A 114,108-nucleotide genomic window follows, 5' to 3' on the forward strand; every position below is an offset into this window, starting at 1 on the left:
TGCTTTTTGGCAAGCCGGTGGGCGATGTTTTGAAGATCAATGGCAAGGACTGGGAGATTCTGGCTTTCAAGATATGATTTACAGCCACCCTTTTCGGCGGAAATAGAACAGCGGCAGAAGCGCTGAGGCCACCATCAGGCCCAGCGCCATCGGATAGCCCCATTGCGAATGCAGCTCCGGCATGAACGAGAAGTTCATACCATAGATGGATGCGACGAGTGTCGGCGGCATGAAGCCCACGGCTGCAACTGAGAAAATCTTGATGATTGCGTTTTGCTCGACAGAGATTAGACCGACAATCGTATCAAGCAGGAACGTAACTTTATTGGATAGAAAATCCACGTAAGCGACGAGCGACTGTGTATCGCGCTCCAGCGATTTGATCCAGGAACGTGTGTCTTTTTTGGTCGCAACAGGGCTGTTGATCGCAGACAGATAGACAAGCATGCGACTGACGCCAGCAAGACTTTCCCGCATTCGCGATAGAAACGTACCCTGTCCGCCGATCTGCGTGAGAATATTCCGGAAATCCTCTGTCGTCATTGGCCGCGCCTTTGGTTGGCGGCGATAGATCGAATGTGAGGCTGCATCAATTTTGCCAGCAACACTTTCCAGTATATCCGCCAGGCGGTTAGTGGTTGCCTCAATAATGCCAAGCATGATCGAAAGACCGGAGCATTTGGCGTTCGGGATCAGACCATTTCCGGGTTTGGTCGCGCGGTTGATATAAATGCTGACTGATTTGGGATCGGCATAGCGCACAGTGACCAGTCTTTGCCCGTAAAGGACGAATGTAACGGGCGCGAGCTCACGGTGATCCAGATCGACCGCATGAAGGATCGGCACCGTCAGATACTGCGCGCCATTTTCCATGTAGAATCGGCTCGATTCTTCAATTTCCGTCATGTCTTCGCGGGTAGGAATCGAGATGCCAGTCCATGCTTCAACGACGTGATCTTCATTGACGCCCGGTGCGAGCAGATCAATCCAGATAATATTATCAGGCAAAGGCGTGCCGGGCTCTACCTCGACACGTTCAAGATGATCTCCATTAAGGCAGTAAAGATTGATCATGCGGCACCCGATTGCGAAGTCTGAAATTTTACCCGCCACATTGCGTTAAAAATGTTAACGGAATGCGGCAAGCAGCTTCATAGCGGTATTTATCACAATGTTTAAGCTATTGCTCCAGGTGTACGATGTAGTACACCGCTGTCTTGTGATGAGATTGAAATGAAAGGTGCTGGCGATATGAGCCACACAAACCCTGCGGCTGAGGCCTCACTGGTTGATGCTGAAACAGACAGCGTGCCGCAACCGCCTGAGCCGGAAAAGCAAAGCAAAGCGCTGCGTATCCTTCTTGGCCTGAGCCTTGTTCTGATCGCGGCAAACCTGCGGCCTGTTTTCTCCAGCGTGTCCGTGCTGTTGCCTGAAATCATCGACGCAACTGGTATGTCGGGTGTGGCGGCAGGTGTTTTGACGACCTTGCCGGTGGTTTGTCTCGGGGTTTTCGCGCCTTTTGCGCCGCGCCTTGCGCAGCGCTTCGGTGCTGAAAAAGTTCTGTTGTTTGTGCTTGTCGCTTTGACGATTGGTACGGCGATACGCGGCATCGGAAATTCAGCATCACTTTACATAGGCGCGACACTTGCAGGCGCCGCAATTGCTACGGGCAATGTGTTGCTGCCGGGCGTGGTGAAACGCGATTTCCCAAAAACCGCAGCTATTATGACCGGGCTTTATACAATGGCGCTTTGTGGCGGCGCGGCAGCAGCGGCCGGTTTCACCATTCCGATTGAGCATATGCTGGGTGGTTCTTGGAACCTGGCCCTGGCCTTCTGGGCTTTGCCGGCAGCACTTGTTTTGGCACTTTGGTTGCCACAAGCCTTGCGCGCAAAACACAATGTCGCACATTCTGGCTTTAAGGTTATGGGCTTGTGGAAAGACAAGCTTGCATGGCAAGTCACACTGTTCATGGGGCTTCAGTCTTCTATGGCCTATGTGGTTTTTGGCTGGCTCGCACCGATTTTGCGTGAACAGGGACTGAGCGCAACCGCAGCCGGAGGGCTGGTTTCATTCTCCATTATGGTGCAGGTCATCACCTGTCTGGCAATCCCGTCGATTGCGGTGAGGCAGAAAAGCCAAAGCCTGCTCAATGTTGTGCTTTGCATGAGCGCAGCACTCCCGCTGATTGGCTTTCTTTATCTGCCGCAATGGAGTTTCTGGTTGCTTGCGATCATTCAGGGCTTCGGGCAGGGCGGTCTTATCGCTGCGGCCATGATGGTGATTGTCTTGCGTTCGCCGGATTCGCATACGGCGGCGCATCTTTCCGGTATGGCGCAATGCATTGGTTATACACTGGCTTCCGTCGGACCGCTGGTGGTTGGACTGATTCACAGTGCTACGGGTAGTTTTGCGGCCTGCGGCCTCTTTTTTGCTTTGATTGGCCTTGGCGCTGCGATTAATGGCTGGGGCGCAGGACGGTCAAAACATGTCGGCGTAAAAGTCATACAAAAAAAATAAAAAAAGTCCCGGAAGACCGGGACCTTTGTTTTACAATAAGAGCTTATATGAACTGTCCGAGACCCGGAATTGCACCGATCACGGCGTCTACAGGTTCATCGCCAGCCTTTTCTTTTGCAAAGCGAATGGTTTCTTTGGCAACGCCAGAGATTTCACCCATGCCGAGGCCAGCACCCATGAGTTGCGAGCCGAGGCCCATAACACCACCCATCAGGCCGGACAGGAGTCCGCCGCCCTTAACCTGCGAAATGGCTTCTTCCGCGCCGGGGAAAGCTGCGATCAGCTGCTGAACCTTGTCGGCTGGACCTTCCTTTTGCAGAAATGCCAAAATCATACCAACGGCTTTCTCCGCCGTTGCCGCATCAATGCCAACATTGGAGGTGATGCGTGCAATCAGTTCATCCATAGAAAGTCTCCCAAAATCTTACGTTTACGTAATATGCATTGTCATCGGGACTTTGCAAGCTTTCATGGCTTAAAATAATTCTGTTTTTAAAAACTTAGCGCCGTGAAATTAAACATCAAAGCAGAAAATCCGCTTAATCATTGTTGCAGCGCGATGGTGCTTGTATAACCTGATGTCAGTAGATCTTTTACGGAGCGACCTGCCTGATGACTGTCGACGATGCCATTTTCCTTGGTGCAAGCCGCAAACCAGATGATTCTTATCAGCAGCCCGAATATCTGGCGCTGAAATATGGTAACAGGCACGGCCTTGTTACGGGGGCGACGGGTACGGGTAAAACGGTTACGTTGCAGGTTTTGGCCGAAAGTTTTTCGGCGGCAGGCGTTCCAGTTTTCTGTGCAGATATCAAGGGTGATTTGTCCGGCATTGCCGCGAAGGGCGTGCTCAATGATAATCTGAGCAAACGCGCCGAAGAAGTTAAGCTTGATCCATATGAAGTGCGGGCATCGCCGGTCATTTTCTGGGATATATTTGGTGAGCAGGGTCATCCGGTCCGTGCGACGATTTCCGAAATGGGGCCGCTGCTGCTCTCACGGCTGATGAACCTGACCGACGCGCAGGAAGGCGTTTTGAATGTCGCTTTCCGTTTGGCCGATGAAGAAGGTCTGCTGCTGCTCGATCTGAAAGATTTGCAGGCAATTCTTACAGAAATGGCTGAGCGTTCAGCGGAGCTTTCGGCCAAATATGGCAATGTCAACAAAGCCTCCGTTGGTGCGATCCAGCGTTCGTTGCTGGTGCTTGACCAGCAGGGCGGCTCAAAATTCTTTGGCGAACCAGCGCTGCGAATCGCGGATTTGATCCGCACCACGACAGATGGTCGTGGCGTTGTCAGTGTGCTTGCGGCGGATAAGCTGATGATGAGCCCGCGTCTATATTCGACGTTTCTGCTTTGGCTCATGTCGGAATTGTTCGAGGAGCTCCCGGAAGTGGGGGATCCCGATAAACCAAGGCTCGTCTTCTTCTTTGATGAAGCGCATTTACTGTTTGATGAAGCGCCGAAGGCACTTGTCGATCGCGTGGAGCAGGTGGTGCGCCTCATTCGCTCGAAAGGCGTCGGCGTTTATTTCGTAACACAGAACCCGCTTGATGTGCCGGAAACGGTGCTCGCGCAGCTTGGTAATCGTGTGCAGCACGCGCTTCGTGCTTATACACCGCGCGAAACCAACGCTGTGAAGACCGCTGCGGGTACATTCCGTCCAAACCCAGATTTCAAGACGTTTGAGGCGATTACCAATCTCGCAACGGGTGAAGCGCTTGTTTCGACCTTGCAGGCGAAGGGTGTGCCCTCAATGGTACAGCGCACATTGATCCGCCCGCCAGCTTCGCAGATTGGCCCATTAACGCCTGAAGCGCGCGCCCGGATCATCGCGGCAAGCCCGGTTGCCGGTCAATATGATCAGGCTGTCGATCGCGATTCTGCCTTTGAAATGCTGGCGCGAAAAGCGCAGGCCGCAGCAGACGCGCAGCAGAAGGCCAAGCAGGAGGAATCCGGTGAAGGTGGCGGTCTTCTCGGCGAAATTATGGGAACCGCATTTGGGACCGGTGGTCGCCGGTCGGGTCGTCAGACGGTCGCTGAAACGGCTATGAAGTCCGTGGTACGTTCCGTGAGCACATCGCTTGGCCGCGCATTGGTGCGTGGCATTTTGGGCAGTTTTAAACGCTAGTGAAGTAAAAAAGCCCGGAGGAAACTCCGGGCTTTTTTGTATCAGATCACCAGGATTGGTGATTTTGGCGGAACGCGGTTGTAAAGATCGATAATGTCCTGGTTCATCAGACGTACACAGCCTGAAGAAACGGCTTTGCCGATTGACCACCACTCCGGATTGCCGTGCAGGCGGTAGATTGTGTCTTTGCCATCCTTGAAGATGTAAAGCGCGCGTGCGCCAAGCGGGTTCTTGAGACCCGGAGCCATGCCGCCATTGCGCGAGCTATAGGGTTCGAGTTCTGGCTGACGCGCAACCATTTCATCCGGTGGCGTCCAGCGTGGCCATTCGCGCTTGTACTGAATAACAGCGCGGCCTGACCATGCAAAGCCGTCACGACCAATGCCGACGCCGTAGCGCATTGCCTGACCGTTGCCGAGCACCAGATAAAGGAAGCGATTGGCCGTATCGACGACGATTGTGCCCGGCATTTCGCCCGTTGGATCCTGAACAACCTGACGCAGATAGCGCTTGTCCATTTTCTGGATCGGAATAGCCGGAAGCTGATAGCCGTTGTCTTCAACAGCTGCATACATGGATGCCCAGCTTCCGTAAGAAGCGTCGACATTGGCTTGCGGTGTCTTGTTGATAGGATTGCCATTGGCATCGACATCAATGATTGGAACATTCTGCCCCAACTGAGCACAACCGGCGAGGCCGGCCGCCGCTGTTGCTGTCATGGCCGTCAGAAAAGAACGGCGGGTAAGAGTCGTTTGCATATGAAAACCATTTTGGTGGCGGGAGGATCTGTGGATATAACTACAACGGTCAGGGTTAATTAAGTGCGACCAACCCGTTGCTGTGGTCACAAATTACGCGGCGATAACGATGCTACAGACATTTCGTTCCGCATTTATTGGTCGCAAAACGCCCGATAAATGTGACCGCCAGGGGTTCATAATAAGGCTTAAAAGTGGCTGATAGGCCGCTATGGGGCGTGTGTTGCCGTTGCGACACAACTTTGGCCGCAACAGGCCATTGTCACCCAATTTGGATTGATCAAGTTTGGGTGAGTTTCAGTCGAGCAGTTGCAGGCTCGGTAAGATGAGAGCGGGAGGATAGTGCCTGTACTCGTCTGGTTGATTGGATCGGTTGATCCAGACTGCACGCATTCCGAATCGCGAAGCCCCTGCCACATCCCAGCGATTGGACGATTGAAATGAAATGGCAGACGGATAAAGCCGCCACTGCATTGTGACGAGTTCATAGACAGATGGCGACGTCTTATATCGTCTCACACGATCGGCAGAGATGATATCATCCAGCAATTCATCAAGGGCGGATGATTTGACGGCGGCTTCAAGCATGGCAGGCGAACCATTGGACAGAATAGCCAACCGCGCGCCGCGATTTTTCAGGCTTTTAAGGGCCGCAGGGACTTCTTCGTAACAGTCCAGTTTCCAGTAAGCCTCAAGCAGGTCACTGCGAAGCGTCGGGTCGACGGACGGATACCGTGCAAAGGCGAAATCAAGCGCTTCTTCCGTGAGCTTCCAGAAATCGCGATATTCGCCCATCAAGCTCAGTGTCCACGAATATTCGAGCTGCTTTGTGCGCCAGAGCAGGGAAAAAGCCGCCCCATCCGGTCCTGCTTTTTCCTCATAACGACGCACGGCAGAATGCACATCGAACAATGTGCCATAAGCGTCGAAAACATAGGAACTATAGGACACCGGTTTTCTCCCTTTGGGCATTTATCTCAAAAAAAATAGAATGACCTCTATCCTTATGCAATTTCAATAAAAATTCATTGAGTTGCATGGCAAATTTAGAACATGCGCCATTGCCGCATGAACCGTTGCGGCCTATGTAGATTGCGCACGCAAGTTTTCGGGTATGTATTCACACTGCCCCCAGTCGCTGCCTGTTGTAAGCTGAAAGACAAAGAGGAGAGTTCCAATGGCTTTTGAACTGCCCGCCCTTCCATACGATTATGACGCACTTGCTCCGTTCATGTCGCGCGAAACGCTCGAATTCCACCACGACAAACACCATCAGGCTTATGTTACCAATGGTAACAAGCTGCTTGAAGGTTCCGGCCTCGAAGGCAAGAGCCTCGAAGAGATCGTCAAGGAAAGCTTCGGCAAGAATCAGGCACTCTTCAACAATGCTGGCCAGCACTACAACCATCTCCATTTCTGGAACTGGATGAAGAAAGACGGCGGCGGCAAGAAGCTGCCAGGCAAGCTTGAAAAGGCAGTCGAATCCGATCTCGGCGGTTACGACAAGTTCCGCGAAGACTTTATCGCAGCTGGCGCTGGTCAGTTCGGTTCGGGTTGGGCATGGTTGTCGGTTAAAGACGGCAAGCTCGAAATCTCGAAGACTGCAAACGGTGAAAGCCCGCTCGTTCACGGCGCAACGCCAATCCTCGGCGTCGACGTATGGGAACATTCCTACTATATCGACTACCGCAACGCGCGTCCGAAGTACCTCGAAGCTTTTGTGGACAGCCTGATCAACTGGGATTATGTCCTGGAGCTTTACGAAAAGGCATAATCTGCCATTTCATAATGAGCTTTAAACCCCGCGAAAGCGGGGTTTTTATTTGCTGATCAAGAATTGCATAAAATATGATTTTTGCATTCATGATTATGGGTGCTCGTTCATAGATTAGGCCGCAACGCTGAGAGCGCTTAAACAATGGTATTTTAATCATGATTTTCACGTTAACGTGAATATATTGTAATATTCGATATAATATCAGCATGTTGTTTATTATTGTCACCATTTAATAGGTACGCTTGTTGCAAAGGCGGTGAACGTATCAGATATTTGCATAGGGGTGATTTTCATCCATTTTCAACTGCGGAGGACCGTATGCGTTCATTTTTTCTGGCTATCAGCTCAGTGGCTCTTTTGACCGCCGGCGCAGCCCATGCCGATGCGATTGCAGACCGTCAGGCAATCATGAAGGATATGGGGCGTTCTGTTGGACAGCTCGCACCGATGGTGAAGGGTGATAAGCCTTTTGATGCCGTAACCGCTCTCGCAGCCCTTGAAAAGATCAACGCTGATGCGAAGAAGTTTGACGTTGATGCCTTGTTCCCAGCCGGTTCTGATCAGGGTGACACGGAAGCTTCGCCAAAGATTTGGGAAAACAAGCAAGACTTCGTCAAGCACGTTGAAAAATTTCGCTCTGACGCAGCCGCAGCGCTCGCGGCCAAACCTGCTGATCTTGATGCTTTGAAGCCAGCCTTTCAGCAGGTTGCAGCCAATTGCGGTTCTTGCCATCAGGCCTATCGGGTGAAGAAGAATTAACATCAGCACAACAATGGCCCGTAAAATCGCATATGCCGCAGGCGCTGTAATCATCATTGGTGCAGCCTCCTTTTGGATGCTGACAACGCCGCAGACGGTGGATCAGTCGGTGATCGCATCCTTGCAGCCGGGTGATGTTACAAAGGGCGAGCAGGTGTTCTGGGCAGGGGGCTGCGCTTCCTGTCATGCGGCGCCCGAAGCAAAAGATGAGGACCGAAAGCTACTCGCTGGTGGCCACGAATTGGTTTCGGATTTTGGTACATTCATTGCACCCAATATTTCTCCGTCAGAAGAGGGCATTGGCAATTGGACCCTGCACGACTTTGCCAATGCAATGCTCAAAGGAACAGGGCGGGCAGGGGAGCATCTCTATCCATCTTTTCCCTACACATCTTACGCAAAAATGCAGCCGCAGGATGTGGCAGACCTGTTTGCCTATATGAAGACTTTGCCTGCGTCTGATAATGTGACGGCACCGCATAAGCTCGGATTTCCGTTCAATATCCGTCGTGGCTTGGGGCTTTGGAAGCAGCTTTATCTGTCCGACAAGCCGGTGGTTGAACTGACAAATGTGTCTGATCAGGTCAAGCGCGGTCAATATCTGACCGAAGCGCTTGGTCATTGTGGCGAGTGCCATACGCCGCGCACTGTCATTGGCGGGCTTGATGATACGCAATGGATGGCCGGTGCTCTGTCGCCTGAAACGGGCAGCGATGGACGCAAGGGTGTGGTTCCCAATATCACTTCTGGAGAGGGTGGTATTGGTGATTGGAGTGAAAATGATATCGCCTATGCACTGCAAAGCGGCTTCACACCTGATTTTGATTCACTCGGTGGATCAATGGCGGATGTCGTAACCAATATGGCGCACCTGACAGATGCCGATCGCGATGCGATTGCTGCTTATCTCAAAACCATTCCGGCGCATTCAAACGGCTATCCGTCCAGTCGCTGATTACCGCTTTGTACAGCGCACAACCGTTGCCGCTCCGGCACTCGTGTACTTGCTTTGCATGGTATAGAGCCAGCCTTTGCACTCTGCCATTGTCGTGAAACAGCGGTAGCGATCAATCGGCACGCGCCCGTCACCGTCACTGATAAAGGGCGAATCGTCCACACCGCTGAACTGACCGACAATGATACCGCTGCCGCGTGGTGGCGTGTTGCAACGCTGCCCCGCATATTCGCTGACATTTTTGCGCACCTGAGCTCCAGCCTGTGTTGCTGGGGCCAACAAAGGAAAAGCAATGAGAGCGGTCAAAAATGCGCGATGCATGAACTGATCTCCGCGTGTATTGATCTAGACAATATAAGCTCAATAAAAACTCCCGGCAAATGATTTGCCGGGAATGATTATAAGTAAGGCTGCTAAGCTTTTCCGACTGCTTTCAGCGCAAAAGCATAGGTGTAAGCGACTTCCTCCAGTCGAGAGAACCGGCCTGACGCTCCGGCATGTCCGGCATCCATATTGATGCGGAAAAGAACTGGGTGCTCGTCTGTCTTAAGCTCGCGCAGTTTCGCAACCCACTTGGCAGGTTCCCAATAGGTAACGCGCGGGTCGGTCAGACCAGCCACTGCCAGAATGCGCGGATACGCGTGCGCGCGGACATTATCGTAAGGCGAATAGGACGCGATGTTGCGGTAATCGGTTTCCGAGGTGATCGGATTGCCCCATTCCGGCCATTCTGGCGGCGTCAGCGGCAGTGTATCGTCGAGCATGGTGTTGAGAACATCGACAAAAGGCACTTCCGCGATGATACCGCCAAAGGCTTCCGGTGCCATATTGGCAATCGCGCCCATCAGCATGCCGCCTGCCGAACCACCATGCGCGACGATGCGATCATGGCGGGTAAAGCCTTCGCTGACGAGGTGTTTTGCGGCTGCAATGAAATCCGTAAACGTGTTGGTCTTCTTTTCACGTTTGCCGTTTTCGTACCAGGCAAAACCCTTGTCCTTGCCGCCACGAATATGCGCGATGGCATAGACGAAGCCACGATCAACAAGCGACAGGCGCGAGGTGCTGAAACTTGCTGGGATGGTGATGCCGTAAGAACCATAGCCATAAAGCAGGCAAGGGGCCGAACCGTCGAGCTTTGTATCCTTGTGATAGATCAGCGACACAGGCACCAACTCGCCATCCGCTGCCGGAGCAAGGACGCGGCGTGTCACATAGTCAGCAATATTATGGCCTGATGGGACTTCCTGCGTTTTAAGCAGTGCGCGTTCACGCGTGCGCATATTGTAATCAAACAGCTGCTCAGGCGTGGTCATCGAAGAATAGGAGAAGCGAATAACATCTGTATCATATTCCGCGCTGCCATGCAGGCCAAGCGAATAGGCTTCTTCGTCGAATGCAATCGCGTGCTGCTCACCGGTTTCGCGATCACGGATAATGATGCGTGGCAGGCCATTGTCACGTTCCATCCAGACCAGATGCCGCTTATAGGCGGAATGCGACAAGATCAGGCGTCCCGGTACTTCTGGAACCAGCTCTTCCCAGTTTTCTGGTTGCGGTGCCGATGCGGGCGCGCGCATGATCTTGAAGTCTTTGGCGCTGTCAACATTCGTCAGAATGAAGAACTCATCGCCGCCGGGCGCGATATCGTATTCAACACCCGTTTGGCGCGCCATGATCAACTGCGGTTTTGCAGATGGATCGTTGGCTGGCAACAGCCAGCATTCCGAAGTCTCGTGATCGTGAATATCGATGAAGATAAAATCATCCAGTGCAGAACCGCCAACACCGAGGAAGAAACCGGCGTCCTTCTCTTCATAGATCAGCTTATCCTGCGACTGTTCAGTGCCGATTTCATGGTAAAAGACCTTGGAGGGGCGATGGTTTTCATCCAGCAAAGTATAGAAAAAACCTTTGCTGTCTGCATCCCAGCTTCCGCCGCCGTTGGTATCCGACAGAATATCTTCGAGATCCGACATGGTGCTGAGATCACGAACTCTGAGCTTGTAGAACTCTGATCCCTTATCGTCATAGCCCCAGATCAAGCGATTGTGATCGGGCGAATGATCGGCGGATGCGAGGCGGAAATAAGCTTTATCTTCCGCTTCCTTGTCGCCATCGAGCAGAATGGTTTCATCACCGCCATCGTGTGGGGTGCGAATGAAGTAAGGCTGCTCGCCGCCGGTCCGGAACGACATGCCATAAGCATAGGGACCGTCCTTTGACGGAATCGATGAATCGTCTTCCTTGATGCGACCACGCATCTCGGCAAACAGCTGCTTCTGAAGCGCTTCTGTATCTTTCATGAGCGCTGTTTGATAGGCGTTTTCTGCCTCCAGATGATCATGAATTTCAGGCGCCAGAACAGACGGATCCTTGAAGACCTCCTGCCAGTTATCGGCGCGCAGCCACGCATAATCATCGGTGCGGGTGATGCCATGGCGTGTATCGCTCGCAGGATGCTTTGGTGCTTTTGGTGGCTGAGGAAAATTGGTGTCGTGTGGCATGTAAAATCCAGTAAAAAGCAAATGAAATCAGTCCGAACCGTTGTGCCGTTCCGGACTGTTAAACACAAGAATTAATCCTGATCGAAAATCAGTGCATTTCCGTTCATGCAATAGCGCAGGCCGGTTGGTGGCGGACCATCGGGAAAGACGTGGCCCAGATGCGCATCGCAGTCTGAGCAGCGGATTTCAGTGCGGGTCATACCATAGGAATGATCTTCAAATGCAGAAACGGCATCAGGTTCAATCGGCTGATAGAAACTTGGCCAGCCAGTGCCTGATTCATATTTCGCTTCCGACTTGTAGAGCGGACGATCACAACAAACGCATCGATAGGTTCCATGCAGCGAACTGTCGAAATTCGGGCTTGAAAAAGCGCGTTCTGTGCCGTGCTGGCGTGTGATCTGATACTGAATGGGCGTGAGCTGTTCCCGCCATTCGGCATCAGTCTTAACAACCTTAAGATTGCTTCTCTGACTGGTAGAGCTTGACATGGTTTTGTCCTCTCTTTGGCGCATTGCAGTGTAAGACTGCCAGTTGGTTCTTGTCAGTTTAGCGCACTGATGTGATTCAATCTGATCAAAGCGCGCTCCGGGGTAAGTGCTTCAACCCACTGATAAATCTTGTCTACGCTAATCGGGCTCAATCTGCTGATGTACGTATGTCGAATATATAGTTGGTGACACCGTTGAATGCGAGTTTATTTAATCAAAATATATTGTACTCTGGCCTTTTTGTTGCCCGACTCCTTGTTCAGGGTCTCACGTGCAGAATGATATTTGTTTTAGCTTATGGTAAAAGACTTATCACAAAAAAATGATTGCTTATGAGTGCTCTACAACGTAAGGGCGCGCTAACACAATTTTCCATTTCCGCCCATCAATACGAATAAATTATGGCGCTGAAAGCAGCGCTGTCTGTGTGTTTTCAGTCAACTTGATGGCCTGAGTCCGGGAATAATTATGTTGTATTTAATGACATAAGAAGAAGCCGGCCACTTTAATGTAATGTGGTTTGACAATTCTATTGCAAATGACACTATTCATTGTTAATTGCATCGTTTGTAAGGTGGGGTGGGGATAAGAAATTCGCGCAGACGGCATTCAGGTTTTTGAGAGCCATAATCTGTTTGATGCTAAGACGACCAAAAAGGAAATAAAATGGAAAACTCTGAAGTTTACGACGAGAGCGCAGAATTGCTTCTCAGCCTGACTGCTGATGTTGTTGCAGCTTATGTCGGAAATAATTCTATTCGCGCAAGTGAACTGCCTCTCCTGATTTCAGAAGTACATGCTGCTTTCAAGAGCCACGTTGCTCGTGAAGAAGCGCCTGTCGTTGTTGAAAAACCAAAGCCGGCCGTAAATCCGAAGAAATCGGTTCATGATGATTACATCATTTGCCTCGAAGACGGCAAAAAGTTCAAGTCGCTGAAGCGTCACCTGATGACCCATTACAGCCTGTCTCCTGAGCAGTATCGTGAAAAGTGGGATCTTGATCCTAACTATCCAATGGTTGCTCCGAACTATGCTGCAGCACGTTCGCGTCTTGCAAAGAAGATGGGTCTGGGCCGTAAGCCTAAGGACGCATAATTTAGAGCATAATCCGACCGGAGCGAAGCGAAGGTCGTTAAGATTGTGCTTCAAATAGAAAAATTTAGAGCTTTGATCTGTTTTAATCAGATCGGAGCTTTAATTCGTTACGTGTTGTAAAACAGGTTGAGTGTAGCCCGGCATTGATATGCCGGGCTATTTTTATTTGAATTTTATTCGAGCGCTTATCTCGCTATGCCTGATACGGTCTTTCTCTTCATTGTATTTATTTCTCCGCCAAGCCTGTCGAGCGCCTGCTTCAAAGCGATATGTCTGTTGAGATCGTAGCTCCAGTGGCCGCTGACGCCCTTCAGGCGCTCGCGCTCAATCAACCGGATAAGCTTGCTTTGCGCTTGTTTTTGTTGGTCTTGCGGGGCGCTCAAGAGATTATCCATATCGATACCGGCGATAATCTGTAGTGCGATGCGCTGCATGGAGTTCATACGCTCCTGGCTGCGTGCTGCCAGAAATGCCTGGCAGGCTTTACGAAGAACAATTTCCATTTGGTGATCTTTCATGGGTTCGTGATGCGTACCGATGATAGGATCACCGTCTTTGACGGCCGTTGGATAAAATTCCTATTTTTTGATAAAATCTCTGGATAATGAAGTGTCCTAGTGCTTCAATAAACTTATCCCCACTTGCAGAATCCTCATTATAAGAACATATTCCTATAATGGTGAGGAAAGATGAATGTCTCTGAAATTTTCGGATATCATCCATACCCGCGCAGAAGCTGTAGAAGCTTTACGAGTCATTGCAGCGCGACACGGACGAACGCTTAACCCGGATAATTCCGGTCCTGCTTTGGGGCGCAGGCGTCAGGAGAAAAACGTGGAAATCTGTGATGCGCTTATCGATTTATTGTCTGCTTATTTCGCTGTCAGTGGCGCAGAATTACGTTCGCCTTTGCGATGCAGGAGAGAAGTGGCACAGGTTCGACAATTGGGAATGTATCTCGCACATACTTCATTCGGAATGGTGATGCGTGAGGTGGCTGTCGGTTTTGCCCGCGATCGTACGACGGTTATGTATGCCTGCCACCTCGTGGAGGACAGGCGCGATGATGAGGATTACGACGCTGTGGTTGCGACGCTGGAAAAGGTTGTTAATCAAGGGTTCTCGGCGTGGAGGATGGCAGCATGAGCACAACATATTCGACGTCCGAAGCCCGGATCATTCGTTTTCTCAGGCAGGGTGGCTGTGAGATGCAGGATTCGGTCCGCGAAACACATGTTTTGCTGGTTGGCGAGCAGGGAAATATAGCCGTAACGCGTGTCGAACTGGATGCAATGCAAAAGCGCGGCATTGTGATTTGCGAAGGCGAGCGCTTGGTGATTTCAGGCTATACGCGCAAGACTGCGGCGAAAAATCCAAAACCTGTGCGCAAGACAGAAACCGTTGAGATTGAGCACGGCGAAAAGGTTGAAATCAACCTGTCTGAATCTCCGCTTGCGAAACTTTATCGTCTTCGCAACGCAGATGGTGGAAGTTTCATTTGTGAAGATGAATTTCGCGCAGGCGAGAGATTACGGGCCGATTTTACCCGTGGCGCTATGATGCCATCCATGTCAGCGCGCTGGGATGTCGGTGTTTCTGGTTCCACGCGTTCGGGGCCGGGTGGGATGGCGGAACTCACCGATATTGCGCTGGCAAGCCGGATGCGCGTGGAGCGGGCGCTGGATGCCGTTGGACCCGAATTAAGCGGCGTACTGATTGATGTATGCTGCTTTCTCAAAGGACTTGAAACGGTAGAGCGGGAACGACAGTGGCCGGTGCGTTCTGGCAAAATGCTGCTGAAAATGGGACTTTCTATGCTACACCGACATTATAATCCACAACTCGCAAAAGAATGCCGATCTCCGGTGATTCTGCATTGGGGTTCTGATGACTATCGCCCGACTGCAAGCCCGGCAAAGGGCTGATCGCAATTTGAATATGGAAACGAAAATGCAAAGCTGTCGGCAAAATCTGGAGACAATTCTGAATGAGCTTGAGACGAGCGCGAAAAATGAGTGCGTCTTCAGTGTTATCTATCAGGAGACGGCGCGTCTTGAGGCCAGCGCGTCTGAGCAACGTGCGAAAGAGAGGCGTGTTCTTGGTCCGCTTGATGGCCGGATCGTTTCGATCAAAGACCTGTTCGATGTGAAAGGAGAGCCAACGCTGGCTGGCTCCATCATTCGCAAAACGGCTGCGCCTGCGCATACGGACGCGATTATTGTGCAACGCCTGAGAGCTGCGGGTGCCATCATCGTCGGCAAGACCCACATGACGGAATTTGCGTTCACTGCAGTGGGGCTCAATCCGCATTATGGCGTTCCGGCAAATGCCGTCGATCCAACACGTGTGCCGGGAGGGTCGTCGTCCGGTGCTGCGGTTTCTGTTGCGCAGGGCACCAGTGAAATTGCGATTGGTTCTGATACAGGCGGTTCCGTTCGCATTCCGGCGGCACTCAATGGTTTGGTCGGTTTCAAGCCGACCGCAAAACGCATTCCGCTCCAAGGTGCCTTTCCGCTCGCTCCATCGCTTGATTCGATTGGCCCTTTAACGAAAAACGTGAGCGACTGCATTCTTGTCGATGCGGTAATGGCAGGCGATAGCCCGGTTTTGCCTGTTTTTGCGTCTGTGGGGGGGCGAAGAGTAGGGCTGCCTGCTGGCCTTTTGCTGCACGACATGCAGCCGGAGGTCGCGACCGCTTTTGATCTGGCGGCGAGCACGCTCGAAAAAGCCGGAGCACGCATTGTAAGAATTGAACTGGATGATCTTATTCTTGCCTTTTACGAAGCGACCCGTATTGGCTCAATTGCCGGTATTGAAGCGAGCCGTGTTCATGCGCAAACTTGGCTGAAAGACCCTGACGCGAACGTCGATGAGAGGGTAAAACATACGCTTGTAAAGCGTCTTAACGTCTCCAATGCAGCCTATAACCAGCTGATGGATACACGCTTGAAGCTGATTGAAGAAATGGATCAGCGGCTGCGCGACATTGATTTTTTCATCGCGCCAACAACGCCGATTGTTGCACCAACCATCGCATCGGTCAGTGGAAACCCTGCCGAATATGATCGGGTTGAAGAACTGTTATTGCGCAATACGCAGATTGCCAATCAGTTCGATCTTTGCAGCATTACACTGCCGATGCCTGTTTCAGGGATGCCGGCAGGCCTGATGATGAGCGCACGCAATGGCGCTGATAAAGAGCTGCTCTCAGCCGCGCTTGCAGTCGAAAAACTGTTAAGCTGAAATACGGAGAATTTCTGCATCCCTGTGAATACGCGCCACCATGGAGCGAAGGCCATTGGAACGCTGCGGCGTTAAATGCTCATCCAGTCCGAGCTTCTTAAGCAGGTCTTCGGGATCGGATGCGACGATTTCCGATGCCTTGCGGCCTGAATAGAAGGCCAGCACAATGGCCACCAGCCCGCGCACGATATGGGCATCTGAATCGCCCAGAAACTCCACAATCGGGTCATCGCCCTCATGTGGAATGGTTTTGAGCCAGACTTGACTGACACAGCCCTGCACCTTGTGTGCAGCATCGCGGGCATCTTCCGGGTAGGCAGGCAATTCCTTTCCAAGATCAATCACATAGCGGTAGCGGTCTTCCCAATCGTCGAGAAATTCGAAGTCGGAGATAATGCTGTCTATCGTGGTGGTCATGACATTCGCCTGAATAAAATCTTGGATAAGCCATCTATATAGGGACAAAAGCCGCCAAGGTCACGGAAAACTGTTTCACACTTTTCAGGATGTGCTCTGGGCTCTGTCTGCATTCACGGGCTTCGTTCATCTCGCTTGCGCTCGCAATGCGCTTGCACGCGGCGTGGGGACCGGAATGGTCTGGAGAGACGTCTTTGAAGGCTCTGTCAGCGGCTCCTGCTTTGTAACAGTGGCAGCAGGTATCTCATGCTTTGTGCCGATGCGATCACTCAGATATTCGAGGATACTGCCGCTGCGGTGTAGGATTCCGCTGGCTGCACTTGAAAGCAAAGACGTGCCATTTTCGCACAATGCAGGATTGTTGGCGCAGAGCTTTCCAACTTCCAATGCCGTTTTGCCGTTTGCAAGCAGTTGATTGATGGAGTCTGGCTTTGCCATTGCTTCAACCGAAGCAGCATTTTTAGATGACGTGTTTTCTTTGTCCGCAGGAAAGAAGTGCGGCATGACAATAAATGCCAGCGACAACCAGAATACGGATTTGATGAGAAAACGGATCATTACGCTCGGAGTTTGTTGGCCGGGATTGGTAATGGCATTGTCTACGTAATTTGAAAAGATTCCGTAACCGTAAGAATCGCTGGTGTCTTACGCCTGATTGTGGCGCGCCTTGAAAGGCAATCGGGACTGCCCATATCCACCATCTGTTTACCATAGCGGAAAAACACCCGCGCCGAACCGTCAGATTCTGCATCAAGTTGCTGAAGATGGCTTCGTTTTATCGTTTCTTTAAAGCCTCACCTGCATTCTGGCTTTCAGAGGTTCTTCCGCGATGGATAAACCGAGCGAGTATTGAGTGAGTAAGGCAAGTTGAACGCCATTCTTTTGAACGCAGCACAGATTCTCGGCACGAAGGTGCAGACGTTGGCGCGTTTTCACGAACGTTTCTGCCAGCGTTGGACTGACCAATCGGATGCCGTAGCGCTTCGCACTGTCGGCTCATTTATGCTCATGCCCACCCTTCTGTTTGCAGCCGTGCTCGCATCGGGCTTAACGACAGATTTTGCAGCCATTGCTGTTCTTGCCGCAAGTTTTGCTGGCTTTGCGATGATTCTATGCGCGCTCAGCCTCATGGGTCTGAGCGTTGCAGCACTTGGAGCGTTGAATTTCTTGGCCTATGGCGCCGGTCTTGCCGCAATTTCAATGTTTCTAAATGCCAGCAACGTCGCGCTTTGGATAATGGCAGCAGCCTTGCCGCTGGAAATATGGTTTGTCAGCCGTAAGATTCCGCCTGTGCTTGCAGCGACTGGCTTGAGCGCCTGCGTTTTAAGTTTCTTTGCGCTTAAAGGTGGCATATCTGTTGCACCCGCATCGCTGATCATTTTGATACTTTATATGATGAGCCTTATAGCGCGCAGTTTTGCGATTAAATCTGCACTTCAATCAAAGCCGCTTGTGCAGCATCAACCTGTGGTCGCGGAAGGCGGTGTGCGACTCTGTCTGGATATCGAGGGCGTTCTCACTCAAGTTGATGCGCAGTCCGCAGCAGTGCTGGGCGTGCAGCCACACAATCTTGAAGGCGTTGCGTTGATTGATCGGATCCATGTTGCAGATCGCGTGCAATATTTGTCGCTTCTGGCGGACCTGCGTTCAGGACATGCATCACAGCCAGCGGATATTCGTCTGCGCATGTTGGAAAACGGCACTCCGGTTTTTCTAGCCTTCCGTATGGAAGGTGCTGCCAGCAACGGCATTATCACCCTGGTCGGCCGTTCGCTCGAAGGCGAACATAAGCTGCTTGAAGAAATCAATGCGCTGAAAGCGCAGCTTGAAGCGGAACGGATCAGCAAGGGACGTTTGCTTGCAACCGTCAGCCATGAACTGCGCACGCCGCTCAATTCGATCATCGGCTTTTCGGATATACTCTCGCACGAAATGGGCTGCCAGTTGCAGAATGAAAAACAGCGCGAATATGCTGGTCTCATTCATAAGTCGGGCCATTATCTGCTCGAGCTGGTCAATTCTGTGCTTGATAATTCAAAGCTTGAAACTGGCACTTACGGCATTGAGCCACAGAATATTAATTTCAGGGAAGTGGCTGAACTGTGTGCGGCTGTTATGCTGCCGCAGGCCGAGAAAAAGGGCATCGCTTTTTGTCATCGTGTGAATGCGAGCACCGGTGATCTGGTGGCGGATCGCCGTGCGCTACAGCAAATCTTGATCAATCTTGCAGCCAATGCCGTGAAATTTACGCAAACCGGTGGATGCGTCACGATCGATGCTGCGCGTGTAATGATCAATGGGCGTCCACATCTCGAAATCGTGGTCTCTGATACCGGCATTGGCATTGAACCGGAAGATATGCAGCGCATCGGGGCGCCATTCGTGCGCGCAGACAATCACTATACGCGCGCGCAAGAGGGCAGCGGCCTTGGCCTTTCGGTGGTCAAGGGGCTGGTGGAACTGCATCAAGGCTCGATGCAAATTAAAAGCTGTGTGGGCGAAGGAACGGTCGTAACGGTCCACCTTCCGGTTGCAGGCCCACAAAAACTGCTCGAACCGGGCGCTTTGGGAGAAGAAGATCAACAGCAACTTGGCACGGTTATTGACATGCACCGTCACCAGGGAGAACGAAATAATGACTGGCAGAAAGACGAAAACCGGGAACAAAGCCCAGAGCGGATCGACGCGCAAGCCCGCAAAACGGCATAGCCTCGGTCGCCGTCTGCTCAAGTTCTTCTTCAGTTCGGCTTCCGCGCTGGCGATTTTCGCTGGCAATGTCATCGTGCGCAATCCTGTGCTTACAGGCGGAGCCACAGCGTTTATCGTGGTGATGGGGTTTGTTTCGGCCAATGCGCTTTGGTATCAGCCAGAAGCGCATAATGCCGTGTTTTTCAAAACCCGTGCGAATTTTGTTTTCAAGGCAACGCCACGTGCGGTGCTGCCTGGAACGGTTGTTGATAAAAAGCATGAAACTGCCAGCATAGAAACACCACAGACAGTGCCGTCGCAATCAGTGGCGGAGAGCGCAGAATTGTCGCCTGATCGCCTGCAAGTGACAGGCTCTATTGATGAAATGCTGCCCGCTCTTGCACCAAATGCCGATCTGGAGATCGCGCGATTGCAACAAAGATTGTTGACGCTTGGTATTTATCAAGGCGCTGTCGATGGCTTCACCGGCCCCCAGACGCGTGAGGCAATTGAGCGGTGGCAGGCACTTCAGAAGAAGCTCGGTGTTCCTGCACAAAATGCTTCGGCACAAACGCCATCGCAAGATGATGTTGCAAAGGTTATCGATCTGGCCATACCGACACCGCGTCCCGAACCTGCCGTGTTGAAAGTCAGTGAAACAGCAAATCGCGCGCCCGATCTTGCATCGCTGGAGCGTAAACCAGCGCCGCAAAAGAAGCATGCGGCATCGGCACCGGCCATTGAGCAGCAGGCAAGGATTTCCTCTCAGGATATTGTCCGCGTGCAGGCGGGCCTTAAAGCTTTCGGCAATGAAAAAGTGAGCGTTGACGGGGTTCCCGGTAAGTCGACGCAGGATGCCATTCGCGAATTCCAGAAATTGTTCAACCTGCGTGTCACGGGAGAAGTCGATGCTGCACTGATTTCCAAGATGCGCGAAATCGGGTTGATAAGCTGATGCGTGTTACATCTGATTTCTGGGTGTCGGCTTTAATCCGCAGAGTGCAGGGCGAGGGCGGATTTGCCTATCTCGCGCGTCGTGGCTCCAAAGAGGCCGGTGCGATCTTCATCAAAGTCAGTTCGCGCCTTGGAACATGTGATCTATATTCGCCCGCACCGCAGACGTCTTATGATGAAGACGATGATGGAGAACGCATGTTTTTGCGCATTCTCCACGAGGTGGATGATCTCAAAGCAGGGGAGCGCATGGAGCGCGAAATTCGCTTTGATCCAGATCTTTGGTTGGTTGAACTGGAAGATCTGGCTGATCCGGCAAATCTATTTTCTATTTCACCGGATGATCTATAAGTTTGATCGTGCTGTAGCGGTATTTACATCCGCGGCAGTCGCCATCTCGCGCAACTTGCTGCGCAACAGTTTCGACATGTCATCAGCCTTCCAGCGCCGCACGAGCATGACAGCTTTTTCGCGGTCAATCGAACGATACATCTGAACGAATTCGCGCAAATGATCGCGACTGGCTGCAATCGGCCCCAAAAGCGCTGACATGATCATGAAACATTCCGAAGCAGATATTCCAAGTGCGCGCAGTGCGATAGGCAGATGTGTTTGCGGCCATTGCCCGATAATGTGATCGGCGCGCTCAAAAGATACATCAAGCGAATCGGCCAGCGCCGTCCGGAAAATCTGATCATCGATGAGCAAAGCCGTATCGATAAGATATTCAGGTGCCCAGAGTGCGCTTGTACCCGAAAGCGATGACGCAAAGGGTGAGCCGTCATCCGGCTTTTCAATTGTGTATTCTGACGTGACGGTTTTTTCAGGTTCAAGGCCCGCGAGATTTTCCTGCAGGGCCAGCAATCGATTGATTGCTGGATCATCGAAGCTGCGCAGAACATTTTTCAGCAACGGGTCGTCAGACTGCCTGCGAGCAACAGCGCGGGCATGGTCCAGCCCATTCTTGGCGATGATGTCGAGCAAATCTTCGGATCGCAAAACCGGCGAACGCAGAAGGATTGGTGCGGAAATCTCGACTGGCTCGCTTGCAAGCGAAAGAATGAGCCGGCGCGGCGCGTCTTCAATCTGAGCAAGTGCGTGGGCGGCTTGCCGTTTTCCGCGTGTGGTTGCGCGTTCAATGAGCGGAAATGCCAGATCTTCAAGCTGATGCGCATCGTGACGGCTGGGGCGTGTGATGGAGGCAAACGCAGCTATTGCAGCGCCCAGAAGGTCGTCTGCTTTGCTGCTGTCAGCTCTTGAATGTGATTGGCTCCGGTTCGCTGAAATCTCTTCCAGCACGCGGAACTGATCATTTGTCACGCAAAATTACTCCACACGACCTAAAACTACGAACGCCATCTGCCACAAGTCGGCAACCTCGATAATAGGTATGAAGCCTTAGCAACTCATTAACCGTGCGTAAGAAAGTGTCTGTTTCGCAGGGAGTTAACCCGCTTCATATGGTGTGCAGTTTGCTTGTGTGAAAAAGTCTTGGACCTGCTGACTCCAGCTCGCATCAGGAACGAACCCCCGCAGGAGAACCGCGCCTTCGCCGGCATTCAGTTCAATAATGATGGAACGGCCATCATTCTGCAGACCCTCGGCACGAAGCGCTGCAACACCAAGCGGATCGGCAATGATCAGATCAAGCTGCCGGTCAGTCGACACATTATCATTGAGGCTGTAAAGATTATCGCCATTGGGTGCGTAAACCGATAGCGACCAGAAAGGTAGATTGCCTTTTGCGGTGATCTGTACGGGGCCATCGGTCAGGTCAAACCGGCATGCGGCCTGTTCTATGAGTGGGTCCTGATCGCTGACAAGCCCCGATGTGTCGGAAAGCATATAGAAGCGATAAGGCTCGCCCAAAGCTTCCAGATGTGACCACGCATTCTTGCTCGAATAAAGCGGAACCAGCAACAACACCGCAATATGCACGATTGCAGCGCCGACCAGACCAAGCACCAACAGGCGGAGCACCTTAGCCACGACAAGCCTCCCGTCCGGTAATTGGCAGAATGCGTGGCATGACGAGATCAGTCAGCCCGGACGAACTTGCAGCCGGTGTATCATGAAGTGTCATGACAAGCACGAAACTGCCACTGCCTTCAACGGGCAGCCAGTTATCCGGGCTGGCATCTGGCCCCACTGTGATTTGAATGCTGCCGTCATTGTCATAAAGCACTTCACGTGAGTGCAGCGCAGGTTGCAGACCTTCGCGGGGGGTAAGTGGCTCAAGGTTCGGATCGGCCGGATAGAGCGTCCAGAAACGTGCCGGTGGTGTCAGTCCGGTAAGGCGATAACTGCACCCGCGCCGCAATTCCGCTCCATGGCTATCACGACGCGCATAAAACGGTAGCCCTTCAGCTGTTCCGAGTGCAAGCGAGGCTTTGCGCGCGGCGCGCGCCTTTGAATAAGGATCGGCCTCACTGGTACCGGAGGCGGGGTAGGCATTCCACGCGTCAAGCTGTAATTCACCGAACCCGTCAAAATGGTCCAGCGTATAATCGGTCACCCATATACCGCCGCCAATTGCAATCGTGAGCACGGCCAGAACTTTGAGAATTGTTTTCAGCATTCTGGACTCAAAGAACCGATATTTTTGTTCGTCCCGCAAGCGCGGGAACGGGCGGCGAACTGAGGAATTTGTCGCGCAGCTCTTTAAGCGTTTTTGTCGCGACGGGTGAGAGAACGCGCGGTGGAGCGGCCATCATTTCCTGCGGGCTTGCCGTTGCCGCAAGCGTTGCCTGGGGCGTCTTTGCAGGGGCGGGGAAGGCAGGCGTGATACCGGGTATTGGCTTTAGCTCGATATTCTGATGCGCGTAATTCATCATGCGCTGCCATGCCATCGCAGGCAGAACGCCACCGGTAAGCTCTTTCATCGGCGTGAAATTATCATTGCCGAACCAGACTGCGGCTGTGAAATTTCCGGTGAAGCCGACAAACCATGCATCGCGATAGTTCTGCGTCGTGCCTGTTTTGCCGCCAACCCGCGTCATGGAAAGGGCTGCGCGGCGTGCCGTACCGCGTTCTGGCACCTGCACAAGCATTGAGTTCATCTCAAACGCTGCTTTTTCGGACAGCGCACGATGCGGCTTTGGTGCATCGCGGGTAAAATCCCACAACACTTTTCCATCTGCCGATATAATCTGCGTAAAGCCATGGCGATTGCCAGCCATGCCGCCATTGGGAAAGACGTTAAAGCCGGTTGCCTGATCCATCACCGTCATTTCCGATGTGCCGAGCACCATGGTTTTATGCGAAGAAATGGTTGATTCCACCCCCATGGCTTTTGCAAGTGCAACAATGGGGGCAGTTGTGAGATGATCGCGCGCAAGGCGCACAGGCACCGAATTGAGCGAGCGCACAAGTGCTGTTGTGAGATCAACGCGTCCGGCAAAGCTGCGGCCATAATTGCGTGGTGACCAGTTGCCCCAACTAATCGGTGCATCGGAAACGACCGTGCTTGGCGTCAGACCTTTTTCCATCGCGGCCGCATAGACATAAGGCTTGAAGGACGATCCTGCCTGCCGCAGCGCTTTGGTTGCGCGATTAAACTGGCTCTCGCCATAGTCGCGCCCACCGACAAGCGCACGCACCGAACCGTCATTGGCTATGACGACGGTGGCTGCTTCCGAGACATTATACTCTTTGCCATTCTGGCGCAGATAGAATTCGAGCGATTCCTCAGCTGCTTTCTGAATGTTGCGGTCGAGTGTCGTGCGTACGGTGAGCGTATGCTGGGGAAGTTTTCCTGCAACTTTTTTGACTTCTTCGAAGGCCCAGTCGAGGAAATAGTCGGGGCTTTCATTTTTTGCACGGTCGATGATGCTGGCAGGGTTGCGGCGCGCAACAGCCACCTGGCCATTGCTCATGAAGCCGCTTTCAACCATGTTGGAAAGCACCACATTGGCGCGTGCGCGTGCCGCAGGCAGATTGACATGCGGTGCGAATTTCGCAGGCGCTTTGAAAAGCCCGGCCAGCATGGCAGCTTCCGCAAGAGTGACATCTTTGACGTTTTTACCGAAATAAAACTCGGAGGCAGCAGCAATCCCGAATGTACCACCCCCCATATAAGCGCGGTCGAGATACAGTTGGAGAATCTCTTTCTTGGTGAGATTGCTTTCAAGCCAAAGGGCGAGGAAAGCTTCCTTGATCTTGCGTTCAATCGTCCGCTCATTCGAAAGAAACAGGTTCTTGGCAAGCTGCTGCGTGAGGGTCGAGCCGCCTTGCACCACGCCATTGGCACGCAGGTTCTGATTGAGCGCGCGGCTAAGCCCCCAGAAATCAATGCCATAATGATCGAAAAAGCGGCGATCTTCCGTACCAAGCACTGCTTTGATGACATGATCGGGCAGTTCATCAATCGGCACTGCCTGGCGATGCAAAATCCCGCGTTGGCCTATTTCATTGCCATATCGATCGAGAAAGGTGACGGCATAGTCATCCTGCGCACGCCAGTCTTTTTTGGTTTCTTCAAAAGCTGGAAGTGCAAGTCCGAGCATAAGGACGGCGCCAATCGTGCCAAGCGTAAAGCCTTCATCCAGCACTTCCACGACCAGACGTCGAAAGCCGCGAACACGAAATCTGCGCGAGAAAATAGTGATATTTTCCCACCATTCACGTGTATGAGAACGCAGATTATAGAGGCCGGAATCGATCCAGGCATCAAGTCCTATAAGCCGGGAAACCCGAAAGGGCCGGCGGCTTTTTTTGTTAGAACTTTCATCGGCCGTTTTACGCATGAACTCTACTTTAAAGCCGTAAAATTTATGAAACGAGCGAAACCTGCTCGCGGATAATAGCAGATTAATAAGTTATAACTCATTTTAATTCGTAAACAGAGTCGACAAAAGTCGATATGAAAAAAATCATAAATAGGAAAATAGTCCTTGACGGCGTAACGGTGCTTTGCTACCAATTAGATACGGTCAAGAAATTGTGACTGATACCGATGAGAGCTTCGATACCCCCGGCTTTTATCGATATTTACAAAACCCCGGAAGCAACGCGCTTTCGGGGTTTTGCATGAAAAGAGGTTAAACCTGACGGATATGGCCGTTGAAGACGCAAAAAAATGACGCGGACCGCGAGGCGCAGGTCAGGCTGGCTTTTTGCCTGCAAATAAAACATGAAATCACCCCTGCGGATATTGCGCAGGTGATGGGCATCACGGAAAAAAACTATCGGATTCGTCTCGGGCGTCTCAATCTGGATGATAAAATTGTCAGCAAGCCGTCTGCCAGTGAAACGGCTTTGCAAAGATTGCAGGCAGAACTCAATAAATTAATTGATGGCGATGATTTGCCGGACAAAAGCAAGGCTGAAGCCCTGATGGCACTGGCCAAGGCTGTGAAAACCGTTGGCGAGCTTGTTGCTGAAACACAGACTGCTGAAGGGGACACGGTGACATCCGTTGCAAGCCTTCACGAGGTTCGACAGGCGCTTATCCGCATAGACAGGAGAATTGAAGATCTTGCTCAAAGGCGCGCGCGGGACATCTTGGGGCGCGGACTTGACGCAAAATCAGATAATGGCAGCGGATTGTGAATGGCTGATCAGGGCGCGTGATGCGCAATTGCCACCATTTGGTGACTGGCGGACCTGGCTTATTCTGGGCGGACGTGGCTCGGGAAAAACGAGGGCAGGGGCGGAATGGGCATCGGGGATGGCATTGGGATTGGCACCTTTCTCGCAGAAAGCATGCGGACATATTGCGCTGGTCGGCGAAACTTTCGCCGATGCGCGTGAGGTGATGGTCGATGGCCCTTCCGGCATTTTATCGGTGTCGCGCATTTCGCGTCCCCGTTATGAAACAACGCGCAGGCGACTGCTGTGGGACAATGGGGCCGTGGCGTCTCTTTATACATCAGAAGATCCAGATGGCTTGCGTGGGCCGCAGTTTGATGCCGCATGGTGCGATGAGCTTGCAAAGTGGAAAAACCCGCAAGCCACATGGGACATGCTGCAATTCGGGCTTCGACTGGGAGACTTCCCACGTCAGGTGGTGACGACAACACCGAGGGCAGTGCCATTGTTGAAGGCGCTGATGACAGACAGTTCTGTGACCATGACGCATATGCGCACCGCGGAGAATGCAGCGCATCTGGCTGTTGGCTTTATGGAGACTATCAATCAACGCTATGCGGGAACCCGTCTTGGACGACAGGAACTCGATGGCGAATTGATTGAGGAGCGCGCAGGCGCTTTGTGGTCGCGTGAGCGGATCGAACAGTGTTTTGAACCCAAAGCCCCTGAGCTTGAGCGTATTCTGATCGCTGTTGATCCGCCTGCATCATCCAACAAATCGTCGGATGCCTGCGGAATCGTTGTGGCCGGGATTGATGAAAATGGCTTTGCGCATGTGTTGGCTGATGAAAGCATGAATATGGCCAAGCCGCATCAATGGGCGCGGCGTGCAATCGCACTTTATCATTCTTATGAGGCCGATGCGATTTTGGCCGAGGTCAATCAGGGCGGTGAAATGGTTGCCGCCGTTCTGTCGGCCGAAGATGCCACCGTTCCGGTGCTGATGCGGCATGCATCGCGCGGCAAATGGCTGCGCGCCGAGCCGGTGGCGGCCCTTTATGAACAGGATCGTGTTCGTCATGCAGGACGCTTTGCAGCACTTGAAGATGAAATGTGTGATTTCGCACCCGAAGGTCTGTCCACCGGGCGCTCGCCGGACCGTCTTGATGCCCTTGTCTGGGCGCTGACCGAACTCATGCTCGGTCACGACCGAAAGCCGCGTATCAGGCGTTTCGGATAACATTTACACTAATTGGAGAGCCGATATATGGCGTGGAAATTGCCGTGGCGCAGAAATGCCGGGAAGGCAGCCTCATATTCTGATGCGGGACATGAGCGAAAAAACACGAATGGCTTTGTGGCCCTTCATATGGAACGCGGACCATCCTGGATAGCGCGGGATTATACATCATTGGCGCGCGAAGGGTTTATGCGTAATCCGGTGGCGCATCGTTGCGTTCGGCTGATCGCGGAAGCGGCCAGCAATGTGCCATGGCTGCTTTATGAGGGCACGACCGAGCATGAAGTTCATCCGCTGCTTGATCTTGTGGCGCGCCCCCAGAGTGGTCTGGATGGAAGCAGTTTTTTTGAACGGCTTTATGGCCATTTGCTGATTTCAGGAAATGCTTATGTGGAGCGTGTTGCTCTTCCAAGCGGAAACAGCGAGTTGCATTTGCTCAGGCCTGAAAGGGTGACGCTAGAAACATCGAATGATGGATGGCCGCAATCGCTGATCTATCGTTCAGGCAATACAAGCCGAGTGGTGTCTCTTTCAGGCGAGGCATCCTCTGGCCTGCATCTGAAACTGTTTCATCCACTGGATGATCATTATGGTTTTCCGCCGCTTGAAGCGGCTTTAATGGCGCTTGATCTGCATAATGCAGCAGGTGCCTGGAACAAGGCTCTGCTTGATAATTCCGCACGGCCTTCCGGCGCGTTGGTCTACGCACCAAAAGATGGTGGCAATCTGACGGAAGAGCAGTTTGATCGCCTGAAAACCGAGCTTGAAGAAGGCTACACAGGGGCCTCAGGGGCGGGGCGACCATTGCTTCTTGAAGGCGGACTGGACTGGAAAGCCATGGGCTATAGCCCGCAGGATATGGATTTCATCGAAGCCAAAAATGGTGCCGCACGCGATATTGCGCTGGCATTTGGCGTGCCGCCGATGCTGCTCGGTATTCCGGGTGATAACACATATGCAAATTATGCCGAAGCCAATCGCGCCTTCTATCGCCTGACTGTTCTGCCGCTGATCAACCGGACTGCCAAGGCCTTTGGCTGTTGGCTGGGCCCACTGTTTGGCGGCGATCTGCGGCTAGAGCATGACATTGACCAGATCGAAGGGTTGTCGCTCGAACGGGAGTCGCTCTGGCGGCGTGTGTCAGAAGCCTCATTTCTTAGCGATGACGAAAAACGCGATGCGGTTGGCTATCAGCTGCGCGCAGAAAGGAGAGTGCCATGAGTAATCTGAGTGATACCGTAATGACATCCGATGCAACATTGGTTTGGTTTGCCAAGATTGCCGGAGCGGTTGCCGGTTCTGCCGTGTCACTTGCCTATATGCTGCCCAAAGGAAAACGCGAAGCTGGCATTCGCTTTGCGGTGGGAATCATCTGCGGCATGATCTTTGGCGGTGCCGCAGGCGTTAAAATAGCGGAAACACTCTCGCTTGAAGCCCTTCTTGGCCGAGCTGAACTGATGCTGATGGGGTCGACGGCTGCAAGCCTTGCTGCATGGTCGGTGCTTGGCATTCTGAAGCGCTTTGCCGAGCGGGTGAAGCATGCGCCGCTTCAGGGGCTTATAACGTCTCAAAGGAGCGGGAATGATAAAGCCTGATCTCAAGCTGGAAACCAAGCGTGCTTCACTTGCGCTCAGTGATGTCGAAATTGACGGGAGTTTTTCCGGCTATGCCAGTATTTTCGGCCTGCCTGATCTTGGCAATGACATTATTGAAAAAGGTGCTTTTGCAAAGTCGCTGTCGACCCGGAGATCGTCGGGTGTGCGGATGCTCTGGCAGCATGATGCGGCCGAGCCGATCGGTGTATGGACAGATATTCGCGAGGATGCGCGTGGTCTTTATGTGGAAGGCAGGCTTGCCAAGGGTGTGGCGCGCGCACGCGAAGCACTGGAGCTGATGCGGGCAGGCGGGCTTGATGGACTGTCCATCGGCTTTCGCACCGTGAAGGCGCGCAAGGATGCACGCACGGGCCTGCGCCATATTGTTGAAGCGGATCTCTGGGAAATCTCGGTGGTGACGTTTCCGATGCTGCCACAGGCGCGCATCAACAATCTGAAAGCTGATTTGCCAACAGTCAGAGAATTTGAACGCTGGCTCACGCGGGATGCGGGGTTAAGCCGTTTCGCTGCACGTCTGGTGATAGCCAAAGGCTATTCAGCACTTGCAGCCTTACAAAGCCGGAATGAGCGGGACGCTCTCAACTCGGGCGATACAGGCCTTGCACAGCGTATGCGTGCCGCCTGCATGATGATGTCTTTTAACTAAATCAGGATCAAAATGAACAACACTCACAAAGTCCAGCTCGAAACCAAGAGCGTGGAAACAAAGGCGCTTGGCGCCAATCTGGGCAATGATGGCGATGTGTCGGAAGCCTTCGATGAATTCATGGCCGCTTTTTCGGCCTTTCGTGAAGCCAATGATGAGCGGCTGAAAAAAGTCGAAAAGAATGCGAGTGTCGATGTGCTGCTGCGCGAAAAGGTTGATCGTATCAACCACGCGCTCGACGAGCAGAAACTGGCGCTTGACCAATTTGTTCTGAAAACTGCACGTCCGCAACTGGGCAAATGTCCGGTTGTCGAAAACCGCGAACACAAGCAGGCTTTTGATGGCTATGTACGCCGTGGCGATGAACAGGCGATGCGCGGTATTGAGCAGAAAGCGCATTCTTACGCCTCTGGGCCGGATGGCGGTTATCTTGTGCCAGCAGAGCTTGAAACCGAAATTGGCCGCAGGCTGGCTGTGTTGTCGCCGATCCGTGGCATTTCAAGCGTGCGCCAAGTTTCTGGCGCTGTGCTCAAAAAGCCGTTTTCGGTGAGCGGCCCGGCAACAGGCTGGGTCGGTGAAACTGATGCTCGCCCACAGACAGCTTCGGCCAAACTGGCAGAACTGCAGTTTCCAACTATGGAAATCTACGCGATGCCGGCGGCAACATCTTCGCTTCTCGATGATGCTGCCGTTAATGTCGAGCAGTGGATCGCCGAGGAAGTGGAAGCAGCCTTTGCCGAGCAGGAAGGCGAGGCCTTTATCAGCGGCAATGGCGTCAACAAGCCAACGGGCTTTTTGAGCTATGATACGGTCGAAGACACAAGCTGGGAATGGGGCAAGATCGGTCATATCGAAACGGGTGTTGCAGGTGCGCTGCCAGCAGCCGATCCGTCTGACAAGCTGATCGAACTTATCTATGCGCTGAAAGCCGGATATCGTCAGAATGCCAGTTTCGTTATGAATCGCAAGACTCAGAGCGTGCTGCGCAAGCTCAAAGATGCAGACGGAAATTACCTCTGGCAGCCGCCCTCGGCTGTTGGCGAGAAAGCGTCACTGATGGGCTTTGGTCTGGTTGAGGCCGAGCATATGCCGGATATTGCAGCCGACGAAACGCCAATCGCTTTTGGTGATTTTGAACGGGGGTATCTGGTTGTGGACCGTATTGGCGTTCGCGTTTTGCGCGACCCATACTCTGCCAAACCATATGTGCTTTTTTATACCACCAAGCGCGTTGGCGGTGGTGTTCAGGATTTTGATGCGATCAAGCTTCTGAAGTTTGGAGCCTGATATTTGCATCAACAAGCATCGTATCCGAAAGCGGAATCATGTTTTCGGGATGCGCATTTCGCAGCGGCTTTGCTGCATTTCTGCTTAACGACCCTGCCGGTTTTGGCAGCTAGATTCAATTCGCAAACACGTTGAATCTTTTTCTGGAATGCCATTCGTAACTATCTGATTTGAGAGTTATTTTAAGGGGAAATAAATGACAATGTTTCTTGTCACGCCGCCGGTACTTGAACCGGTGACGGTTGCGGATGCGCGTGCATTTTTAAGAATTTCAACGGACAGCGAAGATGACATTCTTCGCCGTATTATCAAGACAGCGCGTGAACTGGTCGAGGCTGATACAGGGCTGGCTCTTATCGACCAAACTTGGCGGTTGCGCGTTGATCGCTGGCCGCGTTCGGGTCGGTTGGCTCTTTTCAAGTATCCGGTAAAGGCTGTGACCGCTGTCGTCGCATATCGCTGCGACGGAACTGCAATCAGCATGGAGCCCGAAGAATTCATGCTCCAGCATGGACGCCGCCCCCAGCGTGTTTACATGGCACAATATCCTGATGCGCAGTCGTTTTGCGGTCTTGAAGTCGACTTCATTGCGGGCTTTGGCGAAACGGGTGTCGAGGTGCCTGACGCCCTCAAGCAAGCCATACTCACGTTGAGCGCGCATCTCTACGAGAACCGCGCTGGTCTTGATGGCGCAACATCAGAGCTTCCGCCGATGGTTGGGCAGATGGTCGATAGTTGGCGGCGCATATCTCTATGAACAACGTCCTGTTTATTGATCCAGGCCAGCTCACCGTAGAGCTGGCTCTGGAAGCCATGCATCCGATTGCCGACGGCATGGGCGGCTATCGCGAAACATGGGTGGAAGTATCAACCGTTTGGGGGCGCATTGAACCAATATCCGCCAGTCAGCGCGATTTCGGCACCCGGCCACGCCCGGAAATAACCCATCGTATCTTGGTGCGCCATCGTGAAGATATTTCATCCGACAAGCGCTTCCGAAAAGGGGGGCGTGTTTTCTTGCTGCGTTCCGTACGCGATCCGGATGAAAGCGGACGCTATCTGATTTGTCTGGCAGTGGAGGAAGGGCGGTGAACGTAACCATGAAATTAACGTTTGATGGCCTCGTGCGTGCGCTTCGGTTCAAACAGATAGCGCTGCGTGAGGAAATTGCCACCTGGGGATCTGGCAGTCGAGGCGACAAAGAAAAGCTGATTGGGGAACACAATGAAGAGCAGCGCGGCAGCATTGCAGAAAGCACTTTATGAGGCCTTGAAGAACGACGGCGAACTCATTGAAACGCTTGGTGGAGAACATGTTTATGACCATGTCCCACCAAAAACCACATTCCCTTATATCACGCTTGGCGAGACACTGACGAAGGATTGGAGCACGGCGAGCGAGCCGGGCGGGGAGCATTTTCTCAACATTCAGATATGGGCGCGCGACTCAGGCCGCAAACGCGTTTTGGAGATTGCCGGGCGCATCGCTACGCGTCTTGATGAACAGCCGCTCGAAGTCAACGGCCATCGTATCGTCAATCTTATGTTGACCGAAGTGCTAGCCCGTAACACCGACGGGTTCGGGAGTTATCTCGGCACCATGCGCTATCGCGCCGTAACAGAACCCGTAATTTGATTCAGGAGCCAAATATGACAGCTCAACGCGGCAAGGACATCTTGCTGAAAATTGCGCATGGGGCAGGGCAGTTTGAAACCTGTGCCGGCCTGCGCACCAAACGCATTGCGTTCAATGCGGAAACGGTCGATGTGACTGACGCTGACGCAGCCGGGCGCTGGCGACAGTTGCTGGCCGGAAGCGGCGTGCAGCGGGCCTCTGTAAGCGGGTCTGGCATATTCAAAGATGCAACGTCTGATGCTCTGATACGCAGCATATTCTTTGATGGTGAAATTCGCAACTGGCAGATTTTACTTCCTGACTTTGGAACAATCACAGGGCCGTTTCAGATCGTGGCTCTTGAATATGGCGGCAATCACGATGCGGAAATGACCTTTGAAATTGCGTTGGAATCCGCCGGACTGATCGCCTTTGGAGAAGCGCTATGATGATCAATCGTCATCGTGGCGAGGTTGCGGCAAAACTGGATGGTCGTGACTGGACACTCTGCCTGACGCTCGGTGCGCTGGCGCAACTCGAATCTGCTTTTGAGGCAGACAATCTTTCTGACCTGATCATGCGCTTTTCCGGCGGTAAGCTGTCTGCTTTCGATATGCAGCGCATCATCTGTGCGGGCCTTCATGGTGGTGGGCATAATGTACCGTTTGAAGACGTGGCCGAAATGCGCGCCGATGGCGGTGCCAGCGGCTATGCCCGCATCGTTTCAGCACTGCTGACGGCGACCTTCGGAACGGAAGAAAGCGATTCTCCTTCAAACCCTTGAGTGCCGCAGTTGAATCAAGTCCTTCACGTCAGCCTTTTCCCTGGAAAGAGGTGATGCGCGCTGGCTTTGGTTTGCTGCGGCTTTCTTCAAAAGACTTCTGGGCCATGACCCCACGCGAACTCAGTGTCGTTCTCGGGCCTGTCTCGCAGAGCAAAAATGCTCCTTCGCGCGCGACTCTCGACGCGCTGATGCATGCCTTTCCCGATAGGTGATTTATCATGACGGATGAAACCGTAACTGTTTCCGTCGAGGCGGATACAAGCGCATTTGATCGCGCATTGACGGACCTCGAAAAACGCTCATCAAGCTTCGGCTCAAGCCTGACGACTGCACTCAAAAGTGCAATCGTTTCCGGCAAGGGGCTTGACGATGTGCTGCGCGGCCTTGCCAGCAGTCTGGCAGGTTCGGCACTTTCGGCCGGGCTTCAGCCATTGCAAAGTCTTGGCTCATCGCTGATGTCGGGCGTACTTGGCGGTATTCGTGGCATCATGCCGTTTGCGAAAGGCGGTGTGGTTTCAAGCCCGACCTATTTCGGCATGGGCAATGGGGCGCTGGGGCTGACGGGGGAGGCCGGTGCAGAGGCGATTTTGCCACTCGCGCGCGGTGCTGATGGCAGACTTGGCGTTGCCACGGGTGGCACGGGCAGTAAGCCAGTGCAGGTGGTCTTTAATATGACGTCGCCCGATGCATCTTCTTTCCGCAAGTCCGAGGCACAGCTTTCCACCATGCTTGCAGGTGCAGTACGCCGTGGCGCACGGAGGATGTGAGATGGAAGCCTTTCACGATGTGCGTTTTCCGCTCAGCGTTTCGTTTGGTGCAACCGGTGGGCCGGAATGGCGCAATGAAATTGTCACGCTCACATCAGGTATGGAAAAGCGGAATGCGCGCTGGGCGCATTCACGCCGACACTTTGATGCGGGGACGGGGCTGCGCTCGCTTGATGATCTGAAAACCGTATTGGCTTTTTTTGAGGCGCGGCGCGGGTCGCTTCATACGTTTCGGTTCCGCGACCCGCTCGATTTTTCTTCCGCAACCGGCTGTGCTGCGCCCTCGCATCTCGATCAGGTGATTGGAACGGGCGATGGGGCCACCACACGCTTTCAACTCGTCAAACATTACGAGACATATGATCGCCCCATCCGGCGGCCCGTTGCAGGCTCTGTGGTGGTTGGTGTGGATGGCATAAGGCTGACTGAAACTGAGGCTTTCACGCTTGAGCCCGCCACTGGCATTGTCGCTTTCACATCCGGTTATGTGCCGTCTTCAGGCCAGCGGGTCAGTGCTGGTTTCCTGTTCGATGTGCCGGTACGTTTCGATACGGATCGTCTTTCGGCCAGCATCGCCTCGTTTCAGGCGGGTGAAATCCCGTCCATTCCCATCATTGAGGTCAAGGCATGATCCCTGTTCCGACTGAACTTGAATCACATTTAAAGGGTGAAGTGACAAGCCATTGCTTTGCATGGCTTATCAGGCGTTCTGACACTGTCGTTCTCGGTTTCACCGATCATGATTCTGCCTTGCCTTTGGACGGAGTTTTATGTGAACCGCTCACGGGATTGAACAGCAGCGAAGCAACCACAATGCTTGGTCTCTCTATCGCCGGAGGCGAGGTCGAGGGTGCACTCTCATCGCAGCGCATCAGCGATCGCGATATTGAACTTGGCCGCTACGATGGTGCCATCGTTGAAAGCTATCTGGTCAACTGGAATGCTCCAGATAAGCACATGCTGTTGCGGCGCTGGATAGCGGGCACCATCAGCCGCTCCGATGGACGCTTCGTAATGGAGTTGAAAGGCGCCGCTGCAGCGTTCGATGCCGTTTGTGGGCGCCGGATTATGCGCCAGTGTAATGCAGTGCTAGGCGATAACCGTTGCGGCGTGAATGGCAATGATCCGCGATTTTCTGCCGTTGGTTCAATCCTGCATGCCGATGGTGTGATGCTTGATGTTGCCGGGCTTGAGGGCTTTGGCAGTGGCTGGTTCACGCAAGGACTGCTCACATGGACGAGTGGTGAAAATGTCGGTCGGTCTGTGCGTGTTCTTATGCACAGTGGCACTAATCTAAACCTAACCGATCAGCCGGTCCTGCCTGTCACAGCAGGCGATGGTTTTCGTATCATTGCTGGCTGCGACAAGAGTTTTGCCACCTGTAAGGCGAAATTCGAAAACGGCATTAACTTCCGAGGTTTTCCGCATCTTCCCGGAAACGATGCAGCTTTTGCCTATGTCAGCGGCGGCAATGAGTATGACGGGAGCGCACTGGTGCCATGACAATCGCAGACAAAGTTTTGACCGAAGCTGAAAGCTGGATTGGCACGCCCTATCGGCATGGCGCGTCAACGCGCGGCATAAGCTGCGATTGCCTCGGACTGGTGCGGGGTGTTTGGCATGCGCTTTATGGTGAGGAGCCAGAAGATCCCGGTGCCTATGCGCCGGACTGGGCGGAGGCCGCATCTGGCGATCCGCTGCTGGAGGCGGCCAACCGGCATATGCAGCCTCGTTCCAGCTATAATCCTGAGCCGGGTGATCTGTTGATCTTTCGCTGGCGCGCCGATGTTGCGGCCAAGCATCTTGGCATCATGACCAATCAAAACCGTTTCATCCATGCCTATGAGGGGCATCGGGTAATGGCCTCTGCGCTGGTGCCGCAATGGCGGAAACGTATAGCCGGAATTTTCATCTTTCCCGAACCAAAAGGTTAAGCAATGGCGACTGTTGTTCTGCAGGCCGTGGGCGCTGCTGTCGGAGGCATTTTTGGTCCTGTGGGTGCGGCTATCGGCGCAGGTCTTGGTGCCATGGGCGGATATGCCATCGACACGGCAATCATCAATTCTACCCGTCATATGGAAGGGGCGCGCCTCAATAGCGGCCGCGTGGCCACGGCAGAAGAGGGCGCTGCATTGCCATTTGTCTATGGGACAGCACGGCTTACGGGCACGCTGATCTGGGCAACCCGTTTTGAGGAAAAGAAAACCACCGAGCGCCAGGGCGGCAAGGGCGGTCCGAAAGTCACCAGCTACAGTTATTTCGGCAATGCAGCCTATGCAGTTGCCGAAGGTGAAATTGCTACTATTCGTCGTGTATGGGCCGATGGGCAGGAGCTTGATCTTACCGAGATCGAAATGCGCATTTATCACGGCACCGATACCCAGCAGCCGGACCCGCTGATTGAGGCAAAGCAGGGTACGGGCAATGCACCCGCTTATCGCGGTACGGCCTATGTGGTTTTCGAACGCATTCCGCTTGACACTTACGGAAACCGATTTCCGCAGTTTCAGTTTGAGGTTCTGCGACCGGTTGGAAAACTGGCACAGAATCTTCGTGCCATCGCGCTTATTCCGGGGTCAACTGAATTTGGTCTTTCGCCTGATCCGGTTACGGATCGGGTCTTCTTCGGTGAACGCCGCACACTTAACCGCAATGCAAAGCGCGGTCGAAGCGACTGGACGGTGGCCATGGATGAACTGCAAGCGCTGTGCCCTCAATTGCAACACGTGGCTATCGTTCTGCCGTGGTTTGGCGATGATCTGCGTGCAGCATCATGTAAAATTCGCCCCGGTGTCACGCATCAGGCGTCGCTGTTATCAAGCCAGATATGGAAGGTCGAGAATGTCACGCGCGCTCAGGCGCATTTGATTTCGACGAGCGGCAAGGGCGCGGCCTATGGCGGAACGCCATCCGATCAGAGCGTGATCAGTGCCATCCGCGATGCGAAAGCGCGCGGTCTTAAAGTCACATTATACCCTTTTATCATGATGGATATTGCGGCTGATAATCAGTTGCCGTCTCCCTATGGTGGAATTGGGCAATCGGTCTATCCATGGCGCGGACGTATCACCTGCCATCCGGCAATCGGTGAAACAGGTTCGCCAGATACAACGCCTGAGGCGGGAAGTCAGGTTGAGGCTTTCGTCAATGGAACATGGGGTTACAGACGTTTTTTGAATCATTGTGCAAATCTTGCGGTACGGGCCGGTGGAGTCGATGCGTTTTTGCTGGGATCTGAATTGCGCGGCCTGACAAGCATTCGCGATGCTCGAGAGAACTTTCCATTTGTCACGCATCTTTGTGCGCTCGCCGGTGAAATGCGTGTGAAGCTTGGGGCGGGTTGCCGCATCAGTTATGGCGCAGACTGGACCGAATATTTTGGTTATCAGGCGCAGGACGGAACCGGCGATCTTTATTTTAACCTCGACCCGCTCTGGTCGCATCCGGCAATAGATGCCGTTGGCATCGACAATTACATGCCGCTTTCCGACTGGCGAGATAGTGATCTTCGCGGCGGCAATCCCGATGGTTTCGAGGGGCCCTATGATCTTGATGGACTGCTACAGAGTGTTGAGGCACGTGAAGGTTTCGACTGGTATTATGCCAACAGTCAAGACCGGGATGAGCGCAAGCGCACACGCATCACTGACGGGCTTGCGGGGAAGCCATGGGTCTATCGTTACAAAGACATTCGTGCATGGTGGAGCAATCCGCATCATAACCGGATTGATGGTGAGGAGGTTGCAGCACCGACCGGTTGGGTGCCGCAGTCAAAGCCCATTTGGTTTACGGAACTCGGATGTCCGGCAGTCGATAAGGGACCGAACCAGCCCAATGTATTTCCCGATCCAAAATCGTCGGAAAATGCCACGCCCTATTTTTCGAATGGCTCGCGCTCCGATATCGCAATGGATCGCTTCCTGCGCGCGCATTATTACTATTGGCCTCAAAATAATCCGGTCTCGCCGGTCTATGGCGGGTCAATGCTGGATATGGACCGCATTTATCTCTGGGCCTGGGATACGAGGCCTTTCCCGGAATTTCCGCTGAAAGGGGATGTGTGGGGTGATACGCCAAACTGGCGGCTGGGTCATTGGTTGAACGGCCGGCTGAGTGGCGTTGCCCTTGATGAACTGATTGCCGCAATCCTTGAGGACTTTGATTTGCCGCAAGCTGATTGTTCCGGTGCAGATGGACATTTGACCGGCTTCGTCATTTCAGAACCCTCCACAGCGCGTGGCGTGCTTGAACCTTTGGTGAATGTATTTGGCGTTCATGGTTTTGAGCAGGCGGGAACATTCGTCTTCCGCAGCATTGGACGTACCGCACAAACGCTGGATGTTGCGGACCTGTTGGTCGAGCCGCATGATGGTGATGCGCTGACCTCTGTTCTTGAAGACCAGGGCGATTTGCCCAGCGTGGCGGAGCTTTATTGCAACGATCCTCTGCGTGATTTTCAGGTCGTGGGGGCATCCGTGCGCCGCGATGCGGGAAAAGGGACAGAGAGTCTCAGCCTTTCAGGTTCGATGGAAACAGGACAGGCAACGGCCCTGGCTGAAGGCTGGATGGCACGTCGCTATGCGGAGCGGCGCACAGCAAGCTTTTCATTGCCCTGGTCGGCAGCAGCCCTTCATGTCGGGGACCGGGTACGGATCGATATTCTGGGCGGTGAGCGTGATTATGTGGTGTCATCGCTCGAAGATGGTGAGGTGCGAGCGGTCAAGGCGGTGGCGTTAGCGCCCAATGTCGCCTTTGCCGACAGGGGCGAAACACCACAGCTTTCGCCGGGCGGATCAGTTTCTGATATGAAGCCGATTTTCCATCTGATTGATCTGCCGCTCTGGCCGGGTGCGGAAGATCCCGCTGGTCAGTTTCGCATTGCTTGCCATGCCAGACCATGGCGTGGCGTGGCAATTTATGCTTCGCCTTCCGATGATGGTTTTGCCGAGCGTAATATGATTGGGGAGCGCGCGGTTATGGGAGAACTCACCGCGGCACTTGGATCAGGTCCGAGTGGACGTCTGATCGAAGCGCAGACCATAGACGTGGTGCTTTATTCGGGTGAACTGCAATCAAAGCCGATCGCACAAATTCTCAATGGTGCCAATATGGCAATGATAAAATCTCCCGATGGAAAATGGGAGGTGGTTCAGTTTCTTGAGGCCGAGGAAGTTGGACAGAATCAATGGCGATTATCGCGGCTTTTGCGCGGCCAGCTTGGCACAGAAGCGGCAAGCCGCATCGAAAAACCCATCGGAACGCCATTTGTGCTCTTTGATGGCGGCGTACAAAGCATTGGATTGCAGGCAAATGAAATCGGGCTTGAGCTCAATTGGCGGATAGGCGCGGCAGGCAAAACCTTCTCGGATGAGTATTTTGATACTGTGAAAGTCATCGGTGGTCTGAACGCTTTGAGACCTTTAAGCCCTGTTCATCTCAGGGCAGAACGGCTTGGTAATGGTGATCTGTCGCTGCATTGGATACGGCGCGGGCGTGTAGATGCCGATAGCTGGATGGGCGCAGATATTCCGCTGGGGGAGGACGCAGAAGCCTATCGGATTGAAATCTGGCAGGGGGAAACGCTTGTCCGAAGTTTAGAGGTGCAGACGCCATCATGGATCTATCCGAATGCTGAACGAATGGCTGAGGTTGGAGCCAACAGTTTTGAGCTGCGGATTGCGATGTTGAGCGCAAGAATAGGCGCGGGCGATTTTGCCTCAATCGAAATTCAGAATGTTTTGTAAAATGAAAGGACACGTCATGAGTGAAGACAAGCCTTGGTATCTTTCTCGCACTATCTGGGCCGGGCTGGCCGCGCTTTTTCTGTCGCTGGCTGGCGCTTTTGGCTTCATCAGCGATGCGGTGGATCATGGTGCTTTGACTGATGTAATGCTGCAACTTGCCACTGCAATTGCCGGTCTTATTACCATTTTTGGAAGGTTAGGGGCAACTTCGCGCATTTCATAATTTCATAAACCGTGATAGCAAAGTTCTGAAGATCGCCTGATACCGGAATATTGACGGATGTTTCGGAAGATATTATGCGTAAAAACAATAGTTTAGAATGGCTTCGGTCTGAGGCTGTTTTATGGGAAAAATTCCTTTGCGTTGATCATCTGCGTGTATCGTTCATGCATCGTTCAGATGAAAGGCGCTATATAAGGGACATGATGAAACAGAACCCTGCTCTCAAAATTTTCGCGCTTCTGGCCGTTAGCATTGGTCTGTTGCCTGTTAACGCCGGTGCCTTGCCAATTGCTACCCCGCAGAAGTCCAACATGCTGATTGCCGCCGCAGGTGATTGCGCGGCAGTCGGCGAACAAGTGGCCGCCTCACAGGGGGGCCAGTTGGCCAAGGCAACACCCACCACACAGAACGGTCGCGCTATGTGCGTGATCGTGGTGCTCGTGCCGGGGCGCGATGGCGAACGTCCGCGTCGTGTCGAAGTGGCTGTTCCTGCGCAATAACTTACTTTGCTAGAGAATATAGGCAAGGCAACATAGGCAAGGGAATATGGCTTGCGTATCCTGATTGTTGAAGATGACAAGGACCTGAACAGGCAGCTCTCGGATGCGTTGGGTGCAGCAGGTTATGTTATTGATAGCGCTTTTGATGGCGAGGAAGGTCATTATCTGGGCGACACTGAGCCCTATGATGCGGTGATCCTTGATATTGGCTTGCCGCAGATGGATGGCATTAGCGTGGTTGAGCGCTGGCGGCGCAGTGGCCGCACAATGCCTGTTCTGATGCTGACGGCGCGGGATCGCTGGAGCGACAAGGTTGCTGGTATTGATGCCGGTGCCGATGATTATGTTGCCAAACCTTTTCATATTGAGGAAGTGCTGGCCCGATTGCGTGCATTGATTCGTCGCGCTGCCGGGCATGCTTCATCTGAGCTGGTTTGTGGTTCCTTACATCTTGATACGAAGACATCCAAGGCAAGCGTCGATGGCGTCGCGCTCAAGCTCACATCCCATGAATATCGCCTGCTGTCTTATCTGATGCATCATATGGACGAGGTCGTTTCGCGAACTGAACTGGTTGAGCATCTTTATGATCAGGATTTTGATCGTGACTCGAACACGATTGAAGTTTTTGTCGGACGCCTGCGCAAGAAGATGGGTGTCGATCTGATCGAAACCGTGCGCGGTATGGGATATCGCATTCGCTCGGACGAGCAGGGAGATACGAAAGGGACCGGGAACTGAAGCTTCTCAGCGTTTTCCCTTCTTTACGATCCCTTGCGATACGCGTCGTCACCCTATCGACGCTCTGGGTTATTCTGGGGCTGGTCGTTGTCGCGACACTTATCAGCACACTTTATGGCGATGCGGCGCGCAATAATTTCGAGCGGCTTCTGACGGCGCACCTTTTCAGTCTTGTTGGTGCCGTGAGCATAACACCCGATGGGCTTCTGCAGGGCCGCCCGGAATTGGGTGATCTGCGATATTCCAGCCCGCTCTCCGGTTGGTACTGGTTTGTTGACCCCATTTCTCCCAACACCAATGGCAAATTACAGTCCCTTTCTTCAGTGGGGCGTATCGTGCCGGAAATGCCGGTTTCGCAGGCGCCTTTTGATAGCTCGTTCATGCGCAGCTACACCTTGCCAGGTCTCAACGGTGAAGAGCTTTACATCGTTGAAACGGAAGTGGTGCTCGACAATGACAACCGTGTTGCGCGTTTTCGCGTGATGGGAAACCTCAGTGAAGTGTTAAGTGAAATTTCGGACTTTAGAAGGAAACTTGCATTCTATCTGGCGATTTTTGGCCTAGGCAGTGTTTTCATTAATGCAGGCATTATTCTTTTTGGTCTGCGTCCTCTCGATAAAGTGCGTCAGGCTTTGGCTGATATTCGAGAGGGGCGTTCTGCGAAGCTTGATACATCGCTGCCAATTGAGATTGCCCCCCTTGCGGTTGAAATGAATGCGCTGATTGAAAACAACCGCCGTATTGTCGAGCGCTCGCGCACGCAGGTCGGGAACCTTGCGCATTCGCTAAAAACGCCGCTATCGGTCCTTGCCAATGAGGCGCGTACAATGGGTGGTCAGCAGGGGCGGCTTGTACTGGAACAAAGCGAGGCAATGCAGGTCCAGATCCAGCATTATCTGCAACGAGCACGGATTGCGGCACAACGTGACAGTGTTGTGTTTCGCACCCTGGTTACGCCTGTTCTTGAACGCATGGAGCGGGTGACAGCAAAGCTCAACCCTTCTTTGAAGATCACTTTCAGAAACACCCTGCCGGAAGCAGTCTTTGCTGGTGAGAAGGAGGATCTGGAGGAGATTGTCGGAAACCTTCTGGAAAATGCGGGTAAGTGGGGGCGCAGACGGATAAAGATTGTTTTGCGGTCTGCAACGGATTCGCAACGGCAGTTTGAAATTCTGATCGAAGATGATGGTGCGGGGCTTGCGCCGGATAAGATGGATGCGGCCCTGAAACGTGGCAATCGTGTTGACGAAACGAAGCCGGGAACAGGTCTTGGTCTGGCAATCGTTCAGGATACGGTGCGCGAGTATGGGGGGACTCTGCATCTGGGGAAAAGCGATATGGGGGGGCTTCAGGTGCGCGTTGTGTTGCCGCTGACCGAAGATTGACTGTTGCGTTTGGCTCAAGGTGATTTAGAAGATTGAAGTTATTAGCTGTATTCTGCGATAGTATGCATGCTCATTTATTATGAAGGCCGGTTTATTATGATGGTTGTATCAAGGTTTTCTGCTCCGATTCTGGTTGCTTCAATGGCGATTGCGCTTTCTGCCTGCGGTACGTCCGGCGGCGGAAAGGGTTCGGGGCTGACTTCACTTGGTGGTCTTTCTGCTCCAGCTAACACGCGCCCGGCTGACACACGTCCTGATCTGCTTGCTTCACTCGGTAATGGGCTTCTTGGCAGTTCAGCAGCGCAATTGACTGCAGCTGACCGCAAAACCGCGCTTGAAGCGGAGTATCGCGCGCTCGAATATTCGCCTGCTGGCAAAGCAGTGTCTTGGAGCGGCAGTGGGTCGGCTTCTGGTGATGTGACCGCCGCACAGCCTTATCAGGTCGGATCCCAGAATTGCCGCCAATATACCCATAGCTTTACGATTGCGGGAGCACCACAAACTGCACGTGGAACGGCTTGTCGCAATACGGATGGAAGCTGGACGCCATTAACCTGATTTGGCCTTTGCGGCGAATTGCCCTACTATGCGACTTATAGCAGGTTAGTGTTGGTTTTTGCCTCGGCTGGGATTAAGTCTCAGCCATGGAATTCTGGTTGACTGCCGCACTGCTGACTTTTGCAGCTACATTGACTGTTTTGTTGCCGCTGACGCGGAACAAGCAGGAATTTTTGCCCCCTGAAAAAAACGATCTGGAAGTTTATCGCGATCAGCTGCGTGAGATCGAAGCCGATGCCGCACGCGGCATGATTGATGCGCCAAGCGCTGAACAGGCACGTATCGAAATTTCCCGCCGTATTCTCAATGCCGAGAAAGCCAGCACGGATGCAGCCGCGCAAATGAAGAAGTCCCGCTCCGGACGCCTGCTTGCATTTATGGCTGTTCTGGCTGTGCCGTTGATCGCGTGGGGTGTTTATCCTTTGTTTGGCGCGCCCGATATGCAGTCCATGCCGCTTGCCGCGCGTCTGGAAAATACTCCGCAGAACAGTTCGGTTGACGAGCTTATTGCGCGTGCTGAAACACATCTTTCTCAAAATCCGAATGATGCACGCGGGTGGGATGTCTTGGCGCCAATTTATCTGCGCATTGGCCGTGGTGCCGATGCGGTCAACGCTTATCGTTCAGCAATTCGTCTTGAAGGCGAAAACTTTTCTCGCCTTCTTGGGCTTGGTGAAGCCTTGATTGCAGTGTCAGGTGGGCCGGTGACGGCAGAAGCTGAAGAATTATTCAACAAAGCAGCAAGTTTGAACCCGAAAGATATTCGCCCGCAATACTACCTTGCGCAGGGCGAAGTTCAGGATGGCAATACCGAAGGTGCTGTGAAGCGGTTACAAAGTCTGCTTGATGAAGCGCCTGCTGAAGCACCATGGCGTGCTCAGATTGAGCAGGCAATTGCCCGTATTAAGGGGGCTGTTGCGGCCCCGCCGCCTGCCAATGGCCCAACGACAGAGGATGTGGCTGCTGCTGCTGCCATGAATGCCGATGATCGTCAGGCCATGGTTGAAGGCATGGTTCAACGCCTTGATGATAGCCTTCGCAACGACGGTGACAATCTTGACGGCTGGAAGCGGCTTGTGCAGGCTTACATTGTTCTTAATCGCCGCGATGCGGCCCTTGATGCGTTACAACGTGGTGCGGAAGCGCTCAATGTTGAGAAGCGGGATGAGCTGAAAAGCTTTGCCGCAGGGCTGGGGCTTGAAGCAGGGAGCGCAACCCAATGAGTGCGACTGCAGAAAATAATGATCGGAAAGCGAAACCGACAGGCAGTCTTGCCCGCGCCGTCAGCCAGAGGAAGCGCAAGCGCCTTATCATGATTGGTGGAGCGCTGACTGTTCTTGCGGTCGCGGTCGGCCTCATGCTGATGGCTTTTAGTCAGGATATTCGTTTTTTTCGAACACCTGCGGATTTGACTGAACAGGAAATCACGTCCGGGGCCCGCTTTCGTCTGGGGGGGCTTGTGGAAGAGGGATCTGTTACGCGGGTTGGCAGCGAATTACACTTCACAGTCACCGATACAATTAAAACCGTCAAAGTTGTGTTTGAAGGTATTGCACCTGATCTCTTTCGGGAAGGGCAGGGTGTTGTCGCCGAGGGGCGCTTCGGCCCTGACGGCGTATTTCGCGCTGATAGTGTGCTGGCCAAACATGATGAAAATTACATTCCTAAAGATCTCGCCGACAGCCTGAAGGAAAAGGGCGTGTGGGAAGGGCAATGATGAGATCGGGATATAGAACATGAATGTTGAAATCGGTCATTTTGCCCTTGTGCTTGCACTGGCTTTGTCTGTGGTGCAATCTATTGTTCCGCTTGTGGGCGCGCAACGCAGAGATATGCAACTCATGTCCGTTGCAGCCCCCACTGCACTTGCAGTTTTCTCACTGATTGCCTTTTCCTTCATCGTTTTGACTGTTGCTTATGTCACATCCGATTTCTCGGTGCTGAATGTGGTCGAGAACTCCCATTCGCAGAAGCCGATGCTTTATAAAATCACCGGCGTCTGGGGTAATCACGAAGGCTCGATGCTGCTGTGGGTGCTGATTCTTAGTTTTTTCAGCGCACTTGTTGCAGCCTTCTCGGCCAATCTGCCTGAGACACTGCGCGCCAACGTTCTGGCTGTTCAAGGCTGGATTGCCACGGCTTTTCTTGCTTTTATCATTTTCACATCCAATCCTTTCATACGCATCTTTCCAGCGCCGATGGAGGGGGGCGATCTCAATCCGATCCTTCAGGACATCGGCCTCGCCATCCATCCACCGCTGCTTTATCTGGGATATGTCGGCTTCTCAGTCTGTTTCTCTTTCGCTGTTGCGGCGCTTATCGAGGGACGCCTGGATGCTGCATGGGCTCGCTGGGTGCGCCCATGGGCACTGCTTGCATGGATGTTCCTGACGGGCGGCATCGCGATGGGTTCCTACTGGGCCTATTATGAACTTGGCTGGGGAGGCTGGTGGTTCTGGGATCCGGTTGAAAACGCATCCTTCATGCCATGGCTTGTCGGCACTGCATTGCTGCATTCGGCAATTGTGATGGAAAAGCGCTCGGCGCTGAAAATCTGGACCGTCCTGCTCGCAATATTGACCTTCTCGCTGTCTTTGCTCGGCACATTTCTGGTGCGCTCCGGTGTGCTTACATCGGTGCATAGTTTTGCAACCGATCCGGGGCGTGGGCTATTTATCTTAGCCATCCTTGCGATCTTCATTGGCGGTTCCCTGTCGCTTTTTGCGCTGCGTGTTCAAAGCCTTTCGTCGGGTGGGCTGTTTCAGCCGATTTCGCGCGAAGGCGCGCTGGTGTTTAACAATCTTTTCCTCACAACGGCGGCAGCAACGGTGCTGATCGGTACGCTTTATCCGTTGCTTCTGGAGGTTCTGACGGGTGAGAAGATTTCAGTTGGCGCACCATTCTTCAACATGACATTCGGGCCGTTGATGATTCCGCTGCTGCTGGCCGTGCCTTTCGGCCCGCTTCTGGCCTGGAAACGCGGTGATCTTTATGGCGTCGCTCAACGGCTGATGACCGCCTTCGCCTTGGCTTTGATTGTCTTTGGCATCGTGCTGTGGCGCAGCAATGCGCATTCGGTGATGGCAGCACTTGGCATCGGTCTCGCGGCATGGCTTATCTTTGGCAGCCTTACCGACCTGTGGCTCAAAGCAGGGATCGGTAAAGTTTCGGCAGGCAAGGCATTCTCACGCTTCATCGGTCTGCCGCGTTCGGTCTTCGGCACATCGCTCGCGCATATGGGCCTTGGCTTTACGCTGCTTGGCATTGTCAGCGTCACAACCTTTGGCACGGAAAATGTCGTTGTTATGCGTTCCGGTGATACGGTCAGCATTGCCGACTATTCGCTGCGCTTTGACGGACTGCGCCCGCTAACGGGCTCTAACTTCACAGAAAATCGCGGCGATTTTACGCTGTTCGATTCCTCAAATCGTGATCTTGGGCAGATCCACTCCTCCAAGCGCTTTTTCCCTGCGCGTCAGATGCCCACAACTGAATCGGGCATCCGCACACTGTGGTTCAGCCAGATCTATGTCGCTCTTGGTGATGAGCCGGGTGAAGGATCCATCGTTGTGCGGGTCTGGTGGAAACCATATGTCACACTCATTTGGTACGGCGCTCTGGTGATGATGCTTGGCGGCATCTTCTCGCTGGCCGATCGGCGATTGCGCATCGGCGCTCCGTCGAAAGCGCGCAAGTCTTCGTCCAAGCAGGCAGGGGCAAGCGCATGAGACTCTCCCAAAAACTCGCGGCGTTTTTTTTAGGATTTTCATTGATACTATATGGTTCTGCTGCTTTGGCAGTGAACCCCGACGAGATTCTGCCTGATCCTCAGCTTGAAAGTCGTGCGCGTCAAATCTCGGCTGAACTTAGATGCATGGTCTGTCAGAATGAATCGATAGACGATTCCAATGCCGAACTCGCACGAGATTTGCGCATATTGGTGAGGGAGCGCCTGACATCGGGCGATACCGATCAGCAGGTTATCGATTTTGTGGTGGATCGTTACGGTGAATTCGTTCTGCTCAAGCCGCGCTTCAATGCACAGACAGCTCTTTTATGGGGTTTCCCTGTGCTTCTTCTTTTAATTGGTGGCATCGCACTTGTTTTTGCATTTCGCAGAAGAAGTGCTGTCGTTGAAGTGCAAAAGCCGCTTTCTGAAAGCGAAAGAGCCCAGCTTTCCCGGCTTCTTGACGACAAATAATCGCGTTTGAGCGGGAATTATAAGCTCTATTCTTACAAAAGTTTCATCTTGCGGAAATTGAGCGGTAAGGTAGCCCATACTATCTTAAGCTCTATAAAGAGTTCACAGAGCTGGTAAGCCATGTAACGGCGCGCTGGTCCGAGAATATTGCTCGCAAGGAGAGACTTATGTTTAAAGCGACTAATTCCAGGTATCGTAAGGGCGTTGCAGCCTTGGCACTGTCGGCAGCGCTCGCTGGCGGTTTTGTCGCAACCGGCCCTTTGGGCGCATTGCAGGATGCCCGTGCTGAAGCTGTCCGCGTTACCGGTCCCCAGCAGGCAGGCTTTGCTGATCTTGTTGAAAAGGTTCGCCCTGCTGTTGTCAGCGTGCGGGTGAAGAAGGAAGTGCAGGAAGTTGACAATCAGGGTCAGCAGTTCGCGCTGCCTCCAGGCTTTGATCAGCTCCCGGACGGTCATCCGTTAAAGCGCTTCTTCCGTGATTTCGGTATGGAGCCACGCGGTGATGCGCGCCCGGATGATCGCCGTCAGGGCAAGCGCGGTGCAAAGCCGCGTCCAGGTCACGAACGTCCGTTTGCGCAGGGTTCTGGCTTCTTCATTTCAGAAGACGGCTATCTGGTTACCAACAATCATGTCGTTTCCGATGGTGACGCTTATAGCGTTGTGATGGATGATGGCACCGAATATGATGCCAAGCTCATTGGCACCGATCCGCGCACCGATCTTGCTGTGCTCAAGGTTGATCAGCCTAAGCATAAATTTACCTATGTCAGTTTTGGTGACGATAACAAGGTCCGTGTCGGTGACTGGGTTGTCGCTGTCGGTAACCCCTTTGGTCTTGGCGGCACCGTGACATCCGGTATCGTTTCGGCGCGCGGTCGTGATATTGGTGCCGGCCCTTACGATGACTTTATCCAGATTGACGCTGCGGTAAACAAAGGTAATTCCGGTGGTCCGGCTTTTGATCTCTCCGGTGAAGTGATCGGCATCAACACCGCGATCTTCTCCCCATCTGGCGGCAGCGTTGGTATTGCCTTCGCAATTCCGGCTTCCACTGCCAAGCAGGTTGTGGATCAGCTGATCAAGACAGGTTCGGTTGAACGTGGTTGGATTGGTGTTCAGATTCAGCCTGTCACCAAGGACATTGCAGCATCGCTCGGTTTGGCGGAAGAAAAAGGCGCAATCGTTGCCTCGCCACAGGCTGATGGCCCTGCTGCAAAGGCAGGCATCAAGGCAGGTGATGTGATCACCGCAGTTAATGGTGACCCTGTTCAGGATCCACGTGATCTTGCACGCAAGATTGCCAAGATTGCACCGGACGAAAAGGCAGCATTGACGGTCTGGCGTAAAAATAAGGCTCAGGAAATCGACGTTACGATTGCCGCTATGCCTAAGGATGCAGGCAAGGCCACAACCCAGTCCGATGATGGCAACAGCGATCAGGGTGAAACGCTTGACAACTATGGTCTGACGGTCACGCCTTCAGAAGAAGGTGACGGTGTTGTTGTAACCAATGTTGACCCGGACAGCGATGCTGCGGATCGTGGCATTCGTTCTGGCGATACGATTGTTACTGTCAATAATCAGATCGTGAAGAGCGCGAAGGATATCGACAAGGCTATTGCCGAAGCATCGAAGGCAGGTCGCAAGGCTGTGTTGCTTCAGATCCAGAGCAATGATCAGAGCCGCTTCGTCGCTCTACCAATCGATCAGGGTTAATGCTGTACTGTTGGTCTTGCTGTGATTAAATCTGGTGCCAGGCGGACGATCCGCCTGGCATTGCTTCATTTTCTCCAACGACCCGGTATAGTAACGCCATGAAGATTCTCGTTATCGAAGACGACCGCGAAGCGGCCCGCTATCTTGAGAAGGCCTTTACCGAGGCCGGTCATTCTGCTGATATTGCCGGTGACGGCGAGACTGGTTATGCACTGGCGGAACATGGCAGCTATGATGTGCTGGTCGTTGATCGGATGCTGCCCAAGCGCGATGGACTTTCTGTCGTTGCAGGTCTTCGGGCGAAGGGCTTGGAAACGCCGGTTCTCATTCTTTCTGCCCTCGGCGAAGTGGATGATCGCGTAACGGGTTTACGTGCGGGTGGTGATGATTATCTCACCAAACCCTATGCATTTTCCGAGCTTCTGGCGCGTGTGGAAGTTTTGCAGCGTCGCTCGAGTCCGCGCGAGGCCGATACGATTTATCGCGTTGGTGATCTGGAACTCGACCGTCTCGCACACACCGCACGCAGACAAAACGTCGACATCACACTCCAGCCGCGCGAATTCCGTTTGCTTGAATATCTGATGCGTCATGCCGGACAGGTCGTGACGCGCACGATGTTGCTCGAAAATGTCTGGGATTATCACTTCGATCCCCAGACCAACGTGATTGATGTGCATATTTCGCGCCTGCGTTCAAAGATCGAAAAGGGATTTGACGGTCCGCTGCTGCACACGGTGCGCGGTGCAGGTTACATGTTGAAAGCCGGACGTTCCAAGCCAGCTGCGAATGCCGGGACAGCCGTTTCCGGAGGACAAGAGTGAGCCGTTTTTCCGCACTTATGCGGACAACTGCCGTGCGATTGTCCACGCTCTACCTGTTGCTTTTTGCAGTGGGCGCGGTCGCGCTTGTTTTTTACATGACAAATCTGTCGGCTTCAATTCTCAATGGCCAGACGCAGGAAGCTTTGGGCGAGGAAGTTGCAAGCATTGGCAAGGCCTATGCGCGTGGCGGCATACCTCAACTCGTGCGGACAATTGATTATCGTTCCCGTCAGCCGGGCGCTTATCTTTATCTTGTCGCCGATCCATCGGGGCGTATTCTCTCCGGCAATGTCGAAGGTGTCGAGCCGGGTGTCCTTGATACGGATGGCGTGGTTGAACGCGCGTTCAAATATCGACGCTATGGCGATCAGGGGGCTGAAACCGAGCATCGTGCGATTGCCGTGGTGATTGCGCTGCCCAATAGTATGCGCCTGCTGGTCGGCCGCGATCTGGGCGAACCGGAGCGTTTCCGCGATCTGGTGCGTAGCTCGCTGATGCTGGCACTTGGTATCATGGGCGTTGGCGCACTTCTGATCTGGTTCTTTGTTGGCCGTCGGGCACTCAAGCGCATTGATGATATGTCGCGTGCATCACAGCGCATTATGGATGGTGATCTGACAGGTCGGTTACCGGTTAATGGTTCGGGCGACGAGTTTGATCGCTTGTCCGGCAATCTCAACGTCATGCTTGGGCGCATTCTTGAGCTGAATGAGGGGCTGAAACAGGTTTCTGATAACATCGCGCATGATCTCAAGACACCGCTGACACGACTGCGCAATCGTGCTGAAGAAGCGCTCTCGCGCAAGAAAACCGGCCCGGAATATCGTGAAGCGCTTGAGGCTATGATCAGCGAATCCGATCAGCTGATCCGCACATTCAACGCCATCTTAATGATTTCGCGTCTCGAAGCGGGCTATTCGACTGAAAGTCTTGAAAACATGTCGGTGGCGTCGATTGTCAGGGACGTTGCGGAAATGTATGAGCCGGTTGCCGAAGATGCTGGCGCTGCTTTGACGCTTGGAACGTTGGACGATGTGCCTTTGCATATCAACCGCGAATTGGTCGGCCAGACGGTTTCAAACCTCGTCGATAATGCCATCAAATATGCTTTGCGAAGCGAGAAGGATGCTGCCGTCAGTCTCTCTATGGAGCGCGATCAGCAATGGGTGCGCATTGTGGTGGCCGATAACGGTCCGGGGATTCCCGAGGACAAGCGTGAACAGGCGACAGAGCGTTTCGTAAGACTTGAGGAAAGCCGCACGCAGCCGGGTTCAGGGCTCGGTTTAAGCCTTGCCAAGGCGGTCATGAAGTTGCACGGTGGCGCTCTTCGTCTCGAAGACAATGGTCCCGGTCTGCGTGCTGTTCTGGAGTTTCCGTTGGTAAAAGATGAAAAACCATAATGGCTTAGAGCGCATCCCGAAAAGTGTGAAGTGATTTTCATATAAGATGCGCGTCAAAACAAATAAACAGAGCGCCGATTTGATAAAATCAGATCGAGATGTGCTCTAATACACGAGGGGCTTATGACGGCTGAAGACACAAAGGCACTGTTTTTTGATCGAAACCTTTGTGGGCTGACACCCCTTGATGACGAGAGAGCACAGTCCTTCCTGACTGATCTTGAAGAGCGGGCAAAGGAAGAAGAACTTGGCCGCGTCGAAGCCCTTTTGCAAGACAAACGCGCCGCGAGCTTTCTGGCAGCCGTCCTTGACCTGTCGCCCTTTATGCGCGAGGCGCTCATCCGTCACCCGCGCATTCTTGATCGCATTGCAGTCGATACGCCTGAGCAGGCGCTTGCCAATATTCTTTCCGAAATTGTTGCATCCGGCCTCGAAGACGGTGTGACCGAGGCGGCGTTGATGAGCAGCCTGCGGCAACGAAAGCGAGAGGCGCATGTGCTGATTGCACTTTGTGATCTGGCTCGGATTTTTAATACCGAAATGACGACTGGCTGGCTCACGGATCTCGCAGAAGCCTGTACGGGCGCAGCCGTTCGTTTTCTTCTGCGCGATGCGGACAGTGCCGGTAAAATCAAGCTGCTGGATCGCGATACCCCCGAAAAAGAAAGCGGCTGGATCATTCTTGGCATGGGTAAGTTCGGTGCGCGCGAACTTAATTATTCTTCCGATATTGATCTGATTGTTTTTATCGATTCAGAACGCCCGGCGATTATAGACCCTTATGAGTGCGTGGATACGTTCTCGCGGATGACGCGGCGTCTGGTTCGTATTCTGCAGGATCGCACGGCTGACGGCTATGTCTTCCGCGTCGATCTCAGACTTCGTCCTGATCCGGGATCGACACCACTGGCAATTCCGGTGGGGGCAGCGCTTCATTATTACGAAGGGCGCGGCCAGAACTGGGAACGTGCAGCGATGATCAAGGCGCGGCCTGTTGCCGGTGATCGCGAATCTGGCCAGCAAGTGCTTGCCGAACTTAGCCCCTATGTCTGGCGCAAATATCTCGATTATGCGGCAATTGCTGATGTGCATTCGATCAAGCGGCAGATTCATGCGCATAAGGGCCATGGCGATATCGCCGTGCGCGGGCATAATGTGAAACTTGGGCGCGGCGGTATCCGCGAAATCGAGTTTTTCGTGCAGACACAGCAATTGATTGCCGGTGGACGTTTTCCCGAATTGCGTGGCAATCAGACGGTCCCAATGCTGGCCAGACTTGCCGAGCGCGGCTGGATCACCGAGAAGGCACGTGATGCGCTTGGCAAGGAATATTACTTCCTGCGCGATGTTGAACATCGCATTCAGATGGTTGCCGATGAGCAAACCCACATTCTCCCGGAAGATGATGAAGGCTTTGCCCGCATTGCCCATATGATGGGCTATTCTGATACAGCCGCGTTTTCCGATGTGTTTTTATCGGCGCTCAAGATCGTTGAAAAGCACTACGCTGCATTGTTCGAACAGGCGCCCGAACTTGGTTCATCCAGTGGTAATCTCGTTTTCACCGGCGATGTCGATGATCCGGGAACATTGGAAACGCTTGCCTCGATGGGGTATGAGCGCCCAAGCGACATTTGCCGTGTCATCCGCACATGGCATTTTGGCCGTTATCGCGCCACACAATCAGCCGAAGCACGCGAGCGTCTCACAGAACTGACTCCAGCCTTGTTGCAGGCTTTTGCCGCAACAAAGCGCGCAGATGAATCGCTTTTGCGCTTTGATGGTTTTCTGCAGGGACTGCCTGCGGGTATCCAGCTTTTCAGCCTGCTTCAATCCAATCCGCGCCTTCTCAACTTGCTTGTGATGATCATGAGCGCCGCCCCCCGGCTTGCAGAGGTGATCACGCGCAATCCGCATGTCTTTGATGGACTTCTCGATCCGGCAATTTTCTCGGAAATGCCAACGCGTCATTATCTTGAGGAGCGGTTGCGCGTTTTTCTGGGTGCTGCCACCGATTATGAAGAAGTGCTCGACCGCTTACGCATTTTTGCGGCTGAACATCGCTTTTTGATCGGCATTCGTCTGCTCACCAGTGCGATTGATGGTGTTCGGGCAGGGCGCGCATTCTCCGATCTGGCCGAACTGATGATTGGTAAGGCTTTCGAGGCAGTGGAAGCCGAACTTGAGCGCCGCCATGGCAAGGTGAAGGGCGCGAAGGTTGCATTGCTTGCCATGGGCAAGCTTGGCAGTCGCGAACTGACTGCAGGCTCCGATGTCGATCTGATCCTGCTTTATGATCATGACAAGGATGCTGAGGAATCGGATGGCGCGAAGCCGCTTGCGCCGTCGCAATATTATATTCGACTGACACAGCGTTTGATTGCGGCCTTGTCTGCGCCAACCGCCGAAGGCGTGCTTTATGAAGTCGATATGCGTTTGCGCCCCTCCGGCAATAAAGGCCCCGTTGCCACGCATATTGAATCATTTGGCAAATATCAGCGTAGCGAGGCATGGACGTGGGAACATATGGCGCTCACCCGTGCGCGCCCGATCCATGGCGACGTGGCATTCAGCGACTTTATCAGGGGCGAAATTGACGAAGTGCTGGCGGCCAAACGCGACACACACAAGATCGCCAAAGATGTGCACGAAATGCGCGACCTCATTTATGAGGAAAAGCCGCCGCGTGACGATTGGGATTTCAAGCTGAAACCCGGTGGCATTGTTGATCTAGAATTCATCGCGCAGTTTGCCGTGCTGACCGGCAAGGAAATCAGGCATCCCCGACCCTTGGGAACCGAAGATGTGCTGGCGGGATTAGACCCGTCTTTTGCCGCCCCTGCTGTCATAGACACTCTGGTTGAGGCACATCGCTTCTACACAAATCTCAGCCAGACAATCAGGCTCTGTCTGGGGGGCGATGCAAAACGCGAAGAATTCATTCCCGGAATGGTTGATCTTCTTTGCCGTGCGGCCGAACTGCCAGATATTGATCGCGTCGAACATCATTTGAGCGAACTTGCAGCAACGGTTCGAACCAGCTTTGATACGCTGATCAAATAATCATGCCGCGTGGATTTCCGCCTCCGGGTTATTGACGCTTTTCTGTCTGCGATCGGGAATGCAGACGGAAACCACCGTTCCAACACCTTCGGTTGAGCGGATGCGCAGCCAGCCGCCATGCAGCTCTGCAAGCGAACGGGTGATCGCGAGGCCAAGACCTGAACCACTATGCGTTTTGGTGAACTGGTTTTCCACCTGCTCGAATGGCTGGCCGATTTTCTTGAGCGCGGATTTCGGAATGCCCACGCCTGTATCCTGAATGGTCATGAACAGCGCTGAGCCGGTCTTGCGTGCGCGCACCGTGATATGGCCGTTATGCGAAGTGAACTTCACCGCATTGGACAGAAGATTGATCAGGACCTGCTTGACCGCACGGCGGTCGGCATTGAGTTGCATCGCTTCTTCAATGCGCGTTTCAACCGTGATGTTTTTCTCATCTGCTTGCAACGAGATCATACGCACGGTTTCATTGATGAGCGGACAAAGGTCGATCTCTTCGCGATCAAGCGAGAAGTGACCCGCTTCGATCTTCGACATATCGAGAATGTCATTGATCACATTGAGCAGGAAGTTACCGCTGGTGTGAATATCGTTGATATATTCCTCGTAACGGTCTGAACCAAGCGGCCCGAATGTGCCAGCCTGAATCATCTCAGAGAAGCCGATAATCGCATTGAGCGGCGTGCGCAGTTCATGGGACATATTGGCAAGGAATTCAGATTTGGCACGGTTCGCAGCTTCCGCGCGTTCCTTTTCCTGCCCGTATTTACGCGCCAATTCCGAGAGCTCACGCACCCGGTCGCGCTCGCCTTTGCGGGCAATGGAGAGGTCGTGAATGGTCGCCATCAAGCGGCGTTCGCTATCCACCAGACGCTCCTGATGCTGTTTGATCTGCGTAATATCGGTGCCAATCGAAACAAGACCACCGTCCTGCGTGCGGCGTTCGTTGACCTGGAGCCAGCGACCATCACTCAACTGGCGTTCAAACGTCTGTCCGCCAGCACGATTGTGCTCGTTGGCCATGCGGCGTTCGAAGCTGAACGGGCGGGTATGCGCATCAACCTCGTTGCGTGGTACGCCGGGCTTCAATGTCCAGACAGGCAGGCCTGCATATTCGCTGAATTTGGAATTGGCCATTACCAGACGATTGTTGGAATCCCAAAGAACGAAGGCTTCGGAAATGTTTTCGATGGCTTCGCGGATGCGCATATCGGCCTCTGCCGTCTGTTGCGCAAAGCGATGCTGTTCGCTGACGTCAAAGGCAATGCCGACCAGATGCAGTTCATTTTCTGCTGCAATCTCAGCGCGAACCCGCATCCATACCCACGAGCCGTCCGCGTGGCGCATGCGAAACACGCGATCAACATGTGAGATGTCGCCAGCCGCAGCCTGCTCGGCGATGGAATACAGATCGCCATCTTCCGGGTTGATGATTGCCGATACGTCACCAAAAGCCAGCACGGCATCCTGCGCTTCATAGCCCAGCATTTCATACATGGAGCGCGACCAGTAAATGCGCCCCCGCGCCATATCCCAGTCCCACAGGCCGCCGCGACCGCGCGCCAGCGCCATATCAATACGGCGCTGGATCTGGCCAGAAAGATCGTCGGCCTCCCGAGCCCGTGCCGCCTGGCTGAAATAAGCATAGAGAATTGCAAACATCACGCCGGTCGTACCCGCAAACAGCGTCACATTCAGCGAGACTGCACGCCGCCATTCGGCAAAGATCGTGCTTTCCGGTTCAGCTGCGATAATCGAATAAGGCACGCTGACTGGTTTTGACACCGTGCCATAAGCGGCTTCCCCCTTCATGACGATCGTCAGAACGCCAGCGCGCTCCGCAAACATGAACAGCGGCTGGATGTCGCTGAATACCTCGTCCGCCTGTTTTCCCACTATGTCCGCCGCAGGCCCCGAGGCGGTCACGATGACAGATTCATCATTGACCATAGCAATGGTCATCCCGCTGGATGAAAGACCACGCGCGCGAAATTCGGCAATTGTATTGTCCAGATCTTTCGGCGTCATTTGCGCGCCGGACTGTGTGCCATTGGAGGCACGCTCGATCATCTGCGCGAGATTGGCGGTCGCGGCTGAGAGCGCAGCCTTATGCTGCAATTCAATGTCTTCACGCCATGAAAGCATCGAGAACACGCGCGCTGCGCCAAGGATGACAAGAAAAATAATGATGAGGGCTGGCACAAGACGGCGCAATGCAGGTTCGAATGCCGCGAACTTGCCATAGGCAGGACCTGCAAGAAGCTTGGCATGGCCCGAAAGCCTGCTCTTCTTGCGCTTTGCTTCGGAGTAGCCACGCTTCCCCGCCGCCGCGTCATACGCGTCGGTGCTCGCCATGTGTCGGCCCCTCTTGATCCGTCGTGACAGTTTCCAATATGCGCCAAAAAGCGCCGCCCACTCGAAACTGCGTGAATTGAAATCTTTACTCAAAATCGTTCGGAATACGCCGCCTCCGAACAGCTTCAATGAATCAAAAGTGATTCGTGCTGTCCAGCGAATTCGTTAACGAGATGTAAAAAATGACATTCCTTGATGACATTTTCCGTTGAATCTCAATCTGTTAAGTAGAATCAGTTTGAGAAGTGGCCCATCTAACGTCATGAAAAGACTCATGAAAGCCGTAAGCCTTCGCAGGATTTATGCGATACTTCTTGAATATAGCCAGAATGATAAAACCCGACCCGTTTCGAGTCGGGTTTTACGAATCACGCAATCATCTCAGTGATTCGCGAATCAGTGACCAATCAAGCAAGCGTCCTGTCCACGATGTCCCGCAGGTCGGTCGAGAGCTTTGGTGTCGCTGATATGCGTGCCAGAGCCGCGCGCGCATGTTCACGGCGCGTGTCTTCGAGTGCGCGCCACGAACGCAGAGCTGTTAGCAGACGCGCTGCAAGCTGCGGGTTTTCTGGGTCAATTGCCAGAATGATATCAGCAAAGAAGCTGTAAGCTGCACCATCTCTGCGATTGAAGCCTGTCGGATTGCTGGCCGAGAATGCACCAATCAATGCACGCACACGGTTCGGATTCTCAAAGGAAAGAAGCTTGTGTTTCGTCAAAGCACGAACCGCCTCAAGCGCTTTTTCGCCCGGACGCGTTGCCTGCACGATAAACCACTTATCCATGACCAAACCATCATCGCCAAAGCGCTTTTCAAAGGAGGCGAGAGCGCCTTGTGCTTCGTGACTATCACCAAAGCGATGCACCAGAATGCTCAATGCGGCTGCGCGTTCGGTCATGTTGTCGCCATCGGCAAATTGTTGCGCTGCCCGTGCAGGATTGTTTTCATGGCGGCTCAGATAATCGAGAAGCACATTCCGCAAGGCGCGTTTGCCTGCCGATACCGCATCGGGTGAGAAGGCACCTTCTTGTTGCAGGCTGGTGTAAAGAGCCGCAAATTCTTTGGCATAAGCCGACCCAATGGCCGCGATCAGATGATCACGGCTTGCAAAGATAGCATCCGGGTCAACGTTCTCGCCAATTTCGCGGGCGATGTCGCTTTCCGTTGGCAAGGTCAGGCACAACGCACGGAAGGCGGGATCAAGCGTTTCATCGAAAGCAATGCGTCCGGCAAGTTCAAGGATATTTGGGTCGGTTTCTGGCTTATAGCCGCCACGCACGCGTTTGGTGCCTTCAAGCAACGCCTGCGTGAAGATATTGGTGAGTGCCTGCCAGCGAGCGACCGGGTCACTGTCATTGAGCGCGAGAAAAGCCCGGTCTTTTGCATCCAGTGGTAAAACCAGATTGATTGGCGCTGAGAAGCCGCGCAAGAGCGAGGGCACAGGACGCTCCTTAATGCCATGGAACGTGATTGTTTCTGATGCGCGATGCAGATGGATAACACCGTCCTGTACATCGCCACCTTCGACAGATGAGGGGTGAATGTCCTTTCCATCCGAGCCCAAAAGGCCAAAGGCGATAGGAATATGCATGGGCCTTTTCACCGGCTGGCCGGGAGTGGGCGCAAGAGATTGAATGAGATGGATGGTATAGGTCTCGTTTACAGCATCAAAGTCGAAGCTTGCCTCAACCTTCGGTGTGCCTGACTGATCGTACCAAAGCGCGAACTGCGAGAAATCCCGACCGGATACATCGGCAAAGACTTTGATAAAGTCTTCAATGGTCGCCGCATCACCATCATGGCGCTCGAAATAGAGGTCCATACCTTTGCGGAATAGTTCAGCGCCGATGATAGTGTGGATCATCCGCACCACTTCCGAGCCCTTTTCATAAACAGTCGCGGTGTAGAAATTGTTGATTTCGCTGTATTCGCGTGGACGCACGGGGTGCGAAAGGGGGCCGCTATCTTCTGGAAACTGCTGCGCTTTGAGGATTTTCACCTCGGCAATGCGTTTCACAGGGCGCGAGCGTTCATCGGCTGAAAACTGGTGATCGCGATAAACGGTCAGGCCTTCTTTGAGACACAGCTGAAACCAGTCGCGGCAGGTGATTCTGTTTCCCGTCCAGTTATGGAAATATTCATGCGCAATAACCGCTTCGATGCCTGCATAATCCACATCCGTTGCCGTTTCGGGATCAGCCAGCACATATTTATCGTTGAAGACGTTAAGGCCCTTGTTCTCCATGGCCCCCATATTGAAATCCGAGACGGCGACAACATTGAACACATCAAGATCATATTCGCGGCCGAATTTTTCCTCGTCCCAGCGCATGGAGCGTTTGAGCGCATCCATTGCATAAAGCGCGCGATCCTGTTTGCCATGCTCGACATAAATGGCGAGATCGACCGGACGGCCAGATTGTGTGGTGAAATGATCTTTCACAACATCAAGTGAGCCGGCAACGAGCGCGAATAAATAGGACGGTTTCGGATGGGGGTCGTGCCAGATGGCAAAATGTCTGTCGGTTGTGCCAGACACGGCGCCGTGTTCGACAGGGTTTCCGTTCGCCAGCAATATGGGCGCGGCTTCCTTCTCTGCATCAATGCGGACTGTATAGACCGAAAGCACGTCTGGACGATCATAATAGTAAGTGATGCGCCGAAACCCTTCTGCCTCGCACTGTGTGCAATAGACGTCGCTTGAGCGGTAAAGCCCTGAAAGCTGGCGATTTGTCGTCGGGTTCACTTCGGTGACGATTTCCAGCGAAAAACGTTCGGCGTCTGGAAGATCCGTGATCTCCAGCTTGTCCGGTGTCACGGCGTAGCTGTTATTGCTGAGCACTTTGCCATCAAGACGAATGCTGATGAATTTCAGTTCATCGCCATCCAGCACAAGCGGCGTGCCCGCGACTGTTCCCGCACGGCGCTCGATGATGAGTTCGGCACGAACGATCGTCTTTTCCGGTTCAAGTGTGAAATCGAGTTTCGTTTCCGGAATGGCGTAAGGGGTCGGGCGGTAATCCTCAAGACGGAATGTCTGGCCGGTTTCAGTGCGCATTGCGAAACTCTTCTCTGTAATCACTTCGATACAGGAGTCGTATCCGGCTTTTGAGCAAACGACAAGAAAGGCAAAATGACAGGATATTTTTTACGCAATCGTGAAAGCCTGACGAGGCCATGTGGTCAATTATATTCTCGTTCATACCACGAACCAAAAATATAATTGTCCACATGGCCTAGTGCTTTATTGCGAACAAGCCTATGGATATCACAGTCACTACAATTTCCCACCTTACTCCTTTGCCCTCCCTGTTTTAAGGAATTGCGTTGTGAAGTCCCTTCCGGACGCGGCCTCCGCAAATGCTCAGATCAGCCAAACTGTCGAGCCTGATCTGCTTCAAAATAATCCAATGCTGGGGATTAGCCTCAAAGTTGCTTCTGTTGCAGTGTTTGTCGGCATGTCGACCTTGCTCAAGGCCGCAGATGGTATCCCTCTCGGACAACTGATTTTCTTTCGGTCTTTTTTCGCCGTATTGGCAATCCTGGTGTATTTCGCAGCGCGTGGGCAAATATCCGGTATTCTCCATACGCAGCACGGTTTCAGCCATTTCTGGCGTGGAATGGTCGGCGTCGCTGCGATGACCTTAAGCTTTTATGCATTGACCAAACTGCCTTTGCCCGAAGCAATTGCGATCAATTATGCATCACCGCTTATTGCTGTGATTCTTGGCGCTGTCATTCTGCGTGAAGTTGTCAGAATGTATCGTTGGAGCGCTGTCATTGTCGGGCTTTTGGGTGTTCTGATCATCATATGGCCGCGCATGACGTTGTTTGCTGAGGGGCATGTGGGTCGGAATGAGGCGATGGGCGCTCTTGCGGCACTTGGCGGTGCAGTCATGGCTGCGTTTGCCATGATGCTGGTGCGACGTCTGGTTCAGACCGAGCGCACATCGACAGTTGTTATTTATTTTTCAATCTCAGCAACCGTCATTTCGCTGGCGAGCATTCCTTTTGGCTGGGTTATGCCAAGTGGCCCGCAGCTGGCAATGTTGATTGGCGCGGGCATCGCTGGTGGCATCGCTCAAATTCTGCTCACCGAATGCTATCGTCATGCCCCCATGAGCACGATCGCACCGTTTGAATATACATCGATGCTGCTCGGTTTGGCGATTGGCTTCTTCTTTTTCGGCGATATTCCGACATTGGAAATGCTGTTAGGCAGCGCGATTGTCATGAGCGCCGGCGGCTATATTATCTATCGTGAGCATAAGCTTGCAATTGCGCCGCATAAGACCAATACGCCGCAACAAGCACAGTGAGCCCCATGTCTGGACGATTTATTCTGATCTTGGATCAAGCTGCATGGTTTCAGGCGTGGGCTGCCCGTCGGGTGTATAAATCTTGAACTCAGTTTTCTGATCGCTGACGGCTGGGCGCTCAAAGCGGCGGATACGCCAGAAGGCATGCAGCCCATAGGCGGCATAGGAAACGGCCATTGTGACAAAGAAGCCGGAGGCCCCCATAACATCCATGAGCTGGCCTGATAGCGCAGGACCAATAACGCTGCCCGCTCCGTAAATGATAAGCAACCCGCTCGAAACTTTCACGAATTCGCTGGCATCAGCATAGTCATTCGCATGAGCGACATTCAGGCTATAGACTGGATAGATGACCGAGCCGAAGAGAAACATCATCGTATAAAGTGCATAGGGTGATGTGGGGTGCACAATCAGCATGATCAATGAGATTACAAAGCCGATAACACCGGCGATAACCATCACATAACGGCGATCGACAACATCAGAAGCGCGACCAAGCGGATATTGGAAAATAACACCGCCTATCATGGCGCATGCCAGCATTGTGGCTATACTAAAGGTCGAAAGCCCGTTCATCTCGCCGTAAATCGCAGCAAGAAAGCTCCATGTGCCAGCAACGATTCCGGCAATCAGTGAACCAACTGCTGCCGCAGGAGATCGGCGGTAAAGACCTTTGAGATCGAGTGTGACCTGTGTCAGTGGGTTTGGTGATTGTGCGCTGGAAAGAGCGGTCGGCAGAAGCGCGCTGGCGTAGATGATCGCACAGATAATGAAGAGGGTCTGCGTCGTGGCATCGCCAAAGGGCAAAATATACTGCCCGCACATGAGCCCGAGCATGGTGATGATCATATAGATCGAGAAGACGCGGCCCCGTGATTCATTGGTCACGCGTTCGTTCAACCAGCTTTCGATGATCATGTAGGAACCGGCCAGCGAAAACCCCGCAATGCCGCGAAAAACCATCCAAGCATAGGGATTGACGATAAGCGAGTGGAGCAGCAGCGCGATGGATAAAAGCGTCAGCAGCGCGGAGAAGACGCGGACATGGCCGACACGGCGCACCAGATGGGGGATAACGATGCAGCCAATCGTGAAAGCAAGCGCATAGGTCGTGCCCATCCAGCCGATTGTTGTCGTGGACCAGCCCTCAAGCCCGCCGCGGATCGGCAGAAGAATGCCCGCAAGGCCACCGGCAAGCAGCATGAGAAATGTGCTTGTAAGCAAAGCGGCTATGGGCAGAAGCTGGCCAGCCATGAAAAACTCCACCAAGAGCTATGTAAAAAGAATATCAGTCACGTCGATATGGCCGATTAATAGAAGTTTACGGCATGTTGGTGACATGTGGCTCTGCCGATGCCATTCAAATCAGTGAAGATCAATCGCCAAATTCGGCGAGCTTTATTTTTACGGCAAGAAAATCGCGCCATGCAAAGCGCTTTTGTGCAGGCGTGCGCAACAAATAAGACGGATGCAGGGTTGGCATAACAGGAATTTCAATGCCTGAAGCCGTGCGGTGTATTTTCCAGTGGCCACGCAAACGCAAAATGCCTTCCGTCGCCCCAGTCAAAGCTTTGCCTGCGGGGCCACCAAGCGCAACAATCACTTTGGGAGCTGCAAGCTCAATCTGCCGTTCGATGAACGGGCGGCACAATTCTGCTTCCAGCGGCGTCGGTGTGCGATTTCCCGGTGGGCGCCATGGTATCGTATTGGCGATATAGACGTTCTCGCGCTTAAAACCGATGGCCTCGATCATATGATCAAGAAGCTGGCCCGACTTGCCGACGAATGGTAAGCCTTCCATATCCTCGTCACGTCCTGGAGCCTCACCAACAAACATAATGTCTGAAGACGGATCACCATCCGCAAAACATAGTTTCTTGGCGGTAAATTTGAGATTGCAGCCATCAAATGCTGCAAGCTTTTCACGCAATTCATCAAGCGTTGCGGCTTGTGAAGCCACTTCATGGGCCAGAGCGATCTGGCTATTGTCGGGAACGTCGGCGGCAGCCTGCACGGGGCGGCTGGTCGGGGAAGGCGTTGCTGCTGGGCGTGGGGGCTGTTGTTGCGCGCGCTGGCGCTCCACTTGCGACGATGGTCTGCCTTCCGGCGCTGCTGGTGAATGCGCTGATTGACGCTGCGGCTCAGCAAAGCGATCAATGGGTGTATCGGAAAGCGGCATGTCAACGCCCGCTTCCGCATAAAAGCGCAGCAGACCTTCCATATCCAGCGTTTCCCGATCATTGGTCATGTTTCTACCTCACAGATTGAGGTGGCGAATTTTGGTCATGAATGCAAGAGCAAGGCGTATAATTCCGGTTCATAGAGTGACTGGGCGCGCAGAAATATGTGTTGCGTCACAATAGCCCACAGCCCGTTCATCGCTTTTTTCAATTGACGTTTACGTTAAGGTAAATATTATCATTGCTGTTATTGCAGTGATTTTGGACAATTGGACGCATATGCGCCAGTCTTTAACTCTGCGAGAGGGTAAGACGTTAATGGGAACAAGACCAGTAAGATATGGTTTATCGCCATTCGCGATAGGTTCATGAGCAAAAAACAATTGGATGCATCACCTGCGCTGAAATAGTGAGGGGGAATGTAAACCAGACGGAGGCACGAATGTCTGAAGGCCCAGCAATCGCGAGCCATGAGCTTCCCGAACGCGAAAGCATGGAATTTGATGTTGTGATTGTCGGCGCAGGCCCTGCTGGCCTTGCTGCGGCGATCCGGTTCAAGCAGATCAATCCTGAGCTTTCAGTCGTTGTTCTTGAAAAGGGTGGGGAAGTCGGCGCGCATATTCTCTCAGGCGCAGTCGTTGATCCAAGCGGTATTGATCAGCTTCTTCCGGGCTGGCGAGAGGAAGAGGGGCACCCCTTCAAGACGCCAGTGACGGCTGACCATTTTCTGTTGCTGGGGCCTGCTGGCTCTGCGCGCTTGCCAAATTTCATCATGCCGCCGCTGATGAACAATCATGGCAATTACATTGTATCGCTTGGCAATGTCTGCCGCTGGCTTGGTACGAAGGCTGAAGAGCTTGGCGTTGAAATCTATCCGGGCTTTGCTGCGACGGAAGTGCTTTATAATGATGAAGGCGCTGTGATCGGTGTGGCAACGGGCGACATGGGCATTGAGCGCGATGGCACACATGGCCCGAATTACACGCGCGGCATGGCATTGCTTGGCAAATATGTGCTGATTGGCGAAGGTGCGCGCGGTTCGCTGGCCAAGGAACTGATCGCCAAGTTCAAGCTTGATGAGGGGCGCGAGCCAGCCAAATTTGGTATTGGCCTCAAAGAGCTTTGGCAAGTCGATCCATCCCAGCATAAGCCTGGCTTGGTGCAGCATTCATTCGGCTGGCCGCTGGACATGAAAACCGGCGGTGGCGCGTTTCTGTATCACCTTGAAGACAATATGGTTGCGGTTGGTTTTGTGCTGCATCTCAACTATAAAAACCCATATTTGTCGCCGTTTGAAGAATTTCAGCGCTTCAAGACGCATCCGGCAATCCGCGCTACTTTTGAAGGTGGCAAGCGCTTGTCTTACGGCGCGCGCGCGATCACCGAAGGCGGATACCAATCGGTGCCAAAACTGTCTTTCCCTGGCGGCGCGCTGATCGGTTGTTCGGCAGGCTTTGTCAATGTTCCACGCATTAAAGGCAGCCACAACGCGGTTCTGTCTGGCATTCTTGCCGCCAATAAAATTGCAGAAGCCTTGGCGGCTGGCCGTGCCAATGATGAGCCGATTGAAATCGAAAACAGCTGGCGCAACAGTGCCATCGGCAAGGATTTGAAGCGCGTTCGCAACGTGAAGCCGCTGTGGTCGAAGCTTGGAACAGTTGTGGGTGTTACTCTTGGTGGTCTTGATATGTGGACCAATCAGCTGTTTGGCTTTTCGTTCTTCGGCACACTGAAGCATGGCAAGACCGATGCGCAGGCATTGGAACCTGCAGCAAAGCATAAGAAGATTGACTATCCGAAGCCGGATGGCGTTCTGACTTTTGATCGTCTGTCGTCAGTGTTTCTGTCGAACACCAATCACGACGAAAACGAGCCAGTGCACTTACAAGTCGCTGATATGAAATTGCAGCAGACGTCAGAACATGATGTTTTTGCTGGTCCATCGACACGCTATTGCCCGGCAGGCGTTTATGAATGGGTGGATGCTGACGGCAATTCTGCAGCTGACCCACAGGCCAAAGACGTTCGCTTTGTAATCAATGCGCAGAACTGCGTGCATTGCAAAACGTGCGACATCAAGGACCCGAACCAGAACATCAACTGGGTTCCGCCACAAGGCGGCGAAGGACCAGTTTATGTAAACATGTAATGTTTACAGGAACTGTGTCCGTCTCGACCGCCGCTGAAAAATGCCGGCGAAGGACCAGTTTAGGGAAACATGTAAATGGAAAAGGCGGTTTCAAACCGCCTTTTTTATTGAAGCATAACGGATTGCGTTTCCGGCTCATCAGTATCGGGCCGGACAGGCAAAGGAACTGAAAAATCAAGCCTGACGGGCAGATGATCCGACCCTACGTTGTCGCGTGAAATGGCAACAGGTTCTTGGATTTCGTCGCTTACGAGAACCTGATCAATGGGCAAACCGATATAAGGTGCAAGTACCACGGAAAGACTTTGAGGCATCCATGTGCCGCCGATTCCGGTCAACGCCCTCGTGGCCGAAGCCTTTTCAATACGATGGACTGCATTGCTCCACGGCGTTGCGTTGAAGTCACCCGCAATAATCGACGGGCCGTTGAATTTTTGCAATTCCGGCGCCAATGCATCAATGGTCATGGCCTGATTAAATGGCCATGGAAGGGCAGCGTGATAAGCCGCAACGTTGACGCTTGTGCCACTGAAATCGATCGCTGTCATAGCAAGGCGGTTATCGCCAAGGCAGTGTTGTTTGCTGCCTTCACTGAATGGGCGGCGGGACAAAATACCCACGCCCATCTTGCCGCCATCGATGTGGCATTCAAAATGATAAGGATATGTGCCTTTGAGAATATCGATCCACATCGCCCAATCGGAACCGGCTTCCTGATAGGTGATCACATCAGGTTTTTCCTGCGCAATCATTTGCAAGACGCGTTTTGGTTCAGGATTATTATAGCGTAGATTGATCTGCACCAGACTATAACGCGCAGCAGATGCTGGTGTCGTGGCCTGGGCTGCGGATGATCCTTCAAGCAGATTGCGTGCCGCGCTCACTGTTGTGCTGAAAGCAAGGATTGCAAACAGCAGGATCATTGCTCCCTCTCGCCGCATCGTTGTGAACAGAAGCGGCAGCGCAAAGAGCCCCATCAGAATTGCAAGATGTGGCCGGAAATGCGCAAGTGAATCAAACATCGGATGCGCTGCGCCGAGAAATCCGAGCACAAGCGGAACTGACACCAGAACGGCGGTGATCAGCAGGAAAAATGAAAGGCTTTCACGGCGTTTTGACATGACAGGCGCTTAGCGTTTGATTGCGGCGTGATGATGGTGCCGCAAGTAAACCCGCAGCACCCTTATCATTATTGAAACGCCGTCTCGTAGAAGCTCCTGAGTTTGCGTGAATGCAGCCTTTCGTCTGGCATGGCGGCAATCTTTTCCATGGCGCGAATACCAATCTGCAAATGCTGCGCGACCTGTCGTTTGTAAAAGTCCGTTGCCATTCCCGGCAGCTTCAATTCGCCATGCAGCGGCTTGTCGGAAACGCACAAAAGCGTGCCATAGGGAACGCGGAAGCGGAAACCATTGGCTGCAATCGTGGCTGACTCCATATCAAGTGCAACGGCCCGCGCCTGCGAAAGACGCTGAACCGGGCCGCGCTGGTCGCGCAATTCCCAGTTTCGATTGTCGATTGTGGCAACAGTGCCGGTGCGCATGATGCGCTTTAAATCATAGCCTTCAAGGCCGGTGACTTCCTCAACGGCTTCTTCCAGGGCAACCTGAATTTCTGCAAGAGCTGGCAGAGGCACCCACACAGGAAGATCGTCATCAAGAACGTGGTCTTCACGCATATAGGCATGCGCAAGCACATAATCGCCAAGCTCTTGACTGTTGCGCAGCCCAGCGCAATGTCCCAGCATCAGCCAGGCGTGCGGGCGCAACACCGCAATATGGTCTGTAATCGTCTTTGCGTTGGATGGGCCAACACCGATATTGACCATGGTGATACCGGAATGATCAGCCCGTTGCAGATGGTAGGCTGGCATCTGCGGCATACGCTGTAATGCGTTGCCGATACTCGGCGCAGATTCTCCGGCGCGCGTTATCGCGTTACCCGGCTCGACGAAACTGTCGTAACCGCCGCCACCTTCTGCCATAAGCTTGCGTGCATAGTCGCAAAACTCGTCCATATAGAACTGGTAGTTGGTGAACAGCACGAAATTTTGGAAATGTTTCGGGCTGGTTGCGGTGTAATGGGCAAGCCGGTGCAGCGAATAGTCAACGCGCTGTGCGGTGAAAGGAGCGAGCGGCATTGGCTCGCCGGGTATTGGATCAAAGTCCGCATTGACGATTTTGTCGTCAGTGGCAGCCAAATCCGGCACGTCAAACAGATCGCGCATTGGGTGCGTGAAGGCATTGGCAACCGATGCCTCGACATAGGTGCCTTCCATGAAGGCAAAATGGATCGGAATGGGGGTTGCCGATTCCCGAACGGTGACGGCAACACCGTGATTGCGCATCAGCAGGCGGATTTGTTCGTTGAGATAATGATCAAACAGATCAGGTCGTGTAATTGTTGCTGCATAATCGCCGGGCATGGTCACGTGGCCATAAGCAAGCCGTGTATCGACGTGAGCGAAGCTCGACGTAGACAGGCAAATTTCGGGATAAAAAGCCCTATATCGCTGCGGGCGGACCTCTCCCTTTGCCAATTGCTCAAAAGCCTTGCGGAGAAATGCGGTGTTGCGATCATAAAGTTTGCGCAGCGCGGCAACAGCCGCGCCAGCATCGGTAAAAACTTGCGGCTCCATAAAGGGCGGCGTTTTAATTTCGTTGAGAAATGGATGTTCGATTCGCTGTGTCATAGCCTAGTATAACAAAGTCTTTGACACGCGCATGTCTCACTTTATGAGCTTCGTTGCAGACTCACGTACAGGACGAGTCCGGCGGCACTCATCTGTGCTTTCTGGCCGATTTGCGTATAGGCAAATGTAGCAGCAGGTCCGGTAAAAGCCGCTGTGAACAGTAAAACGCGCAATGCAATCAGTGCGGAGAGACGGCAACGTGAAATCATAGCCTTGTCTCTTCGCGCGCAGGTTTGAGATGCATCACGGTCATCGGGCTGACAACGGGGTTGTCACGATAGACATCATATTTTCGATCAACAAAGAGACCTGCAATGATTGCAAAACCTGCAATCATCAAACAGACTATTGTGACACGCCATAACAGCATATTTCCCCCGGCTTCAAAATCGTTTGATCTATGCGGTTGAGTTTAAAGCTGCCATCTGAACTGCTCCTGAGAGCTGCATTCATCCGGCGTTCAAAAATATTGATGTTTCATTAACTTGATCGCTTCGCACTTGTGCCAAGCTGCACGAATCTTATGTTAACTCGCATCGGAAATACGCACAAAGCCAAGAAAGCGGGAGACAAATACCTATGGCTGAGCAGATAAAACCCATTGAGCTTTACTATTGGCCCACCCCAAATGGCTTTAAGATCAGCATCATGCTGGAGGAATTAGGCGTTCCCTATGAAGTCAAATATGTCAATATCGGCAAGGGCGATCAGTTCCAGCCGGACTTCCTCAAAATCGCACCGAACAACCGTATGCCTGCGATTATCGATCCGGAAGGTCCGGGCGGCGAGCCGATCTCGGTGTTTGAATCCGGTGCGATCCTGCAATATCTCGGCAGGAAGTTCGGCAAGTTCTATCCAGCAGACGAACGCAAGCGCGTTGCCGTTGATGAATGGCTGATGTGGCAGATGGGCGGACTTGGTCCTATGTCGGGGCAGGCAGGGCACTTCCGCGTTTATGCGCCGGAAAAGGTGCAGTACGGCATCGACCGCTATACCAATGAAGTCAACCGTCTTTATGGCGTGCTCGATCGCCAGCTTGAAGGCAAAGATTATATCGCAGGCGAATATTCCATCGCTGATATGGCGAGTATCGGTTGGATCAATGCTTACAAAAATTTTGACCAGAAGCTGGAGGATTTTCCCAACCTCAAGCGCTGGCATGAAACCATGAATGCGCGACCTGCCGTACAGCGTGGTCTTGTGGTTGGTAAGGAAGAGCGCGAATGCGCATTGGCCTCGGCAAACAAGGAAGAAGAGCAGAAAGTGCTCTTTGGTCAGAAAGCGCGATAATGATAAAAGGCGGCTGAGAAGCCGCCTTTTATATATAGGTCTATTGCCTTGTGAGGCTTTCGCTTTTGCAGATCAAGCCGCCCATAACGCAGCCCGAAAGCGATAGCGTGTTGCCCTTGACGCTTGCCTTGCCCGTATAGGTCTTGCCTTCGTCGAGCTTGTTGACTTCACCCTTATAGCTGCCGTCCTTGCCCGACATGGTGCCGATCGACTTGCCCTTATATTCGCCGGTCTGTACGGTGCCGCAATATTTGCCGCCACCGCAGGCGGCATAGCTGATGATCGTGCCATTCGGACGTTTCCATGTGCCGACAATTGCCTCATTGGCAAAGGCAGGTGCTGCAAGCGTCGCGCTCAATGCAACAGTTGCCGTTATTCCCAAAAACAGTTTACGGATCATGCATTCCTCCCAAAATGCGGCAAGGCAATCAGCCTTGCGGAAAACTTACGCAAACGTAAACGTAATGGAGTTTTCGTCGAAGTGGAAGAGGGATAATTTGCGCACGGCAGCAATGTTTCTGACATGATCAATCTGCGTCATGGTTATCATCTGGTTTAAAGGTCCGCTGCCGCAAAATTGCGTTATTTTAGAAAAGTACAGCAATTGTCGGCCTTTGGATGTTTAACAAATTCCGAAGTTTACCCCTTGTTTGTATTTCGTTGTCGCGTTGTTAAGCATCTGTTTTAACGCGCATTTTAATCCTGTGTCTTATCTTGAAGACCATGAACGGAACGACAGATCCGACAATCTGCGGCGGCGAAAGTCAGCCACGGAAACAAAGAGCGGACGGTTCTCGGGATTTAACAGGGACAAAGAAAATGACACAGTTTCAGAGCGTTACACAGCACCACACGACAACTTCACAGGATCGCATCCTGCTGGAGATGGGTTTGAAATATGCTATTGGTCGCGACTGTGAAATCGATGTGGTTGAAGCGCATAAATGGCTCAACATCGCAGCCATTCGCGGCAACCAGAAAGCTGAACGTATGCGTAATCAGGTTGCCGCAACCATGAGCAAAAGCGAATTGGCCGCAGCCCTTCGTGGCGCGCGTGAGTGGATGACCTCTCACTGACGGCAATATTCGGATTTTAACTCTGTTTCAATAAAAACGAGACAAGGGCATGTAATTTCGATATATTTACTTTGCACATCTAAACTAAGTAACACATAAAAAATGACGGTCAGAAATTTTGTGTTGTAGATAATGTTAATATTAAGCAATTGATTGACATATACCTTGTATCATATCAAGCTTAGTAGAGTAAGAAATATAAAAGCTATTGCGGTCGATCAAACACATTCGCTGTTTTGAAATATCGTGAGAAGCGATCCGTATACAACGAATTCAATAGTCCGTATCTGACAGGGAGCGACGCGATGTCTATTCGTACCTTTACAGCCATGGCCGGCACCGCAATGATTTTGGGCGCATCTGCCTTGGTTTTCTCATCCCCGGCAAGCGCACTGACCATGAAAGAGTGTAGCGCGAAGTATCAGGCTGCCAAAGATGCTGGAACGCTTGGCGGTGTAAAATGGAATGATTTCCGTAAATCGCAGTGTGGTGACGATGCAGCCGCAGCGCCCGCTGCTCCGGTTGTTCCGGCGAATAAAGCCGCAGCCCCTGCCAAAAATGCAGCCGCTCCTGCTGCAGATGATGCTGGCAAAGGCCTTAGCATGAAGCAGTGCAGCACAAAATATCAGGCAGCAAAAGATGCCGGTACCGATGGCGGTGTCAAGTGGAACGATTTCCGTAAGTCGGAATGTGGACCGGGTGCGGATCCGGTTGCGCTGACCACCGATGGCAATTCAGAGCCTCCTGCGCCAACTGTTGCTGCACCGCGTGGTGTGAAATTCCCGACAGCTGTTTCTGCCAAGTTCTCAAATGAATCTCCGGGCAAGGCGCGCATGCATACTTGCCTTGAGCAGTATCATGCGGCCAAGGATGCAAATGCGCTTGGCGGACTTAAGTGGGTCCAGAAGGGCGGCGGCTACTACAGCCTTTGCAATGCACGCCTGAAGGGCAATTCGTAAGTTCAGAGCTGTTCCCGCACGTTACAAACGGCGGGGACAGCCCTGTTTTTGCTCTACGCATTATTCAACGCAAAGGTTTTTCGCACTTTTGCTGGGGATACTTTATCTTAAACGGCTTTAAGTCGGTTTGAACTTGCACCGTTTTAGATGGAAGGGGCCTTGCTGATCGGCAAGGCCCTTTTTTATTCGGGTGGCTGTTGCTCAGCCTCTTTTAAACCAGCCGCTCACCCCCACCACGAGCCAGCCCAGAATCATGAGGCTCCCGCCGGTAGGGGCCGCCATCGGAAATAGCCTGTTCCCGATCATATCCCGCATAAACAGATCGCCACAGAACAGCACCAGCCCCGCCACCAGCACTGCCGCGCCAATATTTGCGACACGGCTGTTTGGAATAATCAGTGACAAAACCAGCAGGGCAGGGGCGTGGCCGAGCAATATCGGAGCGATGGCACTTAGATGATTCTCCCCGCCATGTGCTGCACCGGCATAGGCCGCTATGGCCAGAGCACCACAAAGGCCTGCAAGTGTGCCAAACAGAATATTGCGGGGTTGGCTGCTGTTTTGGATCGACATATCATTACTCCGCTCTCAGGCTTTGTTTAAAGCGTTTCGGGCACTTGCAAGTGCTGCGGGCAATGCTGCTTCAAACATATCCAGTTGTTCATTCACACCAACACTCACGCGAATGCAGCGATCAAGGACAGGCGCGCCGGGTTTGCGGACAAAAATGTCCCGTTCAATCAGACCATTGAGAACAGCGGTCGCAAAAGCTCCGTCATGTCCGCAATCAATGGTGACGAAATTCGTGGCTGAAGGAATAGGTTTTAGCCCCTGCTGTTCTGCGATTTTCGCTACTCGATCCCGGCCCGCATGAATCTTCCCTACGACCGCGTGCAGATAATCCTGATCTTTCAATGCAGCAATTGCAGCCGCCTGTGCAATCCGGCTGACCGCAAAATGGTCGCGGATTTTGTCAAATGACTTGATCGCATCTGCACAGCCTACAGCATAGCCGACGCGAATCCCTGCAAGTCCGTAAGCCTTGGAAAAAGTGCGCATGCGCAGGATGTTTGTGCGGTCGGTCTCAAAGGCCGGGAATGCTGAGGCTGGTCCGGTTTCGCAGTAAGCTTCATCGAGAATTAGCATTGTTGTTTCTGGGATGCGCTCGATAAATGCCTGAATATCCGCCCCGTCATGCCATGTCCCCATCGGATTGTCCGGATTGGAAATATAAAGCAGCGCCGGCTTTTCCTGATGCGCTTTATCAATAAGAGCGTCGAGGTCAGGCTTGTCAGCATTGTAAGGGACAGTCAGCAGATTTCCGCCAAAGCCCGCTACATGATAATTAAAGGTAGGATAGCCACCGAGTGAATTGATGACTTTATCACCTTGTTGAACATATAGCCTGACAACAAGCCCCAGCAGTGCATCGACACCTGCACCCGGCATGATGTTTTCAGGCTTTACCCGGTGATGAGCGGCAATTGCCTGACGAAGCGCATAGTTTTCCGGATCGCCATACTTCCAGACCTCTGAGGCTTCTTCCTGCATGGCCTGAATGACGGATGGAGCGGGGCCAAAGCTGCTTTCATTTGCACCGATGCGCGCTGTGAAAGGTTTTCCGCGCTGTAATTCCAGCGTTTCAGGCCCGGTGAAAGGAACGGTGGAGGGGAGGCTTTCAACAAGCGGCGTAAGTCGAGGCGATGCCATTTTGCTTCCGATTGATTTCTTTGTAAGGCTAAGAACGACAGAAGATGGAAACCTGTGTTCACAAACTCACGAATAACGACTTTTCCCTAGCCATATCAACTTGGATCAGTTTCTGCCAGTTGCAGACGGAAGCACAGCCGAATTATTGCAATATTTTGTCTTCGGCTTATCGGCTCTGCCAGAGCAACGAATATGCACCGCATATGATCGCTGTTTTGCTCTTCGAAAAAAAGCGCGTCATATCGCTGACACTGCGATCAAAGCGCTTAAAGAATATCGCAACGCAACGGGGTCGAGCCTTTTTGACACAGTAGCCTGGCGGCTGGGCCACCTCCTTCGGGCACCAAAATGAACAGGCGATCTGCTGCGTCAAGCCGTTGAGATGGGGAAAGGTCCCGTTCTTCGCGTCTTTCCTTGCATAGCTGGTCGTTATAGGTGTCATTTTCATTCAATGAATAGGCGTGAGCCTAACGATCAAGCTGTGATGATAACCAGATAGAGTCTGACCCCGTTTCGTGCGTGAACCACACCGCAGTGAGATGAGGATCGATAAGATTATGCTTGGAGCGCCGATCTGATCCAATCAAATCACCGCTCTAAGCATTTGTTTTAACGCGCATCTTTCCCGAAAGCCGTTTCACACTTTTCGGGATGCGCTCTAAAATGAAATTGGGCAGAGCACAGATGTGATTTAATCAGATCAAACCGCGCTTAGATGGTAGAAATATCTGACAAAATCGGCGCCAGTGCTTGTATCCCGACAGCCCTGAGTGAGAGCATTTCCTGTTTTGACTGAAGGGTTGGAAATGCTCTCCCTGTTTGTTTTTACGCATTATCCCACGCAGAACCGCTTCGCGCTTTTGCTGGAAACGCTCTACTGAATCTCCAGAACCTTCACACACGAATCGAGATCATGGGTTGCGAGATGGGCGTAACGCATTGTCATCTGCAAAGTTTGATGCCCCAGCCACATTTGAACACGTCGAATATCGATCCCTCCGCGCACGAGACGCGACGCGCAGGTATGGCGCAAAATATGCGGAACGACCTGATCATCCGCCCCAAGGCCAACTTCAATTTTTGCATCGTTCCATACCTGGCGGAAACGAACCTGATTGAGCATCGAGAAAGGCCCTTTAAGGCGCTGACGTTCAATCGTAGTCGCTTTGCGTGCACGGCGGGTCAAAGGAACTGTGCGGCTTCTGTTGGATTTTGTCAGCCAGAAGGTAACACGCTGATCCTGCAGGTCATTCCAGGTCAGCCCTATGGCTTCTCCGAGGCGACAGCCAGTATCGACAAGAAAAACGGCTAATCTGTAACTTTCTTCACATCGATATTTGATGGCAGCGAATAGTCGCTTTTCTTCCTCATATTCGAGAAATCGAATCCGTCCCACGCGCTCTTTTTGTCGGACAAATTCCGGCAGACTGTAAATATCCCCCATCTTGTTCGCCTTTCGCAGCAGCTTGCTCAAAGCAGCCATCTTTCTATTGATGGTTGCATTGCTGTTACCGCGCTCACGAAGCGAACCAATGACAAAGTCGAGCATTTCCTGATCGAAACCCGAAAAGCGGGCGCCTTTCAAAATCTCGTCTATCTCACCGAGAAACGATTTAACATTATACTTGTGCGATCCGTCATCCCAGAGAATGTTAATATATTTTCCTGTTAGTTCAGCCAGTGAGAATTGTTCGACAATTCTGTGTTTCTGATTCCTGACAGATGTATATTCCAGATTATAATCGACAACTGGCGAATATGTATCGCCACTATCAATCGTCGTGCCCCCAACGATGATCATAGTAGGTCCCCCATATTATTATGGAGAACACACTTAGAGAAATAACAAGTAAAGCACAAGATAAGCAAGCTAACATTAGTTGGAGACATATTACGATCCTCTAAAGACCCCATTGCCCCCTTTTTATTCGTTCCCGTAACTCTTCATTTTGTTCTATCGAAATCCCCATTTCGAAAGAACACAGGTTCAAGCACCTAAGAGCGCTTGCTTGGTAGCTGACGCCAACTTCGAGTGGTTGGCGTCAGTTCTTCATATCAGGTGACTTTTAGAAAGAACGCTGGAAGCGGATAATGCCGCCGAAAGCATCCTTATTATAGGCACGTCCGTCCACGAGGGCAGGGTGATCGCTATCCCAACGGGTGTAATTGACTTCTGGAGTGATGGTGAAGCCTGGAACGAGCTCATATGCAACGTTCGCAGCGATTGCGGTTTTGCCCCAGTCTTCGTAAGCGGCCTGTATGTTGAAAGTTGCTTTTTCTGTTGCGTGGAACTTCGCACCGCCCCAGACAGCCCAATTACCACCCCAGTTTCCGTACATGCCGATTGCATCCTCGTAAGAGGAATAACCGCCCTGCGCCCAGATCGAGAACTGGTCTGTGATGTTCACATCAACACGAACCTTGCCAGCCCACTCTTCTAGCAGCGAATCGTAAGCAGCAACACCGGCGATCGAACCCCAGCCCTGAGCATACTTCAGACCACCCACAACATGCGGCATGTAGTCGTCGATAACATTGGATTCCAGAAAGTCGCCGTCATTATCGAAATCGTCATTGTCAATATAGCTGCCGCCGCCCTGTTCAAGCGACAGGATTGCTGAGAAACCATTGCCACCGGAGAAGGTGTAGCTGATCAGATTTGTGCGATATACGCCTGCTGCAACAACGTCATCGTTGATGATGTCGCCGAGATAACCCGTGAAGGTGTGGAATGCCGATTCATCAAGACCAAGACGAAGGCCACCGAGCTGAATGTAAGCGAAGTTCAGCGTGTGGTCACCCTGATAGCCGTTCGTGAAGTTGAAACGGTTTTCTGTGTAGGTCTTCAGGGTACCGAGTTCGGTTTCAGAAGCGGTTGAGGTGCGCAGCGTGAAGCGCGTGTTCTTGTTCCAGGTCTTTGAGTCGTACCCATCATACGCGTCACGGCCAGCGGCTGCATCATAGCGGACATAACCGTGGATGCGCAGGCAGGTTTCGGTGCCTGGGATGTAGAAGTAGCCAGCGCCGTATGCATCGCAAACGCGGACATATTCAACTGCTTCTGGCTCTGGAGCGACGATAGCGTCTGCTGCCTGAGCGCCGGAAGCTGCAACGAGAGCTGCAGCGGAGCCGAGGAGAAGGCTCTTAATGTTCATTTCTGACCTCCAGTCAAGAATCGACAGGAACTCAATAAATGTCATTAATTCAATAGCTTACAAATTTTCGACTGCGAAGATATGAAAAGACAGAAAGTTATAGAGGCTGGTAAAAAGCAGCCGCTCTCAGCTTGAAAGCTGAATTATTCGTTCTGAATGGGAACACAATCTCTGTGTGATGGCGGAGAGGATGGGATTCGAACCCACGAGACCCTTCCGGGTCTACTCCCTTAGCAGGGGAGCGCCTTCGACCACTCGGCCACCTCTCCGGTAAGGGCGAGATAGCCGGTACGCTTCATCATTTCAAGCGATTTGATAGGTGAATGGCAAATTTCACAGTAAAATTTACACTTTAATATATGCAGACGTGTTCATAAGTACGAATTTCCGGACATTCATCCATCATTTCAATGCCCGTATTGCGTGGATTTAGCATGAGGGATTCGCGCGGGTGGAATTCGGATTGTGGCGGATTCGATGCTGAGAGCTGATTTGCGACAGATTTCGATATTTATGCTGGGATTCGCTGTTTCGATTTTGCGGAATTGCTAAAAAATCCATGTTTTCAAACGTTAAGACAGATTAACCGCTGTTCATAAACACTAATAAAACCTTAATTTCCGAATTAAAGTCGGGCAATTTCGTGTCATTTCTGCAACAACGAGCTGTCATAGAGTGCCTCTGAGGACTGGTTGGCAATATTCGATGTTGAATAGAAAACGATGACGAGTATCTTCACATCCAGAAGAAGGAGCGCTTCGGGGCGACTTTTTCATCAGGGGATGGGGACAGGTTGTCCTTCAGCCAAATCAGAATGCCCAGACCCATTTTTAACTTTGACTGGAGGTCAGAAATGAACATTAAGAGCCTTCTCCTCGGCTCCGCTGCAGCTCTCGTTGCAGCTTCCGGCGCTCAGGCAGCAGACGCTATCGTCGCTCCAGAGCCAGAAGCAGTTGAATATGTCCGCGTTTGCGATGCATACGGCGCTGGCTACTTCTACATCCCAGGCACCGAAACCTGCCTGCGCATCCACGGCTATGTTCGTGCAGACGTTAAGGGCGGCGACGACGTTTACTACCGTGGCGGTGGTCTTACCCGTAACGCTGATGGCGGCACTGTTTTCGCTCCATCGGGTAAAAAAGATCGTGACACTTACGACTTCTTGACACGCTTCTCGCTGCGTCTGTCGACCGCTTCGGAAACCGAACTCGGTACTCTGAAGACCTATTCGGAAGTTCGCTTCCAGTACCAGAACGGTGCAGATTCAGGTTCGACCGGTACTCTGCGTTATGGCTATATCCAGCTCGGCGGTCTGCGCGTTGGTCTTGATGAATCCGCATTCGTAACCTTCCCTGGTTACCTCGGCGACGTCATCAACGACGACGTGATCCTTGCTGGTGGCTATCGCACCAACGCAATCAGCTACACCTTCACTGGCGGCAATGGCTTCTCGGCTATCATCGCTCTTGAACAGGGCAGCAACGGCGACGTAGACTTCAATGGTATCATTGATGACTACACACCACATGTTGTTGGTGGCCTGAAGTATGCTCAGGGCTGGGGTTCGATCACTGGTGTTGCAGCTTACGACGCACGTAACGAAGAATGGGCTGGTAAAGTTCGCCTCGACGTAAACGTAACTGACCAGTTCTCCGTATGGGTAATGGGTGGCTATAAGTCCAATAACGACACCTACTACGGTTTCACAGATGCTAACGGTCAGTTCCGTGGTATCCGTGCAATCGACAGCTTCTACGGCACCTGGGGTGGCGATTGGGCTGTTTGGGGTGGCGCGAAGTTCAAGGCAACCGACAAGGCTACCTTCAACCTTCAGCTCGCTTACGAAGATGCGAAGACCTTCGCAGCAACTGCAAACGTTGCTTACGAACTGGTTCCAGGCTTCACCATCACTCCTGAAGTTTCCTACACCAAGTGGGACGACAAGCTTTCTGTCCTTAAGGGCCAGGACGCTTGGCAGGGTATGGTTCGCTTCCAGCGTTCGTTCTAATCCTAACGGATTGGTTACAGGAAACCCGGCAGCTCAGCTGCCGGGTTTTTTGTTATGTCTGTCTCTTAAATCCCGCGTAGCTCTTGCTTTTTCAGGCCTGGGGGTTTCTCTGTTGCTAAAGACAAGACACAGTTTCAGCGGAGATACTGGCTCATGTTAAAATGGTTCTGGCCAGGCGTGACGTGGACCGCGGCCCTGACCGCATTGGCGCTATGGTTCGGTACGGATCGCATTGAAGCCGATATTTCGGCACGTTCGGCGCAAGCATTGTCCTCCTATAGCTGGAGCGGTTTTGATGTCGATGGCCGTAACCTCGCGCTTAAAGGTGTGGCACCGGATCCCGAAACACAAAGGGCCGCTATCCTCGCCTTGCGCAGTGTGCCGGGCGTTGGTGACATTTCAGATTTGACAACCGTTCTTGAGGCAGCCAGCCCATACATTTTCAAACTGACCAAAAGCGGGGAGGGGATCGTTCTATCCGGCTATATTCCCGACAATTCCATGCGTGATGCGATCATGGTTGCTGCCGAGTCGGCTGTGCAGAACGGATTGGTGGATGACGAGATGGCGCTGGCGCGGGGCGCTCAGCCGGAATTCGAAGGCCGTGTTCTCTTCGCTGTCGATCTCGCCAGAAAACTCTCAAATGCGGAAATCGAAATTTCCGATACGAAACTATCGCTCAAGGGGATAGCTCTGAGCAATCAGGATTATGATGCTTTGATTGCTTTGTTGAATGCGCCGCTGGCCCTTGGATTGGAGCTTGCCGGTTCAAATATTGCAAGACCCTGATTCCAGAAAACTTTATTCGCTATGATCCCCTGTTTCTTCGCCGTACATGATTGACACCGGACCTCCGAGTGCCTTTCTGTATAAAGTGGCGGGCGTTTCGAAATGAATGTTAGGCGGACTCCATATGCTTTATCTTGCTGAGATGTTTTGGCCAGTGCTCCTGATTTCATGTGCAATCGGCGTCGCTGTCGGTTGGCTTACTGCTGGCAATTGATATAGGTCTGCGTAATTCTGGAACTGAATATCTGTGCGGGGTTTTTTGATTTGCTGCTGTGGCCATTTTGGTTGTGCGCAAAAGCGTTGAGTATGAGGGAACCTACATGCCGATGTTGATCATCCAACTGGCGATTTTGATTGCCGTTGCTTTTATAATTGGCTGCATTCTCGGACGCTTCGCCAAAGGCCGAAAGACCGCGGATACAAGCCAGGAAGACACGATCATTGCGGCGGCTCTTTCAAAGCCAGCGTTGAGTGAAAAACCTGAGCCTGTTGCAACGCCCAAGGCAGTCACAGTGGAAGAGCCTGTGAAAGATCAGGTTGAAGCTGCGGCTGAACCCGTAGACGAGACCGTTCAAACGGTGGGTTCAAAAGGCCCGGAAGCGGAGGCCGCGCAGGCAGAAGAGATCACGATAGAAGATGAAATTGTAGAAGTCGCAGATCCTCATCGCCCGGAATTGCTGGATGCGCCGTTGAAAGCAGTTCCTGATGATTTGACGGCGATCCATGGCATCGGAAAATCAGTGGAAACGATGCTGCAGAAGCTTGGCGTTTTCCATTACGCGCAAATCGCTCAATGGAACTTGGATCAAGCCGCGTGGATTGAGCGTCACATCGGTTTTGCCGGTCGTGTGACGCGCGAGAACTGGATTGGGCAGGCAGCCAAACTCTTGCAATCGAATCAGCGCAGTGCCGCCAAAAAACGGGCAAAGCCTAAGAAATCCGGCGTCAAATCCAAAGCTCCCGCCCGCGCCAAGAAAACGCAAGCCTAGAGCACATCCCGAAAAGTGGGAACCGGTTTTCGGCACAGGATGCGCGTGAAAACAAAGAGATAGAGCATTTCCTATAATTCAATCAAAACAGGAAATACTCTAGCGTCGGCCATAGATAAGGTCAGTGCGAATATCCGCGCTACCTGTAAGGCGGGCTTTATAAACCTCGTAGTTTTCCATCACCCGCTGTACATAGTTGCGTGTTTCGGAAAATGGGATGCGCTCAATCCAGTCGACAACGTCTTCGATGGGCTTGCCGCGTGGATCGCCATATCGGTCCATCCATTCGATTGCCCGTCTTGGACCGGCATTATATCCGGCAAAAGTCAGCACATAAGAACCGTTAAAACGGTCGAGCTGTTCGCCGAGGAAATGCGCGCCCAGCGTTGCATTATAGGCCGCGTCATTGGTCAGTCTCTGGTCGGAATAGGCCATTCCATTGCGGGTCGCGATGCTTTTTGCGGTGGCTGGCATCAATTGCAGCAGCCCACGTGCACCGGCCTTGGAAACAGCCCCGACATTAAACTCGCTTTCCTGGCGTGCAATCGCGTAGGCCAGAGCTTTGCCGGAGCCGCTGATATTAGCATTTGCCGGAATGGCACCAATCGGATGTGACAATGCACCGACATCCAGCCCACGGAAAGCCGCAGTCTTGCCCACCCGCAGCGCGAGATAATGGTTCTTGTTGTGCTCTGCCATTACCGCGAGCAGCGCCAGCTCTCCAACGCTGTTGAGTTCTTGTGAAAGCTGCATGTAAAGAGCGTTGGCACGATTGCCATAGCCGATCTGCTCAAGGCGCTTGATCGCCTGCACGGCAGGGCGGCCAGAGAAACGCACGCGATCTGCATCGCTTGGCCGAGGATAGGCCAGTTCGGGTGCTTTTTCGCGAAGCTTGGCTGCTGAAAGCTGTCCATAAAAGGTTGTACCAAAATGTGCAGAACGCCGATAATAATGCACTGCATCGCCGCCGGCACCTGCTTCTGCCGCACGTCCCAGCCAGTAATAGGCGCGGGAGGCGGAAATCGGACGGGATGAAATTTCGGCGATCCTGGCAAAATGCGGGGCAGCAAGTTTGGGTTGGTTGAGCGCGCGCAAAGCATACCAACCCGCATGGAATTCTGCCTCTGCGGCCATCGTGGGTGATTCTGCGTCATGGGCTGCGGCAAGCTTGTAGGCAAGCTGCGGCTTGTTAATGTCGAGAAGCTCGCGCGACAGGATACGGCGCTCTACCCACCACGCATCAGGATCAAGCAGCGACGATGCATTCTTCGGTGCTTTCAGCATCAGGTTGGTTGCTTCATCCAAACGATCGGCACGGCGCAAAAAGCGGATTTGCAGAAACATATAGGCAGGATTGGCGTGCCAGGAGCGATCCACAGCAGCAATCGCTTGCGCGGTGTTGGGTGATTTCTGTGCCAGTGCTGCATAGGCATTATAAAGCGACTGCGCCTGTGCAGGGCCAGCCAGAAGCTTTGCCGATTGCATGCGATCATTATAGAGCGCGCGCAGCAGGCGGTGCTGGTGATCATCACGCGTAAGAATGTTGGAAAATTCTTTCAGCACCCGTGTTTCATCGTCTGCGGAAAGGCGTTCACTTCTCCACCAGGGTGCGAGAAGCTGATGCGCCTTGGCGTTGCTTCCAATACTGACATAGGCGCGGGCAAGCGCGATCATACCTTCCGTTGTCTGCGGTCGCGTGTTGTTAAACGTGGCAATCACTGTCGCAGCGGGCGCATTTTCCCGAAACAAAGCGCGCTCCGAATTGCGGCGCAGCGCCGACATGCCCGGCCAGCCTGCCAGTTCAGACGCCGCTGCCGAGATTTCACTGCTCGGAATGCCCGTGATGCCGGATGTTGCAATCGACCACGTCAGAATCTGGCGATCGAGAGAGCCTTTTGTCATGCCATTGCGATAGGCAATCGCTTCGACAATATTGTGCGCGTAAAGCGCATCAAGCCCGGCTTTCAGGGTGCCGCTGATCGCGGCGGGATTTTCGCCACGGCGGAATGAAGAGGTAATGACAGGGTCTGGCGGTGCGGGGCGGGCCTTGGGCGTTACCAGATTGATCGGTGATTCATGCGACGATGTTGGTGCAAAAGGACGCGCCAGCGGGGTGGGAATATCCGTTGGGAAAGCGGATTGCGCGTAAGCGGCACTGATCTGCCCTGCTAAAAGCGAGGCAACAATCATCATTCCGCCCGAAACGAGCGCCCTTTGCTTTAATGGCTTATCTAAAGTTTTTCTACGCATGACCGAATGAGAATAGAGTGCCTGATAGCGGGCAAAATATTGTGCAAATCTGGCTTTTCTAAGCCTGATCTACCGAGAGGAGATTCTGCATAAGACTATGATGGTGATGGATGAAGCATTGGTTAATAAAAGGTTATATTTTTCTTTACGACCTAGTATTGGTTGGCCGGTTATTCGTGACCAAACAGGCACAGAAAAAAGCGGCGGGATTTTCGTAAAACTGTCACTTACGCGCTGATTTACGCTTTTCCCCCGCTTGCCGGAATTGCGCTGCGAGATTATGGTGCATCACCTCGCAGGCATTCTGGCTTATATGATCGTCGGGATGGTATTGTCGGGTTATGACTTATTTCTCAGGAGTTCACAGATGCTGAAAGGCTCGATCACTGCACTTGTCACGCCATTCGATAGTGAAGGAGCGTTCGACGAGAAAGCCTTTCGTGCCTTTGTGAACTGGCAGATTGAAGAGGGCACCAAAGGGCTCGTTCCTGTCGGCACAACGGGCGAAACACCGACCTTGTCACATGACGAGCATAAGCGCGTTATTGAGGTTTGTATTGAAGTCGCCGCTGGCCGTGTGCCGGTGATTGCGGGTGCCGGTTCCAACAATACGGTTGAAGCGATTGAGCTTGCACAGCACGCTGAAAAGGCTGGTGCAGATGCGGCTCTGGTTGTCACCCCTTATTACAACAAGCCGAACCAGCGCGGTCTTTACGAGCATTTTTCGCGTGTTGCTCGTTCGATCTCCATTCCGCTGATCATTTACAACATTCCGGGTCGTTCGATCATCGATATGACGCCTGAAACCATGGGCGCACTGGCGCGCGATCATAAAAACATCGTGGGCGTTAAGGATGCCACCGGCAAGATTGAGCGTGTTTCCGAGCAGCGCGCCACCTGCGGCAAGGATTTCATCCAGCTTTCGGGCGAGGATGCGACAGCGCTTGGTTTCAATGCGCATGGCGGTGTTGGCTGCATTTCGGTTACGTCCAATATTGCGCCGCGTCTTTGTGCAGACTTTCAGGATGCATGTGAGGCGGGGGATTATCCAAAGGCCCTTGAATTGCAGGATCGCCTGATGCCGCTGCACAAGGCATTGTTTATTGAGCCTAACCCATCCGGTCCGAAATATGCTCTGTCGCGCCTTGGTCGCGTCGAAAATGTTCTGCGCTCGCCCATGGTCACAATTGAAGCCGCGACGGCTGAAAAGATCGATCAGGCCATGAAACATGCAGGGCTTGTCAATTAAGGCTGTTCAATTTGCCTGGTTGACTGATTTTTACGCTCTCGCCCGCGCGAGAGCGTTTTCATTTCCGGCAATGAGCATTATATGGTTGCATTATGAATAAGCCGAAAAACTCTCCCGCTCGCAAAATGGTCGCTGAAAACCGTAAAGCGCGCTACAATTTCGAAATCATTGATACGCTTGAGGCCGGTCTGGTTTTGACCGGAACTGAAGTGAAGTCGTTGCGCGCCAATCAGGCCAATATTGCTGAAAGCTACGCAAGCTTTGAGAATGGTGAATTCTGGCTGATCAATTCCTATATCCCGGAATATACACAAGGCAATCGCTTCAATCATGAGCCGCGCCGGTTGCGTAAACTGCTGATAAGCCGTCGCGAAATGTCGCGGATTTTCCAGTCCGTTTCGCGCGAAGGCATGACAGTGGTGCCGTTGAAACTCTACTTCAACGATCGCGGTCGGGCGAAACTCGAAATTGGTGTGGCGCGCGGTAAGAAGAATCACGACAAGCGTGAGACTGAAAAGCAGCGCGATTGGAACCGTGAGAAGTCGCGCCTCCTGCGTGATCGCGGCTGACGTTCACAGGTGAAGCTTTCAAAAATAAAAAGCGCCTTCAGGCGCTTTTTTCATTCAGAAAAGCACGCACATTTCTAAAAATATCCCGAAACATTGGATCAGTCAGCTTGCCGGTATTGGTATTATAGCGCGAGCAGTGGTAGCTCGAAAATATCCGCAAGCCATTGATATTTGTCTCTTTGCCATGCCCGAACGGATGGCGGGACACCGGTGCGCCCATCGCACGAACCGTCGACTGATGGGCAATGGTACCCAGCGTTACAACGGCGCGCAGATTTTTAAAATGCGTGAGCAGGGGGCTGAAAAACTGACGGCAATTGTTGATTTCACTGCCAACCGGTTTGTTTTCAGGTGGCACACAGCGCACCGCATTGACAATACCGGCGTCAACAAGCCGCAGACTGTCATCGGGCCGTGCTTCAAACTTGCCGCTCGCAAAGCCAAATTCGCATAGGGTGCTGTAGAGAAGTTCGCCTGCATAATCGCCGGTAAAAGGGCGCCCAGTTCGATTGGCCCCGCGCAAGCCGGGAGCAAGGCCAACGATCAGAAGCTGCACGTCATCGTCATGGGCAGGCAGAAATGGCGCAACCGGTGCGTTGTGCCATTCAGGCTCTTTGTGCCGCCATTCCTGAAGAAAAGCATGCAATCGCGGACAAATCGCACAGTTCGGTGAAGGTTCTGAAATCATAACCTTGCATGAACCGGACAATTGTCCGCGTCAATAGTTCTGATCGCAGTGCATTCCGAAAACTGTGAAATGGCTTTCGGACAAGATGCACTTTCAATCAATAATCGTAATCCTGATCATCATCCTGACGACGCTGCTGCTGCGGGCGTTCAGATGGATCGCGACCAATTTCAGACTTCAGCGAAACAAGGTCGATGAAATGATCGGCCTGGCGGCGCAATTCATCGGAAATCATTGCTGGCTGGGTTGTCAGCGTGGAAACAACGGAAACTTTGCGGCCCTTGCGCTGCAACGCTTCTGCAAGCGAGCGGAAATCACCGTCGCCCGAGAAAATCACAAAGTGATCGACTGTGTCGGTAAGCTGCATAGCATCGACGGTGAGTTCGATGTCCATATTGCCCTTGACCTTGCGGCGACCCGTTGAATCCGTAAATTCTTTGGCGGCTTTGGTAACGACCTTATAGCCGTTATAGTCGAGCCAGTCGATGAGGGGACGGATCGACGAATATTCCTGATCCTCAACCAGAGCGGTGTAATAATACGCACGCAGCAAATAACCGCGTTTCTGGAAAGCCTTCAAAAGTTTCCGGTAATCAATATCGAAACCGAGTGTCTTGGAAGCTGCATATAAATTTGCACCGTCAATAAATAGCGCAATTTTTTCACGAGAATCGAACATCGTGCAATATATCCACTCTGCGACCTACAGGGAGTGGACCTGCGACCGCGTATTCAGATTTGTTTCTTAAACGACGGGGGTATTCTTTTTTTGTACCAATGACGTTTATTGGGTTCTACGGGGATATTATAGAAAAACAAGCAACTCATGGTTGTTATTTGCTGGTGCTTAATTGCTTATGCGAGATATTTGCCTTAAGCAATCGATAATTGACTAAAATCTATTGTCTCAATGGCGTCCTGCGCCTGTATTTGTCAGACAGATTTATAAACTGTGTTAAATCCGCTGGGCGTAATAAACGGCGTCGGACAGATTATCCGCTTTTGCTTGTAATTTCGGCGCATAAGCGTTATGTGCAAGAAAAATTCCGTTAAAGTTTAGGAAATGAAAGGGACCGCCCATGGCTCGCGTCACCGTTGAGGACTGCGTAGATAAGGTCGAGAACCGTTTTGAACTGGTTCTGCTGGCCGGTCACCGTGCCCGCCAGATTTCTCAGGGCGCTCAGATTACGATCGACCGCGACAATGATAAAAACCCGGTTGTTGCCCTGCGTGAAATCGCTGACGAAACTCTTTCGCCAGATGACCTGAAAGAAGATCTTATTCATTCGCTGCAGAAGCATGTTGAGGTTGACGAGCCGGAAGCAGCAGCACCTGCTCTTCTCGCCGATGCTTCCGGTGAACTGGCTGAGGGCATTGCCGAGGCTGGAGAAGAAGACATTGTTTCCTTTGACCGTATGTCGGAAGAAGAACTGCTTGCTGGTATCGAAGGCCTCGTTGCTCCAGAAAAGAACGACGACTTCTGATTGCCTTCCAGACTACCGTATTTTGCATGCGCTGTAGCCCGGCAAGGCTATGGCGCATGTTTTTATATGCATGCAGGCAATGTACAAAATGCGTTTCAGACGAATTTAAGGGCTAATTCGTCAGGAAATTAAGGTTGTTTGCAGAAAATGGGTCGGCAAGATCGCAAATTATTATATTTTTTAGCGATTTCCGTTCAAACTGGCCGCTGAATATGTGACGGGTAGGGAGTTTGCGTAGATGATGCGCCAATATGAGCTTGTGGAGCGTGTCCAGCGATACAAGCCAGACGTGAATGAGGCGCTTCTTAATAAGGCATATGTTTATGCCATGCAGAAGCACGGCAGTCAGAAACGCGCGTCCGGAGATCCGTATTTTTCGCATCCGCTCGAAGTTGCAGCCATTCTCACAGACATGCATCTGGATGAAGCCACAATCGCCATCGCTCTCCTGCATGACACCATCGAAGATACCACTGCCACCCGTCAGGAAATCGACCAGCTTTTTGGGCCTGAAATCGGCAAGCTTGTCGAAGGGCTGACGAAGCTCAAGAAACTGGATCTGGTTTCCAAGAAGGCCGTGCAGGCTGAAAACCTGCGCAAGTTGCTGCTCGCAATCTCTGAAGATGTACGCGTACTTCTGGTGAAGCTTGCAGATCGTCTGCATAATATGCGCACACTTGGCGTCATGCGCGAAGACAAGCGCTTGCGGATTGCTGAAGAAACCATGGATATTTATGCGCCGCTTGCTGGCCGCATGGGTATGCAGGATACGCGCGAAGAGCTTGAAGAACTTGCCTTTCGCTATATCAATCCCGATGCGTGGCGCGCGGTGACAGACCGTCTTGCGGAACTTCTTGAGAAGAATCGCGGCCTTCTGCAAAAGATTGAAGAAGACCTTTCTGATATTTTTCAGAAGAACGGCATCAAGGCGACTGTCAAAAGCCGCCAGAAGAAGCCATGGTCGGTTTTCCGCAAGATGGAAACCAAGGGCCTGTCATTTGAACAGCTTTCCGATATTTTCGGTTTCCGCGTCATGGTGGAATCAACACAGGATTGCTACCGCGCACTGGGTTTGATCCACACCACATGGTCGATGGTTCCTGGACGCTTCAAAGACTATATTTCGACACCAAAGCAGAACGATTATCGTTCGCTGCATACCACAATCATCGGTCCGTCCCGGCAGCGTATTGAGTTGCAGATCCGCACGCGCATGATGGATGAAATCGCGGAATTCGGTGTTGCGGCCCATTCGATTTACAAGGATCGCGGCAGCGCTAACAATCCGCACAAGATTTCCACTGAAACCAACGCCTATGCCTGGCTGCGCCAGACCATTGAGCAGCTTTCCGAAGGTGACAACCCGGAAGAATTCCTCGAGCATACCAAGCTCGAACTCTTTCAGGATCAGGTTTTCTGTTTCACGCCAAAGGGGCGTTTGATTGCGCTGCCGCGTGGCGCGACGCCGATTGATTTTGCTTACGCAGTCCATACGGATATTGGCGATAGCTGCGTGGGCGCGAAGGTCAATGGCCGCATCATGCCGCTGATGACCGAGCTTAAAAACGGCGATGAAGTGGATATCATCCGCTCCAAAGCGCAGGTGCCGCCTGCTGCATGGGAATCGCTGGTTGCAACGGGCAAGGCACGCGCTGCCATTCGCCGGGCAACGCGCTCAGCAGTCCGCAAGCAATATTCGGGTCTTGGCATGCGCATTCTTGAGCGCGCATTCGAGCGGGCTGGAAAGACTTACAGCAAAGATATTCTTAAACCGCATCTGCCGCGTCTGGCGCGTAAGGAAGTCGAAGATGTTCTGGCGGCGGTTGGTCGTGGTGAATTGCCATCCACCGATGTTGTGAAGGCAGTCTATCCTGACTATCAGGACACCCGCGTGACGACACAGAACAGCCCGGCAAAGACCGGTGAAAAGGGCTGGTTCAATATTCAGAACGCGGCAGGCATGATTTTCAAGGTGCCGGAAGGTTCTGAAGGCGCGCACGAACCGGGAGAGACCGGTGACAAGCAAAAGCGCAAGGCTGTGCCAATCCGCGGCACCAATTCTGATTTGCCGGTGCGTTTTGCCCCGGAAGGCGCTGTCCCCGGTGATCGTATCGTCGGCATCATGCAGCCGGGCGCGGGCATCACCATCTATCCGATCCAGTCGCCGGCGCTGACAGCTTATGACGATCAGCCTGAGCGCTGGATTGATGTGCGCTGGGATATTGATGAGGGGATGCATGAGCGCTTCCCGGCCCGCATTAGCGTGTCTGCGATCAACTCACCGGGATCTCTGGCTGAAATTGCGCAGATCGTGGCTGCCAATGACGCCAATATTCATAACCTCTCAATGGTGCGCACTGCACCCGATTTTACTGAAATGATCATTGATGTTGAGGTCTGGGATCTTAAACACCTCAATCGTATCATTTCGCAGTTGAAAGAAAGCGCAAGCGTCAGTGGCGCAACGCGCGTGAACGGATAAGGCACTATGAAAACCGAAGACGTCCTTGCTGTCTTCCGCGAAGCGGGAGCGATCCTTGAAGGCCATTTTATTCTGACATCTGGTCTGCGCAGCCCGATCTTCTTGCAAAAGGCGCGCGTTTTCATGCATGCCGATAAAACAGAGAAGCTCTGCAAAGCCCTCGCGGAAAAGATCAGGGCGGCTGACCTTGGCCAGATTGATTATGTGGTCGGCCCTGCAATTGGGGGGCTTATCCCTTCTTATGAAACATCGCGTCATCTCGGTGTGCCGTCGGTCTGGGTCGAGCGCGAAAATGGCACTTTCCGCCTGCGCCGCTTTGATGTGCCAAAGGGCGCGCGGGTTGTGATTGTCGAAGACATTGTCACAACGGGCCTGTCGATTCGCGAAACTATAGAATGCATGACGGCGATTGGCGTTGAGGTTGTTGCCGCTGCCTGTATCGTGGATCGATCGGCAGGTAAGGCTGATGTCGGCACCAAGCTGATCGCGCTTGCCGAATATGAAGTCCCTGCTTATGCGCCTGATGATTTGCCGCCGGAACTGGCTGCAATTCCAGCAATTAAGCCGGGTAGCCGGAATATTTGATCGTTTTTGAATATAATCTTGATTGTGTTGAGCGCAATTTTGTCGTGCGGCGAAATTGCGCTTTGCGTTATTGGCCCCACCCCCCTATTTTAGGGAAAGGGCAATCCAATGCTCATATCCCCCCTGACTAGGAATTCGTCGTGGCTGTTGTGCCTCTTATATTCGACAAAAAGCCCTCTCATCGAACAGCCTGTGGCGTCTGTGTGGACTGTGACGTCCGCCGCATGGCAGTTTGCTCTGCACTCGATGATCGCGATCTTGGTGCGCTTGAAGCCATCATGACGTCGAAAAAGCTCGGCGCCAATGAAATGCTGGTGGAAGAGGGCGAACTCAAGCGCAGGGTCTTTAGTCTGACGTCAGGCATGCTGCGTATTTATACATCTCTGCCCGATGGCCGTCGCCAGATTGCGGGTTTTCTGGTGCCAGGCGATTATCTGGGGCTGGCTGACGATGACGTCTATTCACAGTCTGCCGAAGCTGTTGTTCCTTCTGTTCTTTGCGCTTTCTCGGCAAAGGAAATGGATGGGCTGATGGAGAGCTTCCCGAAGCTGAAAGAGCGTCTTTACCAGATGACACGTGAGGCATTGCGTACCGCGCGTGACAATCAGCTTGTGCTGGGGCGTCTTGCGCCGGTGGAAAAGCTTGCAAGTTTTCTTCTCGTTCTGGCCGCACGGATCGAAAAGCATGGCGGCAAGGCCAATGTGGTTCATTTGTCGATGAACCGCACCGATATCGCGGATTATCTGGGCCTGACGATTGAAACAGTCAGTCGCAGTTTTACGAAGCTGAAAACGCAAGGCCTCATTCAGTTGCTTGATGCGAATACCGTGGAAATACTTTCGCGCCGGTCGCTTGCATCTGTTGCAGGCATGGACCCTGAAAATATCTGACCCCCAACTTCTTTGTTGCAGTTTCGTTGATCCAAATCAATGAAGATTGCCCGTGTGTCCATTACATCTGATCGTACAAATTGAGGCAGCTTATTGAGGCGCTGCCCGATGATAACGAGGTGAGCAGGTGTCATTGTGGCTGGCAATACCAATATCGGCTGTCATGTGTGCGGGATTCCTTGCAGACTCATGCCGACTTGCCCGGCAGAATGCCCGTCTTCTTCAAATGCGCGTAAGGGTGGGAGAATCTCACCGGATCGTCAGGAGCGGGGAGTGCAATCACCATGCATGAAGACGCGATAAGAAGATATGCGGCGCTTGCCGTTCCTCGCTACACGTCGTTCCCGACGGCCGTGGATTTCACCCCGATTACTGCTGACAGCACCAAAAGCTGGTTGCGTCAGATCGGTCCGCAAGAGGGTGTCTCGCTTTATATCCATGTGCCCTATTGCAAAGAGATTTGTCATTACTGCGGATGCCATTCCAAAATGGCCGTCCGCGAGGATGTTATTGAAAATTTCGTGATCGCTCTTTTGAGTGAGATCGAAACGGTAGGTGCAAGCCTGACGGCGCGTCCGCAGGTGGTGCATCTACATTGGGGCGGGGGCACCCCTTCAATTCTGCATGCCGACCAGTTCAAGCGCATTGTCGCTGCACTTCGTCTGTCGTTTGATTTTCACCCGGATATGGAACATGCCATTGAACTTGATCCGCGCACGGTCAATCCTGTTCTGGTCGAGGCTCTGGCCCAGATTGGTGTCAATCGTGCGAGTCTTGGCGTGCAGGATGTCAATGCAGAGGTACAAAAGGCGATCGGCCGCATCCAGCCGATAGAAACCGTTGCAAGAGCAGTAACACTTTTGCGCGAAGCTGGCATTGATCGCCTGAATTTTGATCTGATTTATGGTCTGCCACTTCAAACTGTGGAGAGCCTTCGCGAAACCTGCGAACGTGTGGCCGAGATGAAGCCGGATCGCATCGCTTGCTTTGGGTATGCGCATCTGCCGCAACGTCGCGCGAACCAGAGATTGATTGACGAAAGTAGCCTGCCGGATGCGGATGAGCGCTTTGCGCAGGCAAGCGCAGTGGCCGAGAGCTTTATCGGTTTCGGTTATAAGCCAGTCGGCATTGACCATTTTGCATTGCCGGATGATGCGCTGGCCATTGCCGCAGAAAATGGCACGTTGCATCGTAATTTCCAAGGATACACGACAGACCGGTGTCAGACGCTGATTGGCTTCGGACCATCGTCGATATCCCAATATCCGGCTGGTTATACGCAGAACATCTCCGATGTGGGGCAGTATAGCAAACGTGTTGTGACCGGGGGGCTTGCAACTGTGCGTGGTTATCCGATGCACGACAACGACAGACTGCGTGCAAGCATCATTACGGCACTCATGTGCAACTTCCGGGTTGATTTGAACCTTGCTGCACCGGGCATTGAGTTCTCGGACGAAATGGCTTTGCTGCGCCCGCTCGTTGCTGACGGGCTGGTGGAAGTGCGCGATGGTGTCATCACGGCAACAGAGGATGGAAAGCCGCTGATTCGTCTTGTTGCTGCAACCTTTGATGAGTTCCGCAGAGAGAGCGTAAACGGCTTCAGCTCCGCTGTGTAAAATATTTCAGAGCTGCCGCTGTACCGGGCCGTCAGAAGGTCAGTGGCATCAGGAGCACCGTTCGTTGGGGGATGAGCGGTGCTCCATTTTTTCACAAGGGCTAAGTTTATTGGGCTCTTTGCATCTTTGGCAGGAAGATGGTCAGAAGGCCGAGAAGCGGCAGATACGAACAAATCTGATAGACAAACTCGATGCTTGTTCTATCGGCCACGATTCCGAGCAGCGCGGCGGCAATACCGGCGATACCAAAGGCAAGGCCGAAGAACAGCCCGGATACCATGCCAACACGTCCCGGAAGCAATTCCTGTGCAAAGACGATGATTGCCGGGAAAGCTGAAGCCAAAACGAAGCCGATGATGATGGTCAGAATTGCTGTGACTTCCAGGTTTGCATAAGGCAGTGCCAGCGTGAAAGGCAGAATACCGAGGATCGAAACCCAGATCACGGTCCGGGTGCCGATCCTGTCGCCGATAGGACCGCCAATGATCGTGCCTGCCGCAACTGCACCAAGAAACAGGAACAGCAAAAGCTGCGATGCCTGTACGGTCACGCCGAAATGGCTGATAGTATAGAAGGTATAATAGCTCGTCAGGCTCGCCATATAGACATATTTGGTGAAAATCAGCAGGGCGAGGATGCCAATCGAAGCAATCACCTTGTTGCGCGGCAGCGGCAGTGTCTTATCGGCCTTTGGCTTGTGCTTATTGGCCAGATTGTGCTGATTGTACCAGTTTCCAACATACCAGAGCAGGGCCATGCCGATCAGTGCTGCAATGGAAAACCACGACACGCTGGCCTGTCCGAAAGGCAGAACAACGAAGGCCGCAAGCAATGGTCCAATGGATGAGCCGAAGTTACCGCCCACCTGAAACATTGATTGTGCAAAGCCGTGGCGACCACCCGATGCAAGACGCGCGACGCGCGCAGCTTCCGGATGAAACACAGAAGAGCCAAAGCCGATAAAGGCTGCACCCAATAACAGGAATGAGAAATGGTATGCTGTTGCGAGCAGGATCAGGCCAATCAGCGTGCACCCCATGCCGAATGGCAATGAATAAGGCATTGGACGTCGATCCGTGTAAATGCCAACGATTGGCTGTAGAATGGATGCCGTTACCTGAAAGGTGAAGGTGAGCAGGCCGATCTGCCAGAAAGACAGGCTGTAGTTGTCCTTGAGCATCGGATAGATCGCCGGAAGGAGCGACTGCATCATGTCGTTGAGAAAGTGGCCCATACTCGTGGCCAGAATAATGGCGAGAACCGTATTGTTCGCGCCGGTGCTTGTTGGCTGCTCGGCAGCACTCGTGCTCATAAGTCCTACTCCGAAGGTAATTGGGAACGGGATTCGCCCGTCAATTGGCATGTTAGGGGTGGGACCCCTATTCGTCGTTCACAAATATTTCTAAACTGATCAATTCATAATTATATTGTTTCACGCCTGCTTTCGTGATTTGGTCCATTACCTTCGAGAGTGGGCCAAAGCGGATGAAGCAAAAATTGCCAGCGGGGCGAATATTGCCTCAAAGTGAGGAACTGCAACGGTTTCATGAACAGCGCATAGCCATGCTGGAGAATTTGCACGGACCAGTCATTGCTCTGCCGACAGAATACCCCGACGGTTATTTCGTGCCTCAGCACAGCCATAGTCGCGCGCAGCTGCTGTGTGCTTCACAAGGTGTCGTTCTAGTCACCACGCAGGCCGGTCGTTGGATGATTCCCAGTGACCATGCCATTTGGATTCCCGCCGGCGTCGAACATTCTGTCGAAATCGTTGGCGATGTATTGATGCGCTCAATCTACATTGCAGTTGACGTGATTTCTGGCGTGCCTGATTATCTTCATGTGGTTGGTATGACCGATCTGATGCGCTGCCTTATCATTGATGCGACCCTTGTCGATAGCATCCCCGAGCCGGGAAGCCGAGATGCTCTGGTAATCGAACTGATCTTGAAAGATCTGCGCACTTTGCCGCAAAGGCCACTTGGTCTGCCTTTCCCGACGGATATTCGTCTGCAGAAGCTTTGCCGTGAATTCGTAAAAACACCTTCAGCGCGCGCGACAATTGATGACTGGGCGAACCGTATGGCCATGAGCAGGCGCTCATTCACCCGTCATTTTCAGCGTGAAACGGGTGTAAGCCTGTCGATATGGCGGCAGCAAGCCTGTCTTTTCGCCGCTCTTCCGCGCCTGACGGAAGGCGAGCCGGTGACAAGTGTGGCGCTTGATCTTGGCTATGACAGCGTATCTGCATTTACGACAATGTTTCGCCGTATGCTGGGCGTATCGCCGAAGTTCTATTCGCCACGTATGCATGCGGCATCGGTCGAAGGGAATGGTCGGCACCCGTCCGCATCGTTATGATAATAACAATTGTTTCGGGGCGAAGAGAGCAGTATGAGAAGCCATGTTATTTCAACGCCGAAATCCGCCGACCCGCACTGAGCGTTTCCGAACGCTGGTTTGGCCGCGCCGTTCTTTTGCCCGCTCGTTTAAATATGGCGGCAAGCGCGTGCTGCGCATCACTGCGTCACCCCACGCAGTTGCTGCGGGGCTGGCCGTTGGCGTCTTTTCAGCTTTCACGCCGTTTTTCGGTTTCCATCTGATTATAGCAATTGTTCTGGCATATTTTCTGGCTGGAAATATTGCTGCCGCAGCGCTCGGCACGACGTTGGCCAACCCGCTGACGCTGCCTTTCATTTGGGGAAGCACCTATGAGCTGGGCCGTTTTGTGATCAGTGGCGATATTGAAAGCGCACCACCTCTGCATCTGGGCCACGCGCTTCAGACAATGAAATTCGGTGAAGTGTGGACGCCACTGTTAAAGCCCATGCTTTTCGGATCGACCATTCTCGGTGCGGTTTTCGCAGTGATTGCATATTTTGCCACACGCTTTGCCGTGAAGGCATTTCGCCGCCGCAGGCTTGAGCGGCTTGCTGCAAAGCAAAATTTGGCTGTTAAGCAGGAGCCGCAGAAAATATGATTGTCGGCATTGGCAGCGATCTGATCGATATCCGCCGCGTAGAAAAGACCCTCGAAAAGCATGGTGATCGCTTTATCCAGCGTGTATTTACCGAGATTGAACAGGCAAAATCGGATGGGCGCAAACAACGCGCAGCATCTTATGCAAAGCGGTTTGCGGCGAAGGAAGCCTGCTCCAAAGCTCTTGGCACTGGCCTTTCAAACGGTGTTTTCTGGCGGGATATGGGTGTGGTCAACACATCGTCGGGCAAGCCAACCATGAAGCTTACGGGTGGTGCTGCCGAACAGTTGAAAAACATACTGCCAGAAGGGATGCGCGCTGCCATACATCTGACAATTACAGATGATTTTCCTCTCGCGCAGGCCTTCGTTATTATCGAAGCTCTACCGGAAACCGACTAATCCATATTGCCGAATAACGGCATACACCAAAACAATTGCGATTGTGACAGGTAAACTCCTGCTCATAATCGTGCGAGAAGCGGGTGATTGGATTGCCTCAGGCAATCTTAGCCGTTATTAGATCGCACATCGGCAAGCGGAGATACAATGAGCGTGTCCAGCAAAAGTGAAACTAAAAAATCAGGCGGCATTCGCGAAACCGTCAGTGTTATCGTGCAGGCACTGCTGCTGGCACTGATCATTCGCAGCCTGCTTTTCCAACCGTTTAGCATTCCGTCTGGCTCAATGCGCCCGACTTTGCTGGAAGGCGATTATCTTTTCGTATCGAAATACGCCTATGGCTATTCGCGTTACTCGCTGCCCTTTGGTTTCGATCTGTTCAACGGTCGCATCTGGGGTGCAGAACCAAAACGTGGTGACGTTGTTGTCTTCAAGCTGCCAAGCGACACCAATATTGATTACATCAAACGCGTGATTGGCCTTCCGGGTGATCGCATTCAGATGCGCGGCGGCGTTCTTTATATCAATGATGTAGCCGTTAAGCGCGAGCGCGTTGGGACAATCGACAATCCCGATGTGACCGAGGTCAACCGTCCGGTGGAGGTCTATCGCGAAACGCTGCCCAATGGCGTGAGCTACGATACGCTTGATCTTGCGCCAAATTCCATTGGCGATGACACCCGCGTGTTCGAAGTGCCTGCCGGTCATTATTTCATGATGGGTGACAATCGCGATAATTCGCTCGATAGCCGTTTTGGTGTTGGCTATGTGCCGTTTGAAAATCTGGTCGGTCGGGCGAATATTATTTTCTTCTCAATTGCTGATAAGGCAAGCCCGCTCGAAATCTGGAAATGGCCGACTGATGTTCGTTTCAGCCGTCTTTTCTCATGGGTGAGCGGAAAGCCGCACACTGCCGTAACCGGAAACTGAGATGATTTCTGCAAATAAGGCAGCATCGATCCTGGAAGAGCGCACTGGACACCGTTTTCTTAATCTGAAACGGCTTGAACGGGCGCTCACCCATTCGAGTGTGCAGGGGCCATCGCGCCCAAATTATGAACGGCTGGAATTTCTCGGTGACCGTGTATTGGGTTTGGTTGTTGCGGAAATGCTTTTCGAGTCATTTCCCGACGCGCCCGAAGGTGAGCTGTCTGTTCGCCTCAACGCGCTGGTGAATGCCGAAACCTGTGCTGCAATTGCTGATGAGATCAGACTTGCAGACCTTATCCAAACAGGTTCAGACATAAAATCTTTAAATGACAAACGCCTGCTGAATGTGCGCGCAGATGTCGTGGAAGCTTTGATCGCAACGATTTATATGGATGGCGGACTTGATGCAGCCCGCCGCTTTATAAAGCGTTATTGGCAGGGCCGCTCACTTGAGACAGGTGCTGCGCGTCGCGATGCTAAAACTGAGTTGCAGGAATGGGCGCATCAGCAGGGCAATGTGCACCCATCCTATGTTATTCTGGATCGCAGCGGCCCTGATCACGATCCTTCATTTACGGTAGAAGTGACCGTGAAGGGGTTCGCGCCTGAAACGGGTGAGGGGCGATCCAAGCGGATTGCCGAGCAAAGCGCGGCCGAAGCCATGCTTTATAGGGAATCTGTCTGGAAGCGTGATGGTTCTTCTTAATGCGGCCCTCTGCTTTTTTCTGTAAAACTCGGCTATAATCAATCAAACAACAGCAGCAATAGGCTGCTGCCTGAGCAAGGCGGTGTCGGGGGACACCTTTTTGCGATTAATTTCGTCTCAAAGGATGACTAATGAACAACCCAACCGTGCCGTCAGATGGCGCAACTGAAACCTTGCAGACCCGCTCCGGCTTTGTTGCACTTATCGGCGCGCCAAATGCCGGAAAGTCCACGCTGGTCAATCAGCTCGTGGGAACCAAGGTTTCAATCGTCACACATAAAGTGCAGACCACGCGCGCGCTGGTTCGCGGTATCTTCATTGAGAATAATGCGCAGATCGTCCTTGTCGATACACCCGGCATTTTTCGTCCAAAGCGCAGGCTCGATCGTGCCATGGTCACGACCGCATGGGGAGGCGCGAAGGATGCCGACATCATTCTGGTGATCCTTGATGCGCAGGGCAGCCTCAACGAGAATGCGGAAGCTCTTCTCGAAAGCATGGCCAATGTTCGTCAGAAGAAAGTTCTTGTACTCAATAAAGTGGACCGCGTTGATCCGCCAAAGTTGCTTGAACTGGCGCAAAAGGCAAATGAGAAGGTCGCTTTCGATCGTACATTCATGATCTCGGCGCTCAACGGTTCGGGCTGTAAGGATCTGGCAAAATTCCTGGCTGAGAGCGTTCCAAACGGTCCTTGGTATTATCCGGAAGATCAGATCTCCGATATGCCGATGCGCCAGCTTGCGGCAGAAATCACCCGTGAAAAGCTTTATCTGCGCCTGCATGAAGAACTGCCTTATTCCTCGACGGTCGAGACAGAGCGTTGGGAAGAGCGCAAGGATGGCTCGGTGCGGATTGAGCAGGTGATTTATGTCGAGCGCGAAAGCCAGAAAAAGATTGTTCTTGGCCATAAGGGCGAGACGATCAAGGCAATCGGCCAATCTGCACGCAAAGAGATCAGCGAAATCCTTGAGCAGAATGTGCATCTCTTCCTGTTTGTGAAAGTGCGCGAAAATTGGGGCAATGATCCAGAGCGTTATCGCGAAATGGGTCTGGACTTCCCAACGTAAGGTGTATCAAAAAAGCCCATGGAATGGCGCGATGAAGGCATAATTCTCGGCACGCGGCGACACGGTGAAACAAGCGCCATTGTTGAAGTGATGACGCGCGAACATGGCCGTCATATGGGTATGGTGCGCGGTGGGCGATCCCGCCGCATGCAGCCGCTGCTCCAGCCCGGCAATCACGTTGATCTGACATGGTGGGCGCGGCTGGATGAACATATGGGTTCGTTCACAATTGAGCCGCTTGGATTTGCTGCTGCCCGCCTCATTGAAACGCCTGTTGCGCTTTATGGCATCCAGCTTGTTGCCGCGCATTTGCGGCTTTTACCCGAGCGTGATCCACAACGTGCGCTTTATGAAACGCTGCGCCTCATCATCGAGCATTTTGATGACCCACTTTCATCAGGTGAGTTGCTGTTGCGTTTTGAAGTGATGATGCTGGAAGAACTGGGCTTCGGCCTTGATCTAAAAGAGTGCGCGGCGACGGGCGTTAGTGAAAACCTGATCTATGTTTCGCCCAAATCAGGACGAGCGGTTTGTGGCGATGCGGGTGCGCCATGGGCTGACAAGATGTTGCCGCTGCCTGCATTCGTCAACAGCACATCAGTGCGTCCATCCTGCTACGACGATCTCAATGATGCATTCAGGATGACGGGTTTCTTCTTCCTGCGCCATGTGTGGGAACCACGCGCACAAACTCCGCCTGACGCGCGGGGCGGCTTTCTCAATGCAGTGTCACGAAGTCTCAACCTGCAACAGGCAGGCTGAAAACATTGCCTTCAAACGCATCTTTTCCGCGGCCTATGGCGCGAATGGCCGTGACCATGCGGCCGCCGCGACCAAGCAACTGATCAGCCAGTTCGACTAATCGGATATTGGGCGTTGCAGAGGGGGAAAGCTGGCGCAGCCTTGCTGCAAGAGCCACTTCATCGAGCGCATGATTAAGCGCCATGGCAATGATATAGGCGCTGGCAGTGGAGCGCGAAATACCTGCGTAACAATGGATTAGCAGGGGCCTTTCCCGCTCCCATGTTGTCACAAATTCAAGCAACTCTTCCACATGGTTGTGTTGTGGCATCACCAAACCATCACGCGGCTCAACAATATCGTTGAAAATGAGGCTGAGCCGCTTCATTTCGCCGGGCAGGGAAGGCACATCGCCACTGCTCAGTGTTACGATATGACTTGGCTGATGCATCGCAATTTGCGCCTCAAGCTTTGAAAGCGGGCTGACCACGATATGCGTCATGGCTTATTTCTTTGTGCCTGTTCCAATGTTGCAAAGCGCGCCAGAAAATCAGTCTGCACGTTTTGTGTCGGGCGCGGTGTCAGATCCAGCCCTGCTGGATCAAATCCGCGCGGACGGCCAAAATACTTGATCGCTTCCGTTTCGCTAAAGCCGGCAAGGCGGGTGGCCTCAAAGAAAGCTGCGACCTGATCAGCGCGCTTGATCAGCTTTTTGAGCGAAGCTGATATGGATGCGGGCAGCGAAAAACGCACATGAATGGCGCTTTCAAGCCGCGCTTCGATCAGCTTATAGTTCCCGCCCATCACTGCCTTGAATGGCGAGATCATGTCTCCAATCACATATTCAGGCGCATCATGCAGAAGGGTTAGCATCTGCTGCTCGACGCTTGCATCAGGCACAAGCCGATTGAAAATCTGTTCCACCAGCAGGGAGTGCTGGGCGACAGAATAGGCATGCTCGCCGACGGTCTGCCCATTCCAGCGCGCCACACGCGCAAGACCATGCGCAATGTCTTCAATCTCGACATCAAGCGGTGACGGATCAAGCAGGTCGAGCCTGCGGCTAGACAACATGCGTTGCCATGCGCGGTCTTTGCCAGATGAATGATCTGCGGACGCCATTAGTCTTTGTCCGTCTCGGTGGTGGGAAATGTGAAACGCACATGCGGTGGCAGCGCGAGTGTAATTTCGCTTTCACCGGCCAGAATCGGGGTGCCGGAATCAAGCGCATCCTTCACCCGATCAATACGCACCAGTGCAAGGCCAATCCGACCCGACGAGCTGCCGAGTGTTCCAACATCGCGTCCGGCCACCGTGATTGGAGTGCCCATGGCGGACAGGGGCATATCCGATTTGGCGACAAGCACCCGGCGGCGTGGCGTGCCGCGATGATGCATACGCGAGACGACTTCTTGTCCGATGAAACAGCCTTTTGGGAAACTCACGCCGCCCGTCTGATCGAAGTTAATGTCGTGAGGAAACACGTCATTATAAGCAAAATCGGCTTCGCCTTCGGCAATGCCATATTCGGCCCGAAGCGCCACCCATGCGCTTTCATCGCTGATTTCACCGGCCTGTCCATAAATGCGGGTCACTTTCAGCTCTTCAGGAAAGCGCGTATCGCGCTTCATTGAATCACTTTCTGAGGAAGCGGAATCATTGTGCCAGCGAATGCTGACAAGGGATTCTGGCAATTGGATAATTTCCGCTTTGGCGCGCAGGCGATAGAGCGTCATCCGCTTGGCAAAATCGCCTGCAATGCCTGCGGGCATATCGAAACGAAAACCGTTTTCTATGCGTGACACGACAAAGTCGAACATGATCTTGCCTTGCGGTGCCAGCAATGCGCCCGGTTTCAATTCATCGGCGCCAAGCATGTCGAGATTGGTCGTAATCACGGCTTGTACGAATTTTTCCGCGTCTTCGCCCGTGATGTGAACCAGTGCTCTGTTGGAAAGATTGATCAATTCCGCTACCGTCGCCATCGCTTCTTCCTTGCCTTTATCACCATCGTTACGTAAGCCGCATTGAAAAGGCTCGCAAGTCCCATTCAGCCAGCAGGAGACAACAATGGCCCAAACGTTTGATACGATCCTGAAAGGTGCAACCATCGTCAATCATGACGGTATAGGAAGCCGTGATATTGGTATTCGTAACGGGCGCATAGAGGCGATTGGTTCACTCTCCACACATTCGGCTGGCGAAGTGATTGACTGCACGGGCCTGCATATTCTGCCGGGCGTGGTCGATAGTCAGGTTCATTTTCGTGAGCCGGGGCTGGAACACAAGGAAGATCTGGAGACCGGTTCACTTGCCGCTGTTCTGGGTGGTGTGACTTCGGTTTTTGAAATGCCGAACACCAAGCCGCTGACGACTTCTGCCGAAGCGCTGGAAGACAAGATTCGTCGCGGTCGTCACCGTATGCATTGCGATTTCGCATTTTGGGTCGGCGGAACACGCGACAATGCAAAAGACGTCGCCGAGCTTGAGCGCCTTCCGGGCGCTGCCGGTATCAAGGTCTTCATGGGGTCTTCGACTGGTAACCTCTTGGTTGAGGATGATGAAGGTGTCCGGTCCATCCTCAAGAACACGCGCCGCCGTGCGGCCTTCCATTCGGAAGATGAATTCCGTTTGAAGGATCGCGAAAATCTGCGGGTTGAAGGCGATCCATCGAGCCACCCTGTGTGGCGCGATGAAATTGCTGCCCTGCAATGCACGCAACGTCTCGTGCGCATCGCACGCGAAACCGGCGCGCGCATTCATGTGCTGCATATCTCGACTGCGGAAGAAATCGACTTCTTGCAGGGCCATAAAGATGTGGCAACCTGTGAAGCCACACCCCATCACCTCACATTGTCGGCAGATGAATATGCGACCCTCGGTAATCTTATTCAGATGAACCCGCCTGTGCGCGACAAGCGCCATCGTGACGGCATCTGGAAGGGAATTGATCAGGGTATCGTCGATGTGCTCGGCTCCGACCATGCGCCACATACACTGGAAGAAAAGCATAAGCCTTACCCGGCATCACCGTCTGGCATGACCGGCGTTCAGACGCTGGTGCCGATCATGCTCGATCACGTCAATGCTGGTAAGCTTTCGTTGGAACGCTTTGTCGATCTGTCGAGCCACGGCCCGAACCGCATTTTCGGCATGGCGCGCAAAGGCCGCATTGCTGTTGGCTATGATGCTGATCTGACCATCGTCGATATGAAGCGACGCGAAACCATTACCCATGAGCAGGCTGGCTCTAAGGCTGGCTGGACGCCTTATCACGGCAAGACTGTCACCGGCTGGCCGGTTGGTACTTTCGTGCGCGGTATCAAGGTTATGTGGGAAGCGGAAGTGGTTAATCCGAACAAGGGCGAGCCGGTCGAGTTTTTGGAAGCTTTGCCTCACCGCTAAACGCTTATCGATTGGCGCGATCTGTCCGGTCTTTGTCCGAACTCAATCTTTCGGCTTGGGTTGTGGGCGTTAATATCTCCTTGTATAAATTTGCAAGGAGCACAAAATGTCCGCGAATGACACCGCACTGCTGGTTATCGATGTTCAGGAATCTTTTCGACATCGCCCCTATTACCGTGATGAAGAGGTTGCCGCTTACATAGAGCGGCAGCAGGCGCTCATTGATGGTGCGAAGCGCAAGGGTATTCCCGTTGTTCAAATTTTCCATGTCGAAAATGAAGGAGCGTTTTCGGAAGCCTCAGGTTTTGTGAAGGCGCTTTCACCTCTTTCGATTGAGCCGGATGTGGTTTTCCGAAAGAGCCGCCACAGTGCGCTGGTCGGAACCGGACTTGATGTCTGGCTTGTCGATAATGGCATTCATCATATTATCATTTCTGGCATTCGAACCGAACAATGCTGCGAGACGACGACACGTCACGCTTCTGATCTTGGTTATAAGATTGATTTCGTCGGTGAAGCGACACTGACATTTCCCATGACGGATGGGGCTGGTCGCGAATGGAGCGCTGCTGAAATCCGTGCGCGCACCGAGCTGGTACTTGCGGATCGCTTTGCAAGGATAGCAACCGTGGAACAGGCTCTTGCGGGCAGCGCAGAACGGAAAGCTGCATGAACCAAGCCGCCGACAGCCATAAAACTGTGCGGGTCTTCGTTGTCGTCCCGCCGCGCACGCTTTTGCTTGACGTGGCGGGGCCGATAGAGGTTTTGCGCAAGGCCAATCTGGAGCAAAACAAGGTGCAGTTTGAGGTGAGCTTTATTGGCCCATCCGAGACGGCGTTAAGCTCCATTGGCCTCACGCTTGCCAATATCGATCCGATGCCGGAAAATCTCCCGGATAACGCGCTGGTGGTCATATCCGGCTCGGCAGATGCGCCACTTGGATCATCAGGCGTCAATCGCGACCAGGACAGCGTGCTTGAAGCGCAAATTGTGCGCTGGTTGCAGCACACAATTCGCCCCGGTATCAAATTGGTTTCAATCTGCTCTGGTGCACTTCTTGCGGCACGTGCCGGACTGCTTGAGGGCTATGACTGCACCACGCATCATATGGCGATTGATGAGCTGCATCGACTCGCACCGACCGCGCATGTTCTGCAAAACCGTTTGTTTGTCGAGGATCGCGACAGGCTGACCAGTGCGGGCATCACTGCTGGTATTGATCTGATGCTGCATATTCTGGCCGAGATGGCAGGACATGCACTGGCTTTATCCGTGGCGCGTTATCTTGTGGTTTATCTGCGTCGCAGCGGTGGCGATCCGCAGCTTTCACCATGGCTTGAAGGCCGCAATCATATGCACCCTGTTGTGCATCGCGCACAGGATGCTGTGGCTGCAAATCCAGCCGAAAACTGGTCTGTTGAAAAACTCGCTGGAGCGAGCGGGGCGAGCCCACGCAATCTGTCACGCCTGTTCAATGAACATGCGGGCATGAGTGTCACGGAGTATGCCAATCGGCTGAAAATAAGCCTTGCGCGTGAAATGCTGTTGAACTCGGCTTTGGATATGGAAAGCGTTGCCGAAAAATCCGGCTTTGCTTCAACGCGACAGTTCCGCAGAGTCTGGGAGCGGGTCTATGACTTCCCGCCCAGCCATATGCGATCTTTTGCGGCAGACAGTTGCGTTTATTGAAGAACGCGATTTTGCAGGAAGGTTCCTGCAATGATCTGTTCGCGCATTTTCTCAATAAGGTCGAGCGCGCTGTCTTCGCCAGACGAACGCATCAGCTCAGTCAAGGCTGTGGTGAAAGCAGCTTCCGCCAGAATTTCCGGCTCAATCCCTTCGGAAATGCCATCCGCCCAGGCTTCGTTCTGGTACTCAATCGCCACAAGCTTCTTTTCGCGGGCGATCATCTCGTCCAGATCGGCTGGCATATATTCCATTGGTTTCATCCCGGCTTGCGCCCTTCTGGCTTCTCAAATGATCTCTCACCGCAATAGGGAGCGCGAACACTTGCGTAGCCTGCCTATCATTTAAGATAGTGTTAACAGATTAAAACGGACTTGAATGAGGCAATTTATGCCCATCCGCAAAAGACTGAATAATTGGTTAATTCCCATAGCGCGAGATCAGCTCGTTCGACAAGTTTTCTCCCTCTTTCATGTAGCGATCAATCGCCGCAAGAGCAGAAGGTGTGCAGCGGACATAATTGTCGCTGAAAACGCGGTATCCATGGTTGAAGCTTGAAACAAGGCGCACGCGCTCGGCTTCATCGGGCTTTTCGGCGGCAAGGAGGGCGTCCATCCGTTCGCGCCATTCATTGCTGGTTTCTCCGCAAAGATTACGCAGATAGTGAAGCGAGCCAAGCACTTCCGCAATTCTGAGCATTTTGCCCTCATAAGGCGCGTCCTGAGCAGAAAAGGCCGGTGACAGAATGCCCAGCCAGAATGCAATCGCCCATATGGAAAGCCGCTTTCCCTGCACTATGATCCCCCTGAATGAAACACAGTTTTGATGAAGAATCAGGGCCACTTCAAGGCGATCATGCGTTTAGCCCTGAACCATCTTCAGCCTCAGCGACCGATCGCGCAACGTCTAACGTGCTATCTGTCACATTGGCATGCGCCATTTCATCAATGCTTAACCAGTATATCGCTGCAGCATCGTCACCGGCCTGCTCAATGCCCGAAACATCCAAAGCACGATAGACAGAAAGAAAATAGCTCTTCGCGTAAGCTTTGCCCTCAAGCGCCAGATCAACGGTGATGACATGGCTCAAAGAGCGAACGTCCAAAGCTGTTTCTTCTTTGAGTTCCCGAATGGCCGCTTCTTCCGGCGTTTCTCCGGCCTCAATGCTGCCACCCGGAAAAGCCAGCCAACCCTTCCATGGCTCCTTGCCGCGTTCAACCAGCAGAAAGCGGCCATCGCGGCGGCAGATGAGAGAAACACCATGGATTTGAACGGGGGCGGGGATGACGGGAATTGTAACCATACACAAGCTATGATCCGGCCAGCCGCTTTTGGCAACAGCAAACCCCACTTGACCATTTCCGCAAAAGCTTGAACATGGACACTATGTGTGGACGTTTTTCTCTGACTGCCAGCCGCGAAGAAGTTGAAGCATTGCTTGGTGCAATGATTGAGGAGGATTTTCCTCCGCGTTACAATATCGCGCCAACCCAGCCGATACTCTCTGTTCTTGCCGGTGAGACGCCGCCGCCGGGAAGCAATCGCCCTGACCGTATCGGCATGTTGGTGCGTTGGGGCTTTGTGCCGTCCTGGGTCAAAGATCCCAATGACTGGAATCTGGTTTTCAATATTCGCTCTGAAACGGCGGCAGAGAAGAACTCATTCCGGGCAGCTCTTCATCATCGGCGCGCACTGATTCCGGCCTCTGGCTTCTATGAATGGCGGCGTGAGGGTAAGAACAAGGCGCAGGCCTATTGGATCAGACCGCGCAACGGCGGCATTGTGGCCTTTGGTGCGCTGGTCGAAACATGGAGCAGTGCAGATGGCTCGCAAATTGACACTGCGGGTATTCTGACGACAGGCGCGAACACATATTTGCGTCCCATCCACGAGCGCATGCCGGTGGTGGTGAAGCCGGAGGATTATGCCCGTTGGCTGAATTGCAAGACGCTACTTCCACGCGAAGTGGCTGACATCATGCGGCCCGTTCAGGATGATTTTTTCGAAGCCATTCCGGTGTCGGACAAGGTCAACAAGGTCGCCAACACATCACCTGATATACAGGAGAGGGTAGACGAAAAACTTGTGGCGTCATCGTCAGCTCAATCCAAGAGCAAGAAAAAGCCTAACGATCAGCTTTCCATGTTTTGACAATTTTGCCGTCGGCCATAAGGCAAAGCAAATCAGCCGATCTTTTTGACCGCCAGAATTGAATGGCGCGTATTGTCACTACGTCCTTCGTTTTTTCGATTTGTCTTGCTCATCAATGCTGCAACCAGCACCGCAGGCCCGATTTCACGATATTGGTCAATGAGCTTATCTTGTCGTGGCTGCAGTTCATTTTTAGACATTGGTCCATCCTCTTCCAATTCACCCTCACTATTGTGTGATTGATTGGGACAGAATGAAGGCTGTTTGGAGCCGGTTTTATGGATTCCCGGCCAACATGCACTGATCATTCCTGAAGTTGCTGAAATGTCACAGCGTTTTTAATGGAAAGCTCTTGACGGCCAAGGCTTCGATGAGGATAAGTAACGCCATGAAAACGCCGACCACGATCATTTGTACTGGTTCGATTATTATTGGCTAGCAGCTTGCTGGCCCGGCCGTTTTCGTCTCCCCATCATAAAACAGGATGATAACGCCCCGGCCAGTCGGCTGCGGTCTTTCGTGCCCGTATTTCAGGTCCTTTTGGGGAATTACAATGGCTGATGCGCCGCAACTACGTCTATACAACACCGCCACCCGCATGAAGGAGGATTTCACTCCTATCGACGCGAATAATGTGCGCATGTATGTCTGCGGACCGACTGTTTATGACTTTGCCCATATCGGCAATGCACGTCCGGTTATTGTTTTTGATGTGCTGTTTCGTCTGCTGCGCCATGTCTATGGCGCGGAAAAAGTCACTTATGCGCGCAACATCACCGATGTTGACGACAAGATCAACGCGCGCGCAGCCAGCGAATATCCTGATCTGCCGCTCAATGAAGCCATTCGCAGGGTAACGGAGGGCACAAACAGCCAGTTTCAGGCGGATATCAAGGCGCTGGCCAATCTTGAGCCGTCGAGCCAGCCGCGTGCGACGGAGCATCTTGATGATATGCGCAATATCATTGAAAAGCTGGTTGAGCGTGGTGTTGCTTATGTTGCCGATGATCATGTGCTGTTTTCGCCATCTGCAATGAATGCATTGGGCGGCGCACATTATGGTGCGCTCTCGCACCGTCCGTTTGATGAAATGCTGGCAGGCGCGCGCGTTGATGTTGCTTCTTACAAGCGCGATGAAATGGATTTCGTGCTCTGGAAACCATCGCGCAATGGTGAACCGGGCTGGCCGTCGCCGGCAGGGATTGAAACACTTGGTCGTCCGGGATGGCATATCGAGTGCTCGGCTATGTCGATGGCCAAGCTGCTGGCCCCGTTTGGCGGCGGTCTGAAATGCGATGATCCGCTTAAAAATCAGTTTGATATCCATGGTGGTGGTATCGATCTCGTCTTCCCGCATCACGAGAACGAGATTGCGCAATCATGCTGCGCCTTTGGCACCGAGCGGATGGCAAGCATCTGGATGCACAACGGCTTTCTTCAGGTCGAAGGCCAGAAGATGTCAAAATCTCTCGGCAACTTCATCACCATTCGTGATGTTTTGAATGATGGCCTGCCGCAGCTTGGGCCTTGGGGCGACAAGGATGCGCGCGATCGCTGGGCTGGTTTGGCTGCACGGCTTTCGATGCTGCAAACGCACTATCGCGAGCCGATCAACTGGACGGCACAGCGTCTGGCGGAATCGGCCGAGGAACTGCATCGTTGGTACGGTCTTCTTCGTGATACGGGGTTTGCAGAGCCTTCAACGCTTTCAAGGGTTGCTGAGGTCGAAGAAGCGCTGTCAGACGATCTGAACACATGGATCGCCATCACAGCGTTGCGCAAGGCATTCAAGGCCAAGGACGTTGCCGCCTTGGGCGAGGGCATGGCGCTGTTGGGCCTGTTCGACCCTTATTTTGTGACGGCGCAGGATGTGCCGGTATTTGCGAAGGCGGATGTTGATGCCGCTGACATCGAAGCGCGTATTGCCGAACGCCTGAATTTCATCGCTGGCAAGAACTGGGCCGAAGCTGATCGTATCCGTGATGAACTTTTGGCGCAGGGCATTCAGTTGAAAGACGGCAAGCATCCTGACACCGGCGAACGCATCACGACCTGGGATGTGGTAAGTTAAGCTCTTCTATGGGGAGGAGAGGACACGATGACGCTTGATAATAAGCCGCTTTATAGCGGGGGATGCCAGTGCGGTGCGGTGCGCTTTCATGTTGAGGGCGCACTCGGCTCTGCTTCAATCTGTCATTGCCGCATGTGCCAGAAGGCCTTTGGAAGTTTTTATGCGCCGCTGGTTTCTGTGGGGGAGGCAAAACTCACCTGGACCCGTGACGAGCCGAAGCGGTTTCAGTCTTCCAATCATGTCAAGCGCGGCTTCTGCTCTGAATGCGGAACCCCGCTCACCTATGAAGCACCGGATGGTGTTGCGCTCTCCATAGGCGCTTTCGATGCACCCGAAGAGATTGAGCCGACAGTACAATGGGGTGTCGAGGTCAAGCTTCCCTATGTCGATAACCTCGCAAAATTGCCGGGTTTTGAGACCGAACGTGATCCTGAAAGTATTGAGTTCGTAAGAACTCTTGTGTCTTACCAGCATCCCGACCACGATACTGACCATTCATAGATTACCCACCGACAGGCAGGCAAAATGGCACGCGAACGCATCTATATCTACGACACGACCTTGCGGGACGGACAGCAGACACCCGGCGTTGATTTCTCTGTCGAAGACAAAAAAGCGATTGTTATTCTGCTTGAAGAACTGGGCGTTGATTATGTGGAAGGCGGCTATCCGGGTGCCAATCCAACAGATACGGCCTTCTTCAAGAACCGTCAGACTGCGAAGGCCAAATTTGCGGCTTTCGGCATGACCAAGCGCGCAGGCGTTTCGGCCTCGAACGATCCGGGACTGACCGCGCTTTTGCAGGCTTCTAGCGATGCAGTTTGTTTTGTTGCCAAAAGTTGGGATTACCATGTGCGTGTCGCACTTGGCTGCACCAATGAAGAAAATCTGGAATCGATCACATCCTCGGTAACGGCTGTGCGTATGGCTGGCCGTGAGGCGCTGGTTGATTGCGAACACTTCTTCGATGGGTATAAAGCCAATCCAGACTATGCGCTGGCTTGCGCCAAGGCTGCCTACGAGGCCGGTGCGCGCTGGGTCGTGCTTTGCGACACCAATGGCGGCACACAGCCATCGGAAGTGGCTGAAATCATCAATGTTGTGAAAGCATACGTTCCCGGCGAAAGCCTTGGCATTCATGCCCACAACGATACCGAACAGGCAGTCGCTGTTACGCTTGCTGCCATTGATGCAGGTGTGCGTCATGTGCAGGGAACATTGAACGGCATCGGCGAACGCTGCGGCAATGCAAACCTCGTTTCCCTGATCCCGACATTGGCGCTAAAGCCTTACTGGGCGGAGCGCTTTGAGCTTGGTGTGCAGCCGGATGCGCTCAAAGCGATCACCCGTATTTCGCGCGCTTTCGACGATATTCTCAATCGTGCACCGACCGAGCAGGCCCCTTACACGGGCACATCCGCTTTTGCGACCAAGGCTGGCATTCATGCGTCCGCATTGCTGAAAGACCCGCAGACTTATGAGCATGTTCCGCCGGAAAGTGTCGGAAACCGCCGTCGCGTCATGGTTTCGGATCAGGGCGGCAAGTCAAACTTCATTGCTGAACTGGAGCGCCGCGGTATTCGGGTTGCCAAGAATGATGCGCGACTGGATACGCTTATTTCGCTCGTTAAAGAGCGTGAAGCGGAAGGCTATGCCTATGAAGGCGCTGATGCGAGCTTTGAGCTTCTGGCGCGCAACATGCTTTCTCCTCAGCCGGAATTTTTCAAGGTCGATTCTTTTCGTTGCCTTGTCGAGCGCCGCTTCGATGCCAATGGCTCTTTGAAAACCGTCTCAGAGGCCGTTGTAAAAGTCGAGGTCGATGGGGAAATGCACATGTCGGTCGCCGAAGGTCATGGACCGGTCAATGCGCTTGATATTGCGCTGCGCAAGGATCTTGGCCGCTATCAGAAAGAGATTGAAGATCTCGAACTGGTGGATTTCAAGGTGCGTATCCTCAATGGCGGTACTGCAGCGATCACCCGCGTTTTGATCGAATCTGGTGATGCTACGGGCGCGCGTTGGCGCACGGTCGGTGTTTCCGACAATATCATTGATGCATCGTTTCAGGCCCTGATGGATTCAGTCAATTACAAACTGATGAAAAACCGCGCGCTTGCAGGTCTTTTGGCGGCTGAATAGGCGTCAGTCTTCACGAAGATTGATGCTTTGATCAGTTTAATTGAATGGATTTTATGGATTGATGCGCGCATAGCAAATGATATGGCCCTGAATAGACAGTCTTTTTTAGGGAGTAATTATTTTATCGGAGATAGAAATGACCGAACAGACCTTATCCGGGGGGCAGCTTTCGGACGGAAGCCGTGGCTTCCTGATGGCTATAGGGGCTTATGGTCTTTGGGCAGTTTTGCCGTTCTATCTCAAGGCTTTGTCGCATTTGCCGGCTCTTGAAATCGTTGCACATCGCGTCATTTGGTCGGTTCCGGTTGCAGCCGTTCTGCTTGTGTGCATCGGACAGTTCAGAGCCATTCTGGATGCCTTGCGCAATCCGCGAATGCTTGCAATGGCGGCACTCACTGCATCGCTGATCACCATTAACTGGTCGGTGTATGTCTGGGCTGTTGCGCATGATCAGCTCATAGGAGCCGCTCTGGGATATTACATCAATCCGTTATTTAACGTGGTTCTGGGTGGATTGTTTTTGGGCGAGCGCCTGACAAAAGTTCAATATGTTGCGGTTGGCTTTGCTTTTGCAGCTGTGCTGGTGCTCACTTTAGATGCCGGTGGCTTGCCGTGGGTTTCGCTGGTTCTGCCGGTAACATTTGGTCTTTACGGCTTTTTCCGTAAGTCTTTGCCTGTGCAGCCTTTGCAGGGCTTTACGCTTGAAGTGGTTATTCTCTCCATCCCGGCCACAGCTTACATTTTCTGGCTTCTGGCCCACGGTCAGGACCATTTTTTCTCTGGCTCTGTTTATGATGTTTCGCTGCTTTTGCTCGCTGGCCCCTTCACGGCGATCCCGCTCATTCTTTATGCTGGCGGGGCGAAGCTTCTGCGTTATACGACACTTGGATTGATGCAGTACCTCACACCAACATTGCTATTCATCTTCGCAATTTTTATTTTTAATGAACCGTTCTCAACGGCACAGCTTGTGGCTTTCGTCCTGATTTGGATCGGATTAATAATTTATACGTGGTCTTCTTTCGCCAATCATCGCCGCAATCGTGTCAAAGCATGATAAATTTATCTTGAGGAATTAAAGCTTTGTTTCGGTTGATTGTGACCCTCAGAGCCTTAATTTAGCCGCGCTCTGGCCTTCTGGTTTATTTGTTAATTCAAATGAATTTTGGAGAATTGCGCTGCATGGTATTTCGTGCCGTCCACAGAGATAAGCAGATTCATGTGGTGGCGTTGCCGGATCTGATGATCCGGTCAGATAGGGCGCATGCGAAAATGGCACCGCTTTCGCCCTTTATGCTAAAGCCGTTGCAGCGGGTTCGGTTCTCTTTCAAAACGCATTATCGTGCCTGTGTGGCACTGGCGTCTGCAACCCTTATTGCGGGGGGTGCGTTGACGCTGCTCACGAGTGGCCTTGTGCGCCATGGCCATGCGTCCCAACCTGTGATGGTTGATCCGGCGACACTTGTTCATAGCCATGCAGCCATGAAGGAAGCCAGGCTGCTTCCTCACAATGCCATCGAGGATGATCGGCGCATTGCAAAGCGCATTGATATTGCAGAAGGCAGCCGTGATGGTGCAGCCACACTCTTTACCTACCAGCATGTCATCCTTGATCTGCAAAATGATGCTGCAAAAGCGCCTTTGACGCGCAATCACATGAAATCACAGGCCGAAGCCGATCCGCAAATATTGGCGCTCGCCAATCAAAAAGGTGTACCGCTCAATGTAAGCTTCGCAAGACCGGTCGATATGGCTCGGCAGAACGTCCATGAAATCGTTCTTGCACCGCAATCGCAGGAAAAATTGAGTGTTCTCATGCAAGCCGCTGGCATAGCCACACAGGATGCAGAGAACCTTCAGCAAGCCCTTACGCGTAAAGAACTGGTGCCGGGGGACAATCTGGTATTGCTTCTTGATCAGTCGTCCAAAGCGCCTGCACGTATTCTGGTCGCGAGATTCAAGCATGGAAGCGCACCTGATTCTGTTTATGGTCGCACCGATGACGGGCTTTTCCGCTCCAATGGCAATCAGCGGCTTTTCGCACGTCTTTCTCATGATGCAATGCTAACTGCGGCCCATCCGCCCGTGAAGCTCGGTCACAACAGCTCTGTTCAATCCCGATTAATTGCAGCCGGTGTTCCCCGTGTAGTCGCGGACGATGTCAGAAAGCTCGCTCGCGAAAATAATATAGCGTTTGATAAGGGGGCGAATGCGGCGCAGAAGATTGAACTGCTTTTCCGGGAAAGCGTCGATACCCATCCGGAACTCGTTTTTGTTGAGTTTGACACAAAAGGCGAGAAAAAGCGTCTTTACAGGCACGAGGTTGAAGGAAACGCCGATTATTTCAACGAAGACGGCTCTTCAATGACCAAATATCTTATGCATAAGCCTTTGCCAAATGGCCGTTTGAATGACGGGTTTGGCTGGCGTATTCATCCGGTTCTGCATGTGCGCAAGCATCATAATGGTGTGGATTATGATGCGCCAATTGGCTCTCCAATCGTTGCAGCGGGAGACGGTGTTGTTGAACTGATTTCATCGCAAAAGGGCTATGGCAAATATGTCCGTATCCGCCATCAGGGAGGCTACAGCACAACCTATGCCCATCTTTCGGGTGAGGTCAAAGGTTTGAAAGTCGGCCAGCATGTAAAGCAGGGAGAGGTGATCGCCTATGTGGGATCAACCGGCTATTCGACCGGTCCGCACCTCTATTATGAACTCAAGGTCGGAGATCATTATGTTGATCCACTTAAAGCGAATCTCAAGGCCGGTGAAAAGCTGACGGGTTCGTCCATGTCGAGCTTCCGTTCGGAAATCAATCACGTTGATAAGGTTTTCAAGCAAATGAGCCTGACGCCAACCATGGATGGCGACAGCAATCACACTGGACGATAGGCGTTTGCAAGGGCTACGAATTCCTCGACGCTTAATGTTTCGGCGCGGCGTGTTCCATCAATGCCAGTCTTTTCCAGCAAGGTTGCACCGCCGACGGGCTTCAGGCTCTGACGCAGCATTTTACGGCGCTGGCCAAAGGCTGCCTGCGTAATCTGGCCAAGCGCATCTGCGCGGCATGGCAGCGGATTTTCACGCGGGATAATATGCACCACCGAAGACATGACTTTTGGTGGCGGCGTGAACGCCTGTGGCGAAACATCAAACGCGATTTTCGACTGCGTGCGCCAGCCTGCCAGAACACCAAGGCGTCCATAATGATCCGTATCAGGCGCAGCCACGATTCGCTCAGCCACTTCGCGTTGAAACATCAACGTCATGGACGAATAAAACGGTGGCCATGGCTCAGTCAAAAGCCAGTTAAGCAGCAATTGTGTACCGACATTATACGGCAGGTTTGCAACAATCCGTGGCTTTGGACCGTCGGGAAACAGTGCCTTGAAATCCTGCTCCAGCGCATCACCTGAAATGATCCGCAATCGGCCCGGATAATGCGCTTCGATCTCTGAGAGCGCATCCAGACAACGCTCATCGCGTTCAATCGCCGTAACATAAGCCCCTTGTGCCAGAAGCGCGCGGGTGAGTCCGCCAGGGCCGGGGCCAACTTCAATGACCGGCTGGTCTCCAAGTGGGCCGGATTGTCGTGCAATCTTCGATGTCAGGTTCAGATCGAACAGAAAATTCTGTCCGAGCGACTTTTTGGGCATTAGATCATGGCGCTCGATGACCTCACGCAGCGGCGGAAGAGTATCTATGCTCATGATTTGCGTCCTGCCTGATTTTCTGCAAGTTCCTGCGCAAGACGAATGGCGGCAATCAGGCTGTCAGGTCGGGCAATGCCTTTGCCCGCAATGTCAAAGGCTGTGCCGTGATCGGGCGACGTGCGGATAAAGGGCAGGCCCAGCGTGACATTGACCGTTTCATCAAAGGCCAGCGCCTTGGCAGGTATCAGCGCCTGATCGTGATACATACAAATCGCCACGTCATAGGTTGCGCGTGCGGGAGCGTGAAACATCGTATCAGCTGGCAGCGGCCCCCAGGCATTGATGCCTGAAGTCTGCAATTCTTCCACGGCTGGACGGATGATCGCGTCATCTTCCTTGCCGAGTGCTCCGCCTTCACCTGCATGCGGGTTAAGACCGGAAATGGCAAGGCGAGGGGAGGCAATGCCGAAGCGGTCGGTCAGTTCCTGCGCTGTGATATAGGCCACTTCCAGAATATCATCCTTGGTCAGTAAACGTGGCACGTCCGCAAGCGGT

Annotated in this window: 114 protein-coding genes and 1 tRNA gene (2 of these 115 running past the window's edge); 75 read left to right on the forward strand and 40 right to left on the reverse strand. The window is 52.8% G+C overall.

The annotated features are described in order from the left end of the window. On the forward strand, window positions 1-77 hold the 3' end of the coding sequence (locus tag ABE527_RS03935) for a GreA/GreB family elongation factor (protein ID WP_265983156.1). The gene continues 391 nt to the left of window position 1, outside the view; 77 of the gene's 468 nt are visible here — the last part of the coding sequence; its start codon lies off the left edge, out of view; its stop codon occupies window positions 75-77. Between the two features lies 1 nt (window position 78). On the opposite strand, the gene ABE527_RS03940 is transcribed toward ABE527_RS03935, so the two are convergent. Continuing rightward, entirely contained in the window at window positions 79-1,074 is a 996-nt protein-coding gene (locus ABE527_RS03940; protein WP_396996436.1) for a magnesium transporter CorA family protein, read from the reverse strand. Between the two features lie 177 nt (window positions 1,075-1,251). Between ABE527_RS03940 and ABE527_RS03945 the strand changes: the two genes are divergently transcribed. Further along, the gene (locus ABE527_RS03945; RefSeq protein WP_265983853.1) at window positions 1,252-2,520 is read left to right on the forward strand and encodes a CynX/NimT family MFS transporter; all 1,269 of its coding nucleotides are present in this window, start codon (window positions 1,252-1,254) and stop codon (window positions 2,518-2,520) included. Window positions 2,521-2,563: 43 nt separating this feature from the next. On the opposite strand, the gene ABE527_RS03950 is transcribed toward ABE527_RS03945, so the two are convergent. After that, a complete protein-coding gene (locus ABE527_RS03950; RefSeq protein ID WP_265983158.1) occupies window positions 2,564-2,926 on the reverse strand; it encodes a DUF2267 domain-containing protein in 363 nt (120 codons plus the stop codon). Window positions 2,927-3,132: 206 nt separating this feature from the next. Between ABE527_RS03950 and ABE527_RS03955 the strand changes: the two genes are divergently transcribed. Further along, entirely contained in the window at window positions 3,133-4,650 is a 1,518-nt protein-coding gene (locus ABE527_RS03955) for a helicase HerA-like C-terminal domain-containing protein (RefSeq protein ID WP_499696187.1), read from the forward strand. 41 nt (window positions 4,651-4,691) lie between these two features. Here the strand turns inward: ABE527_RS03955 and ABE527_RS03960 are convergent, their stop codons facing one another. Together ABE527_RS03960 and ABE527_RS03965 are read right to left on the reverse strand one after the other, a co-directional pair. Next, entirely contained in the window at window positions 4,692-5,408 is a 717-nt protein-coding gene (locus ABE527_RS03960; protein ID WP_499696188.1) for a L,D-transpeptidase, read from the reverse strand. A gap of 297 nt (window positions 5,409-5,705) precedes the next feature. Next, on the reverse strand, window positions 5,706-6,359 hold the full coding sequence (locus ABE527_RS03965; RefSeq protein ID WP_499696189.1) for a haloacid dehalogenase type II: 654 nt from the start codon (window positions 6,357-6,359) through the stop codon (window positions 5,706-5,708). A 226-nt stretch (window positions 6,360-6,585) separates the two neighbouring features. On the opposite strand from ABE527_RS03965, the gene ABE527_RS03970 reads away from it, so the two are divergent. From ABE527_RS03970 to ABE527_RS03980, 3 genes are all read left to right on the forward strand, one after another. Further along, a complete protein-coding gene (locus ABE527_RS03970) occupies window positions 6,586-7,182 on the forward strand; it encodes a superoxide dismutase (RefSeq protein WP_265983165.1) in 597 nt (198 codons plus the stop codon). Between the two features lie 321 nt (window positions 7,183-7,503). Then, entirely contained in the window at window positions 7,504-7,944 is a 441-nt protein-coding gene (locus tag ABE527_RS03975) for a c-type cytochrome (RefSeq protein WP_499693530.1), read from the forward strand. 13 nt (window positions 7,945-7,957) lie between these two features. Continuing rightward, entirely contained in the window at window positions 7,958-8,899 is a 942-nt protein-coding gene (locus ABE527_RS03980) for a c-type cytochrome (protein ID WP_499696190.1), read from the forward strand. Here ABE527_RS03980 and ABE527_RS03985 read toward each other — a convergent pair whose 3' ends face one another. The 3 genes from ABE527_RS03985 to msrB all read right to left on the reverse strand — a co-directional run bounded on the left by ABE527_RS03985 (window position 8,900) and on the right by msrB (window position 11,897). Next, window positions 8,900-9,220: a hypothetical protein gene (locus ABE527_RS03985; protein WP_265983170.1), complete on the reverse strand. Its 321-nt coding sequence runs from the start codon at window positions 9,218-9,220 to the stop codon at window positions 8,900-8,902. It abuts the gene before it with no gap. Between the two features lie 92 nt (window positions 9,221-9,312). Further along, window positions 9,313-11,406, reverse strand: a complete 2,094-nt coding sequence (locus tag ABE527_RS03990) for a S9 family peptidase (RefSeq protein ID WP_499696191.1) — start codon at window positions 11,404-11,406, stop codon at window positions 9,313-9,315. A gap of 71 nt (window positions 11,407-11,477) precedes the next feature. Next, a complete protein-coding gene (gene msrB / locus ABE527_RS03995) occupies window positions 11,478-11,897 on the reverse strand; it encodes a peptide-methionine (R)-S-oxide reductase MsrB (RefSeq protein ID WP_265983173.1) in 420 nt (139 codons plus the stop codon). Between the two features lie 666 nt (window positions 11,898-12,563). On the opposite strand from msrB, the gene ABE527_RS04000 reads away from it, so the two are divergent. Then, window positions 12,564-12,992 carry a Ros/MucR family transcriptional regulator gene (locus ABE527_RS04000; RefSeq protein WP_265983175.1) on the forward strand — a complete coding sequence of 143 codons (429 nt, stop codon included), beginning with the start codon at window positions 12,564-12,566 and terminating at the stop codon, window positions 12,990-12,992. Between the two features lie 185 nt (window positions 12,993-13,177). Here ABE527_RS04000 and ABE527_RS04005 read toward each other — a convergent pair whose 3' ends face one another. Next, the gene (locus ABE527_RS04005; RefSeq protein ID WP_265983176.1) at window positions 13,178-13,495 is read right to left on the reverse strand and encodes a cytoplasmic protein; all 318 of its coding nucleotides are present in this window, start codon (window positions 13,493-13,495) and stop codon (window positions 13,178-13,180) included. A 196-nt stretch (window positions 13,496-13,691) separates the two neighbouring features. On the opposite strand from ABE527_RS04005, the gene ABE527_RS04010 reads away from it, so the two are divergent. From ABE527_RS04010 to ABE527_RS04020, 3 genes are read left to right on the forward strand one after another with little or no spacing between them, the layout of a single operon-like run. Continuing rightward, window positions 13,692-14,138: a helix-turn-helix domain-containing protein gene (locus ABE527_RS04010; protein WP_265983854.1), complete on the forward strand. Its 447-nt coding sequence runs from the start codon at window positions 13,692-13,694 to the stop codon at window positions 14,136-14,138. Beyond that, window positions 14,135-14,917, forward strand: a complete 783-nt coding sequence (locus ABE527_RS04015; protein ID WP_499696192.1) for a DUF6456 domain-containing protein — start codon at window positions 14,135-14,137, stop codon at window positions 14,915-14,917. The genes ABE527_RS04010 and ABE527_RS04015 overlap by 4 nt, the downstream gene beginning before the upstream one ends. 25 nt (window positions 14,918-14,942) lie before the next feature. Continuing rightward, entirely contained in the window at window positions 14,943-16,235 is a 1,293-nt protein-coding gene (locus ABE527_RS04020) for an amidase (RefSeq protein ID WP_499696193.1), read from the forward strand. On the opposite strand, the gene ABE527_RS04025 is transcribed toward ABE527_RS04020, so the two are convergent. Both ABE527_RS04025 and ABE527_RS04030 read right to left on the reverse strand, forming a co-directional pair. Further along, window positions 16,227-16,652, reverse strand: coding sequence for a SufE family protein (locus ABE527_RS04025; protein WP_499696194.1), 426 nt, complete (start codon window positions 16,650-16,652; stop codon window positions 16,227-16,229). The genes ABE527_RS04020 and ABE527_RS04025 overlap by 9 nt on opposite strands. Window positions 16,653-16,778: 126 nt before the next feature. Further along, window positions 16,779-17,210 (reverse strand): hypothetical protein, encoded by a 432-nt coding sequence (locus ABE527_RS04030; RefSeq protein WP_265983180.1) that lies wholly within the window; start codon window positions 17,208-17,210, stop codon window positions 16,779-16,781. A 309-nt stretch (window positions 17,211-17,519) separates the two neighbouring features. Between ABE527_RS04030 and ABE527_RS04035 the strand changes: the two genes are divergently transcribed. From ABE527_RS04035 to ABE527_RS04045, 3 genes are read left to right on the forward strand one after another with little or no spacing between them, the layout of a single operon-like run. Beyond that, on the forward strand, window positions 17,520-19,361 hold the full coding sequence (locus tag ABE527_RS04035; RefSeq protein ID WP_499696195.1) for a sensor histidine kinase: 1,842 nt from the start codon (window positions 17,520-17,522) through the stop codon (window positions 19,359-19,361). Continuing rightward, window positions 19,288-20,295, forward strand: a complete 1,008-nt coding sequence (locus tag ABE527_RS04040; RefSeq protein ID WP_265983183.1) for a peptidoglycan-binding domain-containing protein — start codon at window positions 19,288-19,290, stop codon at window positions 20,293-20,295. Before ABE527_RS04035 ends, ABE527_RS04040 begins: the two co-directional genes overlap by 74 nt. Beyond that, window positions 20,295-20,645: a DUF1491 family protein gene (locus ABE527_RS04045; protein WP_499693538.1), complete on the forward strand. Its 351-nt coding sequence runs from the start codon at window positions 20,295-20,297 to the stop codon at window positions 20,643-20,645. Before ABE527_RS04040 ends, ABE527_RS04045 begins: the two co-directional genes overlap by 1 nt. Here ABE527_RS04045 and ABE527_RS04050 read toward each other — a convergent pair. From ABE527_RS04050 to ABE527_RS04065, 4 genes are all read right to left on the reverse strand, one after another. After that, a complete protein-coding gene (locus ABE527_RS04050) occupies window positions 20,640-21,614 on the reverse strand; it encodes a DUF2336 domain-containing protein (RefSeq protein WP_499696196.1) in 975 nt (324 codons plus the stop codon). The two genes, ABE527_RS04045 and ABE527_RS04050, sit on opposite strands and share 6 nt — an antisense overlap. A gap of 126 nt (window positions 21,615-21,740) precedes the next feature. Continuing rightward, window positions 21,741-22,283, reverse strand: coding sequence for a DUF1254 domain-containing protein (locus tag ABE527_RS04055; protein WP_499696197.1), 543 nt, complete (start codon window positions 22,281-22,283; stop codon window positions 21,741-21,743). Beyond that, the gene (locus ABE527_RS04060) at window positions 22,276-22,872 is read right to left on the reverse strand and encodes a DUF1214 domain-containing protein (protein WP_499696198.1); all 597 of its coding nucleotides are present in this window, start codon (window positions 22,870-22,872) and stop codon (window positions 22,276-22,278) included. Before ABE527_RS04060 ends, ABE527_RS04055 begins: the two co-directional genes overlap by 8 nt. Window positions 22,873-22,879: 7 nt before the next feature. After that, window positions 22,880-25,039 (reverse strand): transglycosylase domain-containing protein, encoded by a 2,160-nt coding sequence (locus tag ABE527_RS04065; protein ID WP_499696199.1) that lies wholly within the window; start codon window positions 25,037-25,039, stop codon window positions 22,880-22,882. Between the two features lie 316 nt (window positions 25,040-25,355). Here ABE527_RS04065 and ABE527_RS04070 point away from each other — a divergent pair, with 316 nt between their 5' ends. The 31 genes from ABE527_RS04070 (at window position 25,356) to ABE527_RS04220 (ending at window position 54,131) form a co-directional block, all read left to right on the forward strand. Next, window positions 25,356-25,844, forward strand: a complete 489-nt coding sequence (locus ABE527_RS04070) for a hypothetical protein (RefSeq protein WP_499696200.1) — start codon at window positions 25,356-25,358, stop codon at window positions 25,842-25,844. After that, a complete protein-coding gene (locus tag ABE527_RS04075) occupies window positions 25,828-27,063 on the forward strand; it encodes a DNA-packaging protein (protein ID WP_265983856.1) in 1,236 nt (411 codons plus the stop codon). Before ABE527_RS04070 ends, ABE527_RS04075 begins: the two co-directional genes overlap by 17 nt. A gap of 27 nt (window positions 27,064-27,090) precedes the next feature. Next, on the forward strand, window positions 27,091-28,284 hold the full coding sequence (locus ABE527_RS04080; protein WP_499696201.1) for a phage portal protein: 1,194 nt from the start codon (window positions 27,091-27,093) through the stop codon (window positions 28,282-28,284). Further along, window positions 28,281-28,658, forward strand: a complete 378-nt coding sequence (locus tag ABE527_RS04085) for a DUF6107 family protein (RefSeq protein ID WP_265983193.1) — start codon at window positions 28,281-28,283, stop codon at window positions 28,656-28,658. The genes ABE527_RS04080 and ABE527_RS04085 overlap by 4 nt, the downstream gene beginning before the upstream one ends. Beyond that, window positions 28,645-29,325 carry an HK97 family phage prohead protease gene (locus tag ABE527_RS04090; RefSeq protein ID WP_499696202.1) on the forward strand — a complete coding sequence of 227 codons (681 nt, stop codon included), beginning with the start codon at window positions 28,645-28,647 and terminating at the stop codon, window positions 29,323-29,325. Before ABE527_RS04085 ends, ABE527_RS04090 begins: the two co-directional genes overlap by 14 nt. A gap of 12 nt (window positions 29,326-29,337) precedes the next feature. Continuing rightward, complete coding sequence (locus ABE527_RS04095; RefSeq protein ID WP_499696203.1) at window positions 29,338-30,612, forward strand: phage major capsid protein; 1,275 nt, start codon at window positions 29,338-29,340, stop codon at window positions 30,610-30,612. Between the two features lie 196 nt (window positions 30,613-30,808). Continuing rightward, complete coding sequence (locus ABE527_RS04100) at window positions 30,809-31,369, forward strand: head-tail connector protein (RefSeq protein ID WP_396996418.1); 561 nt, start codon at window positions 30,809-30,811, stop codon at window positions 31,367-31,369. Next, window positions 31,366-31,704 (forward strand): phage head closure protein, encoded by a 339-nt coding sequence (locus tag ABE527_RS04105; RefSeq protein ID WP_499696204.1) that lies wholly within the window; start codon window positions 31,366-31,368, stop codon window positions 31,702-31,704. The genes ABE527_RS04100 and ABE527_RS04105 overlap by 4 nt, the downstream gene beginning before the upstream one ends. A gap of 8 nt (window positions 31,705-31,712) precedes the next feature. Then, window positions 31,713-31,877, forward strand: a complete 165-nt coding sequence (locus tag ABE527_RS04110) for a hypothetical protein (protein WP_265983198.1) — start codon at window positions 31,713-31,715, stop codon at window positions 31,875-31,877. Next, window positions 31,837-32,247: a DUF3168 domain-containing protein gene (locus tag ABE527_RS04115; RefSeq protein ID WP_499696205.1), complete on the forward strand. Its 411-nt coding sequence runs from the start codon at window positions 31,837-31,839 to the stop codon at window positions 32,245-32,247. The genes ABE527_RS04110 and ABE527_RS04115 overlap by 41 nt, the downstream gene beginning before the upstream one ends. 14 nt (window positions 32,248-32,261) lie before the next feature. After that, window positions 32,262-32,675: a phage major tail protein, TP901-1 family gene (locus ABE527_RS04120; RefSeq protein ID WP_499693546.1), complete on the forward strand. Its 414-nt coding sequence runs from the start codon at window positions 32,262-32,264 to the stop codon at window positions 32,673-32,675. After that, window positions 32,672-33,010 carry a gene transfer agent family protein gene (locus ABE527_RS04125; RefSeq protein WP_499696206.1) on the forward strand — a complete coding sequence of 113 codons (339 nt, stop codon included), beginning with the start codon at window positions 32,672-32,674 and terminating at the stop codon, window positions 33,008-33,010. Before ABE527_RS04120 ends, ABE527_RS04125 begins: the two co-directional genes overlap by 4 nt. Next, entirely contained in the window at window positions 33,007-33,222 is a 216-nt protein-coding gene (locus ABE527_RS04130) for a rcc01693 family protein (RefSeq protein WP_265983202.1), read from the forward strand. The genes ABE527_RS04125 and ABE527_RS04130 overlap by 4 nt, the downstream gene beginning before the upstream one ends. Before the next feature lie 6 nt (window positions 33,223-33,228). Then, window positions 33,229-33,777 (forward strand): phage tail tape measure protein, encoded by a 549-nt coding sequence (locus ABE527_RS04135; RefSeq protein WP_499696207.1) that lies wholly within the window; start codon window positions 33,229-33,231, stop codon window positions 33,775-33,777. A gap of 1 nt (window position 33,778) precedes the next feature. Next, entirely contained in the window at window positions 33,779-34,408 is a 630-nt protein-coding gene (locus tag ABE527_RS04140) for a phage distal tail protein, Rcc01695 family (protein ID WP_396996414.1), read from the forward strand. After that, window positions 34,405-35,280, forward strand: a complete 876-nt coding sequence (locus ABE527_RS04145) for a phage/gene transfer agent baseplate hub protein (RefSeq protein WP_499696208.1) — start codon at window positions 34,405-34,407, stop codon at window positions 35,278-35,280. The genes ABE527_RS04140 and ABE527_RS04145 overlap by 4 nt, the downstream gene beginning before the upstream one ends. Next, window positions 35,277-35,711, forward strand: a complete 435-nt coding sequence (locus tag ABE527_RS04150) for a C40 family peptidase (RefSeq protein ID WP_265983206.1) — start codon at window positions 35,277-35,279, stop codon at window positions 35,709-35,711. The genes ABE527_RS04145 and ABE527_RS04150 overlap by 4 nt, the downstream gene beginning before the upstream one ends. Window positions 35,712-35,714: 3 nt before the next feature. Then, complete coding sequence (locus tag ABE527_RS04155) at window positions 35,715-39,521, forward strand: baseplate multidomain protein megatron (RefSeq protein WP_499696209.1); 3,807 nt, start codon at window positions 35,715-35,717, stop codon at window positions 39,519-39,521. A gap of 16 nt (window positions 39,522-39,537) precedes the next feature. Further along, window positions 39,538-39,744, forward strand: coding sequence for a hypothetical protein (locus ABE527_RS04160; protein WP_499696210.1), 207 nt, complete (start codon window positions 39,538-39,540; stop codon window positions 39,742-39,744). Window positions 39,745-39,947: 203 nt separating this feature from the next. Then, window positions 39,948-40,244: a hypothetical protein gene (locus tag ABE527_RS04165; protein WP_265983858.1), complete on the forward strand. Its 297-nt coding sequence runs from the start codon at window positions 39,948-39,950 to the stop codon at window positions 40,242-40,244. Window positions 40,245-40,295: 51 nt separating this feature from the next. After that, entirely contained in the window at window positions 40,296-40,985 is a 690-nt protein-coding gene (locus ABE527_RS04170; protein ID WP_265983210.1) for a response regulator transcription factor, read from the forward strand. A 74-nt stretch (window positions 40,986-41,059) separates the two neighbouring features. After that, the gene (locus ABE527_RS04175) at window positions 41,060-42,370 is read left to right on the forward strand and encodes an ATP-binding protein (protein ID WP_499696324.1); all 1,311 of its coding nucleotides are present in this window, start codon (window positions 41,060-41,062) and stop codon (window positions 42,368-42,370) included. A gap of 96 nt (window positions 42,371-42,466) precedes the next feature. Continuing rightward, window positions 42,467-42,928, forward strand: coding sequence for an RT0821/Lpp0805 family surface protein (locus ABE527_RS04180; protein WP_265983211.1), 462 nt, complete (start codon window positions 42,467-42,469; stop codon window positions 42,926-42,928). Between the two features lie 86 nt (window positions 42,929-43,014). Then, on the forward strand, window positions 43,015-44,151 hold the full coding sequence (gene ccmI, locus ABE527_RS04185; RefSeq protein WP_499696211.1) for a c-type cytochrome biogenesis protein CcmI: 1,137 nt from the start codon (window positions 43,015-43,017) through the stop codon (window positions 44,149-44,151). Beyond that, the gene (ccmE, locus tag ABE527_RS04190; protein ID WP_499696212.1) at window positions 44,148-44,645 is read left to right on the forward strand and encodes a cytochrome c maturation protein CcmE; all 498 of its coding nucleotides are present in this window, start codon (window positions 44,148-44,150) and stop codon (window positions 44,643-44,645) included. The genes ccmI and ccmE overlap by 4 nt, the downstream gene beginning before the upstream one ends. A 19-nt stretch (window positions 44,646-44,664) precedes the next feature. After that, window positions 44,665-46,656 carry a heme lyase CcmF/NrfE family subunit gene (locus ABE527_RS04195; RefSeq protein WP_499696213.1) on the forward strand — a complete coding sequence of 664 codons (1,992 nt, stop codon included), beginning with the start codon at window positions 44,665-44,667 and terminating at the stop codon, window positions 46,654-46,656. Next, window positions 46,653-47,129 carry a cytochrome c-type biogenesis protein gene (locus ABE527_RS04200; protein WP_265983216.1) on the forward strand — a complete coding sequence of 159 codons (477 nt, stop codon included), beginning with the start codon at window positions 46,653-46,655 and terminating at the stop codon, window positions 47,127-47,129. Before ABE527_RS04195 ends, ABE527_RS04200 begins: the two co-directional genes overlap by 4 nt. 167 nt (window positions 47,130-47,296) lie before the next feature. Continuing rightward, a complete protein-coding gene (locus tag ABE527_RS04205; RefSeq protein WP_396996406.1) occupies window positions 47,297-48,844 on the forward strand; it encodes a Do family serine endopeptidase in 1,548 nt (515 codons plus the stop codon). Window positions 48,845-48,942: 98 nt separating this feature from the next. Continuing rightward, complete coding sequence (locus ABE527_RS04210) at window positions 48,943-49,668, forward strand: response regulator transcription factor (protein WP_499693555.1); 726 nt, start codon at window positions 48,943-48,945, stop codon at window positions 49,666-49,668. Window positions 49,669-49,685: 17 nt separating this feature from the next. Next, a complete protein-coding gene (locus ABE527_RS04215; RefSeq protein WP_499696325.1) occupies window positions 49,686-51,068 on the forward strand; it encodes a sensor histidine kinase in 1,383 nt (460 codons plus the stop codon). 123 nt (window positions 51,069-51,191) lie between these two features. Beyond that, the gene (locus tag ABE527_RS04220) at window positions 51,192-54,131 is read left to right on the forward strand and encodes a bifunctional [glutamine synthetase] adenylyltransferase/[glutamine synthetase]-adenylyl-L-tyrosine phosphorylase (protein WP_499696214.1); all 2,940 of its coding nucleotides are present in this window, start codon (window positions 51,192-51,194) and stop codon (window positions 54,129-54,131) included. Here ABE527_RS04220 and ABE527_RS04225 read toward each other — a convergent pair whose 3' ends face one another. Both ABE527_RS04225 and pepN read right to left on the reverse strand, forming a co-directional pair. Continuing rightward, window positions 54,132-56,486, reverse strand: a complete 2,355-nt coding sequence (locus tag ABE527_RS04225) for a PAS domain-containing sensor histidine kinase (protein WP_499693557.1) — start codon at window positions 56,484-56,486, stop codon at window positions 54,132-54,134. 407 nt (window positions 56,487-56,893) lie between these two features. Continuing rightward, a complete protein-coding gene (gene pepN, locus ABE527_RS04230; RefSeq protein ID WP_499693558.1) occupies window positions 56,894-59,545 on the reverse strand; it encodes an aminopeptidase N in 2,652 nt (883 codons plus the stop codon). A 352-nt stretch (window positions 59,546-59,897) separates the two neighbouring features. Here pepN and ABE527_RS04235 point away from each other — a divergent pair, with 352 nt between their 5' ends. Then, a complete protein-coding gene (locus ABE527_RS04235; RefSeq protein ID WP_499696326.1) occupies window positions 59,898-60,806 on the forward strand; it encodes a DMT family transporter in 909 nt (302 codons plus the stop codon). 18 nt (window positions 60,807-60,824) lie between these two features. Here the strand turns inward: ABE527_RS04235 and ABE527_RS04240 are convergent, their stop codons facing one another. Next, entirely contained in the window at window positions 60,825-62,060 is a 1,236-nt protein-coding gene (locus ABE527_RS04240) for an MFS transporter (protein WP_499693559.1), read from the reverse strand. 121 nt (window positions 62,061-62,181) lie between these two features. Then, window positions 62,182-63,054, reverse strand: coding sequence for a uracil-DNA glycosylase (locus ABE527_RS04245; protein WP_499696215.1), 873 nt, complete (start codon window positions 63,052-63,054; stop codon window positions 62,182-62,184). A gap of 374 nt (window positions 63,055-63,428) precedes the next feature. Between ABE527_RS04245 and ABE527_RS04250 the strand changes: the two genes are divergently transcribed. Continuing rightward, complete coding sequence (locus ABE527_RS04250) at window positions 63,429-65,135, forward strand: electron transfer flavoprotein-ubiquinone oxidoreductase (protein WP_499696216.1); 1,707 nt, start codon at window positions 63,429-63,431, stop codon at window positions 65,133-65,135. A 104-nt stretch (window positions 65,136-65,239) separates the two neighbouring features. On the opposite strand, the gene ABE527_RS04255 is transcribed toward ABE527_RS04250, so the two are convergent. The 3 genes from ABE527_RS04255 to ABE527_RS04265 form a co-directional block, all read right to left on the reverse strand. Further along, window positions 65,240-66,256, reverse strand: coding sequence for an endonuclease/exonuclease/phosphatase family protein (locus tag ABE527_RS04255; RefSeq protein WP_499696217.1), 1,017 nt, complete (start codon window positions 66,254-66,256; stop codon window positions 65,240-65,242). A gap of 68 nt (window positions 66,257-66,324) precedes the next feature. Further along, window positions 66,325-67,827, reverse strand: coding sequence for an AMP nucleosidase (locus ABE527_RS04260; protein WP_499696218.1), 1,503 nt, complete (start codon window positions 67,825-67,827; stop codon window positions 66,325-66,327). Window positions 67,828-68,032: 205 nt separating this feature from the next. Next, window positions 68,033-68,197, reverse strand: coding sequence for a hypothetical protein (locus ABE527_RS04265; protein ID WP_499693564.1), 165 nt, complete (start codon window positions 68,195-68,197; stop codon window positions 68,033-68,035). Between the two features lie 209 nt (window positions 68,198-68,406). Between ABE527_RS04265 and ABE527_RS04270 the strand changes: the two genes are divergently transcribed. Then, window positions 68,407-69,117: a glutathione binding-like protein gene (locus ABE527_RS04270; RefSeq protein ID WP_499696219.1), complete on the forward strand. Its 711-nt coding sequence runs from the start codon at window positions 68,407-68,409 to the stop codon at window positions 69,115-69,117. A gap of 40 nt (window positions 69,118-69,157) precedes the next feature. Here the strand turns inward: ABE527_RS04270 and ABE527_RS04275 are convergent, their stop codons facing one another. Next, a complete protein-coding gene (locus ABE527_RS04275; protein WP_499693565.1) occupies window positions 69,158-69,517 on the reverse strand; it encodes a DUF2147 domain-containing protein in 360 nt (119 codons plus the stop codon). A gap of 419 nt (window positions 69,518-69,936) precedes the next feature. Here ABE527_RS04275 and ABE527_RS04280 point away from each other — a divergent pair, with 419 nt between their 5' ends. Next, window positions 69,937-70,194 (forward strand): sel1 repeat family protein, encoded by a 258-nt coding sequence (locus tag ABE527_RS04280; protein WP_499693566.1) that lies wholly within the window; start codon window positions 69,937-69,939, stop codon window positions 70,192-70,194. 305 nt (window positions 70,195-70,499) lie between these two features. Then, entirely contained in the window at window positions 70,500-71,153 is a 654-nt protein-coding gene (locus ABE527_RS04285) for an antifreeze protein (protein WP_499696220.1), read from the forward strand. A gap of 201 nt (window positions 71,154-71,354) precedes the next feature. Here ABE527_RS04285 and ABE527_RS04290 read toward each other — a convergent pair whose 3' ends face one another. From ABE527_RS04290 to ABE527_RS04310, 5 genes are all read right to left on the reverse strand, one after another. Continuing rightward, entirely contained in the window at window positions 71,355-71,726 is a 372-nt protein-coding gene (locus ABE527_RS04290) for a DUF423 domain-containing protein (protein ID WP_499696221.1), read from the reverse strand. 15 nt (window positions 71,727-71,741) lie between these two features. Further along, complete coding sequence (locus ABE527_RS04295) at window positions 71,742-72,863, reverse strand: pyridoxal phosphate-dependent aminotransferase (RefSeq protein WP_499696222.1); 1,122 nt, start codon at window positions 72,861-72,863, stop codon at window positions 71,742-71,744. A gap of 874 nt (window positions 72,864-73,737) precedes the next feature. Continuing rightward, window positions 73,738-74,664 carry a tyrosine-type recombinase/integrase gene (locus ABE527_RS04300; protein ID WP_499696223.1) on the reverse strand — a complete coding sequence of 309 codons (927 nt, stop codon included), beginning with the start codon at window positions 74,662-74,664 and terminating at the stop codon, window positions 73,738-73,740. Window positions 74,665-74,929: 265 nt separating this feature from the next. After that, window positions 74,930-76,018, reverse strand: a complete 1,089-nt coding sequence (locus ABE527_RS04305) for a porin (protein WP_499696224.1) — start codon at window positions 76,016-76,018, stop codon at window positions 74,930-74,932. Between the two features lie 179 nt (window positions 76,019-76,197). Then, a tRNA-Ser gene (locus ABE527_RS04310) sits at window positions 76,198-76,287 on the reverse strand. A 584-nt stretch (window positions 76,288-76,871) separates the two neighbouring features. Between ABE527_RS04310 and ABE527_RS04315 the strand changes: the two genes are divergently transcribed. From ABE527_RS04315 to ABE527_RS04325, 3 genes are all read left to right on the forward strand, one after another. Next, complete coding sequence (locus ABE527_RS04315) at window positions 76,872-78,026, forward strand: porin (RefSeq protein ID WP_499696225.1); 1,155 nt, start codon at window positions 76,872-76,874, stop codon at window positions 78,024-78,026. A 153-nt stretch (window positions 78,027-78,179) separates the two neighbouring features. Continuing rightward, a complete protein-coding gene (locus tag ABE527_RS04320) occupies window positions 78,180-78,815 on the forward strand; it encodes a BON domain-containing protein (protein WP_499696226.1) in 636 nt (211 codons plus the stop codon). Window positions 78,816-79,135: 320 nt separating this feature from the next. Then, window positions 79,136-79,804, forward strand: a complete 669-nt coding sequence (locus ABE527_RS04325; protein ID WP_499696227.1) for a helix-hairpin-helix domain-containing protein — start codon at window positions 79,136-79,138, stop codon at window positions 79,802-79,804. 99 nt (window positions 79,805-79,903) lie between these two features. Here the strand turns inward: ABE527_RS04325 and ABE527_RS04330 are convergent, their stop codons facing one another. After that, a complete protein-coding gene (locus ABE527_RS04330; RefSeq protein ID WP_499696228.1) occupies window positions 79,904-81,997 on the reverse strand; it encodes a lytic transglycosylase domain-containing protein in 2,094 nt (697 codons plus the stop codon). Between the two features lie 424 nt (window positions 81,998-82,421). Here ABE527_RS04330 and dapA point away from each other — a divergent pair, with 424 nt between their 5' ends. Together dapA and smpB are read left to right on the forward strand one after the other, a co-directional pair. Next, a complete protein-coding gene (dapA, locus tag ABE527_RS04335; RefSeq protein ID WP_265983249.1) occupies window positions 82,422-83,303 on the forward strand; it encodes a 4-hydroxy-tetrahydrodipicolinate synthase in 882 nt (293 codons plus the stop codon). A 92-nt stretch (window positions 83,304-83,395) separates the two neighbouring features. Then, window positions 83,396-83,872 (forward strand): SsrA-binding protein SmpB, encoded by a 477-nt coding sequence (gene smpB / locus ABE527_RS04340; RefSeq protein ID WP_499693571.1) that lies wholly within the window; start codon window positions 83,396-83,398, stop codon window positions 83,870-83,872. Window positions 83,873-83,909: 37 nt separating this feature from the next. On the opposite strand, the gene ABE527_RS04345 is transcribed toward smpB, so the two are convergent. Both ABE527_RS04345 and ABE527_RS04350 read right to left on the reverse strand, forming a co-directional pair. Then, window positions 83,910-84,560 (reverse strand): uracil-DNA glycosylase, encoded by a 651-nt coding sequence (locus ABE527_RS04345; protein WP_265983253.1) that lies wholly within the window; start codon window positions 84,558-84,560, stop codon window positions 83,910-83,912. 97 nt (window positions 84,561-84,657) lie between these two features. Next, the gene (locus tag ABE527_RS04350; RefSeq protein ID WP_265983255.1) at window positions 84,658-85,239 is read right to left on the reverse strand and encodes a LabA-like NYN domain-containing protein; all 582 of its coding nucleotides are present in this window, start codon (window positions 85,237-85,239) and stop codon (window positions 84,658-84,660) included. Between the two features lie 400 nt (window positions 85,240-85,639). Here ABE527_RS04350 and rpoZ point away from each other — a divergent pair, with 400 nt between their 5' ends. The 5 genes from rpoZ (at window position 85,640) to hemN (ending at window position 91,620) form a co-directional block, all read left to right on the forward strand. Continuing rightward, window positions 85,640-86,044 (forward strand): DNA-directed RNA polymerase subunit omega, encoded by a 405-nt coding sequence (gene rpoZ / locus ABE527_RS04355; protein WP_265983257.1) that lies wholly within the window; start codon window positions 85,640-85,642, stop codon window positions 86,042-86,044. A 238-nt stretch (window positions 86,045-86,282) separates the two neighbouring features. Further along, window positions 86,283-88,526, forward strand: a complete 2,244-nt coding sequence (locus ABE527_RS04360) for a RelA/SpoT family protein (RefSeq protein WP_265983258.1) — start codon at window positions 86,283-86,285, stop codon at window positions 88,524-88,526. Between the two features lie 6 nt (window positions 88,527-88,532). Then, window positions 88,533-89,111 (forward strand): orotate phosphoribosyltransferase, encoded by a 579-nt coding sequence (pyrE, locus tag ABE527_RS04365; RefSeq protein WP_265983259.1) that lies wholly within the window; start codon window positions 88,533-88,535, stop codon window positions 89,109-89,111. A gap of 140 nt (window positions 89,112-89,251) precedes the next feature. After that, window positions 89,252-90,001 carry a helix-turn-helix domain-containing protein gene (locus ABE527_RS04370; protein WP_499696229.1) on the forward strand — a complete coding sequence of 250 codons (750 nt, stop codon included), beginning with the start codon at window positions 89,252-89,254 and terminating at the stop codon, window positions 89,999-90,001. Between the two features lie 284 nt (window positions 90,002-90,285). Next, complete coding sequence (gene hemN, locus ABE527_RS04375) at window positions 90,286-91,620, forward strand: oxygen-independent coproporphyrinogen III oxidase (protein ID WP_499696230.1); 1,335 nt, start codon at window positions 90,286-90,288, stop codon at window positions 91,618-91,620. Window positions 91,621-91,726: 106 nt separating this feature from the next. On the opposite strand, the gene ABE527_RS04380 is transcribed toward hemN, so the two are convergent. Beyond that, complete coding sequence (locus tag ABE527_RS04380; RefSeq protein WP_265983261.1) at window positions 91,727-92,932, reverse strand: MFS transporter; 1,206 nt, start codon at window positions 92,930-92,932, stop codon at window positions 91,727-91,729. 203 nt (window positions 92,933-93,135) lie between these two features. On the opposite strand from ABE527_RS04380, the gene ABE527_RS04385 reads away from it, so the two are divergent. From ABE527_RS04385 to recO, 7 genes are all read left to right on the forward strand, one after another. Further along, window positions 93,136-93,981 carry an AraC family transcriptional regulator gene (locus ABE527_RS04385; protein WP_265983262.1) on the forward strand — a complete coding sequence of 282 codons (846 nt, stop codon included), beginning with the start codon at window positions 93,136-93,138 and terminating at the stop codon, window positions 93,979-93,981. A gap of 43 nt (window positions 93,982-94,024) precedes the next feature. Then, complete coding sequence (gene bspA, locus ABE527_RS04390) at window positions 94,025-94,600, forward strand: type IV secretion system effector BspA (RefSeq protein WP_265983263.1); 576 nt, start codon at window positions 94,025-94,027, stop codon at window positions 94,598-94,600. Then, complete coding sequence (acpS, locus tag ABE527_RS04395) at window positions 94,597-95,001, forward strand: holo-ACP synthase (protein WP_265983264.1); 405 nt, start codon at window positions 94,597-94,599, stop codon at window positions 94,999-95,001. The genes bspA and acpS overlap by 4 nt, the downstream gene beginning before the upstream one ends. Before the next feature lie 147 nt (window positions 95,002-95,148). Then, the gene (gene lepB / locus ABE527_RS04400; protein WP_265983265.1) at window positions 95,149-95,931 is read left to right on the forward strand and encodes a signal peptidase I; all 783 of its coding nucleotides are present in this window, start codon (window positions 95,149-95,151) and stop codon (window positions 95,929-95,931) included. A gap of 1 nt (window position 95,932) precedes the next feature. Beyond that, window positions 95,933-96,637, forward strand: a complete 705-nt coding sequence (gene rnc / locus ABE527_RS04405) for a ribonuclease III (RefSeq protein ID WP_265983266.1) — start codon at window positions 95,933-95,935, stop codon at window positions 96,635-96,637. Window positions 96,638-96,768: 131 nt separating this feature from the next. Then, on the forward strand, window positions 96,769-97,704 hold the full coding sequence (era, locus tag ABE527_RS04410; protein ID WP_265983267.1) for a GTPase Era: 936 nt from the start codon (window positions 96,769-96,771) through the stop codon (window positions 97,702-97,704). 18 nt (window positions 97,705-97,722) lie between these two features. Further along, the gene (recO, locus tag ABE527_RS04415) at window positions 97,723-98,466 is read left to right on the forward strand and encodes a DNA repair protein RecO (protein ID WP_265983269.1); all 744 of its coding nucleotides are present in this window, start codon (window positions 97,723-97,725) and stop codon (window positions 98,464-98,466) included. On the opposite strand, the gene ABE527_RS04420 is transcribed toward recO, so the two are convergent. From ABE527_RS04420 to ygfZ, 3 genes are read right to left on the reverse strand one after another with little or no spacing between them, the layout of a single operon-like run. Continuing rightward, window positions 98,444-98,947: a tyrosine phosphatase family protein gene (locus ABE527_RS04420; RefSeq protein ID WP_499696231.1), complete on the reverse strand. Its 504-nt coding sequence runs from the start codon at window positions 98,945-98,947 to the stop codon at window positions 98,444-98,446. The two genes, recO and ABE527_RS04420, sit on opposite strands and share 23 nt — an antisense overlap. Continuing rightward, window positions 98,944-99,567 (reverse strand): YfbR-like 5'-deoxynucleotidase, encoded by a 624-nt coding sequence (locus tag ABE527_RS04425; RefSeq protein ID WP_499696232.1) that lies wholly within the window; start codon window positions 99,565-99,567, stop codon window positions 98,944-98,946. Before ABE527_RS04425 ends, ABE527_RS04420 begins: the two co-directional genes overlap by 4 nt. Beyond that, complete coding sequence (gene ygfZ, locus ABE527_RS04430) at window positions 99,567-100,430, reverse strand: CAF17-like 4Fe-4S cluster assembly/insertion protein YgfZ (RefSeq protein ID WP_499696233.1); 864 nt, start codon at window positions 100,428-100,430, stop codon at window positions 99,567-99,569. The genes ABE527_RS04425 and ygfZ overlap by 1 nt, the downstream gene beginning before the upstream one ends. Window positions 100,431-100,515: 85 nt before the next feature. Here ygfZ and ABE527_RS04435 point away from each other — a divergent pair, with 85 nt between their 5' ends. The 3 genes from ABE527_RS04435 (at window position 100,516) to ABE527_RS04445 (ending at window position 103,539) form a co-directional block, all read left to right on the forward strand. Continuing rightward, on the forward strand, window positions 100,516-101,850 hold the full coding sequence (locus tag ABE527_RS04435; RefSeq protein ID WP_499696234.1) for a dihydroorotase: 1,335 nt from the start codon (window positions 100,516-100,518) through the stop codon (window positions 101,848-101,850). Between the two features lie 106 nt (window positions 101,851-101,956). Continuing rightward, a complete protein-coding gene (locus ABE527_RS04440; protein WP_265983277.1) occupies window positions 101,957-102,523 on the forward strand; it encodes an isochorismatase family protein in 567 nt (188 codons plus the stop codon). After that, window positions 102,520-103,539 (forward strand): GlxA family transcriptional regulator, encoded by a 1,020-nt coding sequence (locus ABE527_RS04445; RefSeq protein ID WP_499693582.1) that lies wholly within the window; start codon window positions 102,520-102,522, stop codon window positions 103,537-103,539. Before ABE527_RS04440 ends, ABE527_RS04445 begins: the two co-directional genes overlap by 4 nt. On the opposite strand, the gene ABE527_RS04450 is transcribed toward ABE527_RS04445, so the two are convergent. From ABE527_RS04450 to ABE527_RS04460, 3 genes are all read right to left on the reverse strand, one after another. Next, on the reverse strand, window positions 103,533-103,790 hold the full coding sequence (locus tag ABE527_RS04450; RefSeq protein ID WP_265983280.1) for a hypothetical protein: 258 nt from the start codon (window positions 103,788-103,790) through the stop codon (window positions 103,533-103,535). The genes ABE527_RS04445 and ABE527_RS04450 overlap by 7 nt on opposite strands. Window positions 103,791-103,956: 166 nt before the next feature. Beyond that, window positions 103,957-104,310: a TIGR02301 family protein gene (locus ABE527_RS04455; protein ID WP_323054537.1), complete on the reverse strand. Its 354-nt coding sequence runs from the start codon at window positions 104,308-104,310 to the stop codon at window positions 103,957-103,959. A gap of 79 nt (window positions 104,311-104,389) precedes the next feature. Then, the gene (locus tag ABE527_RS04460) at window positions 104,390-104,839 is read right to left on the reverse strand and encodes an NUDIX hydrolase (protein WP_265983866.1); all 450 of its coding nucleotides are present in this window, start codon (window positions 104,837-104,839) and stop codon (window positions 104,390-104,392) included. An 83-nt stretch (window positions 104,840-104,922) separates the two neighbouring features. Between ABE527_RS04460 and ABE527_RS04465 the strand changes: the two genes are divergently transcribed. Continuing rightward, on the forward strand, window positions 104,923-105,687 hold the full coding sequence (locus tag ABE527_RS04465) for an SOS response-associated peptidase (protein WP_499696327.1): 765 nt from the start codon (window positions 104,923-104,925) through the stop codon (window positions 105,685-105,687). A gap of 32 nt (window positions 105,688-105,719) precedes the next feature. On the opposite strand, the gene ABE527_RS04470 is transcribed toward ABE527_RS04465, so the two are convergent. Beyond that, window positions 105,720-105,887 carry a hydrolase gene (locus ABE527_RS04470; protein WP_499696235.1) on the reverse strand — a complete coding sequence of 56 codons (168 nt, stop codon included), beginning with the start codon at window positions 105,885-105,887 and terminating at the stop codon, window positions 105,720-105,722. A gap of 353 nt (window positions 105,888-106,240) precedes the next feature. Here ABE527_RS04470 and cysS point away from each other — a divergent pair, with 353 nt between their 5' ends. The 5 genes from cysS to ABE527_RS04495 all read left to right on the forward strand — a co-directional run bounded on the left by cysS (window position 106,241) and on the right by ABE527_RS04495 (window position 112,792). Then, a complete protein-coding gene (cysS, locus tag ABE527_RS04475; RefSeq protein ID WP_499696236.1) occupies window positions 106,241-107,758 on the forward strand; it encodes a cysteine--tRNA ligase in 1,518 nt (505 codons plus the stop codon). 27 nt (window positions 107,759-107,785) lie between these two features. Beyond that, window positions 107,786-108,259 carry a GFA family protein gene (locus ABE527_RS04480; protein ID WP_265983284.1) on the forward strand — a complete coding sequence of 158 codons (474 nt, stop codon included), beginning with the start codon at window positions 107,786-107,788 and terminating at the stop codon, window positions 108,257-108,259. Between the two features lie 24 nt (window positions 108,260-108,283). Next, window positions 108,284-109,897 (forward strand): citramalate synthase, encoded by a 1,614-nt coding sequence (gene cimA / locus ABE527_RS04485; protein ID WP_265983285.1) that lies wholly within the window; start codon window positions 108,284-108,286, stop codon window positions 109,895-109,897. A 136-nt stretch (window positions 109,898-110,033) separates the two neighbouring features. Next, window positions 110,034-110,954 (forward strand): EamA family transporter RarD, encoded by a 921-nt coding sequence (rarD, locus tag ABE527_RS04490; RefSeq protein WP_265983286.1) that lies wholly within the window; start codon window positions 110,034-110,036, stop codon window positions 110,952-110,954. 125 nt (window positions 110,955-111,079) lie between these two features. Continuing rightward, window positions 111,080-112,792, forward strand: coding sequence for a M23 family metallopeptidase (locus tag ABE527_RS04495; RefSeq protein ID WP_499696237.1), 1,713 nt, complete (start codon window positions 111,080-111,082; stop codon window positions 112,790-112,792). On the opposite strand, the gene rsmA is transcribed toward ABE527_RS04495, so the two are convergent. Continuing rightward, entirely contained in the window at window positions 112,777-113,610 is an 834-nt protein-coding gene (rsmA, locus tag ABE527_RS04500) for a 16S rRNA (adenine(1518)-N(6)/adenine(1519)-N(6))-dimethyltransferase RsmA (protein ID WP_499693587.1), read from the reverse strand. The two genes, ABE527_RS04495 and rsmA, sit on opposite strands and share 16 nt — an antisense overlap. Continuing rightward, a protein-coding gene (gene pdxA / locus ABE527_RS04505; RefSeq protein ID WP_499696238.1) for a 4-hydroxythreonine-4-phosphate dehydrogenase PdxA crosses the window boundary here: on the reverse strand, window positions 113,607-114,108 show its 3' end. Its footprint extends 530 nt past the window's final position; only the last 502 of its 1,032 coding nucleotides appear in the window; its start codon lies beyond the right edge, outside the window — the gene reads right to left on this strand; its stop codon occupies window positions 113,607-113,609. Before pdxA ends, rsmA begins: the two co-directional genes overlap by 4 nt.

Origin of the sequence: Brucella sp. TWI432, from assembly GCF_039674445.1 — a bacterium.
GTDB classification, from domain to species: Bacteria; Pseudomonadota; Alphaproteobacteria; order Rhizobiales; family Rhizobiaceae; genus Brucella; species Brucella chromiisoli.

Bases quoted from the DNA above. Each gene is read 5' to 3' on its own strand.
- ABE527_RS03940 (WP_396996436.1), bottom strand. From the start codon at position 1,074: ATGATCAATCTTTACTGCCTTAATGGAGATCATCTTGAACGTGTCGAG.
- ABE527_RS03945 (WP_265983853.1), top strand. From the start codon at position 1,252: ATGAGCCACACAAACCCTGCGGCTGAGGCCTCACTGGTTGATGCTGAA.
- ABE527_RS03950 (WP_265983158.1), bottom strand. From the start codon at position 2,926: ATGGATGAACTGATTGCACGCATCACCTCCAATGTTGGCATTGATGCG.
- ABE527_RS03955 (WP_499696187.1), top strand. From the start codon at position 3,133: ATGACTGTCGACGATGCCATTTTCCTTGGTGCAAGCCGCAAACCAGAT.
- ABE527_RS03960 (WP_499696188.1), bottom strand. From the start codon at position 5,408: ATGCAAACGACTCTTACCCGCCGTTCTTTTCTGACGGCCATGACAGCA.
- ABE527_RS03970 (WP_265983165.1), top strand. From the start codon at position 6,586: ATGGCTTTTGAACTGCCCGCCCTTCCATACGATTATGACGCACTTGCT.
- ABE527_RS03975 (WP_499693530.1), top strand. From the start codon at position 7,504: ATGCGTTCATTTTTTCTGGCTATCAGCTCAGTGGCTCTTTTGACCGCC.
- ABE527_RS03980 (WP_499696190.1), top strand. From the start codon at position 7,958: ATGGCCCGTAAAATCGCATATGCCGCAGGCGCTGTAATCATCATTGGT.
- ABE527_RS03985 (WP_265983170.1), bottom strand. From the start codon at position 9,220: ATGCATCGCGCATTTTTGACCGCTCTCATTGCTTTTCCTTTGTTGGCC.
- ABE527_RS03990 (WP_499696191.1), bottom strand. From the start codon at position 11,406: ATGCCACACGACACCAATTTTCCTCAGCCACCAAAAGCACCAAAGCAT.
- msrB (WP_265983173.1), bottom strand. From the start codon at position 11,897: ATGTCAAGCTCTACCAGTCAGAGAAGCAATCTTAAGGTTGTTAAGACT.
- ABE527_RS04000 (WP_265983175.1), top strand. From the start codon at position 12,564: ATGGAAAACTCTGAAGTTTACGACGAGAGCGCAGAATTGCTTCTCAGC.
- ABE527_RS04005 (WP_265983176.1), bottom strand. From the start codon at position 13,495: ATGGAAATTGTTCTTCGTAAAGCCTGCCAGGCATTTCTGGCAGCACGC.
- ABE527_RS04015 (WP_499696192.1), top strand. From the start codon at position 14,135: ATGAGCACAACATATTCGACGTCCGAAGCCCGGATCATTCGTTTTCTC.
- ABE527_RS04020 (WP_499696193.1), top strand. From the start codon at position 14,943: ATGCAAAGCTGTCGGCAAAATCTGGAGACAATTCTGAATGAGCTTGAG.
- ABE527_RS04025 (WP_499696194.1), bottom strand. From the start codon at position 16,652: ATGACCACCACGATAGACAGCATTATCTCCGACTTCGAATTTCTCGAC.
- ABE527_RS04030 (WP_265983180.1), bottom strand. From the start codon at position 17,210: ATGATCCGTTTTCTCATCAAATCCGTATTCTGGTTGTCGCTGGCATTT.
- ABE527_RS04040 (WP_265983183.1), top strand. From the start codon at position 19,288: ATGACTGGCAGAAAGACGAAAACCGGGAACAAAGCCCAGAGCGGATCG.
- ABE527_RS04045 (WP_499693538.1), top strand. From the start codon at position 20,295: ATGCGTGTTACATCTGATTTCTGGGTGTCGGCTTTAATCCGCAGAGTG.
- ABE527_RS04060 (WP_499696198.1), bottom strand. From the start codon at position 22,872: ATGCTGAAAACAATTCTCAAAGTTCTGGCCGTGCTCACGATTGCAATT.
- ABE527_RS04065 (WP_499696199.1), bottom strand. From the start codon at position 25,039: ATGCGTAAAACGGCCGATGAAAGTTCTAACAAAAAAAGCCGCCGGCCC.
- ABE527_RS04075 (WP_265983856.1), top strand. From the start codon at position 25,828: ATGGCAGCGGATTGTGAATGGCTGATCAGGGCGCGTGATGCGCAATTG.
- ABE527_RS04080 (WP_499696201.1), top strand. From the start codon at position 27,091: ATGGCGTGGAAATTGCCGTGGCGCAGAAATGCCGGGAAGGCAGCCTCA.
- ABE527_RS04085 (WP_265983193.1), top strand. From the start codon at position 28,281: ATGAGTAATCTGAGTGATACCGTAATGACATCCGATGCAACATTGGTT.
- ABE527_RS04090 (WP_499696202.1), top strand. From the start codon at position 28,645: ATGATAAAGCCTGATCTCAAGCTGGAAACCAAGCGTGCTTCACTTGCG.
- ABE527_RS04095 (WP_499696203.1), top strand. From the start codon at position 29,338: ATGAACAACACTCACAAAGTCCAGCTCGAAACCAAGAGCGTGGAAACA.
- ABE527_RS04100 (WP_396996418.1), top strand. From the start codon at position 30,809: ATGACAATGTTTCTTGTCACGCCGCCGGTACTTGAACCGGTGACGGTT.
- ABE527_RS04105 (WP_499696204.1), top strand. From the start codon at position 31,366: ATGAACAACGTCCTGTTTATTGATCCAGGCCAGCTCACCGTAGAGCTG.
- ABE527_RS04110 (WP_265983198.1), top strand. From the start codon at position 31,713: ATGAAATTAACGTTTGATGGCCTCGTGCGTGCGCTTCGGTTCAAACAG.
- ABE527_RS04115 (WP_499696205.1), top strand. From the start codon at position 31,837: ATGAAGAGCAGCGCGGCAGCATTGCAGAAAGCACTTTATGAGGCCTTG.
- ABE527_RS04120 (WP_499693546.1), top strand. From the start codon at position 32,262: ATGACAGCTCAACGCGGCAAGGACATCTTGCTGAAAATTGCGCATGGG.
- ABE527_RS04125 (WP_499696206.1), top strand. From the start codon at position 32,672: ATGATGATCAATCGTCATCGTGGCGAGGTTGCGGCAAAACTGGATGGT.
- ABE527_RS04135 (WP_499696207.1), top strand. From the start codon at position 33,229: ATGACGGATGAAACCGTAACTGTTTCCGTCGAGGCGGATACAAGCGCA.
- ABE527_RS04140 (WP_396996414.1), top strand. From the start codon at position 33,779: ATGGAAGCCTTTCACGATGTGCGTTTTCCGCTCAGCGTTTCGTTTGGT.
- ABE527_RS04145 (WP_499696208.1), top strand. From the start codon at position 34,405: ATGATCCCTGTTCCGACTGAACTTGAATCACATTTAAAGGGTGAAGTG.
- ABE527_RS04150 (WP_265983206.1), top strand. From the start codon at position 35,277: ATGACAATCGCAGACAAAGTTTTGACCGAAGCTGAAAGCTGGATTGGC.
- ABE527_RS04155 (WP_499696209.1), top strand. From the start codon at position 35,715: ATGGCGACTGTTGTTCTGCAGGCCGTGGGCGCTGCTGTCGGAGGCATT.
- ABE527_RS04160 (WP_499696210.1), top strand. From the start codon at position 39,538: ATGAGTGAAGACAAGCCTTGGTATCTTTCTCGCACTATCTGGGCCGGG.
- ABE527_RS04165 (WP_265983858.1), top strand. From the start codon at position 39,948: ATGAAACAGAACCCTGCTCTCAAAATTTTCGCGCTTCTGGCCGTTAGC.
- ABE527_RS04180 (WP_265983211.1), top strand. From the start codon at position 42,467: ATGATGGTTGTATCAAGGTTTTCTGCTCCGATTCTGGTTGCTTCAATG.
- ccmI (WP_499696211.1), top strand. From the start codon at position 43,015: ATGGAATTCTGGTTGACTGCCGCACTGCTGACTTTTGCAGCTACATTG.
- ccmE (WP_499696212.1), top strand. From the start codon at position 44,148: ATGAGTGCGACTGCAGAAAATAATGATCGGAAAGCGAAACCGACAGGC.
- ABE527_RS04195 (WP_499696213.1), top strand. From the start codon at position 44,665: ATGAATGTTGAAATCGGTCATTTTGCCCTTGTGCTTGCACTGGCTTTG.
- ABE527_RS04200 (WP_265983216.1), top strand. From the start codon at position 46,653: ATGAGACTCTCCCAAAAACTCGCGGCGTTTTTTTTAGGATTTTCATTG.
- ABE527_RS04205 (WP_396996406.1), top strand. From the start codon at position 47,297: ATGTTTAAAGCGACTAATTCCAGGTATCGTAAGGGCGTTGCAGCCTTG.
- ABE527_RS04210 (WP_499693555.1), top strand. From the start codon at position 48,943: ATGAAGATTCTCGTTATCGAAGACGACCGCGAAGCGGCCCGCTATCTT.
- ABE527_RS04215 (WP_499696325.1), top strand. From the start codon at position 49,686: ATGCGGACAACTGCCGTGCGATTGTCCACGCTCTACCTGTTGCTTTTT.
- ABE527_RS04220 (WP_499696214.1), top strand. From the start codon at position 51,192: ATGACGGCTGAAGACACAAAGGCACTGTTTTTTGATCGAAACCTTTGT.
- ABE527_RS04225 (WP_499693557.1), bottom strand. From the start codon at position 56,486: ATGGCGAGCACCGACGCGTATGACGCGGCGGCGGGGAAGCGTGGCTAC.
- pepN (WP_499693558.1), bottom strand. From the start codon at position 59,545: ATGCGCACTGAAACCGGCCAGACATTCCGTCTTGAGGATTACCGCCCG.
- ABE527_RS04235 (WP_499696326.1), top strand. From the start codon at position 59,898: ATGCTGGGGATTAGCCTCAAAGTTGCTTCTGTTGCAGTGTTTGTCGGC.
- ABE527_RS04240 (WP_499693559.1), bottom strand. From the start codon at position 62,060: ATGGCTGGCCAGCTTCTGCCCATAGCCGCTTTGCTTACAAGCACATTT.
- ABE527_RS04245 (WP_499696215.1), bottom strand. From the start codon at position 63,054: ATGACCAATGATCGGGAAACGCTGGATATGGAAGGTCTGCTGCGCTTT.
- ABE527_RS04250 (WP_499696216.1), top strand. From the start codon at position 63,429: ATGTCTGAAGGCCCAGCAATCGCGAGCCATGAGCTTCCCGAACGCGAA.
- ABE527_RS04255 (WP_499696217.1), bottom strand. From the start codon at position 66,256: ATGTCAAAACGCCGTGAAAGCCTTTCATTTTTCCTGCTGATCACCGCC.
- ABE527_RS04260 (WP_499696218.1), bottom strand. From the start codon at position 67,827: ATGACACAGCGAATCGAACATCCATTTCTCAACGAAATTAAAACGCCG.
- ABE527_RS04265 (WP_499693564.1), bottom strand. From the start codon at position 68,197: ATGCTGTTATGGCGTGTCACAATAGTCTGTTTGATGATTGCAGGTTTT.
- ABE527_RS04270 (WP_499696219.1), top strand. From the start codon at position 68,407: ATGGCTGAGCAGATAAAACCCATTGAGCTTTACTATTGGCCCACCCCA.
- ABE527_RS04275 (WP_499693565.1), bottom strand. From the start codon at position 69,517: ATGATCCGTAAACTGTTTTTGGGAATAACGGCAACTGTTGCATTGAGC.
- ABE527_RS04280 (WP_499693566.1), top strand. From the start codon at position 69,937: ATGACACAGTTTCAGAGCGTTACACAGCACCACACGACAACTTCACAG.
- ABE527_RS04285 (WP_499696220.1), top strand. From the start codon at position 70,500: ATGTCTATTCGTACCTTTACAGCCATGGCCGGCACCGCAATGATTTTG.
- ABE527_RS04290 (WP_499696221.1), bottom strand. From the start codon at position 71,726: ATGTCGATCCAAAACAGCAGCCAACCCCGCAATATTCTGTTTGGCACA.
- ABE527_RS04295 (WP_499696222.1), bottom strand. From the start codon at position 72,863: ATGGCATCGCCTCGACTTACGCCGCTTGTTGAAAGCCTCCCCTCCACC.
- ABE527_RS04300 (WP_499696223.1), bottom strand. From the start codon at position 74,664: ATGATCATCGTTGGGGGCACGACGATTGATAGTGGCGATACATATTCG.
- ABE527_RS04305 (WP_499696224.1), bottom strand. From the start codon at position 76,018: ATGAACATTAAGAGCCTTCTCCTCGGCTCCGCTGCAGCTCTCGTTGCA.
- ABE527_RS04315 (WP_499696225.1), top strand. From the start codon at position 76,872: ATGAACATTAAGAGCCTTCTCCTCGGCTCCGCTGCAGCTCTCGTTGCA.
- ABE527_RS04320 (WP_499696226.1), top strand. From the start codon at position 78,180: ATGTTAAAATGGTTCTGGCCAGGCGTGACGTGGACCGCGGCCCTGACC.
- ABE527_RS04325 (WP_499696227.1), top strand. From the start codon at position 79,136: ATGCCGATGTTGATCATCCAACTGGCGATTTTGATTGCCGTTGCTTTT.
- ABE527_RS04330 (WP_499696228.1), bottom strand. From the start codon at position 81,997: ATGATGATTGTTGCCTCGCTTTTAGCAGGGCAGATCAGTGCCGCTTAC.
- dapA (WP_265983249.1), top strand. From the start codon at position 82,422: ATGCTGAAAGGCTCGATCACTGCACTTGTCACGCCATTCGATAGTGAA.
- smpB (WP_499693571.1), top strand. From the start codon at position 83,396: ATGAATAAGCCGAAAAACTCTCCCGCTCGCAAAATGGTCGCTGAAAAC.
- ABE527_RS04345 (WP_265983253.1), bottom strand. From the start codon at position 84,560: ATGATTTCAGAACCTTCACCGAACTGTGCGATTTGTCCGCGATTGCAT.
- ABE527_RS04350 (WP_265983255.1), bottom strand. From the start codon at position 85,239: ATGTTCGATTCTCGTGAAAAAATTGCGCTATTTATTGACGGTGCAAAT.
- rpoZ (WP_265983257.1), top strand. From the start codon at position 85,640: ATGGCTCGCGTCACCGTTGAGGACTGCGTAGATAAGGTCGAGAACCGT.
- ABE527_RS04360 (WP_265983258.1), top strand. From the start codon at position 86,283: ATGATGCGCCAATATGAGCTTGTGGAGCGTGTCCAGCGATACAAGCCA.
- pyrE (WP_265983259.1), top strand. From the start codon at position 88,533: ATGAAAACCGAAGACGTCCTTGCTGTCTTCCGCGAAGCGGGAGCGATC.
- hemN (WP_499696230.1), top strand. From the start codon at position 90,286: ATGCATGAAGACGCGATAAGAAGATATGCGGCGCTTGCCGTTCCTCGC.
- ABE527_RS04380 (WP_265983261.1), bottom strand. From the start codon at position 92,932: ATGAGCACGAGTGCTGCCGAGCAGCCAACAAGCACCGGCGCGAACAAT.
- bspA (WP_265983263.1), top strand. From the start codon at position 94,025: ATGTTATTTCAACGCCGAAATCCGCCGACCCGCACTGAGCGTTTCCGA.
- acpS (WP_265983264.1), top strand. From the start codon at position 94,597: ATGATTGTCGGCATTGGCAGCGATCTGATCGATATCCGCCGCGTAGAA.
- lepB (WP_265983265.1), top strand. From the start codon at position 95,149: ATGAGCGTGTCCAGCAAAAGTGAAACTAAAAAATCAGGCGGCATTCGC.
- rnc (WP_265983266.1), top strand. From the start codon at position 95,933: ATGATTTCTGCAAATAAGGCAGCATCGATCCTGGAAGAGCGCACTGGA.
- era (WP_265983267.1), top strand. From the start codon at position 96,769: ATGAACAACCCAACCGTGCCGTCAGATGGCGCAACTGAAACCTTGCAG.
- recO (WP_265983269.1), top strand. From the start codon at position 97,723: ATGGAATGGCGCGATGAAGGCATAATTCTCGGCACGCGGCGACACGGT.
- ABE527_RS04420 (WP_499696231.1), bottom strand. From the start codon at position 98,947: ATGACGCATATCGTGGTCAGCCCGCTTTCAAAGCTTGAGGCGCAAATT.
- ABE527_RS04425 (WP_499696232.1), bottom strand. From the start codon at position 99,567: ATGGCGTCCGCAGATCATTCATCTGGCAAAGACCGCGCATGGCAACGC.
- ygfZ (WP_499696233.1), bottom strand. From the start codon at position 100,430: ATGGCGACGGTAGCGGAATTGATCAATCTTTCCAACAGAGCACTGGTT.
- ABE527_RS04435 (WP_499696234.1), top strand. From the start codon at position 100,516: ATGGCCCAAACGTTTGATACGATCCTGAAAGGTGCAACCATCGTCAAT.
- ABE527_RS04440 (WP_265983277.1), top strand. From the start codon at position 101,957: ATGTCCGCGAATGACACCGCACTGCTGGTTATCGATGTTCAGGAATCT.
- ABE527_RS04445 (WP_499693582.1), top strand. From the start codon at position 102,520: ATGAACCAAGCCGCCGACAGCCATAAAACTGTGCGGGTCTTCGTTGTC.
- ABE527_RS04450 (WP_265983280.1), bottom strand. From the start codon at position 103,790: ATGGAATATATGCCAGCCGATCTGGACGAGATGATCGCCCGCGAAAAG.
- ABE527_RS04460 (WP_265983866.1), bottom strand. From the start codon at position 104,839: ATGGTTACAATTCCCGTCATCCCCGCCCCCGTTCAAATCCATGGTGTT.
- ABE527_RS04465 (WP_499696327.1), top strand. From the start codon at position 104,923: ATGTGTGGACGTTTTTCTCTGACTGCCAGCCGCGAAGAAGTTGAAGCA.
- ABE527_RS04470 (WP_499696235.1), bottom strand. From the start codon at position 105,887: ATGTCTAAAAATGAACTGCAGCCACGACAAGATAAGCTCATTGACCAA.
- cysS (WP_499696236.1), top strand. From the start codon at position 106,241: ATGGCTGATGCGCCGCAACTACGTCTATACAACACCGCCACCCGCATG.
- ABE527_RS04480 (WP_265983284.1), top strand. From the start codon at position 107,786: ATGACGCTTGATAATAAGCCGCTTTATAGCGGGGGATGCCAGTGCGGT.
- cimA (WP_265983285.1), top strand. From the start codon at position 108,284: ATGGCACGCGAACGCATCTATATCTACGACACGACCTTGCGGGACGGA.
- rarD (WP_265983286.1), top strand. From the start codon at position 110,034: ATGACCGAACAGACCTTATCCGGGGGGCAGCTTTCGGACGGAAGCCGT.
- ABE527_RS04495 (WP_499696237.1), top strand. From the start codon at position 111,080: ATGGTATTTCGTGCCGTCCACAGAGATAAGCAGATTCATGTGGTGGCG.
- rsmA (WP_499693587.1), bottom strand. From the start codon at position 113,610: ATGAGCATAGATACTCTTCCGCCGCTGCGTGAGGTCATCGAGCGCCAT.